The sequence below is a fragment of the Lelliottia nimipressuralis genome (assembly GCF_004402045.1).
Classification (GTDB): domain Bacteria; phylum Pseudomonadota; class Gammaproteobacteria; order Enterobacterales; family Enterobacteriaceae; genus Enterobacter; species Enterobacter chinensis.
In genome coordinates, this window is the sequence record NZ_SOMG01000023.1 from 1 (window position 1) to 113,449 (window position 113,449).

At 55.1% G+C, this 113,449-nt stretch carries 113 protein-coding genes, 5 tRNA genes and 1 pseudogene (1 of these 119 cut by a window edge); 71 read left to right on the forward strand and 48 right to left on the reverse strand.

Going from position 1 to position 113,449, the window contains the following annotated elements; genetic code table 11:
• Nucleotides 1-291: 291 nt before the first annotated feature.
• Nucleotides 292-367, reverse strand: a tRNA-Phe gene (locus E3U32_RS14795).
• A gap of 169 nt (nt 368-536) precedes the next feature.
• On the opposite strand from E3U32_RS14795, the gene E3U32_RS14800 reads away from it, so the two are divergent.
• Nucleotides 537-1,382, forward strand: coding sequence for an AraC family transcriptional regulator (locus E3U32_RS14800; protein WP_134349399.1), 846 nt, complete (start codon nt 537-539; stop codon nt 1,380-1,382).
• A gap of 36 nt (nt 1,383-1,418) precedes the next feature.
• Nucleotides 1,419-2,009, forward strand: coding sequence for a LysE family translocator (locus tag E3U32_RS14805; RefSeq protein ID WP_134349400.1), 591 nt, complete (start codon nt 1,419-1,421; stop codon nt 2,007-2,009).
• Here E3U32_RS14805 and E3U32_RS14810 read toward each other — a convergent pair.
• From E3U32_RS14810 to aspA, 5 genes are all read right to left on the reverse strand, one after another.
• The gene (locus E3U32_RS14810) at nt 2,006-2,581 is read right to left on the reverse strand and encodes a transcriptional regulator (RefSeq protein WP_134349401.1); all 576 of its coding nucleotides are present in this window, start codon (nt 2,579-2,581) and stop codon (nt 2,006-2,008) included. The genes E3U32_RS14805 and E3U32_RS14810 overlap by 4 nt on opposite strands.
• 49 nt (nt 2,582-2,630) lie before the next feature.
• Complete coding sequence (locus E3U32_RS14815) at nt 2,631-4,322, reverse strand: protein-disulfide reductase DsbD (protein WP_134349402.1); 1,692 nt, start codon at nt 4,320-4,322, stop codon at nt 2,631-2,633.
• Entirely contained in the window at nt 4,298-4,621 is a 324-nt protein-coding gene (gene cutA / locus E3U32_RS14820; RefSeq protein WP_014168278.1) for a divalent cation tolerance protein CutA, read from the reverse strand. Before cutA ends, E3U32_RS14815 begins: the two co-directional genes overlap by 25 nt.
• 113 nt (nt 4,622-4,734) lie before the next feature.
• Nucleotides 4,735-6,036: an anaerobic C4-dicarboxylate transporter gene (locus E3U32_RS14825; RefSeq protein ID WP_134349403.1), complete on the reverse strand. Its 1,302-nt coding sequence runs from the start codon at nt 6,034-6,036 to the stop codon at nt 4,735-4,737.
• A gap of 115 nt (nt 6,037-6,151) precedes the next feature.
• The gene (aspA, locus tag E3U32_RS14830; RefSeq protein WP_003855923.1) at nt 6,152-7,588 is read right to left on the reverse strand and encodes an aspartate ammonia-lyase; all 1,437 of its coding nucleotides are present in this window, start codon (nt 7,586-7,588) and stop codon (nt 6,152-6,154) included.
• A 335-nt stretch (nt 7,589-7,923) separates the two neighbouring features.
• Here aspA and E3U32_RS14840 point away from each other — a divergent pair, with 335 nt between their 5' ends.
• On the forward strand, nt 7,924-8,388 hold the full coding sequence (locus E3U32_RS14840; protein ID WP_025758222.1) for an FxsA family protein: 465 nt from the start codon (nt 7,924-7,926) through the stop codon (nt 8,386-8,388).
• A 33-nt stretch (nt 8,389-8,421) separates the two neighbouring features.
• On the opposite strand, the gene yjeH is transcribed toward E3U32_RS14840, so the two are convergent.
• Nucleotides 8,422-9,663, reverse strand: coding sequence for an L-methionine/branched-chain amino acid transporter (yjeH, locus tag E3U32_RS14845; protein ID WP_134349404.1), 1,242 nt, complete (start codon nt 9,661-9,663; stop codon nt 8,422-8,424).
• A gap of 179 nt (nt 9,664-9,842) precedes the next feature.
• Here yjeH and E3U32_RS14850 point away from each other — a divergent pair, with 179 nt between their 5' ends.
• The 3 genes from E3U32_RS14850 to E3U32_RS14860 all read left to right on the forward strand — a co-directional run bounded on the left by E3U32_RS14850 (nt 9,843) and on the right by E3U32_RS14860 (nt 12,299).
• Nucleotides 9,843-10,136, forward strand: coding sequence for a co-chaperone GroES (locus tag E3U32_RS14850; protein ID WP_003855929.1), 294 nt, complete (start codon nt 9,843-9,845; stop codon nt 10,134-10,136).
• A gap of 31 nt (nt 10,137-10,167) precedes the next feature.
• Nucleotides 10,168-11,811: a chaperonin GroEL gene (groL, locus tag E3U32_RS14855; protein ID WP_134349405.1), complete on the forward strand. Its 1,644-nt coding sequence runs from the start codon at nt 10,168-10,170 to the stop codon at nt 11,809-11,811.
• A 134-nt stretch (nt 11,812-11,945) separates the two neighbouring features.
• Nucleotides 11,946-12,299, forward strand: coding sequence for a DUF4156 domain-containing protein (locus tag E3U32_RS14860; protein WP_047346101.1), 354 nt, complete (start codon nt 11,946-11,948; stop codon nt 12,297-12,299).
• A gap of 65 nt (nt 12,300-12,364) precedes the next feature.
• On the opposite strand, the gene epmB is transcribed toward E3U32_RS14860, so the two are convergent.
• Nucleotides 12,365-13,393, reverse strand: coding sequence for an EF-P beta-lysylation protein EpmB (gene epmB / locus E3U32_RS14865; protein ID WP_134349406.1), 1,029 nt, complete (start codon nt 13,391-13,393; stop codon nt 12,365-12,367).
• Between the two features lie 40 nt (nt 13,394-13,433).
• On the opposite strand from epmB, the gene efp reads away from it, so the two are divergent.
• The 3 genes from efp to ecnB all read left to right on the forward strand — a co-directional run bounded on the left by efp (nt 13,434) and on the right by ecnB (nt 14,435).
• Entirely contained in the window at nt 13,434-14,000 is a 567-nt protein-coding gene (efp, locus tag E3U32_RS14870) for an elongation factor P (protein WP_010427766.1), read from the forward strand.
• 48 nt (nt 14,001-14,048) lie between these two features.
• Complete coding sequence (locus E3U32_RS14875; protein WP_024907352.1) at nt 14,049-14,180, forward strand: entericidin A/B family lipoprotein; 132 nt, start codon at nt 14,049-14,051, stop codon at nt 14,178-14,180.
• A gap of 108 nt (nt 14,181-14,288) precedes the next feature.
• On the forward strand, nt 14,289-14,435 hold the full coding sequence (gene ecnB / locus E3U32_RS14880) for a lipoprotein toxin entericidin B (RefSeq protein ID WP_003025482.1): 147 nt from the start codon (nt 14,289-14,291) through the stop codon (nt 14,433-14,435).
• A 37-nt stretch (nt 14,436-14,472) separates the two neighbouring features.
• Here ecnB and E3U32_RS14885 read toward each other — a convergent pair whose 3' ends face one another.
• Nucleotides 14,473-15,072 carry a helix-turn-helix transcriptional regulator gene (locus E3U32_RS14885; protein ID WP_134349407.1) on the reverse strand — a complete coding sequence of 200 codons (600 nt, stop codon included), beginning with the start codon at nt 15,070-15,072 and terminating at the stop codon, nt 14,473-14,475.
• A gap of 261 nt (nt 15,073-15,333) precedes the next feature.
• On the opposite strand from E3U32_RS14885, the gene sugE reads away from it, so the two are divergent.
• Complete coding sequence (gene sugE / locus E3U32_RS14890; protein WP_134349408.1) at nt 15,334-15,651, forward strand: quaternary ammonium compound efflux SMR transporter SugE; 318 nt, start codon at nt 15,334-15,336, stop codon at nt 15,649-15,651.
• Here the strand turns inward: sugE and E3U32_RS14895 are convergent.
• Nucleotides 15,648-16,178, reverse strand: a complete 531-nt coding sequence (locus tag E3U32_RS14895) for a lipocalin family protein (RefSeq protein WP_134349409.1) — start codon at nt 16,176-16,178, stop codon at nt 15,648-15,650. The genes sugE and E3U32_RS14895 overlap by 4 nt on opposite strands.
• Nucleotides 16,179-16,284: 106 nt before the next feature.
• Entirely contained in the window at nt 16,285-17,430 is a 1,146-nt protein-coding gene (blaACT, locus tag E3U32_RS14900; protein ID WP_134349410.1) for an ACT family cephalosporin-hydrolyzing class C beta-lactamase, read from the reverse strand.
• Nucleotides 17,431-17,562: 132 nt separating this feature from the next.
• Here blaACT and ampR point away from each other — a divergent pair, with 132 nt between their 5' ends.
• Nucleotides 17,563-18,438 carry a LysR family transcriptional regulator AmpR gene (gene ampR, locus E3U32_RS14905; RefSeq protein ID WP_134349411.1) on the forward strand — a complete coding sequence of 292 codons (876 nt, stop codon included), beginning with the start codon at nt 17,563-17,565 and terminating at the stop codon, nt 18,436-18,438.
• Nucleotides 18,439-18,467: 29 nt separating this feature from the next.
• Here the strand turns inward: ampR and frdD are convergent, their stop codons facing one another.
• Genes frdD through frdA form a run of 4 tightly spaced genes read right to left on the reverse strand, consistent with a single transcriptional unit; the run spans nt 18,468 to nt 21,761 of the window.
• Nucleotides 18,468-18,827 carry a fumarate reductase subunit FrdD gene (gene frdD / locus E3U32_RS14910; RefSeq protein ID WP_134349412.1) on the reverse strand — a complete coding sequence of 120 codons (360 nt, stop codon included), beginning with the start codon at nt 18,825-18,827 and terminating at the stop codon, nt 18,468-18,470.
• Between the two features lie 10 nt (nt 18,828-18,837).
• Nucleotides 18,838-19,233 (reverse strand): fumarate reductase subunit FrdC, encoded by a 396-nt coding sequence (gene frdC, locus E3U32_RS14915; protein WP_134349733.1) that lies wholly within the window; start codon nt 19,231-19,233, stop codon nt 18,838-18,840.
• Between the two features lie 10 nt (nt 19,234-19,243).
• Nucleotides 19,244-19,978: a fumarate reductase iron-sulfur protein gene (frdB, locus tag E3U32_RS14920; protein WP_134349413.1), complete on the reverse strand. Its 735-nt coding sequence runs from the start codon at nt 19,976-19,978 to the stop codon at nt 19,244-19,246.
• Nucleotides 19,971-21,761 carry a fumarate reductase (quinol) flavoprotein subunit gene (gene frdA, locus E3U32_RS14925; protein ID WP_032641375.1) on the reverse strand — a complete coding sequence of 597 codons (1,791 nt, stop codon included), beginning with the start codon at nt 21,759-21,761 and terminating at the stop codon, nt 19,971-19,973. The genes frdB and frdA overlap by 8 nt, the downstream gene beginning before the upstream one ends.
• Before the next feature lie 310 nt (nt 21,762-22,071).
• On the opposite strand from frdA, the gene epmA reads away from it, so the two are divergent.
• Nucleotides 22,072-23,049 carry an elongation factor P--(R)-beta-lysine ligase gene (epmA, locus tag E3U32_RS14930; RefSeq protein WP_047346111.1) on the forward strand — a complete coding sequence of 326 codons (978 nt, stop codon included), beginning with the start codon at nt 22,072-22,074 and terminating at the stop codon, nt 23,047-23,049.
• 42 nt (nt 23,050-23,091) lie between these two features.
• On the opposite strand, the gene mscM is transcribed toward epmA, so the two are convergent.
• The 3 genes from mscM to rsgA form a co-directional block, all read right to left on the reverse strand.
• Nucleotides 23,092-26,415 carry a miniconductance mechanosensitive channel MscM gene (gene mscM / locus E3U32_RS14935; protein WP_134349414.1) on the reverse strand — a complete coding sequence of 1,108 codons (3,324 nt, stop codon included), beginning with the start codon at nt 26,413-26,415 and terminating at the stop codon, nt 23,092-23,094.
• Nucleotides 26,416-26,434: 19 nt separating this feature from the next.
• On the reverse strand, nt 26,435-27,403 hold the full coding sequence (asd, locus tag E3U32_RS14940) for an archaetidylserine decarboxylase (protein ID WP_134349415.1): 969 nt from the start codon (nt 27,401-27,403) through the stop codon (nt 26,435-26,437).
• 97 nt (nt 27,404-27,500) lie between these two features.
• The gene (gene rsgA / locus E3U32_RS14945; RefSeq protein WP_010427739.1) at nt 27,501-28,553 is read right to left on the reverse strand and encodes a small ribosomal subunit biogenesis GTPase RsgA; all 1,053 of its coding nucleotides are present in this window, start codon (nt 28,551-28,553) and stop codon (nt 27,501-27,503) included.
• A gap of 107 nt (nt 28,554-28,660) precedes the next feature.
• Between rsgA and orn the strand changes: the two genes are divergently transcribed.
• The 5 genes from orn (at nt 28,661) to E3U32_RS14970 (ending at nt 29,814) form a co-directional block, all read left to right on the forward strand.
• The gene (gene orn / locus E3U32_RS14950; protein WP_134349416.1) at nt 28,661-29,206 is read left to right on the forward strand and encodes an oligoribonuclease; all 546 of its coding nucleotides are present in this window, start codon (nt 28,661-28,663) and stop codon (nt 29,204-29,206) included.
• Between the two features lie 196 nt (nt 29,207-29,402).
• Nucleotides 29,403-29,478: transfer RNA gene (locus E3U32_RS14955), tRNA-Gly, on the forward strand.
• A 36-nt stretch (nt 29,479-29,514) separates the two neighbouring features.
• A tRNA-Gly gene (locus tag E3U32_RS14960) sits at nt 29,515-29,590 on the forward strand.
• Nucleotides 29,591-29,626: 36 nt separating this feature from the next.
• Nucleotides 29,627-29,702: transfer RNA gene (locus E3U32_RS14965), tRNA-Gly, on the forward strand.
• A 36-nt stretch (nt 29,703-29,738) separates the two neighbouring features.
• Nucleotides 29,739-29,814, forward strand: a tRNA-Gly gene (locus E3U32_RS14970).
• Nucleotides 29,815-30,084: 270 nt separating this feature from the next.
• Here the strand turns inward: E3U32_RS14970 and queG are convergent.
• Complete coding sequence (queG, locus tag E3U32_RS14975; protein ID WP_134349417.1) at nt 30,085-31,224, reverse strand: tRNA epoxyqueuosine(34) reductase QueG; 1,140 nt, start codon at nt 31,222-31,224, stop codon at nt 30,085-30,087.
• On the opposite strand from queG, the gene nnr reads away from it, so the two are divergent.
• From nnr to rlmB, 14 genes are all read left to right on the forward strand, one after another.
• Nucleotides 31,223-32,746 carry a bifunctional ADP-dependent NAD(P)H-hydrate dehydratase/NAD(P)H-hydrate epimerase gene (gene nnr / locus E3U32_RS14980; RefSeq protein WP_134349418.1) on the forward strand — a complete coding sequence of 508 codons (1,524 nt, stop codon included), beginning with the start codon at nt 31,223-31,225 and terminating at the stop codon, nt 32,744-32,746. The two genes, queG and nnr, sit on opposite strands and share 2 nt — an antisense overlap.
• Nucleotides 32,739-33,200 (forward strand): tRNA (adenosine(37)-N6)-threonylcarbamoyltransferase complex ATPase subunit type 1 TsaE, encoded by a 462-nt coding sequence (gene tsaE / locus E3U32_RS14985; RefSeq protein WP_134349419.1) that lies wholly within the window; start codon nt 32,739-32,741, stop codon nt 33,198-33,200. Before nnr ends, tsaE begins: the two co-directional genes overlap by 8 nt.
• Before the next feature lie 16 nt (nt 33,201-33,216).
• Complete coding sequence (gene amiB, locus E3U32_RS14990) at nt 33,217-34,563, forward strand: N-acetylmuramoyl-L-alanine amidase AmiB (protein ID WP_134349420.1); 1,347 nt, start codon at nt 33,217-33,219, stop codon at nt 34,561-34,563.
• A gap of 9 nt (nt 34,564-34,572) precedes the next feature.
• Entirely contained in the window at nt 34,573-36,417 is a 1,845-nt protein-coding gene (gene mutL / locus E3U32_RS14995) for a DNA mismatch repair endonuclease MutL (RefSeq protein ID WP_134349421.1), read from the forward strand.
• Nucleotides 36,410-37,360 (forward strand): tRNA (adenosine(37)-N6)-dimethylallyltransferase MiaA, encoded by a 951-nt coding sequence (gene miaA / locus E3U32_RS15000; protein WP_059311858.1) that lies wholly within the window; start codon nt 36,410-36,412, stop codon nt 37,358-37,360. Before mutL ends, miaA begins: the two co-directional genes overlap by 8 nt.
• 85 nt (nt 37,361-37,445) lie before the next feature.
• Complete coding sequence (hfq, locus tag E3U32_RS15005; RefSeq protein ID WP_045284414.1) at nt 37,446-37,757, forward strand: RNA chaperone Hfq; 312 nt, start codon at nt 37,446-37,448, stop codon at nt 37,755-37,757.
• A 74-nt stretch (nt 37,758-37,831) separates the two neighbouring features.
• Nucleotides 37,832-39,112, forward strand: a complete 1,281-nt coding sequence (gene hflX / locus E3U32_RS15010) for a ribosome rescue GTPase HflX (RefSeq protein ID WP_047346122.1) — start codon at nt 37,832-37,834, stop codon at nt 39,110-39,112.
• 56 nt (nt 39,113-39,168) lie between these two features.
• Nucleotides 39,169-40,428 (forward strand): FtsH protease activity modulator HflK, encoded by a 1,260-nt coding sequence (gene hflK / locus E3U32_RS15015; RefSeq protein WP_134349422.1) that lies wholly within the window; start codon nt 39,169-39,171, stop codon nt 40,426-40,428.
• Between the two features lie 2 nt (nt 40,429-40,430).
• Nucleotides 40,431-41,435 (forward strand): protease modulator HflC, encoded by a 1,005-nt coding sequence (gene hflC, locus E3U32_RS15020; protein WP_028016442.1) that lies wholly within the window; start codon nt 40,431-40,433, stop codon nt 41,433-41,435.
• 71 nt (nt 41,436-41,506) lie between these two features.
• Entirely contained in the window at nt 41,507-41,704 is a 198-nt protein-coding gene (locus E3U32_RS15025) for a DUF2065 domain-containing protein (protein WP_003855996.1), read from the forward strand.
• Between the two features lie 104 nt (nt 41,705-41,808).
• Nucleotides 41,809-43,107: an adenylosuccinate synthase gene (locus E3U32_RS15030; protein ID WP_047346433.1), complete on the forward strand. Its 1,299-nt coding sequence runs from the start codon at nt 41,809-41,811 to the stop codon at nt 43,105-43,107.
• 201 nt (nt 43,108-43,308) lie between these two features.
• Nucleotides 43,309-43,734 carry a nitric oxide-sensing transcriptional repressor NsrR gene (gene nsrR / locus E3U32_RS15035; RefSeq protein ID WP_134349423.1) on the forward strand — a complete coding sequence of 142 codons (426 nt, stop codon included), beginning with the start codon at nt 43,309-43,311 and terminating at the stop codon, nt 43,732-43,734.
• Between the two features lie 38 nt (nt 43,735-43,772).
• On the forward strand, nt 43,773-46,214 hold the full coding sequence (rnr, locus tag E3U32_RS15040; protein ID WP_134349424.1) for a ribonuclease R: 2,442 nt from the start codon (nt 43,773-43,775) through the stop codon (nt 46,212-46,214).
• Nucleotides 46,215-46,282: 68 nt separating this feature from the next.
• Complete coding sequence (gene rlmB, locus E3U32_RS15045; protein ID WP_023334255.1) at nt 46,283-47,014, forward strand: 23S rRNA (guanosine(2251)-2'-O)-methyltransferase RlmB; 732 nt, start codon at nt 46,283-46,285, stop codon at nt 47,012-47,014.
• 91 nt (nt 47,015-47,105) lie between these two features.
• On the opposite strand, the gene E3U32_RS15050 is transcribed toward rlmB, so the two are convergent.
• Nucleotides 47,106-48,380 (reverse strand): MFS transporter, encoded by a 1,275-nt coding sequence (locus E3U32_RS15050; protein WP_134349425.1) that lies wholly within the window; start codon nt 48,378-48,380, stop codon nt 47,106-47,108.
• 194 nt (nt 48,381-48,574) lie between these two features.
• Here E3U32_RS15050 and E3U32_RS15055 point away from each other — a divergent pair, with 194 nt between their 5' ends.
• Nucleotides 48,575-50,197 (forward strand): isovaleryl-CoA dehydrogenase, encoded by a 1,623-nt coding sequence (locus tag E3U32_RS15055; protein WP_134349426.1) that lies wholly within the window; start codon nt 48,575-48,577, stop codon nt 50,195-50,197.
• On the opposite strand, the gene E3U32_RS15060 is transcribed toward E3U32_RS15055, so the two are convergent.
• The 3 genes from E3U32_RS15060 to bsmA form a co-directional block, all read right to left on the reverse strand.
• Nucleotides 50,194-52,125, reverse strand: coding sequence for a methyl-accepting chemotaxis protein (locus E3U32_RS15060; protein WP_134349427.1), 1,932 nt, complete (start codon nt 52,123-52,125; stop codon nt 50,194-50,196). The two genes, E3U32_RS15055 and E3U32_RS15060, sit on opposite strands and share 4 nt — an antisense overlap.
• Nucleotides 52,126-52,297: 172 nt before the next feature.
• Nucleotides 52,298-52,585: a DUF1471 family protease activator YjfN gene (gene yjfN / locus E3U32_RS15065; RefSeq protein ID WP_021240708.1), complete on the reverse strand. Its 288-nt coding sequence runs from the start codon at nt 52,583-52,585 to the stop codon at nt 52,298-52,300.
• A 136-nt stretch (nt 52,586-52,721) separates the two neighbouring features.
• Nucleotides 52,722-53,051, reverse strand: coding sequence for a biofilm peroxide resistance protein BsmA (gene bsmA / locus E3U32_RS15070; protein WP_134349428.1), 330 nt, complete (start codon nt 53,049-53,051; stop codon nt 52,722-52,724).
• A 137-nt stretch (nt 53,052-53,188) separates the two neighbouring features.
• On the opposite strand from bsmA, the gene yjfP reads away from it, so the two are divergent.
• Nucleotides 53,189-53,911, forward strand: coding sequence for an esterase (yjfP, locus tag E3U32_RS15075; RefSeq protein ID WP_134349429.1), 723 nt, complete (start codon nt 53,189-53,191; stop codon nt 53,909-53,911).
• Here yjfP and ulaR read toward each other — a convergent pair.
• Together ulaR and ulaG are read right to left on the reverse strand one after the other, a co-directional pair.
• A complete protein-coding gene (gene ulaR / locus E3U32_RS15080) occupies nt 53,908-54,663 on the reverse strand; it encodes an HTH-type transcriptional regulator UlaR (protein ID WP_134349430.1) in 756 nt (251 codons plus the stop codon). The genes yjfP and ulaR overlap by 4 nt on opposite strands.
• A gap of 110 nt (nt 54,664-54,773) precedes the next feature.
• Nucleotides 54,774-55,838 carry an L-ascorbate 6-phosphate lactonase gene (ulaG, locus tag E3U32_RS15085; protein ID WP_134349431.1) on the reverse strand — a complete coding sequence of 355 codons (1,065 nt, stop codon included), beginning with the start codon at nt 55,836-55,838 and terminating at the stop codon, nt 54,774-54,776.
• A gap of 359 nt (nt 55,839-56,197) precedes the next feature.
• Here ulaG and ulaA point away from each other — a divergent pair, with 359 nt between their 5' ends.
• The 6 genes from ulaA to E3U32_RS15115 are packed head-to-tail and all read left to right on the forward strand — an operon-like array spanning nt 56,198 to nt 60,605.
• On the forward strand, nt 56,198-57,598 hold the full coding sequence (ulaA, locus tag E3U32_RS15090) for a PTS ascorbate transporter subunit IIC (RefSeq protein WP_134349432.1): 1,401 nt from the start codon (nt 56,198-56,200) through the stop codon (nt 57,596-57,598).
• A 12-nt stretch (nt 57,599-57,610) separates the two neighbouring features.
• Nucleotides 57,611-57,916, forward strand: a complete 306-nt coding sequence (gene ulaB / locus E3U32_RS15095) for a PTS ascorbate transporter subunit IIB (protein WP_000218355.1) — start codon at nt 57,611-57,613, stop codon at nt 57,914-57,916.
• A 9-nt stretch (nt 57,917-57,925) separates the two neighbouring features.
• Nucleotides 57,926-58,393, forward strand: a complete 468-nt coding sequence (gene ulaC, locus E3U32_RS15100; RefSeq protein WP_134349433.1) for a PTS ascorbate transporter subunit IIA — start codon at nt 57,926-57,928, stop codon at nt 58,391-58,393.
• 12 nt (nt 58,394-58,405) lie between these two features.
• Nucleotides 58,406-59,056, forward strand: a complete 651-nt coding sequence (ulaD, locus tag E3U32_RS15105) for a 3-keto-L-gulonate-6-phosphate decarboxylase UlaD (RefSeq protein ID WP_134349434.1) — start codon at nt 58,406-58,408, stop codon at nt 59,054-59,056.
• A 9-nt stretch (nt 59,057-59,065) separates the two neighbouring features.
• Nucleotides 59,066-59,926, forward strand: a complete 861-nt coding sequence (locus E3U32_RS15110; protein WP_134349435.1) for an L-ribulose-5-phosphate 3-epimerase — start codon at nt 59,066-59,068, stop codon at nt 59,924-59,926.
• A complete protein-coding gene (locus tag E3U32_RS15115) occupies nt 59,919-60,605 on the forward strand; it encodes an L-ribulose-5-phosphate 4-epimerase (RefSeq protein ID WP_134349436.1) in 687 nt (228 codons plus the stop codon). The genes E3U32_RS15110 and E3U32_RS15115 overlap by 8 nt, the downstream gene beginning before the upstream one ends.
• Nucleotides 60,606-60,746: 141 nt before the next feature.
• Here E3U32_RS15115 and yjfY read toward each other — a convergent pair whose 3' ends face one another.
• Nucleotides 60,747-61,022, reverse strand: coding sequence for a DUF1471 family protein YjfY (yjfY, locus tag E3U32_RS15120; RefSeq protein WP_010427445.1), 276 nt, complete (start codon nt 61,020-61,022; stop codon nt 60,747-60,749).
• A 340-nt stretch (nt 61,023-61,362) separates the two neighbouring features.
• Here yjfY and rpsF point away from each other — a divergent pair, with 340 nt between their 5' ends.
• From rpsF to rplI, 4 genes are read left to right on the forward strand one after another with little or no spacing between them, the layout of a single operon-like run.
• Nucleotides 61,363-61,758 carry a 30S ribosomal protein S6 gene (rpsF, locus tag E3U32_RS15125; RefSeq protein WP_014068637.1) on the forward strand — a complete coding sequence of 132 codons (396 nt, stop codon included), beginning with the start codon at nt 61,363-61,365 and terminating at the stop codon, nt 61,756-61,758.
• Between the two features lie 6 nt (nt 61,759-61,764).
• Nucleotides 61,765-62,079, forward strand: a complete 315-nt coding sequence (priB, locus tag E3U32_RS15130) for a primosomal replication protein N (protein WP_008502895.1) — start codon at nt 61,765-61,767, stop codon at nt 62,077-62,079.
• Between the two features lie 4 nt (nt 62,080-62,083).
• A complete protein-coding gene (rpsR, locus tag E3U32_RS15135) occupies nt 62,084-62,311 on the forward strand; it encodes a 30S ribosomal protein S18 (protein ID WP_000135199.1) in 228 nt (75 codons plus the stop codon).
• Between the two features lie 41 nt (nt 62,312-62,352).
• Nucleotides 62,353-62,802, forward strand: coding sequence for a 50S ribosomal protein L9 (rplI, locus tag E3U32_RS15140; RefSeq protein WP_047346138.1), 450 nt, complete (start codon nt 62,353-62,355; stop codon nt 62,800-62,802).
• Between the two features lie 68 nt (nt 62,803-62,870).
• Here the strand turns inward: rplI and E3U32_RS15145 are convergent, their stop codons facing one another.
• The gene (locus E3U32_RS15145; protein WP_134349437.1) at nt 62,871-63,515 is read right to left on the reverse strand and encodes an OapA family protein; all 645 of its coding nucleotides are present in this window, start codon (nt 63,513-63,515) and stop codon (nt 62,871-62,873) included.
• Nucleotides 63,516-63,748: 233 nt separating this feature from the next.
• On the opposite strand from E3U32_RS15145, the gene fklB reads away from it, so the two are divergent.
• Complete coding sequence (gene fklB, locus E3U32_RS15150) at nt 63,749-64,369, forward strand: FKBP-type peptidyl-prolyl cis-trans isomerase (RefSeq protein WP_208527916.1); 621 nt, start codon at nt 63,749-63,751, stop codon at nt 64,367-64,369.
• A 311-nt stretch (nt 64,370-64,680) separates the two neighbouring features.
• Nucleotides 64,681-66,090 carry a D-serine/D-alanine/glycine transporter gene (cycA, locus tag E3U32_RS15155; RefSeq protein WP_024907315.1) on the forward strand — a complete coding sequence of 470 codons (1,410 nt, stop codon included), beginning with the start codon at nt 64,681-64,683 and terminating at the stop codon, nt 66,088-66,090.
• Between the two features lie 86 nt (nt 66,091-66,176).
• Here cycA and ytfE read toward each other — a convergent pair whose 3' ends face one another.
• The gene (gene ytfE / locus E3U32_RS15160) at nt 66,177-66,839 is read right to left on the reverse strand and encodes an iron-sulfur cluster repair protein YtfE (protein ID WP_134349438.1); all 663 of its coding nucleotides are present in this window, start codon (nt 66,837-66,839) and stop codon (nt 66,177-66,179) included.
• 244 nt (nt 66,840-67,083) lie between these two features.
• Between ytfE and E3U32_RS15165 the strand changes: the two genes are divergently transcribed.
• A complete protein-coding gene (locus tag E3U32_RS15165) occupies nt 67,084-68,733 on the forward strand; it encodes a methyl-accepting chemotaxis protein (protein WP_134349439.1) in 1,650 nt (549 codons plus the stop codon).
• 78 nt (nt 68,734-68,811) lie between these two features.
• Here the strand turns inward: E3U32_RS15165 and E3U32_RS15170 are convergent, their stop codons facing one another.
• The 3 genes from E3U32_RS15170 to E3U32_RS15180 all read right to left on the reverse strand — a co-directional run bounded on the left by E3U32_RS15170 (nt 68,812) and on the right by E3U32_RS15180 (nt 71,607).
• Entirely contained in the window at nt 68,812-69,777 is a 966-nt protein-coding gene (locus E3U32_RS15170) for a DMT family transporter (RefSeq protein ID WP_134349440.1), read from the reverse strand.
• 75 nt (nt 69,778-69,852) lie between these two features.
• Nucleotides 69,853-70,677 (reverse strand): AraC family transcriptional regulator, encoded by an 825-nt coding sequence (locus tag E3U32_RS15175; protein ID WP_134349441.1) that lies wholly within the window; start codon nt 70,675-70,677, stop codon nt 69,853-69,855.
• 81 nt (nt 70,678-70,758) lie between these two features.
• Nucleotides 70,759-71,607 (reverse strand): SDR family oxidoreductase, encoded by an 849-nt coding sequence (locus E3U32_RS15180; protein WP_134349442.1) that lies wholly within the window; start codon nt 71,605-71,607, stop codon nt 70,759-70,761.
• 84 nt (nt 71,608-71,691) lie between these two features.
• Here E3U32_RS15180 and E3U32_RS15185 point away from each other — a divergent pair, with 84 nt between their 5' ends.
• Nucleotides 71,692-72,078, forward strand: a complete 387-nt coding sequence (locus E3U32_RS15185) for a winged helix-turn-helix transcriptional regulator (protein ID WP_134349443.1) — start codon at nt 71,692-71,694, stop codon at nt 72,076-72,078.
• Nucleotides 72,079-72,116: 38 nt separating this feature from the next.
• On the opposite strand, the gene E3U32_RS15190 is transcribed toward E3U32_RS15185, so the two are convergent.
• Nucleotides 72,117-74,060 (reverse strand): bifunctional 2',3'-cyclic-nucleotide 2'-phosphodiesterase/3'-nucleotidase, encoded by a 1,944-nt coding sequence (locus E3U32_RS15190; protein WP_134349444.1) that lies wholly within the window; start codon nt 74,058-74,060, stop codon nt 72,117-72,119.
• A 190-nt stretch (nt 74,061-74,250) separates the two neighbouring features.
• Between E3U32_RS15190 and cysQ the strand changes: the two genes are divergently transcribed.
• Entirely contained in the window at nt 74,251-74,991 is a 741-nt protein-coding gene (gene cysQ, locus E3U32_RS15195) for a 3'(2'),5'-bisphosphate nucleotidase CysQ (protein ID WP_134349445.1), read from the forward strand.
• Here the strand turns inward: cysQ and E3U32_RS15200 are convergent.
• Entirely contained in the window at nt 74,985-75,542 is a 558-nt protein-coding gene (locus E3U32_RS15200) for a YtfJ family protein (protein ID WP_134349446.1), read from the reverse strand. The two genes, cysQ and E3U32_RS15200, sit on opposite strands and share 7 nt — an antisense overlap.
• Nucleotides 75,543-75,866: 324 nt before the next feature.
• On the opposite strand from E3U32_RS15200, the gene E3U32_RS15205 reads away from it, so the two are divergent.
• The gene (locus E3U32_RS15205) at nt 75,867-76,073 is read left to right on the forward strand and encodes a DUF1107 domain-containing protein (protein ID WP_008501430.1); all 207 of its coding nucleotides are present in this window, start codon (nt 75,867-75,869) and stop codon (nt 76,071-76,073) included.
• A 70-nt stretch (nt 76,074-76,143) separates the two neighbouring features.
• Here the strand turns inward: E3U32_RS15205 and E3U32_RS15210 are convergent, their stop codons facing one another.
• The gene (locus E3U32_RS15210; protein ID WP_134349447.1) at nt 76,144-77,481 is read right to left on the reverse strand and encodes a hemolysin family protein; all 1,338 of its coding nucleotides are present in this window, start codon (nt 77,479-77,481) and stop codon (nt 76,144-76,146) included.
• Nucleotides 77,482-78,425: 944 nt separating this feature from the next.
• On the opposite strand from E3U32_RS15210, the pseudogene E3U32_RS23800 reads away from it, so the two are divergent.
• Nucleotides 78,426-79,001, forward strand: a pseudogene (locus E3U32_RS23800) (HNH endonuclease signature motif containing protein); the annotation flags it as partial.
• A gap of 16 nt (nt 79,002-79,017) precedes the next feature.
• Nucleotides 79,018-79,512 carry a YrhA family protein gene (locus tag E3U32_RS15220; protein WP_435659347.1) on the forward strand — a complete coding sequence of 165 codons (495 nt, stop codon included), beginning with the start codon at nt 79,018-79,020 and terminating at the stop codon, nt 79,510-79,512.
• 239 nt (nt 79,513-79,751) lie between these two features.
• Here E3U32_RS15220 and E3U32_RS15225 read toward each other — a convergent pair whose 3' ends face one another.
• The 5 genes from E3U32_RS15225 to E3U32_RS15245 form a co-directional block, all read right to left on the reverse strand.
• The gene (locus tag E3U32_RS15225; RefSeq protein WP_134349449.1) at nt 79,752-81,299 is read right to left on the reverse strand and encodes an MFS transporter; all 1,548 of its coding nucleotides are present in this window, start codon (nt 81,297-81,299) and stop codon (nt 79,752-79,754) included.
• A 79-nt stretch (nt 81,300-81,378) separates the two neighbouring features.
• Complete coding sequence (locus tag E3U32_RS15230) at nt 81,379-82,401, reverse strand: Gfo/Idh/MocA family protein (protein ID WP_134349450.1); 1,023 nt, start codon at nt 82,399-82,401, stop codon at nt 81,379-81,381.
• Between the two features lie 12 nt (nt 82,402-82,413).
• Complete coding sequence (locus E3U32_RS15235) at nt 82,414-83,481, reverse strand: Gfo/Idh/MocA family protein (RefSeq protein WP_134349451.1); 1,068 nt, start codon at nt 83,479-83,481, stop codon at nt 82,414-82,416.
• Nucleotides 83,478-84,662, reverse strand: a complete 1,185-nt coding sequence (locus tag E3U32_RS15240) for a Gfo/Idh/MocA family protein (protein ID WP_134349452.1) — start codon at nt 84,660-84,662, stop codon at nt 83,478-83,480. Before E3U32_RS15240 ends, E3U32_RS15235 begins: the two co-directional genes overlap by 4 nt.
• Before the next feature lie 16 nt (nt 84,663-84,678).
• On the reverse strand, nt 84,679-85,830 hold the full coding sequence (locus E3U32_RS15245) for a Gfo/Idh/MocA family protein (RefSeq protein ID WP_134349453.1): 1,152 nt from the start codon (nt 85,828-85,830) through the stop codon (nt 84,679-84,681).
• Between the two features lie 192 nt (nt 85,831-86,022).
• Here E3U32_RS15245 and E3U32_RS15250 point away from each other — a divergent pair, with 192 nt between their 5' ends.
• Nucleotides 86,023-87,081 carry a LacI family DNA-binding transcriptional regulator gene (locus tag E3U32_RS15250; protein ID WP_134349454.1) on the forward strand — a complete coding sequence of 353 codons (1,059 nt, stop codon included), beginning with the start codon at nt 86,023-86,025 and terminating at the stop codon, nt 87,079-87,081.
• Here the strand turns inward: E3U32_RS15250 and msrA are convergent, their stop codons facing one another.
• On the reverse strand, nt 87,082-87,723 hold the full coding sequence (gene msrA / locus E3U32_RS15255; protein ID WP_023310171.1) for a peptide-methionine (S)-S-oxide reductase MsrA: 642 nt from the start codon (nt 87,721-87,723) through the stop codon (nt 87,082-87,084). It lies immediately after the preceding gene.
• 224 nt (nt 87,724-87,947) lie between these two features.
• Between msrA and tamA the strand changes: the two genes are divergently transcribed.
• Genes tamA through E3U32_RS15270 form a run of 3 tightly spaced genes read left to right on the forward strand, consistent with a single transcriptional unit; the run spans nt 87,948 to nt 93,801 of the window.
• Nucleotides 87,948-89,681, forward strand: a complete 1,734-nt coding sequence (gene tamA, locus E3U32_RS15260; protein ID WP_134349455.1) for an autotransporter assembly complex protein TamA — start codon at nt 87,948-87,950, stop codon at nt 89,679-89,681.
• Nucleotides 89,678-93,454, forward strand: coding sequence for an autotransporter assembly complex protein TamB (tamB, locus tag E3U32_RS15265; protein WP_134349456.1), 3,777 nt, complete (start codon nt 89,678-89,680; stop codon nt 93,452-93,454). The genes tamA and tamB overlap by 4 nt, the downstream gene beginning before the upstream one ends.
• A 2-nt stretch (nt 93,455-93,456) precedes the next feature.
• Nucleotides 93,457-93,801 carry a gamma-glutamylcyclotransferase family protein gene (locus E3U32_RS15270; RefSeq protein ID WP_024907288.1) on the forward strand — a complete coding sequence of 115 codons (345 nt, stop codon included), beginning with the start codon at nt 93,457-93,459 and terminating at the stop codon, nt 93,799-93,801.
• On the opposite strand, the gene E3U32_RS15275 is transcribed toward E3U32_RS15270, so the two are convergent.
• From E3U32_RS15275 to ppa, 4 genes are all read right to left on the reverse strand, one after another.
• Nucleotides 93,781-94,095: a hypothetical protein gene (locus tag E3U32_RS15275; protein ID WP_166790949.1), complete on the reverse strand. Its 315-nt coding sequence runs from the start codon at nt 94,093-94,095 to the stop codon at nt 93,781-93,783. The two genes, E3U32_RS15270 and E3U32_RS15275, sit on opposite strands and share 21 nt — an antisense overlap.
• A gap of 21 nt (nt 94,096-94,116) precedes the next feature.
• Nucleotides 94,117-94,587: a hypothetical protein gene (locus E3U32_RS15280; RefSeq protein WP_134349457.1), complete on the reverse strand. Its 471-nt coding sequence runs from the start codon at nt 94,585-94,587 to the stop codon at nt 94,117-94,119.
• Nucleotides 94,584-95,168, reverse strand: coding sequence for a hypothetical protein (locus E3U32_RS15285; protein WP_134349458.1), 585 nt, complete (start codon nt 95,166-95,168; stop codon nt 94,584-94,586). Before E3U32_RS15285 ends, E3U32_RS15280 begins: the two co-directional genes overlap by 4 nt.
• 222 nt (nt 95,169-95,390) lie before the next feature.
• On the reverse strand, nt 95,391-95,921 hold the full coding sequence (ppa, locus tag E3U32_RS15290; RefSeq protein ID WP_010427397.1) for an inorganic diphosphatase: 531 nt from the start codon (nt 95,919-95,921) through the stop codon (nt 95,391-95,393).
• Nucleotides 95,922-96,230: 309 nt separating this feature from the next.
• Between ppa and ytfQ the strand changes: the two genes are divergently transcribed.
• From ytfQ to E3U32_RS15315, 5 genes are all read left to right on the forward strand, one after another.
• Complete coding sequence (gene ytfQ, locus E3U32_RS15295; RefSeq protein WP_134349459.1) at nt 96,231-97,187, forward strand: galactofuranose ABC transporter substrate-binding protein YtfQ; 957 nt, start codon at nt 96,231-96,233, stop codon at nt 97,185-97,187.
• A 104-nt stretch (nt 97,188-97,291) separates the two neighbouring features.
• Nucleotides 97,292-98,794, forward strand: coding sequence for a galactofuranose ABC transporter, ATP-binding protein YtfR (gene ytfR / locus E3U32_RS15300; protein WP_134349460.1), 1,503 nt, complete (start codon nt 97,292-97,294; stop codon nt 98,792-98,794).
• Nucleotides 98,795-98,804: 10 nt separating this feature from the next.
• Nucleotides 98,805-99,830, forward strand: coding sequence for a galactofuranose ABC transporter, ATP-binding protein YtfT (ytfT, locus tag E3U32_RS15305; protein ID WP_166790950.1), 1,026 nt, complete (start codon nt 98,805-98,807; stop codon nt 99,828-99,830).
• Entirely contained in the window at nt 99,817-100,797 is a 981-nt protein-coding gene (yjfF, locus tag E3U32_RS15310) for a galactofuranose ABC transporter, permease protein YjfF (RefSeq protein WP_134349461.1), read from the forward strand. The genes ytfT and yjfF overlap by 14 nt, the downstream gene beginning before the upstream one ends.
• Before the next feature lie 68 nt (nt 100,798-100,865).
• A complete protein-coding gene (locus E3U32_RS15315; RefSeq protein ID WP_134349462.1) occupies nt 100,866-102,437 on the forward strand; it encodes a methyl-accepting chemotaxis protein in 1,572 nt (523 codons plus the stop codon).
• Here E3U32_RS15315 and E3U32_RS15320 read toward each other — a convergent pair.
• Nucleotides 102,409-102,765, reverse strand: a complete 357-nt coding sequence (locus E3U32_RS15320; protein WP_134349463.1) for a helix-turn-helix domain-containing protein — start codon at nt 102,763-102,765, stop codon at nt 102,409-102,411. The genes E3U32_RS15315 and E3U32_RS15320 overlap by 29 nt on opposite strands.
• Before the next feature lie 150 nt (nt 102,766-102,915).
• Nucleotides 102,916-103,914: a class 1 fructose-bisphosphatase gene (gene fbp, locus E3U32_RS15325; protein WP_134349464.1), complete on the reverse strand. Its 999-nt coding sequence runs from the start codon at nt 103,912-103,914 to the stop codon at nt 102,916-102,918.
• Between the two features lie 197 nt (nt 103,915-104,111).
• On the opposite strand from fbp, the gene mpl reads away from it, so the two are divergent.
• A complete protein-coding gene (gene mpl, locus E3U32_RS15330; RefSeq protein ID WP_134349465.1) occupies nt 104,112-105,485 on the forward strand; it encodes a UDP-N-acetylmuramate:L-alanyl-gamma-D-glutamyl-meso-diaminopimelate ligase in 1,374 nt (457 codons plus the stop codon).
• Nucleotides 105,486-105,588: 103 nt separating this feature from the next.
• On the opposite strand, the gene yjgA is transcribed toward mpl, so the two are convergent.
• Complete coding sequence (gene yjgA, locus E3U32_RS15335; protein WP_134349466.1) at nt 105,589-106,140, reverse strand: ribosome biogenesis factor YjgA; 552 nt, start codon at nt 106,138-106,140, stop codon at nt 105,589-105,591.
• A 95-nt stretch (nt 106,141-106,235) separates the two neighbouring features.
• On the opposite strand from yjgA, the gene pmbA reads away from it, so the two are divergent.
• A complete protein-coding gene (gene pmbA / locus E3U32_RS15340; protein ID WP_134349467.1) occupies nt 106,236-107,588 on the forward strand; it encodes a metalloprotease PmbA in 1,353 nt (450 codons plus the stop codon).
• Nucleotides 107,589-107,632: 44 nt separating this feature from the next.
• Nucleotides 107,633-108,019, forward strand: a complete 387-nt coding sequence (gene cybC, locus E3U32_RS15345; protein ID WP_008501412.1) for a cytochrome b562 — start codon at nt 107,633-107,635, stop codon at nt 108,017-108,019.
• A 70-nt stretch (nt 108,020-108,089) separates the two neighbouring features.
• On the opposite strand, the gene E3U32_RS15350 is transcribed toward cybC, so the two are convergent.
• A complete protein-coding gene (locus E3U32_RS15350; protein WP_134349468.1) occupies nt 108,090-108,245 on the reverse strand; it encodes a Hok/Gef family protein in 156 nt (51 codons plus the stop codon).
• Nucleotides 108,246-108,663: 418 nt separating this feature from the next.
• On the opposite strand from E3U32_RS15350, the gene E3U32_RS15355 reads away from it, so the two are divergent.
• The 8 genes in view from E3U32_RS15355 to dagF are tightly spaced (at most 42 nt apart) and all read left to right on the forward strand, a layout consistent with a single transcriptional unit that may run on beyond the window.
• Nucleotides 108,664-109,002 (forward strand): glycine dehydrogenase, encoded by a 339-nt coding sequence (locus E3U32_RS15355; protein WP_134349469.1) that lies wholly within the window; start codon nt 108,664-108,666, stop codon nt 109,000-109,002.
• A 10-nt stretch (nt 109,003-109,012) separates the two neighbouring features.
• On the forward strand, nt 109,013-109,375 hold the full coding sequence (locus E3U32_RS15360; protein WP_023293430.1) for an SFCGS family glycine-rich protein: 363 nt from the start codon (nt 109,013-109,015) through the stop codon (nt 109,373-109,375).
• A 2-nt stretch (nt 109,376-109,377) separates the two neighbouring features.
• Nucleotides 109,378-109,677: a DUF4312 family protein gene (locus E3U32_RS15365; RefSeq protein WP_006810338.1), complete on the forward strand. Its 300-nt coding sequence runs from the start codon at nt 109,378-109,380 to the stop codon at nt 109,675-109,677.
• Between the two features lie 22 nt (nt 109,678-109,699).
• Nucleotides 109,700-110,476 carry a DUF4311 domain-containing protein gene (locus E3U32_RS15370; protein ID WP_024907277.1) on the forward strand — a complete coding sequence of 259 codons (777 nt, stop codon included), beginning with the start codon at nt 109,700-109,702 and terminating at the stop codon, nt 110,474-110,476.
• 13 nt (nt 110,477-110,489) lie between these two features.
• Nucleotides 110,490-111,131, forward strand: coding sequence for a DUF4310 family protein (locus E3U32_RS15375; protein ID WP_014068673.1), 642 nt, complete (start codon nt 110,490-110,492; stop codon nt 111,129-111,131).
• A 42-nt stretch (nt 111,132-111,173) separates the two neighbouring features.
• Nucleotides 111,174-112,307 carry an amidohydrolase/deacetylase family metallohydrolase gene (locus E3U32_RS15380; RefSeq protein ID WP_134349470.1) on the forward strand — a complete coding sequence of 378 codons (1,134 nt, stop codon included), beginning with the start codon at nt 111,174-111,176 and terminating at the stop codon, nt 112,305-112,307.
• Nucleotides 112,291-113,409, forward strand: coding sequence for a DgaE family pyridoxal phosphate-dependent ammonia lyase (locus E3U32_RS15385; RefSeq protein WP_134349471.1), 1,119 nt, complete (start codon nt 112,291-112,293; stop codon nt 113,407-113,409). Before E3U32_RS15380 ends, E3U32_RS15385 begins: the two co-directional genes overlap by 17 nt.
• Nucleotides 113,406-113,449: the start of a 2-dehydro-3-deoxy-phosphogluconate aldolase gene (gene dagF / locus E3U32_RS15390; RefSeq protein WP_024907273.1), read on the forward strand. Its footprint extends 697 nt past the window's final position; the window shows 44 of its 741 coding nt (coding positions 1-44); it begins with the start codon at nt 113,406-113,408; its stop codon lies beyond the right edge, outside the window. Before E3U32_RS15385 ends, dagF begins: the two co-directional genes overlap by 4 nt.

Consider the following 113,449-nt stretch of genomic DNA (forward strand, 5'->3'; position numbering starts at 1 on the left):
CTCAGAAGTGAAACGCCGTAGCGCCGATGGTAGTGTGGGGTCTCCCCATGTGAGAGTAGGGAACTGCCAGGCATCAATCAGAAGAACCCCGTACCGGAAGGTGCGGGGTTTTTTGCTTTGTGCGCAGAAAAACCAATAGTGCTGTGGGTTTAGTAGGCCGGATAAGGCAAAGCCGCCATCCGGCAAAGCAGACTGCACGATCCCACGGCAAAGAGAAACAAGAATACTAAAGAAGGGATTTATAAACGCAGAAAAGCAAAAACCCAGCCATAGGCTGGGTTCTTTAAATAGTGGTGCCCGGACTCGGAATCGAACCAAGGACACGGGGATTTTCAATCCCCTGCTCTACCGACTGAGCTATCCGGGCAACGGAGCGCATTAAACCGCAATCACGCCCGATCGTCAACATTATTTCGGGAAAAGCTGTTCAACTGCTTAAGTTTGCGGCAACCTGTCCGCTTTCGCCGCGAAAATGCACAAATCTTCCAGACAGTACCAGTGTGATACGGCAATGCTGAGAGTAAGAGGAGGGCAGTATGACGAATGACTGGCTTGAGCTGCGTCAGCATGCAGGTACGGGTATTGAGACGATTAAAGCGCATTTCGAAGGACATGCCTATGATCCACACTGGCACGATAGCTATCTGGTAGGGATAACCCTCTCCGGCACGCAGCAGTTTCACTGCCGCCGTGAGCGTCATCGTAGTCAGCCGGGTGATGCATTTTTGCTTGAACCTGGCGAGATCCACGACGGCGATGCGCCTGTAGAGGGCGGCTTTACCTATCTGACCTTCTATCTGGATGAGCGTTGGCTCACCCGTGCGCTACAGGGGCTGTACGAATCAATTCCCGGGCACTATTCACTCCACTTTGCCCAAACGTTGACGCGGGAGCCGCAATTGGTGCGCGCTATCGGTGAGACGTTCTCCACTTTGCATAATGACGAGATGAAAATCGTTCAGCAGAGCACAATGGATAATCTGCTCTCCCGCATCACTGCCCATTGCCACTGGCGTAAGAAGCTCCCGTCGCAGTTACAAAGCGCTGCCGTGGCGCATCGTGCACGCGACTATCTTTATGCCCATATCGGCGAGAACGTGGGGCTGTCAGACCTTGCACGCGAGACGGGCACGGATCGCTTTACCCTGACGCGCTGTTTTAAGCGCGAGTTCAACCTGGCACCACACGCATGGCTTATTCAGCTGCGTCTGGCAAAGGCCCGACAGCTGCTGGCGCGCGGTGAGCAGCCTGTTGATGTAGCTGCGGCAGTGGGTTTTGCCGATCAAAGCCATCTGGGGCGTTGGTTTCAGCGGGCGTACCGTATCTCCCCAGCATACTACCGACGGTTGTGCACAAACCTTCCAGACGTTTCCAAAAAATAACGGCACATTCATGGCTCTAATAAAAAGGAGCCACCTGTGAGTTTGATACCCTTCCTGTTGTTCGCTTTCGTCGCCTCCATTACGCCGGGGCCAACCAATATTCTGGTGCTGACGAACAGCCAGCACTTTGGCGTAAAAAATACCGTACCTGCTATTCTGGGCGGGTGTATCGCGGCCAGCGCGATCGTGCTGGTATCAGGCGCGGGCGCAGGGGAAGTGCTGCGTCAGTATCCTTTGATACGTCAGATAATGAGCTGGGTGGGCGTGCTGTGGCTAAGCTGGATGAGCTGGCAGCTGTTTAGCGCCCCGGCAGCCAGTCTCTCCGCTAAAAGTCCTGTCCGATTCACCGCTCAGGCAGCGGCGCTGCTGCAGATTGTGAATCCGAAAACCTGGATGATGGCGCTGGCGGTTGTCAGCCTGTTTGCCCCGGCGGGCGACCATGCATTGCGGGATATCGCGCTAATGGCGCTATGGTTTCTGCTGATCTCGATAGCCTGTTTGATGTGCTGGGCGTGGCTGGGTAAAGCGGTGAACCAAATTTTTCGCACCACCGTGGCGATGGTGCGATTTCAACGTCTGATGGCGCTGTGTCTGCTCGTCTCCGCCTGGGCGGGCATGCTGGCTTAGGTCAGTGCTCCGCCCATACGGCACTGGGCAAAGCGCAGGATATCTTCCGCCAGGCGGTGCGCCGTATCCACATCGGCCTGGCTACGGTTCACCAGCATGCGGCTCAGGCAGCCCTCCAGCACCAGCTCCATCTGTTTAGCTACCATTGCCGGGTCATCCACTTCAAGCCGTGTCAGCAGCTCGTGGGTGAAGTCATGCGCCGCACGTTTTTGCTGATCCGCCAACTGGTGGATAGGATGGCCCGGATCCGGGAAGAATGTGCAGGCGGCGATGAACAGACAACCCGGATAGCGGTTGTTGCTGACACATTCCGTCAGGGCGGTATAGCGCGCCAGCAGCTTTTGTTCCACGGTCAGTTCTTCATTCAGCATCAGCTGCCTGCGCCAGACATCAACCTGTTGGCTGAGGTAGCGCAGGGCGTCATAAAGCAGCGCCTCTTTATCTGGCCAGAAGCGCTTAAGTTCATCCAGGGGGTAATCGATACGGTCGGCTACCATCTCAAGCGTGGTGCTGGCTATCCCTTGAATCTCAAGTAATTGCAGGGCTTGTCCCAGTACGTCTTCACGTTGCACGGTTATCTCCTCCGCTATTCCCAACGGTTTGTCCCGTCTAAAGTGTTGTTTACGGTTGGCGATTGCGCAAATGCGCGCTGAATGCCGTTGCATCCATAAACCCGGTTACACGCTGTTCTGGCTGCTCTTCACCCTGCTCATTGAAGAACAAAATGGTGGGCAGACCGAGAACGTTAAGCTGCTTCAGCAGAGCCTTATCCTGCGCATTATTGGCGGTCACGTTTGCCTGGAGCAAAACGGTCTCTTTCAGGGCGTTTTGCACCTGTGGATCGCTAAAGGTATATTTTTCAAACTCTTTGCAGGCGACACACCAGTCGGCATAGAGATCGAGCATCACCGGTTTGCCTTTTGCCTCTGCCAGGGCGCTGTTGAGTTCATCCACGTTTTTAATCTGGGTGAAGTTCAGATGTGCCTGTGTCTGAACCACGGGTGAACCAAACGCCCAGTCCTGTAGCGGGCGTACGCTCACCAGCGCGGCAGCCAGTAGCAGGATTTGCACCAGGCGCATCCACGCCTTTTTCGCCTCCAGGCTGACGATAAACGCCCAGGCAAAGAATGCTACGCCGAGCATCGCCCACAGGCGCAGACCCCAGACGTCGCCGATGATACGCTCAAGGAGGAACACCGGTAGCGCGAGAATGACAAAGCCAAACGCGGTTTTTACCGTCTCCATCCACGGCCCGCTCTTCGGCAGCAGACGATTGCCAAACACTGTCACCAGGATCAGCGGCAGGCCCATTCCCAGCGCATAGAGGTACAACGTACCGCCGCCGAGCCACATGTTGCCGCTCTGGGCGATATAGAGCAGGATGGCGCTCAGCGGTGCGGTGGTGCAAGGGGAGCAAATCAATCCGGCGATGGCCCCCATCACAAACACGCCACCTGGCGATCCACCCTGCTGGCGGTTACTCATCAGCGTTAAGCGAGTTTGCAGCGCAGATGGCAACTGCAGGGTAAACAGGCCAAACATCGACAGCGCCAGCAGGATGAAGACAACCGACAAGCCAATAAGCACGTAAGGATGCTGAAGCGCGGCCTGGAACTGTAACCCGGCAGCGGCAACCACAAGGCCAAGGGCAGTGTAGGTCAACGCCATACCCTGTACGTAAATAAAGGCCAACAGCAGGGCGCGTGCGGTGGAAAGCCGTTGCTTACCTCCCAGCACGATGCCAGAGATGAGCGGATACATCGGCAGCACGCACGGGGTAAAAGCAATGCCAATGCCAATCAGTAAGGCCCAGAAAGCTGAGAACGGAAGGTCTGCGCGGTCTTCGCTCTTCTCGCCTAAGGGGGGAGGGGAAACGGCAGCCGTCGCTTTCACTTCGCTGAGCGGAACAACCTTCGTTTCCGGCGGATAGCAGAATCCGGCATCCGCGCATCCCTGATAGGTCACCGTCAGCGTCGCACCTTTATCCGCCTGATTCACCGTGACGGGCACGCTTAAGCGCTGGCGGTAGATTTCACTCTTGCCGTAAAACTCGTCCTTATGCCACTCGCCAGCGGGCAACTGCAGTGCGCCCACGTTTGCCTGGGCTGGGGTGATGCTTACCTGCTTGCGATAGAGGTAGTAGCCCTCTTTTACCTGCCAGGTGAGGGTCAGGTCGTGCTGGTTTTGCTGAAAATCGAAGATAAACGCCTGGTCGGCAGGGATGAAGGTCGAACGGCCGGGTGCGTCAAACAACCCGGCAAATACTGATGTGCTGCACAGCAGCAGGATCAGCGTAAGGAAGCGTTGAGCCATGAGAGATAATCGTTATCGCCATGAACCACTGGCAGGACCAGCAGCTCCGGGGTTTGGTAAGGATGATGAGATTTGAGGCAGTCCAGGAGCGCCTGCTGATTCGCCAGATTGGTTTTGAGCAACATCTGAACTTCGTACTCTTGCTCCAGCTTACCTTCCCAATAATAAAGGGAGGTGGCACCGGGGAGGAGCGTCACGCAGGCGGCCAGTTTTTCGGCCAGCACTTTGGCGGCGAGATCCTGGGCAGAGGCTTCATCAGGGGCGGTACACAGTACGACAACAGCATCAGGCGTGTTCACAAGTCGACCTCCTCATCACGAAAGGTTTCACTATATCACGCAAGACAACAGGTCATTAATGAAACGGGCCGCAGAGCGGCCCGATTTTAACTATTTTTACAACCACTCACCGTTTACAGCACCATGCCGCCAATGATAAAGCCGAGGATCACGCAAAGTGAAATGGCGATCACGCCCGGGATCAGGAACGCATGGTTAAACACATATTTACCGATACGGGTTGAGCCGGTGTCATCCATCTCTACCGCCGCCAGCAGGGTTGGGTAGGTAGGCAGCACGAACAGGGCAGAGACGGCAGCAAACGAGGCGATGGCGGTTAACGGCGTTACGCCCAGCATCAGTGCCGCAGGCATCAGCGCTTTGGTGGTTGCGGCCTGAGAGTAAAGCAGCGTCGCAGCAAAGAACAGCACGACCGCCAGCAGCCACGGGTAATTGTGCAGCAGGTCGCCGGCGACGGTCTGGATATCGCTAATGTGCGCTTTTACGAAGGTATCACCAAGCCACGCCACGCCGAGGACGCACACACAGGCGCTCATACCGGATTTGAAGGTGCTGGCGTTCAGCACTTCACTGGTGTCGATTTTACAGGTGATGCTAATCAGCGTCGCGATGGTCAGCATGAATACGACAATCGCTTCGTTACGCGGCAGAACCGGGTTCTGGATCAGTCCCACGGTATCGCTGATAGCAGTCGCGTAGAACATGACGGCAACGATACCAATCAGGAACAGCAGCACGGAGCGTTTCGCGTGCGGCTTCAGTTCGAAGACCTGGCTACCGCGCAGCTTCACTTCACCTTTCGCCAGGCGCTCCTGATAGACCGGATCGTCTTTCAGCTCGGCACCGAGGAAGTTACACAGCACGGCGGTAATCATCACCGCAATCAGCGTGACCGGAATACAGATTGCCAGCAGCGTCAGGTAGCTCACGCCCATCGGCTCAAGAATACCGGCGAAGAACACCACTGCGGCAGAAATCGGCGATGCGGTGATCGCAATCTGGGAAGCCACGACGGCGATAGAGAGCGGGCGAGAGGGGCGGATACCCTGCTCTTTTGCCACTTCCGTAATCACCGGCAGCGTAGAGAACGCGGTGTGACCCGTACCGGCGAGAATGGTCATAAACCAGGTTACCAGCGGGGCAAGGAAGGTAATGTACTTTGGATGGCGGCGCAGCATACGCTCCGCCAGGCTTACCAGGTAGTCCATACCGCCTGCCACCTGCATGGCGGCGATAGCGGCAATAACTGCCATGATGATTTCGATAACGTCAAACGGGATTGCGCCGGGTTTAATCTGAAAGATAAGGGTAAGAACGAGCACCCCGAGACCGCCGGCAAAACCGATGCCGATACCCCCGAGTCTTGCTCCCAAATAAATCGCCAACAAGACGATGACGAGTTCTGCTCCAAACATAAGGACCTTCCTTGCTTATTAACAAGTTGATATTGAATTGTTGTATTTTGGTAACGCCTAAAAAGAAAAAAGGCACGTCACAAGTGACGTGCCTTAAGAAGCCTAGCCTGAACGGTTACTGTTCGCTTTCATCGGTATATCGTTTCGCTTTATATGCCGGGTGCATCAGGTTTTGGGCCGAGAAGATATCGTCCAGCTCGGCTTCGGTCAACAGCCCACGCTCCAGCACCACTTCACGTACGCTCTTACCGGTTTCAGCACAAATCTTACCGACGATGTCACCGTTGTGGTGACCAATGAACGGGTTGAGGTAGGTGACGATCCCGATGGAGTTATAGACATAACCTTCACAGACTTCTTTATTCGCTGTGATGCCGTTAATGCATTTTTCCAGCAGGTTGTAGCAGGCGTTCGTCAGGATATGGATAGATTCAAACATCGCCTGGCCAATCACGGGCTCCATCACGTTCAGCTGCAGCTGACCGGCTTCAGAGGCCATGGTCACGGTCGTATCGTTACCGATGACTTTAAAGCACACCTGGTTTACCACTTCTGGCACAACCGGGTTCACTTTAGCTGGCATGATGGAAGAGCCGGCCTGCAACTCTGGCAGGTTGATTTCGTTCAGGCCAGCGCGCGGACCGGAAGAGAGCAGGCGCAGGTCGTTACAGATTTTGGAGAGTTTCACCGCCAGACGTTTCAGGGCGCTGTGTACCATGACGTAGGCGCCGCAGTCTGAGGTGGCTTCAATCAGGTCTTCTGCAGGCACAACCGGCAGGTTAGAGACTTCAGCCAGCTTCTGTACCGCCAGCTGCTGATAGCCGTCCGGGGTGTTCAGGCGCGTACCGATGGCAGTTGCGCCCAGGTTCACTTCCAGCAGCAGCTCGGAGGTGCGCAGCAGGTTTTTGGTTTCTTCGTTCAGCAGCACGTTAAACGCGTGGAATTCCTGGCCGAGGGTCATTGGCACCGCGTCCTGCAACTGGGTACGACCCATTTTCAGGATATCCTGGAACTCAACGGCTTTACGCTGGAAGCCATCACCCAGCTGATTGATCGCATCCACCAGTTTCACCACAGAGGCATACACCGCGATACGGAAGCCGGTAGGGTAGGCGTCGTTGGTGGACTGGCATTTGTTCACGTGGTCGTTCGGGTTCAGGTACTGGTATTCACCTTTCTGGTGACCCATCAGCTCCAGGCCGATATTTGCCAGTACTTCGTTGGTATTCATGTTGACGGAGGTGCCCGCGCCGCCCTGGTAGACGTCAACCGGGAACTGATCCATGCATTTGCCGTTGTTCAGCACTTCATCGCAGGCAGCGATAATCGCATTTGCCGCGCTTTTAGGAATGGTTTGCAGCTCTTTGTTGGCCAGTGCTGCGGCTTTCTTCACCATCACCATGCCACGGACAAACTCAGGGATGTCGCTGATTTTGCTGTTGCTGATGTAGAAGTTTTCAATCGCTCTCAGAGTGTGGACACCGTAGTAGGCATCCGCTGGAACTTCCCTGGTACCCAACAAGTCTTCTTCGATACGAATGTTGTTTAACATGTGAACCTTCTTTTCAAGCTGCCGATGGATTGTACTAAACACACAGTATTTATGTGGTTTTGAATATTTTCTGGCCGACGATTATTCCCTCAATCAGCCAGATGTTCGAGATCATATGCTGATGATAGCGAATTGCCGTAAGCTGGATCACTTATTATCGACCCGATTTCATGATAATTATTAATCTGTGAAATGAGTCACCGCTTTAATATTTCCAAAAAAAATATCCGTGCAAACTGATTGAATTTTCGCTAACCGTCACCATCTCATACAAACGCGCGTCGCGAACACATTCAGACAGGGGCCCGACGGCACCTGCCACACAGGAGATGCCAGTGCGCTGGATACCGTTTATTGCTTTCTTTCTCTATGTTTACATCGAGATTTCCATTTTTATTCAGGTTGCCCACGTGCTGGGCGTCCTGCTGACGCTGATTCTGGTGATTTTCACCTCCGTCATCGGCATGTCGCTGGTGCGTAATCAGGGTTTCAAAAATTTCCTGATAATGCAGCAGAAGATGGCTGCTGGCGAAAGTCCGGCGGCGGAGATGATCAAAAGCGTATCGCTGATTATTGCGGGGCTGTTGCTGATTCTGCCGGGGTTCTTCACCGACTTCCTTGGCCTTCTGCTGCTTCTGCCGCCGGTGCAAAAACACCTGACCATGAAGCTGCTGCCGCATCTGCGGTTTAGCCGTATGCCTGGCGGAGGTTTTAGCACGGGACCAGGCGATACGTTTGAAGGGGAGTATCAGCGTAAGGATGAACAGCACGACCGTTTAGATCATAAAGACGATCGATAAGTTTGTTGCCCGGTAGCGCTTCGCTTACCGGGCCTACTGGAGCGCACCGCGCTTTGGTAAAAACGCCCATAGCCCCGCCAGCATGATAATGGCGTACATACTCTTCCATCCCACCATCGCCAGCAACAGCAGGCAAAGCACACCCCCGATGACCGCCAGGGCTTTATAACGACCTTTCAGCAGACGACAACCCGCGAGCATACACAGCAGATAGATCATGATAAAAATGCCGTTGGCGTAGACGATCAGCGCATCCAGATTGATCTTCAGGGCGTAAATACAAAGCGTGCTCAGCACGCAGCAGCCCAGTACGGCATTCAGGGCGTTCAATGGCAGCTGGCGTTTAGACAGGTGCGCAAGGCGGCTCTCGGGCCTATAGCGCGCCTGAGACCACACCAGACGGGCAAAACTCTGGATATAAATATTAAGGCTGGCAAAACAGGCTAGATAGCCTATAACGCAGGCGACCCATAACGCTTTCACCCCAAACAGCTGCACCACAATGCCGGGGAGCGAGGCAGCGGCAGCTTTATCCGCACCGAAGGCGTCGAAGTGTAATACCAGTACGGTACAAGCCCAGTAAACCGTACCTGCCAGCAGCAGGCCAATCATTAGCGCGCGCGGGAAATCGCGTTCAGGCTGTTTAAATTCAGAGGCCAGATGGGCGAACGCTTCAAGTCCAACAAAACACCAGAACATGACGGAGAGTGCGGCGAAAAGCTGTGAATGGTCGACGTCTGTTACCGCCGGGAAAGGAATATCTTTCAGCGTGATATCACCCGCCCACCAGATGACGGCAATTAAGGTAATAATCAATACCGCAACCAGCGTTTGCAGATTCGCGCTCGAGCTGGCGCCGCGAGAGCCAACCCACCAGACGATAGCCAGCGTACCCAGTTCGGCCAGCAGCAGCTGTTCGTTATACCAGCCAAACAGCGCCTGACCAAAGCCGGTCGCAATATGCAGCGCAGCAGGGAGGCCAACCGGAATAACGGAGAGAAACAGCCAGCCGGTCACACGCTCCAGTCGCGGGCCAAAGGCCAGCCCGACAAAGTGCGCCACGCCGCCCGCGCTGGGGAAATGCCGCCCCAGGATGGCAAACACAATGGCTATCGGGAAAACCAGCACAATCAGCACCGGCCAAGCCCACAGGCTGTTATTTCCTGCCACCAGCGCCGCCAGTGCCGGTACGGCAAATACACCCGTACCTAACAAGGAGGTGGAGAGCAGGCCAACACCTTGCGCCAGCCCTAACTCCTGCTTGAGTCCACTCATTGACATCGCCCTGCCAATACGAAAAGAGAGGCGATGGTAACACTTTCGCAAATTTTTTTTTCGACTCCCCCTTGAAGGGGGAAAAAGCTAACCCCATCTCTCAGGGCACTAGTCGGAAAACCGCATGCGGGCCGACGTCATCCATAACTGATAATGACTTTCTCAAAGGAGAGCTATCAATGAGTATTCGTCCGTTACATGATCGTGTGATCGTCAAACGTAAAGAAGTTGAAACCAAGTCTGCTGGCGGCATCGTTCTGACCGGTTCTGCAGCAGCCAAATCAACGCGTGGCGAAATCATCGCTGTCGGTAAGGGCCGCATCCTGGAAAACGGAACTGTGCAGCCACTGGACGTTAAAGTTGGTGACATCGTAATTTTCAACGATGGCTACGGCGTGAAATCCGAGAAGATCGACAATGAAGAAGTGTTGATCATGTCCGAGAGCGACATTCTGGCAATTGTTGAAGCGTAATTTACGCACGAGAATTTGAGGAAATAAGAACATGGCAGCTAAAGACGTAAAATTCGGTAACGACGCTCGTGTAAAAATGCTCCGCGGCGTAAACGTACTGGCAGATGCAGTTAAAGTGACCCTGGGCCCGAAAGGCCGTAACGTAGTGCTGGATAAATCCTTCGGCGCGCCAACCATCACCAAAGATGGTGTTTCTGTAGCACGTGAAATCGAGCTGGAAGACAAGTTCGAAAACATGGGTGCGCAGATGGTGAAAGAAGTTGCCTCTAAAGCGAACGACGCTGCAGGCGACGGTACCACCACCGCAACCGTACTGGCGCAGGCGATCATCACCGAAGGTCTGAAAGCCGTTGCTGCGGGTATGAACCCAATGGATCTGAAACGTGGTATCGACAAAGCTGTCACTGCCGCTGTTGAAGAACTGAAAGCGCTGTCCGTACCATGCTCTGATTCTAAAGCGATTGCTCAGGTTGGTACTATCTCCGCTAACTCCGACGAAACCGTAGGTAAACTGATCGCGGAAGCGATGGACAAAGTCGGTAAAGAAGGCGTGATCACCGTTGAAGACGGTACCGGTCTGGAAGACGAACTGGACGTGGTTGAAGGTATGCAGTTCGACCGCGGTTACCTGTCCCCATACTTCATCAACAAGCCAGAGACTGGCGCTGTTGAGCTGGAAAGCCCGTTCATCCTGCTGGCTGACAAGAAAATCTCCAACATCCGCGAAATGCTGCCAGTTCTGGAAGCCGTTGCAAAAGCAGGCAAGCCACTGGTTATTATCGCTGAAGACGTTGAAGGCGAAGCGCTGGCAACGCTGGTGGTCAACACCATGCGCGGCATCGTGAAAGTGGCAGCGGTTAAAGCACCTGGCTTCGGCGATCGCCGTAAAGCGATGCTGCAGGATATCGCTACCCTGACCGGCGGTACCGTAATCTCTGAAGAGATCGGTATGGAACTGGAAAAAGCGACCCTGGAAGACCTGGGCCAGGCGAAACGCGTTGTGATCAACAAAGACACCACCACCATCATCGATGGCGTGGGTGAAGAAGCCGCTATTCAGGGCCGCGTTGGTCAGATCCGTAAGCAGATCGAAGAAGCAACTTCTGATTACGACCGTGAAAAACTGCAGGAGCGCGTAGCGAAACTGGCAGGCGGCGTTGCGGTAATCAAAGTCGGTGCTGCGACTGAAGTTGAAATGAAAGAGAAAAAAGCACGCGTTGACGATGCGCTGCACGCGACTCGTGCTGCGGTAGAAGAAGGTGTGGTTGCTGGTGGTGGTGTTGCGCTGGTGCGTGTTGCCGCTAAACTGGTTGGCCTGACCGCGCAGAACGAAGATCAGAACGTGGGTATCAAAGTTGCGCTGCGCGCAATGGAAGCACCTCTGCGTCAGATCGTATCCAACGCCGGTGAAGAGCCATCTGTTGTGACCAACAACGTGAAAGCGGGCGAAGGTAACTACGGTTACAACGCGGCAACGGAAGAATACGGCAACATGATCGACTTCGGTATCCTGGACCCAACTAAAGTGACCCGTTCTGCTCTGCAGTACGCGGCATCTGTTGCTGGTCTGATGATCACTACCGAGTGCATGGTGACCGACCTGCCTAAAGGCGATGCACCTGACTTAGGTGCTGCTGGCATGGGCGGCATGGGCGGTATGGGCGGCATGATGTAATCGTGCGCTTTACCTCTTAGAATGTGAAAAACCCCCGGGCAGAAATGCTCGGGGGTTTTTCTTTTGGTCATCTTTTAGGTATAAGATTTACACACGGACAACTACTGTCCAGCTTATTGAAACCGAGGAATAACATGCGCGTAAAAGTCTGTGCAGGGATCGTAGGAGCAGCATTGCTGCTGGCGGGTTGTAGCTCCAGCAATGAGCTGTCGGCAGCGGGCCAGGGTGTTCGCTTTGTGGAAGATAAGCCGGGCAGCGAATGCCAGCTGTTAGGCACCGCATCCGGTGAGCAAAGTAACTGGATGTCGGGTCAGCATGGCGAAGAAGGTGGCTCGATGCGCGGTGCGGCGAATGCCCTGCGTAACCAGGCTGCGGCAATGGGCGGTAACGTGATTTACGGCGTGAGCAGTCCAACGCAGGGAATGCTGTCCAGCTTCGTGCCGACGGCCAGCCAGATGAACGGCCAGGTCTATAAGTGCCCGAACTGAGTTAACTTGCTGATGGCGCTGTGCCCGGACCTCGTAGGGCTGGTAAGCGTAGCGCCACCTGCCTTTTACTTCTGCCGCAGCTGCAAGTCCAGCGGCGTCTTACTCGGCTCACCGCCAATCTCACGTGCCAGCTTCGGCACCATATAGCCTGAAACCAGTGTTAACAGTTCGCGCACGATCTGCCGGGCTTCTTCATCCGTCACCATGAAATGGGCCGCGCCCTGAACGCGATCCAGCACGTGCAGGTAATAGGGCAGCACGCCCGCATCAAACAGCGCATTGCTCAGATCAGCCAGCACGCGGGCGCTATCATTTACGCCACGCAGCAGCACGCTCTGGTTCAGCAGCGTCACTCCCGCTTTACGCAGACGCACCATCGCCGCGCGAAAGGCATCGTCAATTTCGTTCGCGTGGTTAATGTGGTTCACCAGCAGGACCTGCAGTCGAGACTGCTCCAGACGCGAAACCAGGCCGTCAGTGACACGTGCCGGAATGACAATCGGTAAACGGCTGTGAATGCGCAGACGCTTAATATGCGGGATGGCTTCAAGCTGGCTTAGCAGCCAGTCCAGCTCATGATCTTTCGCCATCAGCGGGTCGCCCCCGGAAAAAATAATCTCATCCAGCTCCGGATGGGTGGCGATATAGTCCAGCGCGACCTGCCAGTTGCGTTTATTGCCCTGGTTTTCGGCATACGGGAAGTGCCGACGGAAGCAATAACGACAATTTACCGCACAGCCGCCTTTTACCAGCAACAGGGCACGGTTGAGATACTTGTGCAGTAAACCCGGAACCACACTGTTCTGCTCTTCAAGAGGATCGGTGCTATATCCCGGCGCAGTAATGAACTCATCTTGCGAAGTAAGCGTTTGTTTTAATAAAGGATCATCAGGGTTCCCTTTCTCCATTCGGGCAACAAACGCGCGGGGAACACGCAGGGCAAAGAGGCGCTTCGCCTCCCGGCCTGCAAGCAACTCTGGGTGTTGATCGAGGTCTAAAAGACGCAGCAATTCATCAGGACTGGTGATTACATCGGCAAGTTGCGATAACCAATCTTCTCTGGACGGGGTGTTTAGGGTTACAATATGCGCCATTTTGTGGCTTAGCTACCAGTTAACAAATTTAGAGGGCCTTATGGCAACGTACTATAGCAACGATTTTCGTGCTGGTCTTAAAATCATGATGGACGGCGAACCGTACGCGGTTGAAGCCAGCGAATTCGTTAAACCAGGTAAAGGCCAGGCATTCGCACGCGTTAAGCTGCGCCGCCTGCTGACTGGTACCCGTGTTGAGAAAACCTTCAAGTCTACTGACTCCGCTGAAGGCGCTGATGTTGTTGATATGAACCTGACCTATCTGTACAACGACGGTGAGTTCTATCATTTCATGAACAACTCTACTTTCGAACAGCTGTCTGCTGATGAGAAAGCGGTAGGTGATAGCGCTAAATGGCTGCTGGATCAGGCTGAGTGCATCGTGACCCTGTGGAACGGCCAGCCTATCGCTGTGACCCCACCAAACTTTGTAGAGCTGGAAATCGTTGAAACCGATCCAGGTCTGAAAGGCGATACCGCCGGTACTGGTGGTAAGCCTGCCAAACTGTCTACCGGTGCAGTGGTTAAAGTTCCGCTGTTCGTACAGACTGGCGAAGTGATCAAAGTGGATACCCGCTCCGGCGAATACGTATCACGCGTGAAGTAATAGTCAGGGCGCAGCGCCCGCTGCGCCTGATTTTTGCAGGCAGGGATGATGAAACGTACCGTTAAAATTCTGCTTCTGTTAGCGCTTTCCAGTGCATTGCTTTCCGGCTGTAACACCACGCGTGGAATGGGACAAGACATCCAGGATCTTGGTCATATCATTTCTCACGCCGCCAGCTAAGTTCGTCTAATTTTCCTAAAAATGCTTCCTTTTCCGTCAACCGACGGGATCTTGTCTATTCTTAAGTTGCTATACACAAAACAACTTTGGCTATAAAAGGAAGATATTATGGTTAAGAAGACAATTGCAGCGATCTTTTCAGTCCTGGTACTTTCTTCAGTGTTAACAGCCTGTAATACCACGCGTGGCGTCGGTCAGGATATTTCTGAAGGTGGCAGCGCAATCTCTGGCGCGGCAACCAAAGCTCAGCAGTAATTAACAAACGGTACGGGACCAGGCGGGTTTCGTACCGTCAGCTTTCTGATTCCTGCAGGGATAAGAACGGTGAAAAACGCGTATCCATATGCAGTTTCATGCGGATATTGCGTTTATAGGTATAAACCGTTTTTCCGTTGATACTCAGGTGAGCAGCAATCTTCTGATTGCTCGCGCCGTCCATCCACAATGTCAGCACTTTCTCTTCCTGCCGGGTCAGCAAGGGAGCGGCCATCGTTGGCCTTTCAGCGCTTGCGCGCGACTTTAATGCGTCGTTGATAACCGTTGCCACTTTATCAAGATGGGCGTTTTTCAACAGCGACGACCAAACCGGGAACTGTCCAAGCCAGTCTGTCAGGCCACTATCTTCTCCTGATTGCAGCAAAATAAACGGCAATCGTTCACTGGCGTTAAGCAAGGAAGAGAGCTGTTGAAAATGGTGGATATCCTGCCTGAAGCCGTACAGGTCAGCGATAACCAGCGTGGGTTTCCATTGCAGAATATGCTCTCTGGCAAGAAACAGATTATTCAGCCCGGTCACGACGAAGTGCCCCGGGAACAAACCGGAATGATTGAGCCACGCTTCAAACCCCGTACGGGTGAAGTGACAACGGTCAATCAAAAGAATTTTGAACATAATAGATTCGCAGTCGGCTAGTGGTTTGGCTTCCTGCCATCAGAAAGCACATCATGATAGAGAAGTCGGATCAGTGATAAAAGCCTGAACTGCGCGCCATACTGAGGCTATTTCTTGCCTTAACATGTTCAGCACAAAGAGATTGAAAAAAAATCGTCCGTTAACCAAAATATAGGGCGTAATCTCTGCCTTACGGGACGACCCGTAAGCGTTTCTTTCACCGGGGACGGCCCCAACTTGTATTAAGTTAAGGAGCCTGAAATGTCCTGGATCGTTCTTTTTATTGCCGGCCTGCTCGAAGTGGTATGGGCGATTGGCCTGAAATATACCCATGGTTTTACCCGTCTGACGCCAAGCGTCATCACCGTTACTGCGATGATTGTGAGTATCGTCATGTTGTCCTGGGCGATGCGCTCTCTGCCTGTGGGAACGGCTTATGCCGTCTGGACGGGTATTGGTGCGGTAGGTGCTGCCATCACGGGCATTCTGCTGCTGGGAGAGTCAGCGAGTCTGGCGCGTATCGCCAGTCTCGCTCTGATTGTGGCGGGGATCATTGGGCTGAAGCTCAGCGCCCACTAATGGGGTTGTTCTACCCAGATGAGTTTTGATACATCAAACCCTTGCCGGGTCGCGACGCCCAGCATCTGCTGTTTCATCTCCGCTGAGATGGTTGGCGTGCGGGAGAGTATCCACAGGTAGTTGCGATCCGGCCCGCAGACCAGCGCATGGCGGTACTCTCTGTCGAGTGCGATCACGTTATAGCCGCCATAGAAGGGGCCAAAGAAAGAGACTTTAAGCGCGGCTCTTCGCGGGTCGCCAGTGAAGTACGCTTTCCCAATCGACTGTTGCCACATCTCCCTGTCGGGATTATAGCCCCGGTTGATCACCTGAATACCGCCATCATCCATTGGGCTGTAATGTGCAGTGACCTTCTCTAAGCCCTGCTCAAACCGGTGGTCGAGGCGCGCGATTTCATACCATGTTCCGAGGAAGCGTTGTGCATCGAAAGGCGTGACGACGGTAACGCCAGGTGGTGGGGTAGGGGAACTGCAGGCAACCACTAAAAACGCGGCTGTCACCGCGGCGATAACAGGCAGAATGCGCATAGGAGTTTCCTTACTGTTTTTGTTAAGTGTAGATGACAGCAGGGAAAATGCGGAGGATTGTGCGGAGTGTTTCGCCGGGTAAGCGAAGCCGCCACCCGGCAATGTTTTACTGCAGCGTGTCGAGAATGCGGTATGCCGCCTCAACGCGTGCCGGGTTCGGATAGCTTTTATTCGCGAGCATCACAATACCGATCTGCTTTTCAGGAATAAATGCCACGTAGCTGCCAAACCCGCCAGTCGAGCCTGTTTTATGGACCCAGGACGCTTTGACCGGAGGAGCCGGTGGATTCACCTCTGCCACGGGCAATGGCGCCAGCGCCACCTTATTGTCGCTGCCCCCGACCACGGTTTTGGCATCGACCGGCCAGTTAAGCATTTCCCAGCCTAACCCCTGATACATGGCACCTACGCGCCAGTAGCGAGACTGCGCCAGGGCAATGCCTTGCCTGAGTGAGGTATCCTTAAGGGAATCGGGGGCCATGTTGACCATCACCCAGTTCGCCATATCCTTCACGTTGGTTTTTACGCCATAGGCTTCCGCGTCGAGCATTCCTGGCGAAACGTGTACCGCTTTACCGTCACGGTATCCCCAGGCGTAATGCGCCTCTTCCGCTTTCGGAACGTTAATCCACGTATGGTCAAGTTTGAGCGGCTTAAAGACCCGCTTCGTCATGGCCTCTTCAAAGCTCATGCCGGAGGGTTTAACCGCGAGGGCGCCAAAAAGACCGATGCTGGCGTTCGCATAAAGACGCGTGGTGCCCGGCTTCCACTGCGGTTGCCAGTTTTGATAAAAGCGTAGCAGAGAGGCGTTATCAGTGACCTCATCCGGTACCTGCAGCGGTAACCCTCCTGCGGTATAGGTTGCCAGATCCAGCATGCGAATTCCCTGCCACTGCTTTCCTGTCAGCTCAGGCCAGTACTTTGTCACCGGATCGCCCAGCGATATTTCACCGCGAGCAATAGCATCTCCACCCAATACGCCGGTGAAGGTTTTACTTATAGAGCCCAGCTCGAACAAGGTTTGCGGGGTAACGGGTTTGTTCGCTGCGACATCAGCTTTACCAAAGGTAAAATAGTGCGGCTGACCCTGATAAATCACCGCCACCGCCATACCCGGGATGGCCTGCGCTTTCATTAGCGGCGTAACGGTACGTTCTACCATCTCAGCCAGCTGTTTTTCTGACATTGGCGCAGCAAATACTGAGCAGGAGGCGCTGAGCAGCAGGGCGCAGCAAAGGGATTTTGTCATCATCAGTTATCTTCCGTAATAGCGGTTCAAGAGAGTGTCCGGGCCCTTCAGACAGCAGTAGTCTGTTGGATTTGACTGTGGCTGACAAACGGTTAAATTTAGCATTAGCTGTTAATTTTTCTAACGGATGAGACCATGACGCGAAGCTATCTCCCGCTTAATTCGCTTCGAGCCTTTGAAGCCGCCGCAAGACATCTCAGTTTTACGCATGCGGCCATTGAGCTGAACGTGACCCATTCTGCCATTAGCCAGCATGTTAAAACGCTGGAACAGCATCTTAACTGTCAGCTCTTCGTGCGCGTTTCGCGCGGGTTAATGTTGACCACCGAGGGGGAAAATTTACTGCCGGTGCTGAACGACTCGTTCGACCGTATTGCCGGAATGCTGGATCGCTTTGCCAGCCATCGTGCTCAGGAGAAGCTAAAAATAGGTGTGGTGGGCACCTTCGCAACGGGGGTGTTATTTTCGCAGCTGGATGATTTTCGCCGTTGCTATCCGCATATTGATCTTCAGCTTTCCACCCATAACAACCGCGTCGACCCGGCTGCTGAAGGGCTTGATTACACCATTCGCTACGGTGGCGGAGCGTGGCATGGAACCGATGCTGAATTTCTTTGCTCTGCACCGCTGGCTCCGCTCTGTACCCCCGACATTGCCTCCTGCCTGAAAAGCCCGGCCGATATCATGAAGTTTACCTTGCTGCGCTCCTATCGGCGCGACGAGTGGGCCGCGTGGATGCAGGCAGCGGGTGAGCATCCTCCCTCGCCGACGCACCGGGTGATGGTGTTTGATTCGTCCGTGACCATGCTTGAAGCGGCTCAGGCCGGCGTAGGGATTGCCATTGCACCTGTCGATATGTTTACCCATTTACTCAGCAGCGAGCGCATTGTGCAGCCGTTTGCAACGCAGATTGACCTCGGCAGCTACTGGCTGACAAAACTACAGTCGCGGACAGAAACCCCCGCAATGCGCGAGTTTGCTCAGTGGCTGGTAGGGAAGATGCAGAAATAAAAGGCCCGCCGGATGGCGGGCCAGATGCGTCAGATAGTGACTACGGCAATCAGCGTCACCACGGTCAGGATGGTCGCCAGACCGTAGAATACCCATTTACCGTTCGGTACATGGATTTTCAGGTCATGCATCGCATGGTGAATACGGTGCAGACCACACCACAGCGGCAGGACGATCATCAGGAAGATGAACACGCGACCGATAAAGCTGCCCGCGAACGCCAGTACGCGTTCGTAGCTCAGCGCATCGCCCGGGAACAGCCCCAGCGGCAGCATAATGCCGACCAGCAGGATGATGACGGGGGCGATGATGGCGCTCCACATGCCGCCAGCGCCAAACAGACCCCAGAAGACCGGCTCGTCAGAACGTTTTGGATTTGGATTGATCACAGTAGTCTCCTTACCAGAACAGTGCGACAAACAGAATGACCACGGTGACAAGAATTGTCACTGCCCAGAGTCCTTTAATAACAGGCTCTGGCCCCATTTTCTCGCCTTTAACGATGATGTTCGCCGCTTTTGGTGCCAGTTCAAACCAGGTTTTGGTATGTAGCAGCGCAGCCGCGAGCACGATCAGGTTCAGAACAATGATGATCGGGTTTTGCAGGAAGCCAACAAAACTCGCCCAGGTTTCCGGACCGTGCTTGAGGGCAAAGACACCATACATCAGTTCAAGGCTGAACCAGACTGCCGGTACCGCCGTGCCTTCACGCAGCATGTAGAAGCGATAAAACGGCAGATTTTTCCACCAGGTGGACGGCACAGGCCGAACATAGGCTTTGCGTTTAGTCGTCATCATGCACTCCTTAGCGTGGTTTCAGGGTAGCGATAAGAAAGTCTTTCGAGCTTTCCACTTTCCCCTGCTGAATGGCGGCGGCCGGGTCGACGTGCTTCGGACAAACTTCGGAGCAGTAACCCACAAAGGTACAGCTCCAGACGCCGTTCTGGCTGTTAAGCTGCGCCATACGTTCTTTTTTACCGTGGTCGCGGCTGTCCTCGTTATAGCGGTGCGCCAGCGTAATGGCGGCCGGGCCGATGAACTCGGGGTTCAGCCCAAACTGTGGACAGGCGGCGTAGCAAAGACCGCAGTTTATGCAGCCGGAGAACTGATGATATTTCGCCATCTGGGCCGGCGTCTGGGTGTTTGGCCCCTGATCTGGCGTGCGCGGGTTGCCAATGATGTACGGCTTAATGGCTTCCAGGCTTTCGATAAAGTGAGTCATATCGACGACCAGATCGCGTTCAATCGGGAAGTTACCCAGTGCTTCAACCTTGATGCCTTTGGTGTACTCGCGCAGGAAGGTCTTACAGGCCAGCTTCGGCACTTTGTTAACCATCATGCCGCAGGATCCGCAGATCGCCATGCGGCAGGACCAGCGGTAGCTCAGGTCCGGCGCCAGGTTGTCTTTAATATAGCCGAGCGCATCCAGCAGGGAGGTTTGCTCGTCATAAGGCACTTCATAGAAAGCGCTATGCGGTGCGGCGTCCACCTCCGGGTTGTAGCGCACCACTTCAATTTTAAGTTTTTGCATCTCAGCCATTCGCCTTCTCCTTCTTCTCGGCGGCTTCTGCTTCTGCACCGTACACGCGTTTAGCCGGTGGCAGCGTGGTGATTTTCACGTCGCTGTAATCCAGACGTGTGGTGCCATCCGCATCGCGCCAGGCGAGAGTGTGTTTCAGGAAATTGACGTCGTCACGTTCGGTACAGCCTTCATCAAGACGCTGATGTGCCCCGCGCGACTCTTTACGCGCCAGCGCAGAGTGCGCCATACATTCCGCCACGTTCAGGCCGTGACCCAGCTCGATGGTGTAGAGCAGGTCGGTGTTGAAGACGCTGGAGGTATCGGTGATGCGTACGCGCTTGAAGCGCTCCTGCAGCTCCGCCAGCTTATCGACGGTTTTTTGCATCAGCTCAGGGGTACGGTAGATACCGCAGCCTTCTTCCATCGACAGGCCCATTTCATCACGGATCTTAGACCAGTTCTCGTTACCTTCCTGGTTCACCAGATCTTTCAGGCGTTTTTCAACGTCTGCAACCTGCGCATCGAGCGCGGCACCGTTGGCTTCGCCTGCTGTAGCCGCACGCTCCATCGCGCGCTCGCCCGCCATGCGGCCAAAGACGACCAGCTCTGCCAGCGAGTTAGACCCGAGACGGTTGGCACCGTGCAGACCCACGGAGGAACACTCGCCTACGGCAAACAGACCTTTAATACGGGTTTCACACTGCTGGTCGGTTTCGATCCCGCCCATGGTGTAGTGCGCCGTTGGGCGTACCGGAATCGGCTCTTTCACCGGGTCGACGCCCACGTAGGCTTTTGCCAGCTCACAGATGAACGGCAGACGTTCCAGCAGTTTCTTCTCGCCGAGGTGGCGCAGGTCAAGATAGACCACATCGCCGCGCGGCGTGGAGATGGTGTTGCCTTTGCGCCACTCGTGCCAGAAGGCCTGGGACACTTTGTCGCGCGGACCGAGTTCCATGTATTTATTCTTCGGCTCGCCGAGCGGGGTTTCCGGACCCATACCGTAATCCTGCAGATAGCGGTAGCCGTTTTTGTTGACCAGAATACCGCCTTCGCCGCGGCAGCCTTCCGTCATCAGAATGCCTGAACCTGGCAGGCCGGTTGGGTGATACTGCACGAATTCCATATCGCGCAGCGGTACGCCGTGACTGAGCGCCATGCCCATGCCGTCACCGGTGACGATGCCGCCATTGGTATTGTAGCGGTACACGCGTCCCGCACCGCCCGTTGCCATCACCACCGCCTTGGCGCGGATCTGGACGAGCGTGCCTTCCATCATGTTCATCGCCACCAGGCCACGCGCCTGTCCGTCATCAACCAGAATGTCGAGGACGAAATGCTCATCAAAGCGCTGAATTTGTGGGAACTGAAGGGAGGTCTGGAAGAGGGTATGCAGCATGTGGAAGCCGGTCTTATCGGCAGCGAACCAGGTACGTTCGATCTTCATTCCGCCGAAGCGGCGAACGTTGACGCTGCCGTCCGGACGACGACTCCACGGACATCCCCACTGCTCAAGCTGGGTCATCTCCGTTGGACAATGGTGCACAAAGTAGTCAACGACATCCTGTTCGCAAAGCCAGTCGCCCCCTGCAACCGTGTCGTGGAAATGGTATTCAAAGCTGTCATGATCCTGCGCAACGGCGGCGGATCCTCCTTCTGCTGCCACGGTGTGGCTGCGCATTGGATAGACTTTTGAAATCAATGCGATTTTAGCGTTTGGATTAGCTTGCGCTGCAGCAATCGCAGCACGTAATCCAGCCCCGCCAGCGCCAATTACGGCAAGATCGGCCTGAAAAGTTTGCACGACATTCCTCCAGATTTTTGTTATTTCGCAACGCGACAAACTAAAGGTAGTTCACCCGTCCAAAAGGACGATTGCGAAAGCGTTTCCACTGCTCCTTTATGGGTAAAACAGTATAACCGTGTAGATGACAGGGAAATTTGACGTGTTCGATTTTTTTGCTGTTCTGTACGGCGATTTATCATGGAGATTGATGAATTACGTCACGTAATTGCTCACTTAAATGAAATGCGCTTTTTTACTGCGCAAAATTTGTCTCTGTCCCAGCTAACGAGTAGACTTCGTGCCCTTGTATGAAATCGGAGAACAACTCATGAGCGAAACGGCCACCTGGCAGCCGAGCGCATCCATTCCAAATCTGTTAAAACGCGCAGCAATTATGGCGGAGATTCGCCGTTTCTTTGCCGACCGCGGAGTCCTGGAGGTGGAAACGCCGTGCATGAGTCAGGCAACGGTAACGGATATTCATCTGGTCCCGTTTGAAACCCGTTTTGTTGGCCCTGGTCACTCTCAGGGTATGAATTTGTATCTGATGACCAGCCCGGAATATCACATGAAGCGCCTGCTGGCGGCGGGATGTGGCCCGGTGTATCAGCTGTGCCGTAGCTTCCGTAATGAAGAGATGGGGCGTCACCACAATCCGGAATTCACCATGCTGGAGTGGTACCGTCCGCATTATGATATGTACCGCCTGATGAATGAGGTGGACGATCTGCTGCAGCAGGTACTGGAGTGCCCGGAAGCGGAAACGCTCTCCTATCAGCAGGTTTTCCAGCGCTATCTGGAAATCGATCCGTTATCCGCGGACAAGCCTCAGCTGCGCGAAGTGGCGGCAAAGCTGGATCTGAGCAACGTGGCAGATACCGAAGAAGATCGCGACACGCTGCTGCAACTGCTGTTCACCTTTGGTGTTGAACCCCAGATTGGCAAAGACCGTCCGACGTTTGTCTATCACTTCCCGGCAAGCCAGGCCTCACTGGCGCAGATCAGTACCGAGGACCACCGTGTGGCAGAGCGTTTTGAGGTCTATTACAAAGGCATTGAACTGGCTAACGGTTTCCACGAACTGACTGACGCCCGCGAACAGCAGCAGCGTTTCGAGCAGGATAACCGCAAGCGCGCCGCGCGTGGCCTTCCGCAGCAGCCTATTGATACCAACCTGCTTGAAGCGTTAAAAGCGGGCCTGCCGGATTGCTCCGGCGTGGCGCTGGGTGTGGATCGTCTGGTGATGCTGGCCCTGGGCGCAGAACAGCTGGGTGATGTGATTGCGTTTACCGTAGATCGCGCCTGACGGCTTTTCCCCTCTCCCGTGGGAGAGGGTTGCCTTGCTATCTTACAAACTTCCCGCCGGGCGCTTACGCGCCGCTGACGTCAGTGTTCTTCCACTCTTGCGACCGTCCAGCGTTTCCAGACGCATCTGGAACGGTGGGAACGGCATATCAATACCGTGCTCGCGGAAGCCCGCCAGAATCAGCTGGTGGATCTCATGACGCAGCGGCATACGGTGCCCCATTTCGGCGGCGTAAATTCGCAGCTCGAAAATCTGGATCCCCTGCTGTAGATCAACCAGGAACACTTCCGGCGCCGGGTTATCGAGCACCAGAGTACAACGTTCGGCGGCGGTGTAGAGGATCTGCGTAACCTCTTCACTGTTGGCATCCGACGGGGCCGGCACGGTCAGCACCACACGCGTGACGGAGTCTGACAACGACCAGTTGATAAACTGCTCGGTGATAAACGCCTTATTTGGCACGATGATCTCTTTACGATCCCAGTCGCTGATCGTCGTGGCGCGGGTGTTGATCTTCGTTACGCTCCCGGTCAGATCGCGGATCGTCACCGTATCGCCAATACGAATCGGTTTTTCAAACAGGATGATCAGGCCGGAAACAAAGTTTGCGAAAATCTCCTGCATACCAAAGCCAAGACCAAACGTCAGCGCGGCGACCAGCCACTGCAATTTAGACCACTCAATGCCAATCATTGAGAACCCAACCATCCCGCCAAAGAGCAGAATCAGGTACTTAGTGATGGTGGTAATGGCGTAACCCGTCCCCGGTGTTAAATCCAGATGTTGCAGCAGCGCCAGCTCCAGCAGCGCCGGGAAGTTGCGGACCAGCTGCGTGGTGATGATCAATACCAGAATGGCAATCAGCACCGCCCCTAAGGTAATCGGCTCCAGGCTTTCAACACCCTGCACCGTGGACGTAACGTCCCACAGGGAGATGTTCTCCAGGAAGCCAAATGCGGAATGGATCTCCGACCACAGGAAGATGACCGACAGGAGGGCAATCAGCATCAGGATGGAACGAACCAGACGCAGGGACTGGGTGCTGATGGCATCCAGATCCAGTTCGACCTCGTCCGCTTCCGTCGTGCCTTCCGTACTGTTGACATGGTTTGGCTCCTCCTCACCCCGCGCTCGCTGGGCGAGGATCTCTGCCCGGCGATGCTTGGCACGGTCAAACGCCAGACGGCGCCGCTGGATCAACATCCAGCGGCGGATCACGTGGTACACCACCAGAAGCAGGAACCAGATTGCCACCGAGGTTTCCAGCCGCGCCAGCAGCGCCTGCGCGGTTGCCAGGTAACCCACTGCGGCCGCCAGCATTGCAATCAACGGCGCGCTAAGCAGCAGGTTCCAGAGCAGCCGGTTGAACATGTTGTCGCCGCTACCGGATTTATCCAGATAGAGAGGTATCCCGGCGCGCTTCAGGCTGAGCGTGACGATGGCCAGCGCCCCGCAAATCAGCATAAAGCAGAGGCGGCCCAGCGAGCCTGAGAACTCCCGGTCGTTGAGATTATCGAACATGATCAGCGCCATAATCAGCGGCACAATCAACCCGATGCTCATCAGGTAATAACGCATGGCGCGTGCAACGCGGTTACGCGGCCAGCCAAAGTGGGCGATAAACAAGCCGTTGGGGCGCGCGAACGTGGCACAGATCATCACGACCCATAGCAGGGGCACGGTGGCGGTGACGCCATCGCCAATCGCTACCGCGAGCGGATAGGGCCAGGCTTCCCGCAGGCCATACCCCAGCGTCATCCATAGCACTGGCAGCGGGGAGGCAACAAGAATCGACCAGAATACGGTACGCAACGTCAGCCAGAAGTGATCCTGGGTGACCTTGCCTACCCGGGAGCTGGACCGCTCCAGGAAACGGGTGAAATGTCTGCGCGAGTAAATGCTGCAGCCCACCAGAATCAACGCTCCCAGCAGCGGGAAAATGGTCTCTTTGCTGGTGAGCATCATCACGCTGGCCTGGCCCAGCTGGCTGAAGGTGTCCAGCGAAATCAGACGGCGCAGGTCCTGGACAATATCAATCGGCCACGAGAAGGTCATCGGACGCACGTCGGACGTCCAGAAGAGATAACGGTGCGTTGCCTCGTTCACCTCTTTCAGCGCATCTTCCAGCTGGCTGTTAGAAACCTTCAGCTTGGTCAGTTCCAGAATCAACGTATCCCCGCCCTGGAGCAGAGAGTTCAGCAGTTCCCGCTGGGTGCGCAGCTGGGCTTCCAGAATACGGTTTTGCTCGCTGGTCAGGGGCTGTCCGTCAGCCTGACGGATCTGGCGGATTTGCGGCTGTTTATTGAGGAGATCTTCAAAGTGCAGCCGCTGAACGCGCAGCTGGGCCATCTCGGTATCCAGCTGTTGCGGCTTCGGCATTTCCGGCAGACGTGCGACCTGGGCGCGTAGCGCCTCACCCAGCAGGTTTGATGACCCAAGCCACTGGGACTGTTCGCGCAAGGTATTGAGCGCCTGGCGAACCTGAAGGGTTTGATTGGTGGCCTGGCGCTGTTGCGAGGCAACCAGATCCATACGCTGCGCCTGTTGATTCAGCGCGGCAGACAGCTCACGGTTAATCTTAAATTGTTGGACAATACCGGCAGGCAGATTATCGCTGTTTTCCGCTAGCAGTTCAGTACTTTCCAGCGCGCGCTCCGCTTCACGCTGGCGCTGGCTGTTGAGCTGATTGCGCAGGGCCTGTAGATACGCGTCCAGTTGCTCGCTCTGCTTCTGAGCGAGTTCAGAGCGCATCCGCGACAGTTCCTGACGGTTATTGGCGGAGAGCTGCGCCAGCTCCAGCTCATCGACAAGGGCCTTCAGACGAGCCGATTCTGCCTGCAGGCCCAGATTTTGTGCCTGAGCTTGTGGCGTATTGCCGCTTTGTGTCCCAACGCGACGCTCAACTTCATTAAGCTGGCGGCGGGCGTCGGTTTGCTGTTGCGGTAGCTGGCTGAGGGAGTCGGCAATTTCACGCGCACGCTCCTGCTCCTGCTGCGCCAGACGGCTCTTTTCAAGAAGCTGGCTGCTGACCTGCAGGATCTCCTGGTTCAGGGCGTCGGAGGTCATGCCTGCGGGCACGTCGCGCGGTTCATCTCGCAGATTATTGAGCTGCGCGCGCAGCGTCTGCGAGAGTTTGGGGAAGTTGTCGATAACCTGCTGATACTGCTGAGCGCGCTCAAGAGAGCCTTTCCGCTCTTCAAGCGCGTTCAGGGCAGACTGGAGCGACTCAACCGTCTCTGGCTGAGCGGGTTTTGCCGCTTTTGCCTGCTCCAGTTCCTGGGTTATCTGTTTGGCGTCGGGGGCTGTCGCTGCGTACGCCCCCATGCTGAGGCACCAGGCCATCAGTAGAACGATAATCGGGCGCACGTCAGCGATCCTTCTGTTGTTAGCCTTCGTCTTTTTTGTCGTCAACCAGCGGGCTGGCGTCATGTTCGGCAATAATCTCTTCTTCTGCCAGCGGCGCAGGTTCTGCGTCAGGCGTCACGAAGGTTTCGGTAGAGATTGCCAGAGGCTGGCCCAGTTTAGTGACCGACAAGCTTTCGAGTTGTTCAGCCAGCTTCACTTTGCCCGGCGCAAACAGGTTGATCACGGTTGAGCCCAGCTTAAAGCGACCCATCTCCTGGCCTTTCAGCAGAGCCACAGAGCCTTCCGCTTCACCGGCAGGCCAGGTCCAGCGCTTGATCACACCTTCGCGAGGCGGGGTGATGGTGCCAGCCCAGACGGTTTCAATGCTGCCTACAATGGTCGCGCCCACCAGAATTTGCGCCATAGGGCCAAATTCAGTATCAAACAGGCAGATGACACGCTCGTTGCGGGCAAACAGGTTCGGGACGTTTTGCGCGGTCAGATGGTTGACGGAGAACAGGTCGCCCGGGACGTAAATCATCTCGCGCAGGATGCCGTTACACGGCATGTGCACGCGGTGGTAGTCGCGCGGTGACAGATAGGTGGTGGCAAACGTACCGTTACGGAACAGATCCGCCATCAGGTAGTTACCCGCCAGCAGGGCTTCCAGGCTGTAGTTATGACCTTTTGCCTGCAGGATTTTATCGTCTTCGATATCACCTAACTGGCTAATCACGCCGTCTGCTGGCATCACCAGGACGTTAGGGTCGGTGTTTACCGGGCGCACTTCGTCACGCAGCGGGCGCACGAAAAATTCGTTAAAGGTGCGGTAGCTGGCGGTATCCGGCTTCTGCGCCTCTTTCATATCGACCTTGTAATATTTTACGAAAAGGTCGATGACCAGTTTGGTCAGCCAGCCTGCTCGTTTGCTCGCGCCCCAGCCCGCCAGGCGAGTGAGCCACAGTTTTGGCAGAATGTATTGAAGCGAAAGTTTAAATGCGTTTAACAAGGTAGCCTCCAGGCCATTGTTTTGTCGTTCCTGATCCGGTGTGAAGCCGCCGGAACCTGAAAAAAGGGGACGATTTTAGCGATGCTTAGCTTAGTTGTCAGTTATCAGAATCAGAAAAGTTTTTACGCGTTTTTACGTCTTCCATGCTCTCAAGAATACGGTGGTAGTTCTCAAAGCGAGTTTCCGCAATTTCACCGTTCTCAACCGCTTCGCGGATAGCGCAGCCCGGGTCGTTATCGTGTTTACAGTCGCGGTATTTGCAAGCGCCTAAATAGTCATGGAATTCGACAAACCCGTTGAAGATTTGTTCCGGCTCGAGATGCCACAAGCCGAATTCACGCACGCCCGGGGAGTCGATCACGTCGCCGCCGTGTGGGAAGTGATACAGACGCGAGGCGGTGGTGGTGTGCTGGCCCAGACCGGAGACATTGGACACATCGTTAGTCAGGATCTCTTGCTGAAGGCCGAGCAGATTATTCAGCAGACTTGATTTACCCACGCCGGACTGACCGGCAAAGATGCTGATACGGTCGGTCAGTGCCTCTTCTAACGGCTTAAGGCCATCTTTAGTGTGGCTGGAGACCATCAGCACGCGATAACCAATCTTGCGGTAGATATCCATCTGCTCATTCACGAAGGCCATGCCGTCGTCATCCAGCAGATCGATTTTATTCAAGACAATGATCGGCTCAACCTGCAGCGTTTCACAGGCGACGAGATAACGGTCGATAATATTGAGCGAGAGCTCAGGTAAAATCGCCGAAACGATAACAATCTGGTTAATATTGGCGGCAATAGGTTTAACCCCGTCGTAAAAGTCTGGACGGGTGAGCACCGACGTGCGTTCATGCACGGCTTCAACGATACCTTTCACCGTTACGCCTTCGGCGGCTTCTTTACCCGGACGCCAAACCACGCGATCGCCGGTAACCAGTGAACGGATGGTGCGGCGGATATTACAACGGTGAATATCCCCGTCGGCGGATTCGACATCGGCATGCATACCAAAACGGCTAATCACGACACCTTCTGTCGCTTCGCCAAACAGGTTGTCGTCGTAATCCGGCTTCTCCGAAGTGGTTTTAAGACGGCGCTGGTGATTGGCGTTGACACGGCGCTGCTGCCCTTTGGAGAGTTTATTTTTACTCAATCGCGCTGGCTCCTGGTCGCCCATGATGGGCAAAACCTCTATGATACACTCTAATTAATACTAGTTAACCTGCTACTGCTGGTTATGCGAGAAGGGTGGAAAATAACATGAGCGCGGATGAAAACAACCTGATTTGGATCGATCTTGAAATGACCGGGCTGGATCCCGAGCGCGATCGCATCATTGAAATTGCAACACTGGTCACCGATGCCAACCTGAATATTCTGGCTGAAGGGCCCACTATTGCGGTTCATCAGTCAGACGATCAGCTTGCGCTGATGGATGAGTGGAACGTGCGTACCCACACCGGCAGTGGCCTGGTTGAGCGCGTGAAGACGAGTACCATGGGCGACCGCGAAGCGGAGCTGGCGACGCTTGAGTTCCTGAAACAGTGGGTTCCGGCAGGCAAATCACCTATCTGCGGTAATAGCATCGGCCAGGATCGCCGTTTCCTGTTTAAGTACATGCCGGAGCTGGAGTCTTATTTCCATTATCGTTATTTGGATGTCAGCACCCTGAAAGAGCTGGCGCGCCGCTGGAAGCCTGAAATCCTGGACGGCTTTAAAAAGCAGGGGACGCACCAGGCAATGGACGACATCCGCGAGTCCGTGGCGGAACTGGCGTACTACCGCGAAAACTTTATCAAGCTGTGATTTTGCGACCTGGTGCCTTGCGTGAGCTTGTTTTTGCCGTTAAATTGTTCAGCTTGCCGATTAAATAGGCACTTGAACTGAATTTCGAAAAAATCGCTTTAAGGGGGGTTGCAGCTAAACGGATTTCTCGTATAATGCGCCTCCCGTAACGACAGAGAATTACACGTTACGACAGCTACAAAAGCAGTACAGATTTGCGGGAATAGCTCAGTTGGTAGAGCACGACCTTGCCAAGGTCGGGGTCGCGAGTTCGAGTCTCGTTTCCCGCTCCAAAATTTGAAAGTGCTTCCATGGCACAGACTGCCCAAGCGGGAATAGCTCAGTTGGTAGAGCACGACCTTGCCAAGGTCGGGGTCGCGAGTTCGAGTCTCGTTTCCCGCTCCAAAATTTGAAAGTGCTTCCATGGCACAGACCACCCAAGCGGGAATAGCTCAGTTGGTAGAGCACGACCTTGCCAAGGTCGGGGTCGCGAGTTCGAGTCTCGTTTCCCGCTCCAAAATTTGAAAGTGCTTCCATGGCACAGACCACCCAAGCGGGAATAGCTCAGTTGGTAGAGCACGACCTTGCCAAGGTCGGGGTCGCGAGTTCGAGTCTCGTTTCCCGCTCCAAATTCTTATTCATCTCTAAAATATCCACAGCGAAAAGATTCGTTGGGGACGTTTTCTGTTGCCTCTGAAATACTCTTGTAAACAGAGTTATCCACAGAAACTGCGCTTAACCGGAGCAGAGTTAAAACTTAGCAGGGTGAATAGTATCTTTATAATATACTGTATTTGCTAGAGAAAATTTGATTTCAAAATGTTATTGAGATCACTTGACCTCTCCCCCAAGCCAGATGGCGCTTGAGTTTGTAATTTTATTCACAGGCTGTGAATAGTTCAGGCATCCCGCGTAAGCCCTTTTTCAATCACCCTCACCAGCCGCTGTTTCTTCGGTAACTGCACCTCGACCACGCAGGCATTACGCTTCTCGATTTGCTGCGCAATCGCCCATTCTATGTGTTCATCAAGAAGTGGGTGCTCACCTCTACGGCTTTCAAGCGCCCGGATATTCGCTTCATCCCACGGGGCATTCCCCAGCGCAACGGCAACATTACGCAGCCAGCGCAGATGACCGATGCGGCGAATGGCCGAACCTTCCGTCACTTTCAGGAACCAGGCTTCGGTCCAGGCGAACAGTTCAATGAGCTGCGGCGCATGCAGCGCCTTACGCGGGCTGAAATCCTCTTCATCCGTAAGCTGCGAATAGCGGTTCCATGGGCAAATGAGCTGGCAGTCGTCACAGCCGTAGATTCGGTTGCCAATAAGCGGTCGAAATTCTTCAGGGATCGCCCCTTCCAGTTCGATGGTGAGATAGGAGATACAACGGCGCGCATCAACAGTATAAGGCTCGACGATGGCACCCGTCGGGCAGATGGTCATACAGGCCACGCAGCGCCCGCAGTCTTCCTCTACCGGGCCGTCTACCGGCAGCGGTAAATCAATCAGCAGTTCACCCAGGAAGAAGAACGATCCGGCGTCACGGCTAAGGATAAGTGAGTGCTTACCTGTCCAGCCTAGCCCGGCTTTTTCAGCGATCGGTCGCTCAAGAATGGGCGCAGAATCGACAAAGGGTCTAAAATTCAGCGAAACACAGTGCTGCTGAATAGTTTCCCCGAGTTTTTTTAAACGGTTACGCAAGAGCTTATGGTAATCACGCCCCAGGGCGTACCGGCTGACGTAACCCAGAGAGGGGTTTTTAAGCGTGCGCGCAAAGGCCGCGTTGGCGGGCAGGTAGTTCATGCGCACGCTGATGACGCGTAATGTGCCCGGTAAAAGCTCGTGTGGACGGGCGCGCATCATGCCATGACGCGCCATCCATTCCATCTCGCCGTGGTATTGTTTATCCAGCCAGGCCTGCAGTTTCGGCTCGCTGGCGGAGAGGTCGGTATCGGTAATACCCACCTTCTGGAAGCCGAGCTCAGCACCCCACTGTTTAATTTTTTGCGCTAACTGATTGAGATCGAGGGGCTGTGACATGACGGACCATACGGTGAAGAAAAACCCCGCAAGTATACCACATTCCATCTGGCATGCGGACGCGCTCCGGCGTGCCGAAAAAGAGGCTGCAGACAGTCTCGGTATTACCCTTTATGAACTGATGCAGCGCGCAGGCGAGGCCGCATTCAACGTTGCTCGCAGCGCGTTCCCGCAATCCCGCCACTGGCTGATTTTGTGCGGACACGGTAATAACGGCGGCGACGGCTACGTCGTTGCCCGTCTTGCGGTTGCAGCAGGTCTGCGCGTTACGTTACTGGCTCTTGAGAGTGATAAACCGCTGCCGGAAGAGGCCGGCGCGGCGCGAGACGCATGGCTGAATGCAGGCGGTGTGATTCATGCGGCTGATATCGTCTGGCCAGAGGATGTTGATCTGATTGTTGATGGTCTGCTGGGTACCGGGCTACACAGTGCGCCTCGCGAAAACATTGCCGCGCTCATTGCACACGCCAACAGACATTCCGCGCCAGTGGTCGCCCTGGATATCCCGTCAGGCCTGATCGCTCAAACGGGCGCGACGCCGGGGGCGGTGATTCAGGCTGCGCATACGGTGACCTTCATCGCCCTGAAGCCGGGATTACTGACCGGCAAAGCGCGGGATGTGGTCGGCATGTTGCACCACAATGCGCTGGGGCTGGAGAACTGGCTAGCTGGGCAGGAAACGCACCTCGCGCGTGTTGATGCGTCGCAGCTTGCAGCGTGGCTGCCGCCCCGACGTCCGACATCCCATAAAGGCGATCACGGCAAGCTGGTGATTGTTGGCGGTGACCACGGCACGGCGGGCGCTATCCGTATGGCCGGTGAAGCGGCATTGCGAAGCGGTGCCGGTTTAGTGCGAGTACTCACTCGCATTGAGAATATTGCGCCGATAATCACAGCCCGACCGGAACTGATGGTCCATGAGCTTACGCTTCAGACCCTTGAGGAAAGCCTTGAATGGGCGGATGTGGTCGTCATTGGTCCCGGGCTTGGACAGCAGGCGTGGGGTAAACAGGCCCTGCAAAAGGTCGAGAATTTTCGTAAACCGATGCTGTGGGATGCCGACGCGCTGAACCTTCTGGCAATCAATCCGGATAAGCGTCACAATCGCATTCTGACGCCACACCCCGGCGAAGCCGCGCGGCTGCTTAACTGCAGCGTGGCAGAAATTGAAAGCGATCGCTTACTTTCTGCTCAGCGTCTGGTAAAACGTTACGGAGGTGTTGCTGTTTTGAAAGGGGCAGGAGCCGTTGTCGCCAGCGATGAGGCGCAGGGCATTATTGATGCCGGAAATGCGGGCATGGCGAGTGGCGGAATGGGCGACGTGCTTTCCGGTATCATTGGCGCGTTGCTTGGACAGAAACTTCCCCTTTATGATGCAGCCTGTGCGGGCTGCGTGGCCCACGGTGCCGCGGCAGATAAACTGGCTGCGCGTTACGGTACACGCGGTATGCTGGCCACCGATCTCTTTTGCACGCTGCGGCGTGTTGTTAACCCGGATGTGATTGACGTAGAAAATGACTAATCGAGCGATTCCTTTACCTGATGAACAAGCCACTTTAGAACTCGGCAAGCGCGTGGCGCAGGCCTGTCAGGGGGCAACCGTCATTTATCTGTATGGTGATTTAGGTGCGGGTAAAACCACCTTCAGCCGGGGTTTTTTGCAGGCGTTAGGGCATAACGGGAATGTGAAAAGCCCAACCTACACGCTGGTGGAACCGTACACCCTTGAGAATCTTATGGTGTACCACTTCGATTTATACCGCCTTGCGGATCCTGAGGAGCTGGAATTTATGGGGATCCGTGATTATTTTGCCAATGATGCCATCTGCCTGGTGGAGTGGCCGCAACAAGGTGCGGGTGTGTTGCCTGACCCGGATGTCGAAATTCACTTAGATTACCAGGCACAAGGGCGTGAGGCACGCATCAGTGCAGTTTCCTCATCAGGCTGTTCCTTACTGGCCCGTCTGGCCGGTTAAGCGTAGGGATGACGGGATGATAAATCGCGTTAAAGGTTGGTTGTTGGCTGCCACGGTGCTGCTGTGCGCGCAGGCCGGGGCCGCAAACCTCTCAGATATTCAGGTATCAAACGGCGAAAGCCAGGCCCGGATCACGTTCAGCTTTATGGGCGATCCTGAATATGCGTTCTCACAGCCAGACAGCCACAGCGTGGCGCTGGATATCAAACAGACAGGCGTGATCCAGGGGTTACCGCTGCGCTTCAGCGGTAACAACCTGGTGAAAAGTATCCGTTCGGGCACGCCGCAGGATAGTCAGTCGTTACGCCTGGTGGTCGATTTGACCGAAAAGGGTAAAACGAAGGCGGTGAAGCAGCAAAACGGGGCGAACTATACGGTGGTCTTTACCATCAATGCCGACGCACCGCCACCGCCACCGCCTCCACCGCCGCCGGTCGTTGCTAAACGTGTGGAAGAACCGGTGTATACGCCGCGTCCTTCAGAACCTGCGCGTAATCCGTTTAAATCTCAGAACGATCGCATTACTGCGGCAACCAGCAGCAATACGGTGACGCGTCCGGCGGCCAGTGCGCGACGCGCGACGGTTAGCGGTGACAAGGTGATTATCGCCATTGATGCGGGTCACGGCGGGGAAGATCCGGGGGCGATTGGCCCGGGCGGTACGCGGGAGAAAAATGTCACAATCGCGGTGGCCCGCAAGCTCAGGGCGCTGTTAAACGACGATCCGATGTTTAAAGGCGTGTTAACCCGCGACGGGGATTACTTTATCTCCGTAATGGGACGCTCGGATGTGGCGCGTAAGCAAAATGCCAATTTCCTGGTCTCCATTCATGCGGATGCCGCACCGAATCGTAGCGCAACTGGCGCCTCGGTTTGGGTGCTGTCAAACCGCCGGGCGAACAGTGAAATGGCAAACTGGCTTGAAGAGCATGAGAAACAGTCTGAACTGTTAGGCGGTGCGGGTGATGTGCTGGCTAATAGCCAGTCTGACCCGTATCTCAGCCAGGCGGTGCTGGATTTACAGTTCGGTCATTCCCAGCGCGTCGGGTATGATGTCGCCACTAACGTACTGAACCAGCTGCAGGGCATCGGGGCATTGCACAAGCGCCGTCCGGAGCATGCGAGCCTGGGGGTTCTGCGTTCGCCGGATATTCCATCGATCCTCGTGGAAACGGGCTTTATCAGCAATAACAGTGAAGAGCGTTTGTTGGGTAGCGACAGCTATCAGCAACAAATTGCTGAAGCGATTTATAACGGCTTGCGCAAATATTTTGAGGCGCATCCTCTGCAGTCCGCGCCGCAGGGCGGAGCAGCCCAGACGGCCAGTGCCGCGCTGCCGGGCGAGACGACAGCGACAAACTAAGGAGAATTCATGCCGATTCAGGTTCTACCGCCGCAGCTTGCGAACCAAATCGCCGCCGGTGAGGTGGTGGAACGCCCTGCGTCGGTAGTGAAGGAGCTGGTGGAAAACAGCCTCGATGCGGGCGCGACCCGCATCGATATTGATATCGAACGCGGTGGCGCGAAGCTCATTCGCATTCGCGACAACGGCTGTGGCATTAAAAAAGACGAGCTGGCGCTGGCGCTGGCTCGACACGCCACCAGTAAAATTGCCTCTCTGGATGACCTGGAAGCGATCCTTAGCCTCGGTTTTCGCGGTGAAGCGCTGGCCAGTATCAGCTCGGTTTCGCGTTTAACGCTGACCTCCCGAACCGCTGAACAGCAGGAAGCCTGGCAGGCTTACGCCGAAGGGCGCGATATGGATGTGACGGTCAAACCCGCGGCGCATCCTGTCGGTACGACGCTGGAAGTTCTGGATTTGTTCTACAACACTCCCGCCCGACGCAAGTTTATGCGTACCGAAAAAACCGAGTTCGGCCATATCGACGAGATCATACGTCGTATCGCCCTGGCCCGTTTCGATGTCACCATTAACCTCAGCCATAACGGCAAGGTGATGCGCCAGTATCGCGCGGTGGCAGAAGGCGGGCAGAAAGAGCGCCGTTTGGGGGCAATCTGCGGTACGCCGTTCCTGGAACAGGCGCTGGCCATTGAGTGGCAGCATGGCGATCTGGCGCTGCGCGGTTGGGTGGCTGACCCGAACGCCAGCAGTGCGGCGTTCGCGGAGATTCAGTATTGTTACGTGAACGGTCGCATGATGCGTGACCGTCTCATTAATCACGCCATTCGCCAGGCCTGCGAAGACAAGCTCGGGGCCGATCAGCAACCCGCTTTCGTGCTGTATCTGGAGATCGACCCGCATCAGGTCGATGTGAACGTTCATCCAGCCAAGCACGAAGTGCGGTTCCACCAGTCACGACTGGTGCATGATTTTATCTATCAGGGCGTGCTGAGCGTGCTGCAACAGCAGGTTGACGCCACGTTGCCGCTGGAAAACACGGAGCCTTCGCCGCGCCCGTTCCCGGAAAACCGTGTCGCTGCGGGCCGTAACCATTTTGCGGAGCCTGCCGTCGCGCGTGAACCTGAAGCCCCGCGTTTCTCCTCAGCAGGAGCCGCACCGCGCCCGACGGGAGCGAACTACCCGCATGCCCAGCCTGGCTATCAAAAGCAGCAGGGGGCGTTGTATCGCAAACTGCTGGATACGCCGGCCGTGGAACGTAAAGAGCCTATCCTGGCATCGCCACCTTCTCTTGACGGTCACAGCCAGAGTTTTGGCCGGGTGCTGACGATTATCGCGCCGGATATGGCACTGCTTGAACGTGACGGTAAATTGATGCTTCTGGCATTGCCGGTAGCTGAACGCTGGCTCAAACAGGTGCAGCTCACGCCGGGCGAAAATGCGGCCTGTGCGCAGCCGCTGTTGATCCCGGTTCGTCTGAAAATATCCTCTGAAGAAACAAGGGTATTGCAGCGCGCCGAGCCGCAGCTGGCGCAAATGGGTATTGAAATTGTGCTCGAACCACAACATGTGACAATTCGTGCAGTGCCTTTACCCTTACGCCAACAAAATTTACAAAACTTGATTCCTGAACTGATAGGCTACCTGGCGCAGCAAACGTCGTTTGATGCCGCTAACACCGCGCAGTGGATCGCCCGCCACCTGGCAAGTGAACATGCGCCGTGGAGTATGGCACAGGCCATTAGCGTGCTGGCGGAGGTTGAACGCCTCTGTCCGCATCTGGTGAAGACACCGCCGGGTGGGTTATTACAACCTGTTGATTTACAAACGGCGATGAACGCCCTGAAACATGATTGACGTAAGTAAGGCGAGCCTGCCTAAGGCAATTTTTTTAATGGGCCCAACGGCCTCCGGCAAAACCGCGCTAGCCATTGAGTTGCGTAAAGTTTTGCCTGTAGAGTTGATTAGCGTCGACTCCGCCCTCATCTACCGAGGGATGGACATCGGCACGGCGAAGCCGGACGCAGAAGAGCTGCGCGCGGCACCGCACCGTTTGTTGGATATTCTCGACCCGGCTCAGGCATACTCCGCAGCGGATTTCCGCCGGGATGCCTTAGCCGAGATGGCCGAGATAACGGCGGCGGGACGTATACCGCTGTTGGTTGGCGGAACCATGCTTTATTTCAAGGCGTTGCTGGAGGGGCTCTCTCCTCTGCCATCAGCGGACCCGGAAGTAAGAGCGAAAATCGAGCAGCAGGCGGCAGAGCAGGGTTGGGACGTTTTGCATAAGCAACTGGCGGAGATAGACCCGGTTGCGGCAGCACGAATCCATCCAAATGATCCGCAAAGGCTTTCCCGGGCACTGGAAGTTTTTTTCATTTCGGGTAAAACTTTAACGGAACTGACGCAAACGTCAGGAGACGCTCTGCCGTATCAGGTGCATCAGTTCGCCATCGCCCCGGCGAGCCGTGAACTGCTCCATCAGCGAATTGAGCAGCGTTTTCATCAGATGTTAGCTTCAGATTTTGAAGCAGAAGTGCGGGCGCTATTTGCCCGTGGAGATTTGCATACGGACATGCCTTCCATTCGTTGTGTGGGATACCGCCAGATGTGGTCGTATCTTGAAGGTGAGATTTCATACGATGAAATGGTTTATCGAGGTGTTTGCGCCACGAGACAGTTAGCGAAGCGCCAGATCACCTGGTTGCGCGGTTGGGAGGGGGTTCACTGGTTAGACAGTGAAAAACCACAACAGGCGTTAAACGAAGTGATTGAGGTTGTTGGTGATATCGCTCACTGAATGTGTACAATTGAGTCGTATCGTGCGCAATTTTTCAGAATCGCAAGGTTCTAAGTACAAAACAAGCATATAAGGAAAAGATAGAATGGCTAAGGGGCAATCTTTACAAGATCCGTTCCTGAACGCATTGCGTCGGGAACGTGTTCCAGTTTCTATTTATTTGGTGAATGGTATTAAGCTGCAAGGTCAGATTGAGTCTTTCGATCAGTTTGTGATCCTGTTGAAAAACACGGTCAGCCAGATGGTTTACAAGCACGCTATTTCTACTGTTGTTCCGTCTCGTCCGGTCTCTCATCACAGCAATAACGCTGGCGGCGGCACTGGTAGTAACTACCATCATGGCAGCAACGCGCAGGGCTCTTCTGCTCCAGCGCAGGACAGCGAAGACACCGAATAAGGTTTCGCGCTGTTATCCACACGGGGAGCCAGCGATCCTGCGTTCCCCGCTGATCTTTTTTGAGGATTTTACGCTTGTTTGACCGTTATGATGCCGGTGAGCAGGCGGTGCTGGTACACATCTATTTTTCGCAAGACAAAGATATGGAAGACCTCCAGGAGTTTGAATCTCTGGTCTCTTCCGCCGGTGTCGAAGCAATGCAGGTGATTACCGGTAGCCGTAAAGCGCCGCACCCAAAGTATTTTGTTGGTGAAGGTAAAGCAGTTGAAATTGCGGATGCCGTAAAAGCAACCGGCGCGTCAGTCGTGCTGTTTGACCATGCGCTGTCTCCGGCTCAGGAACGTAACCTGGAACGTCTTTGCGAATGCCGTGTTATCGATCGCACGGGTTTGATTTTAGATATTTTTGCTCAGCGTGCACGTACCCACGAAGGTAAGCTGCAGGTTGAGCTGGCGCAGTTGCGCCATCTGGCGACGCGGCTTGTGCGTGGCTGGACCCACCTTGAAAGACAGAAAGGCGGGATTGGTTTGCGCGGTCCGGGTGAGACCCAGCTCGAAACCGACCGCCGTTTGCTGCGTGGCCGTATTACCCAGATCCTTTCACGTCTGGAACGCGTTGAGAAACAGCGTGAGCAAGGGCGCCGCGCGCGCTCAAAAGCCGACATCCCGACGGTGTCGCTGGTGGGGTATACCAACGCCGGTAAGTCCACCCTGTTTAACCAGATTACTGAGGCCCAGGTATATGCCGCAGACCAGCTGTTTGCGACCCTGGACCCAACGTTGCGTCGTATCGACGTTGCCGACGTCGGCGAGACGGTGCTGGCGGATACCGTAGGGTTTATCCGCCATCTGCCGCACGACCTGGTGGCGGCGTTTAAAGCCACCTTGCAGGAGACGCGACAGGCGACCCTGCTGGTGCACGTGATTGATGCTGCAGACGTTCGCGTGCAGGAGAACATCGACGCGGTAAACGTGGTGCTCGAAGAGATCGACGCCCACGAGATCCCAACCCTGTTGGTGATGAACAAGATCGATATGCTGGAGGATTTCGAGCCGCGTATCGACCGAGATGAAGAGAACAAACCGATTCGGGTCTGGCTTTCTGCCCAGTCCGGTATTGGTGTGCCACTGCTTTTCCAGGCTTTGACAGAACGTCTTTCCGGTGAGGTAGCCCAGCACACGCTGCGATTGCCGCCACAGGAAGGCAGGCTGCGCAGCCGGTTTTATCAGCTTCAGGCGATAGAAAAAGAGTGGATGGAGGATGACGGCAGCGTGGGGATGCAGGTGCGTATGCCGATCGTTGACTGGCGTCGCCTCTGTAAACAAGAACCTGCGCTGGTCGACTATATCGTCTGATCAGAAAGGGTATGCCTGAATAATTCGCCCTTGCATAACAAATATGGAGCATATACATGGCGTGGAATCAGCCCGGTAATAACGGACAGGACCGCGACCCGTGGGGAAGCAGCAATAATCAAGGCGGCAACTCTGGGGGAAATGGCAACAAAGGTGGTCGCGAGCAGGGGCCGCCGGATCTGGATGATATCTTCCGCAAGCTAAGCAAGAAGCTTGGTGGTCTTGGCGGAGGTAAAGGTTCTGGCTCAGGTGGAAATTCCACCCAGGGGCCGCGCCCGCAAATGGGTGGCCGCGTGGTGGGCATTGTTGCCGCTGCCGTGGTTATCATCTGGGCTGCTACCGGGTTCTACACCATTAAAGAAGCGGAGCGCGGTGTCGTTACGCGTTTTGGTAAATTCAGCCATCTGGTTGAGCCGGGTCTGAACTGGAAGCCGACCTTCATTGACGACGTCACCGCGGTAAACGTGGAGTCCGTCCGTGAACTGGCGGCGTCTGGTGTGATGCTGACGTCTGATGAAAACGTGGTGCGCGTTGAGATGAACGTGCAGTACCGCGTGACCGATCCTGAACGTTATCTGTTTAGCGTGACCAGTGCGGATGACAGCCTGCGTCAGGCGACCGACAGCGCCCTGCGCGGCGTGATCGGTAAATACACCATGGACCGCATCCTGACCGAAGGTCGTACCGTTATTCGTAGCGATACCCAGCGCGAGCTGGAAGAGACCATCCGTCCGTACAACATGGGTATTACCCTGCTGGACGTCAACTTCCAGGCTGCACGTCCGCCGGAAGAAGTGAAAGCGGCATTTGACGATGCGATTGCTGCCCGTGAGAACGAACAGCAGTACATCCGTGAAGCAGAAGCGTACACCAACGAAGTTCAGCCACGTGCTAACGGTCAGGCGCAGCGTATTCTGGAAGAAGCACGCGCGTATAAGACCCAGACCATCCTGGAAGCTCAGGGTGAAGTGGCTCGCTTCGCGCGCATCCTGCCGGAATATAAAGCGGCGCCGGAAATCACCCGTGAGCGTCTCTATATCGAGACCATGGAAAAAGTGCTGAGCCATACCCGCAAAGTGCTGGTTAACGACAGCAAAGGCGGAAACCTGATGGTTCTTCCGTTGGATCAGATGCTGAAAGGCGGTTCTGCGCCAGCCGCGAAAGACACTAGCGGTGCGAACAACCTGCTGCGTCTGCCGCCTGCTTCATCAGGCAGCTCCAGCGCGAACACAACGCCTTCTTCGAACGATGGTGACATCATGGACCAACGCCGTGCTAACGCGCAGCGTAACGACTACCAGCGTCAGGGGGAATAAGGATGCGTAAGTCAGTTATTGCGATCATCATCATCGTATTGGTCGTGCTTTATACCTCTATCTTCGTTGTGAAAGAGGGTGAACGTGGGATTAAGTTCCAGTTCAGCAGCGTCGTTCGTGACAGTGACAAGCGTCCGGTGATTTATGAGCCGGGCCTGCACTTCAAGGTGCCTTTCATTCAGTCGGTGAAAACGCTCGATGCACGTATCCAGACGATGGATAACCAGGCCGACCGTTTCGTGACCAAAGAGAAGAAAGACCTGATCGTTGATTCCTATATCAAATGGCGCATCAGTGATTTCAGCCGTTACTTCCTGGCGACAGGCGGCGGTGACGTTTCTCAGGCGGAAGTGCTGTTGAAACGTAAGTTCTCTGACCGTCTGCGCTCTGAGATTGGTCGTCTGGATGTGAAAGATATCGTGACCGACTCCCGTGGTCGTCTGACGCTGGAAGTGCGTGATGCGCTGAACTCCGGTACAGCGGGCACGGAAGACGAAGTCTCAACGCCGGCTGCAGATGATGCGATTGCCAAAGCAGCAGAACGTGTTCAGGCTGAAACCAACGGCAAAGTGCCGGTGATCAACCCGAACAGTATGGCCGCGCTGGGTATTGAAGTGGTTGACGTGCGTATTAAGCAGATCAACCTGCCAGTGGAAGTGTCCGAGGCGATTTACAACCGTATGCGCGCCGAGCGTGAAGCGGTCGCACGTCGTCATCGTTCACAGGGCCAGGAAGAGGCTGAGAAACTGCGTGCCGCTGCGGACTATGAAGTCACTAAGACGCTGGCGGAATCTGAGCGTCAGGGCCGTATTCTGCGCGGTGAAGGTGATGCTGAAGCCGCGAAGCTGTTCGCCGATGCTTTCAGCCAGGATCCCGACTTCTACGCCTTTATCCGTAGCCTGCGTGCTTACGAGAATAGCTTCCAGAGCAACCAGGATGTGATGGTGCTCAGCCCGGACAGCGATTTCTTCCGTTATATGAAGACGCCGACTAACGCAACGCGATAAACTCAGGCTCGTTTGAGTACTCAAACCACCGCTCCCAACGGAGCGGTGGTTTTCTTTTATAAGGATTAAAAATGAATTCAACGATCTGGCTGGCACTGGCGCTCGTTTTAGTCCTGGAAGGACTGGGTCCGATGCTTTATCCGCGCGCCTGGCGTCGTATGATCGCCACGATGAGCCAACTTCCGGATAATATTTTGCGTCGTTTTGGCGGCGGTCTTGTGGTTGCTGGCATTGTGATCTACTACATGTTGAGGAAAACGATTGGCTGATCAAAAAATGGTCGGATTTGGCGTGCTTTGAGGTCAAAAAGTGCTGTATATCTGAAAAAGCGATGGTAGAATCCATTTTTAAGCAAACGGTGATTTTGAAAAAAATGGGTAACAACGTCGTCGTACTGGGCACCCAATGGGGTGACGAAGGTAAAGGGAAGATTGTTGATCTTCTGACTGAACGGGCTAAATATGTTGTACGCTACCAGGGCGGTCACAACGCAGGCCATACTCTCGTAATCAACGGTGAAAAAACCGTCCTCCATCTTATTCCATCAGGCATTCTTCGCGAAAACGTCACCAGCATCATCGGTAACGGCGTTGTGCTGTCTCCTGCTGCGCTGATGAAAGAGATGAAAGGTCTGGAAGACCGTGGTATCCCTGTTCGTGAGCGTCTGCTGCTCTCTGAAGCCTGCCCGCTGATCCTGGATTATCACGTGGCGCTGGACGTTGCGCGCGAAAAAGCTCGCGGCGCGAAAGCGATCGGTACCACCGGTCGTGGTATCGGCCCGGCTTATGAAGATAAAGTTGCACGTCGCGGTCTGCGCGTGGGCGACCTCTTCGACAAAGCAACCTTCGCTGAAAAACTGAAAGAAGTGATGGAATATCACAACTTCCAGCTGGTGAATTTCTACAAAGCTGACGCTGTTGACTACCAGAAAGTGCTGGATGACGTCATGGCGATTGCAGACATTCTGACCGGTATGGTTGTTGATGTGTCCGATCTGCTGGACCAGGCGCGCAAGCGTGGCGATTTCGTCATGTTTGAAGGTGCGCAGGGTACGCTGCTGGACATCGACCACGGTACCTATCCGTACGTAACCTCTTCTAACACCACCGCAGGTGGCGTGGCGACCGGCTCTGGCCTGGGTCCACGTTATGTGAATTACGTTCTGGGCATCATCAAAGCGTACTCCACTCGCGTGGGTGCGGGTCCATTCCCGACAGAGCTGTTTGATGAAACCGGCGAGTTCCTGTGCAAGCAGGGTAACGAGTTTGGCGCGACCACCGGTCGTCGTCGTCGTACCGGCTGGCTGGATGCGGTTGCCGTGCGTCGTGCAGTGCAGATCAACTCCCTGTCTGGCTTCTGCCTGACCAAGCTGGACGTACTGGACGGCCTGAAAGAAGTGAAAATCTGCGTAGGCTACCGTATGCCAGATGGCCGCGAAGTGACCACCACTCCGCTGGCGGCTGACGACTGGGAAGGCATCGAGCCAATCTACGAAACCATGCCGGGCTGGTCTGAGACCACCTTCGGTGTGAAAGAGCGTAGCGGCCTGCCGCAGGCGGCGCTGGATTACATCAAGCGCATTGAAGAACTGACCGAAGTGCCGATCGACATTATCTCTACCGGCCCGGATCGTACTGAAACGATGATCCTGCGCGACCCGTTCGACGCATAATGATGGTTTCGCCCGGCGGCGCTGCGCTTGCCGGGCCTACAAAACCCATCACAGGCCGGATAAGCAACGCGCATCCGGCTTTTTCGTCCTCCTTCCTCCTTTCAGTTCAAATAAATTAGCCCCTAACTATCTGGCTGGTTTATCATCATTAATGAATATCTGTGCGGTTTGTCCGCGATTTCCCTTTTTCCTGAGGTTGATGTGCAGTTAACAAGTTTCACCGATTACGGCTTACGTGCGCTGATTTACATGGCGTCGTTACCCGATGGGAAAATGACCAGTATCTCTGAAGTGACAGAGGTCTACGGCGTATCCCGTAATCATATGGTCAAAATAATCAATCAACTTAGTCGTGCCGGATATGTTGCTGCCGTCCGCGGGAAGAATGGTGGGATCCGTCTCGGTAAACCGGCGCGGAGTATTCGTGTTGGCGATGTGGTACGTGAACTGGAACCGCTATCTCTGGTGAACTGCAGTAGCGAGTTCTGCCACATTACGCCCGCTTGCCGCCTGAAACAGGCGCTTTCTAAGGCCGTGCAAAGTTTTCTTATGGAGCTGGATAACTACACGCTGGCCGATTTGGTTGAAGAGAATCAACCGCTTTATAAATTATTGCTGGTGGAATGAAGAAAATTTCCACCGGAGCTGACAACGGAGGAACCGACATGTCACACGATCCTTTCCAGGAACGCGAAGCCGAAAAATACGCGAATCCTATTCCCAGCCGTGAGTTCATCATTGAACACTTAACAAAACGCGAAAAACCCGCCAATCGTGAAGAACTTGCCGTTGAATTAAACATTGAAGGTGAAGAGCAAATTGAAGCCCTTCGCCGCCGCCTGCGCGCGATGGAGCGCGACGGGCAGCTGGTCTTTACCCGCCGCCAGTGCTACGCACTGCCAGAACGCCTCGATCTGCTGAAAGGGACCGTCATTGGTCACCGCGATGGCTTCGGCTTCCTGCGCGTTGAGGGGCGTAAAGACGATCTGTACCTCTCATCTGAACAGATGAAAATGTGCATCCACGGTGACCAGATCCTGGCGCAGCCGCTGGGCGCCGACCGTAAAGGTCGCCGCGAAGCGCGCGTCGTGCGCGTTCTGGTGCCAAAAACCAGCCAGATTGTCGGTCGCTACTTTACCGACGCGGGCGTGGGCTTCGTGGTACCGGACGACAGCCGTCTGAGCTTCGACATCCTGATCCCACCTGAAGAGGTGATGGGCGCACGCATGGGATTTGTGGTGGTGGTTGAACTCACCCAGCGTCCAACTCGTCGTACAAAAGCAGTGGGTAAAATCGTCGAAGTGCTGGGCGACAATATGGGTACCACGATGGCCGTTGATATGGCGCTGCGTACCCATGAAATTCCGTACATCTGGCCGAAAGCGGTTGAAGACCAGATCGAAAGCCTGCGTGAAGAAGTCCCGGAAGAATCCAAAGTGGGCCGCGTGGATCTGCGCTCCCTGCCGCTGGTCACTATCGATGGTGAAGACGCCCGCGACTTCGATGATGCCGTCTACTGCGAGAAAAAACGCGGTGGCGGCTGGCGTCTGTGGGTGGCGATTGCAGACGTAAGTTACTATGTTCGTCCGCATACCCCACTGGATAATGAAGCGCGTAGCCGTGGCACCTCAGTCTACTTCCCGTCGCAGGTTGTACCAATGCTGCCGGAAGTGCTGTCTAACGGCCTGTGCTCCCTGAACCCGCAGGTTGACCGCCTCTGTATGGTTTGTGAGATGACCATCTCCACCAAAGGGCGCTTAACAGGCTACAAGTTCTACGAAGCGGTAATGAGCTCACATGCGCGTCTGACCTATACCAAGGTCTGGCATATGCTGCAGGGCGACCAGGATCTGCGCGAGCAATATGCGCCGCTGGTCAAACATATTGAAGAGCTGCATAACCTCTACAAAACGCTGGATCAGGCACGCGAAGAGCGCGGCGGGATCTCGTTTGAAAGCGAAGAGGCGAAGTTTATCTTCAATGCTGAACGCCGCATTGAGCGTATCGAACAGACCCAGCGTAACGATGCGCACAAGCTGATCGAAGAGTGTATGATCCTGGCGAACATCTCGGCGGCACGCTTCGTCGAGAAAGCCAAAGAACCGGCGCTGTTCCGTATTCACGATAAGCCGTCAACGGAAGCCATCACTGCGTTCCGCTCTGTACTGGCTGAGCTTGGCCTGGAGCTGCCGGGCGGTAACAAACCCGAGCCGCGCGATTACGCTGAGCTGCTGGAGTCCATTGGCGACCGTCCGGATGCCGAAATGCTGCAGACGATGCTGCTGCGCTCTATGAAGCAGGCGATTTACGATCCGGAAAACCGCGGCCACTTCGGCCTGGCGCTGCAGTCTTATGCCCACTTCACATCGCCGATCCGTCGTTATCCTGACCTGTCTCTGCACCGCGCGATCAAGTATCTGCTTGCGCAGGAGCAGGGCCATAAAGGGAACACCACCGAAACCGGTGGCTACCACTATTCGATGGAAGAGATGCTGCAGCTCGGTCAGCACTGCTCCATGGCCGAACGTCGTGCTGATGAAGCCACTCGTGACGTGGCGGACTGGCTGAAGTGTGACTTTATGCTGGACCAGGTCGGTAACATCTTCAAAGGCGTGATTGCCAGCGTGACCGGCTTTGGCTTCTTCGTTCGTCTGGATGAGCTGTTTATCGACGGTCTGGTGCACGTCTCCAGCCTGGATAACGACTATTATCGTTTCGACCAGGTTGGTCAGCGCCTGATTGGTGAATCCGGCGGTCAGACCTATCGTCTGGGCGATCGTGTGGAAGTGAAGGTCGAGGCCGTCAATATGGATGACCGCAAAATCGATTTCAGCCTGATCTCCAGCGAGCGCGCGCCGCGTAACGTCGGTAAAACCGAGCGTGAAAGGGCGAAAAAAGGCGGAAATGGCAAAGCGAACGGCAAGCGCCGTCAGGCCGGTAAGAAGGTAAACTTCGAGCCGGACAGCGCGTTCCGTGGCGAGAAAAAGCAGAAGCCGAAGGCGGAAAAGAAAGAGGCTCGCTCAGCGAAAAAGCCTTCCGCTAAGACACAGAAAATAGCTGCCGCCACCAAAGCGAAGCGCGCGGCCAAGAAAAAGCAGGCGGAGTAATCCTCCCCTCACCCTGACCCTCTCCCCAATGGGGAGAGGGAAAAGAACAGTCATAATGAGAACCATCAATGAGTGAAATGATTTACGGCATCCACGCGGTGCAGGCCCTGCTGGAGCGCGCACCGGAGCGTTTTCAGGAAGTGTTTATTCTGAAAGGGCGTGAAGACAAGCGTCTGATGCCGCTGATCCACGCGCTGGAAGCGCAGGGCGTGGTGATCCAGCTGGCAAACCGCCAGTTCCTGGATGAGAAAAGTGAAGGCGCGGTTCACCAGGGGATTATCGCCCGCGTGAAGCCGGGCCGTCAGTATCAGGAAAACGATCTGCCGGATCTGATTGCTGAACTGGATAATCCGTTCTTCCTGATCCTCGATGGCGTAACCGATCCGCACAACCTCGGCGCGTGTCTGCGCAGCGCGGATGCGGCGGGCGTGCACGCGGTGATCGTGCCGAAAGATCGTTCTGCACAGCTGAACGCGACGGCGAAGAAAGTGGCCTGCGGCGCGGCGGAAAACGTTCCGCTGATCCGCGTGACCAACCTGGCGCGCACCATGCGTCTGCTGCAGGAAGAGAACATCTGGATCGTCGGTACCGCCGGTGAAGCGGACCATACCCTGTATCAGAGCAAAATGACCGGCCGTCTGGCGCTGGTGATGGGGGCGGAAGGTGAAGGTATGCGTCGCCTGACGCGCGAGCACTGCGACGAGCTGATCAGCATCCCGATGGCGGGCAGCGTGTCGTCCCTGAACGTTTCTGTCGCGACGGGCATCTGCCTGTTTGAAGCGGTGCGTCAGCGCGGGTAGCCTGTTATGCCGGGTGGCGGCTTCGCCTTACCCGGCCGACAAAGACACGGTACCGTAGGCCCGGTAAGCGCAGCGCCACCGGGCATTTACCTCACTCCTCCAGTGACCGCAAATGGTCATTCTTCCTCAGCGTTAACAGCGCAACAATACTCACTACCGCCGTCGCCATCACGTAATACGCCGGAATATCCAGGTTCCCCGTTTCTTTAATCAGGCCGGTGATAATCAGCCCCGCGCACCCTGAGAAAATCGCGTTCGACAGGGAGTAGGCCAGCCCTAGCCCGGTATAGCGTACGCGCGTTGGGAACATCTCCGAGAGCATCGCCGGCCCGGGACCTGCCAGCATCCCCACCAGGCCGCCTGCAATCAACACCACAACAGCCTTCACCGCCAGGGTGCTGGACTCCGCCTGCAGTATTTTCAGCAGCGGCAGGGCGAGGAGCAGGAGCAGCGCGGTGGCGATAATCATCACCGTGCGGCGGCCAATCCTGTCGCTCAGGATCCCCGACGGGATAATCGTCAGCGCAAAACCGATATTCGAAATCACCGCAATCAGCAGCGCCTGGTTAAACCCGGTGTGCAGCGCTGACTGCAGATAGGTCGGCATAATGACCAGATAGGTATACCCCGCCGCGGACCAGACCATCACCCGGCCAATCCCCATTACGATGGCTTTGACCGTAGCGACGGTATCCGCCTGAGCGGCAACCGGTTTTTCCTGCTGCTGCACAAAGCTTGGCGTCTCTTCCATACTGACACGCAGCCACAGCGCAACAACGCCCATAGGCAGCGCCAGGAAGAACGGAATGCGCCAGCCCCAGTCATGCAATGCCTCAGGCGTGAGGAGGGCGGAGAGCAGCGCTACGATGCCTGCGCCCGCCAACAGGCCCAGTGCCACGGTGAAGGACTGCCACGCACCATAGAGCCCGCGCTTGCCGCGTGGGGCAAACTCCGTCATCAGCGAGACCGCACCGCCGTACTCACCACCCGCGAACAACCCCTGCAGGATGCGCAGCAGGGTGATAATCAGCGGTGCAGCGATACCGATGCTGGCGTAAACCGGCACAAGACCGATGGCGGCAGTGGCGAGCGTCATCAGCACCAGCACAATAATCAGCGTCGGTTTTCGGCCAATCCGGTCGCCGATGCGGCCAAACACCACCGCACCCAGCGGACGGAAGAAGAAAGCGATGGCAAATGAGGCGTAGGTGAGGATCAGGCTGGTGAGGCCCGCTTCCCCTTCAAGCTGGAAGAAATTTTTCGCAATGACGGTCGCCAGAAAACCGTATACCGCAAACTCATACCACTCGATAAAGTTACCAATGGAGCCTGCAATTAATGCTCGCTTGTGCGCATCCGGTTGCATAACTTTCCTCACTGAAAGGGGGAGAGAATAAATTATTCAACAAAGCAGAAGGGATGAAATAGTTTATTCTTATATTCTGTGAGCTATTTCACGAATGATATCAGCGGGATCGCGAACGTGTGACCCCCCTCCCATGCAGTGTGTGCGCGGTCTGTCCATACTTATCGTCATTGCCACTGAAGGAGGGAGACAGCATGCACTGGCAAACGCATACCGTTTTCAATCAACCCGCACCGCTCTCTAACAGCAATCTTTTTCTCTCGGATTGCGCCTTGCGTGACGCGGTTTCGCGTGAAGGTGCCGAGTGGGATAGTGAGCTGCTCGCCAGCATCGGACAGCAGTTGGGTACCGCTGAGTCGCTGGAACTGGGCCGGCTGGCAAATGTTAATCCGCCGGAGCTACTACGCTATGACGCCACCGGGGAGCGGCTGGATGACGTTCGCTTTCACCCGGCATGGCACTTGCTGATGCAGGGACTGTGTGCCAACCGCGTACATAACCTGGCATGGGAAGAGGAGGCGCGAAAAGGCGCATTTGTCGCCCGGGCCGCGCGTTTTGTCCTGCATGCTCAGGTAGAGGCGGGCACGCTTTGTCCCGTCACCATGACGTTTGCTGCGACACCGCTGCTACAGCAGGCGCTCCCCAAAATATTTCACGACTGGCTGACGCCGCTGCTCAGCGATCGCTACGATCCTCATCTTGCCCCCGGCGCGCAAAAGCGCGGCCTGCTGATCGGCATGGGGATGACGGAGAAGCAGGGCGGATCGGACGTGCTCAGCAACACCACCAGGGCTGAGAAATGCAGCGACGGCAGCTACCGGCTGGTGGGGCACAAATGGTTTTTCTCCGTCCCGCAAAGCGATGCCCATCTGGTGCTGGCCCAGGCGAAGGGCGGGTTGTCCTGCTTTTTTGTCCCGAGATTTTTACCTGATGGACAACGTAACGCCGTAAGGCTGGAGCGTCTGAAAGAGAAGCTCGGCAACCGCTCCAACGCCAGCAGCGAGGCGGAGTTCCTTGATGCCTCCGGCTGGCTGCTGGGGGAAGAGGGCGAAGGGGTTCGGCAGATACTGAAAATGGGGGGGCTGACGCGCTTCGACTGTGCGCTGGGCAGCCACGGACTGATGCGCCGGGCGCTTTCGGTGGCGCTGTACCATGCGCATCAGCGTCAGACGTTCGGGAAAAACCTGGTCGATCAGCCGTTAATGCGCGATGTGCTGAGCCGTATGGCGCTGGTGCTGGAAGGACAAACGGCGCTGCTGTTCCGTCTGGCCCGGGCGTGGGATAAACGCGCGGATCCACAAGAAGCTGCCTGGGCGCGGTTGTTTACACCGGCCGCGAAATTTAGCGTGTGCAAAGCTGGCATTCCGTTTGTGGCCGAAGCGATGGAGGTGCTGGGAGGAATCGGGTACTGCGAGGAGAGTGAACTTCCCCGCCTGTACCGCGAGATGCCGGTGAACAGCATTTGGGAAGGGTCCGGCAATATCATGTGCCTGGACGTGCTGCGCGTGCTGGCGAAGCAGCCAGGTATTCACGACCTGCTTGCCGATGAGTTTGCACAGGTAAAAGGGCAGGACAGACATTTTGACCGCTGCTGGCGGCAGCTTCAGCAAAAACTGCGCAAGCCGCAGGAGGCTCAGGGGCGGGAAATAGCCCAGCAGCTGTTCTTGCTGGGGGCCGGGAGCCAAATGCTGCGACACGCGTCACCCCCGGTGGCGCAGGCGTGGTGCCGCATGATGCTGGATACCCGTGGCGGTACGCTGATGAGCGAGCAGGTACAAAGTGACCTGCTGTTGCGAGCCACGGGCAGAGTTGGCTAGTTTTTAAGCTGGAACAAGCTGACCAGTTGGGTCAGGTGTGAACCCTTCTCGCGCAGCGTGTGGGCGGTTTGCTCGCTGCGTGAGATGCGATCGGCATTGATATGCGACGCCTCGCCAATATGGGTCATGGCGAGATTCACCTGGCCGATCCCTGCGGATTGCTCGCGTGACGCATGGTTAATCTCAGTGACCAGCTGGCTGATGTCATCGATATGAATGATGATGTCATCCATCGCCTGGCGTGTCTGTTCAGACAGCGCATGGCCCTCACTCACTTTCCTGAGCGTATCGCCGATCAGCTGTTCAATCTCCTTCACCGCGTTAGCGCTGCGTCCCGCCAGGGCACGAACTTCCTGCGCGACGACCGCAAACCCTTTTCCGTGCTCGCCTGCGCGGGCCGCTTCCACTGCCGCATTCAGCGCCAGGATATTGGTCTGGAAAGCGATGGACTCGATCACGCGGGTGATGTCTTCAATGCGTTTTGACGCTTCGCGAATGTCGTCCATGGTCGACACCGCATGGGTGACCGTCTCACCGCCCTGATGAACTGCGAGCGAGGTTTCACCCACCAGCTGCTGCGTTTGCTCCATGTTGGCGGCATTTTGCTGTACGGTCGCGGCCAGCTGCTCCATGCTGGCGGAAGTCTCTTCCACGCTGCTGGCCTGCTTGTTGATCTGCTCGGAAATTTCGCCTGTATCGGCGGCCAGCGCGTTGGTGCCCAAATGGATCTCGCCTGCGGCCTCGCGAACCTGCAGCACAATTTTTTGCAGGCCGCCGCCGATGCCGTTGATGGCATCGATCAGCTGGCCGACCTCGTCCTGGCGCGTCACGGGCAGGCTGGAACGGAGATCGCCTGCGGCGTATTGCCGGGCAAGGTGGATCACATTGCGCAGCGGTCGGGTCAGCATGCGGCGAATAAGCACCACGAACAGACCAGCAAAGAGGATGGATAAGACCACGCCAGCCAGCAGGAAGCGGTCGCGCATAGCGGTGACGTTTGAGAGCAGCACCGATTTATCCACTTCGCCCACGATAGTCCAGTTCCAGCCTGGCAGCGGGGTATAGGCCATTTTCAGCGTGCGACCGTCGTCGCTTACGCGCTCCAGCGTGCCGGGTTTATCACCCAGAAGCTGCTGCTGCGTCGCACCGTCCCACTTCGGCAGTTGTCCCTCTTCACTGGCATGGAACAGGTATTGTCCGCGCGTTTTGCCGCTACTGCGATCCAGCACAAAGAAGTGACCGCTCTCGCCCAGGCGGCGGTTGAGGATTTTCTCACGCATTACGTTCCAGGAGTGAGTAATGTCCACCCCGACAAAGACGATCGCAATGACCTGTCCTTCGGCGTTTTTAACGGGCTGGTACTGGGTAATGTAGCGTTTGCCAAACAGCCGCGCCAGGCCACGGTAGACGTCACCTTTGTTTACGGCGGCAAAGGCCGGGCTGGAGGTATCCAGAATGGTACCCATGGCCCGCTCGCCATTCTCTTTGCGAAGAGACGTGGCCACGCGCACAAAGTCATTACCGCTGCGGACAAACAGCGTCGAAATGGCTCCCGTGCGGTTCAGGAACTCGTCCGACAGGGTGTTGTTTTCATGCAGTCCGGTTTCTCCACCTTTAAGAAGTGGAACGCTGAGCCCGTTAATCGTCTGGGGTTGGGAATTATCAACGTTCAGCGGCTGTGGTAAAAAGGTGGTAAACAGCCGGGTATAACTCTCAACCTCTTCACTCAGACTGGTGTTAAACATCTGCACCATGTCGACCATACCGGTGGACTGATTATGCAGATCTTCTACCGCAAGGGCTTCAAGCTGCTGGCTGGCTTTTTGACTGAGCAGAAAAGTGAAAAGCAGAAACAGTGTGGCGACACTGACGCCCGTCAGCAGCGATAGCTTCGCACCCAGGCCTGCACGGCGAAAAACGTTGATCATAAATTGCTCATCATTGAAAAGGTATGGTTCTTCAACGGCAGAGCGGGGATTACGTTTACTTCATTAATGTAACAAAGTGTTATTTTATTGTTCTTGATTGGTTTTATATAAGATAAAAAATTTGCAAAAACGAAAAGCCACTAAAAATAAGTGGCTTTTATCGGAAGGGATATTACACGTAGAGAATGGCCTGTACCCGCCAGTGGTCGATATGGTTATCTTCCTGCATCTGGATGATGCGATACCATGAAGCACCCTGCTCATCGGCCTTTAATGCCACGACACGTTCAACGTCCTGCGGGCTCCCCGAGATATTATTCACGGAGATCTGGCCAATTTCATTCAGGCCAGTCACACAGTCAGCACTGGCGAATTCTGCAGACTGCGCGGTGGTGCTCACAAGGCCTGCAGAGAGCAACAGAGAGGTCAAAGCAAGAGTTCGTTTCATCGTCAGCTCCATTTCACATATCTCCGGTATCCGCCGGGCAATCCTTCGCAAATAAACTCCCTTCCATTGACGCGGGCATGGAGTTTATTGTGGACAGGAAAATGTCTATGGACGCAAAGCAGTGTAAATCTCGTTCAAAGGCAAACCATTACTTACGGTACAAAATAGCCTGCGAGTACCATTGTCCCGTTATGATGGTTTCGTCGATCATGATGATGACGTAATAATCTGCTTTGGCGGCGACGGCCTGTGCTTTTATTGCCGCTTCTGCGTCATCCGGAGAACCGCGAACCAGCGCGGAGACGGTGCCCATTCGTTGTAATCCTTCCGTCTGATTACGACGAATCTCCTGTGGATGATCGGCGACCGGTGGAGCGGGTTGCGGCGTTCCCTGCAGCGCGCTACAGCCATTGAGCAGAAACACCAGCAATAAAGCAGCAAACCTGCGCATAACCATATCTCGTTTCCTGATAGCCATAGTGTAGTTGTCTGTGAATTTAGTTTTGGGGGAATGTTCCCGAAGTGTTATCTGGGACGTATATTTCGAATGAAAATGGCGTGAAAGCGTAACCCAGTTCTCAACATTATGAATCATACATTCGCACAGGGTCGACAATGATTGAAATTGAAATACGCCATCTCGGCGACCATGAAATTTTACACGCGATGCCCGCGGAAAAACGTGATAAACCGCTGCCTGTTATCGTTTTTTATCATGGGTTTACGTCATCGAAGCTGGTTTACAGTTATTTTGCGGTGGCGCTGGCGCAGGCGGGTTTCCGGGTGGTGATGCCGGATGCACCCGACCACGGCGCACGCTTTAAAGGCAATGAACAGGCGCGGCTTGGGCAGTTCTGGCACATTCTGCACGGTAGTCTGACCGAGTTTGCCGGGCTGCGCGATGCGCTTTATGAGGCCGGGCTGGTGGCCGATAATCAGCTGGCAGTTGCCGGGGCGTCGATGGGCGGTATGACGGCGCTGGGGATTATGACGCATCATCCTGAAGTGAAGTCTGTCGCCTGTTTGATGGGCTCGGGCTACTTTACTTCGCTGGCGAAGACGCTTTTTCCCCCTCAGGATTTAACGGAAATAACGGCGATGCTGGCAGAGTGGGAAGTGACCCGGGCATTACCGCGCCTGGCCGATCGCCCGCTACTACTGTGGCACGGTGATGCAGATGATGTGGTTCCGCCCGACGGAACCTTCCGTCTTCAGCAGGCTCTGCAGCATGAGGGGCTGGATGGAAACCTGACCTGCCTTTGGGAAAAGGGCGTTCGCCACCGTATCACTCCAACGGCGCTGGACGCCACGGTGGCGTTTTTCCGCCAGCATCTCTAAACGCGAAGGACTTTCACGCCCTGATCTTCCAGCTTCTTGAGGATTTCAGGGTTGGCCCCTTTGCCGGTGATCACCATGTCGATCTGTTCGGCACGGCTGAATAACATCCCTGCGCGCTCGCCCACTTTGCTGCTGTCGACCAGCACAACGAGCTTGCCCACGACGTTGAGCATGTTTTGTTCCGCCATCGCGGTGAGCATATCGGTTTTATAGAGGCCATCTGCGGTAAGGCCTTTGCCGCTGGTAAACATCCAGTGCCCGGCATAGAGACTGTTTTCACTGTCCTGCGGGCTGAGCGTAATGGACTGACTTTTGTTGTACTGGCCGCCCATGATCACGACGCTCTCATGTTCCTGATCGATAAGATAGTTAGCGAGCGGTAGATAGTTGGTAATGATTTGCACCGGCTTGCCGCACATTTCGCGGCCCAGCAGAAATGCGGTGGAGCCGCAGTTGATGACGACACTCTCACCGGGATTCACCAACTGCGACGCGGCTCTGGCGATCCGCACTTTTTCATCATGATTTTGCGCCTGATGAATATTCATCGGTGTCCAGCGGGGGCGCTGTTGGCTGATCGCTTCCGCCCCATTACGAACTTTTTTCAGTTTGCCGCTTTCATCCAGCTTATTGATATCCCGCCGCGCCGTTGCCGGGGAGATCCCTAAACGTTCGATCACTTTCTCGACGGTGATAAACCCTGTTTGCGCCAGGAGTTCCAGGAGAATTTGATGCCGTTGCGCTTCCGTCATGAGCTATTCCGATAAGAATTGATTTGAAAAGATGATATTTGAAATAGCGTGAAATTACTAAAAGAAATATGGCATCGCCAGACATCACGTCTGGCGATGTGGCTGCACAATCAGAGGAAGGACTTGAACGGCAGATCGGGCTCAATGGTGAAGCAATCATCGAAGCCACGTGGGTAGTGATATTCGAAATTGTCTTTATCCAGTGGCCAGGTGAACTTGCCGCCGACCTGCCAGATAAACGGCTTGAAGCCGTACTTCAGGCGATCTTTTTTCATCTCCCACAGCACGCGGATTTCCTGCGGGTCGGCCTGGAAGTTTGACCAGATATCATGGTGGAACGGGATCACCACTTTAGTATTCAATGCTTCCGCCATGCGCAGCATATCGGCGCTGGTCATTTTGTCAGTAATGCCGCGCGGGTTCTCGCCGTAGGAGCCCAGCGCCACGTCGATCTGGTGCTCGTTCCCATGCTTCGCGTAGTAGTTGGAGTAGTGAGAGTCACCGCTGTGGTACAGGGAACCGCCAGGAGTTTTAAACAGGTAGTTCACCGCGCGCTCGTCCATACCGTCCGGCAATACGCCCGCAGCTTTCTGATCGGCAGGCAGAGTAATCAATGCCGTACGGTCAAAGGCATCCAGCGCATGGATTTCAATATCTTTGATTTTCACCACGTCGCCAGGCTTCATCACGATGCAGCGTTCTTTCGGCACACCCCAGCCAATCCAGAGATCCACGCAGGTCTGTGGCCCGATAAACGGCACATCCGCAGCGCAGTTTTGCATGACCGCTGCCGCCACGTTCACGTCGATATGATCGTTGTGATCGTGAGTGGAGAGAACGGCATCGATCTGACGAATGGCAAACGGATCAAGCACAAAAGGCGTCGTTCGCAGGTTCGGCTGCAGTTTTTCTACGCCCGCCATGCGCTGCATCTGATGGCCTTTTTTCATCAGCGGGTTGCCGTGGCTCTGTTTGCCCGTGCCGCACCAGAAATCGACGCAGATATTGGCGCCACCCTCTGATTTCAGCCAGATGCCGGTGCAGCCCAGCCACCACATGGCAAAGGTACCAGGAGCTACATTTTCCTGCTCGATCTCTTCATTCAGCCAGCTACCCCATTCCGGGAAAGTGCTCAGAATCCATGACTCACGGGTGATGGTGTTTACTTTACTCATCGTTTTGGCTCCTGGTTTTAATCAAAAGTAATCATTTGGTGATTTGTTGTGATTAATGCTGGCACCATTTGATGCGCTTTGCAATGGCTAAAATGAGGAATTTTATCTGTTCGACTTCACGGCGCATCCGCTTTTTCCTTGTTAGACTATTGTGTATTAAAGATTAATTACATGAATAATAAGGATTAATTTATTTTCATTATGCGGTAGTGAAAATCATTACTAACACCATGGAAATAAATTGCGTGATGCGTCACAAATAATCAAATCCAATCTTGTGGTGATTATTTGTGATTAATAGAGTGATGGCACCAACCACACAGGGATTGCCCCTCGTGTTCTCATTTTTGGAGAGTGTTATGGAGATCCTCTACAACGTCTTTACCGTGTTCTTTAATCAGGTAATGACCAACGCCCCGCTGTTGCTGGGGATTGTGACGTGCCTGGGTTATATCCTGTTGCGTAAAAGCGTCAGTGTGATCATCAAAGGCACCATCAAAACCATCATCGGCTTCATGCTGTTGCAGGCGGGGTCAGGCATTCTGACCAGCACCTTTAAGCCGGTCGTCGCCAAAATGTCAGAGGTATACGGCATCAACGGTGCCATCTCTGACACCTACGCCTCAATGATGGCGACCATTGAACGCATGGGTGATGCCTATAGCTGGGTGGGTTATGCGGTTTTGCTCGCCCTGGCGCTGAACATTATTTACGTTCTTCTGCGCCGTATTACCGGCATTCGCACCATCATGCTGACGGGACACATCATGTTCCAGCAGGCGGGGCTGATCGCGGTTTCTCTCTATATCTTCGGCTACCCCATGTGGACCACGATTATCTGCACCGCGGTTCTGGTTTCGCTCTACTGGGGTATCACGTCTAACATGATGTACAAGCCAACCCAGGAAGTGACCGACGGTTGTGGCTTCTCCATCGGCCACCAGCAGCAGTTCGCCTCCTGGATTGCCTACAAAGTCGCACCGTATCTGGGTAAAAAAGAAGAAAGCGTTGAAGACCTTAAGCTGCCTGGCTGGCTGAATATCTTCCACGACAACATCGTTTCAACTGCCATTGTGATGACTATTTTCTTCGGCGCCATTTTGCTCTCTTTCGGTATTGACGTGGTGCAGGCGATGGCGGGGAAAACCCACTGGACGGTTTATATCCTGCAGACCGGTTTCTCCTTCGCGGTGGCGATTTTCATTATTACTCAGGGCGTGCGCATGTTCGTCGCCGAGCTGTCGGAAGCCTTCAACGGCATCTCCCAACGCCTTATCCCCGGCGCGGTTCTGGCCATCGACTGTGCCGCTATCTACAGCTTCGCGCCAAATGCAGTGGTCTGGGGCTTTATGTGGGGCACCATCGGCCAACTGATTGCAGTGGGTATCCTGGTGGGCTGCGGCTCATCCATTCTGATTATTCCTGGCTTTATCCCGATGTTCTTCTCCAACGCCACCATCGGCGTCTTTGCGAACCATTTTGGTGGCTGGCGCGCGGCGCTCAAGATCTGCCTGGTGATGGGCATGGTTGAAATCTTCGGTTGCGTGTGGGCGGTCAAGCTCACTGGTATGAGCGCATGGATGGGCATGGCGGACTGGTCAATTCTGGCACCACCGATGATGCAGGGCTTCGCCTCCGTCGGACTGGTCTTTATGGCCGTCATCATCCTGATTGCTCTGGCTTATATGTTCTTCGCGGGCCGCACGCTGCGCGCTGAAGAAGATGCGGAAAAACAAACAGCAGAAGTTTCTGCTCATTAAGGAGTTTCGATTATGACCGTACGTATCCTGGCTGTCTGTGGCAATGGGCAAGGTAGCTCCATGATCATGAAGATGAAAGTGGACCAGTTTTTAACCCAGTCAAACATCGACCACACGGTGAACAGCTGCGCAGTGGGTGAATATAAAAGCGAGCTGAACGGCGCGGACATCATTATCGCCTCTACCCATATCGCCGGTGAAATCACCGTGACGGGCAATAAATATGTCGTGGGGGTACGCAACATGCTGTCGCCTGCGGATTTCGGTCCCAAGCTGCTGGAAGTGATCAAAGAACACTTCCCTCAAGACGTGAAGTAAGGACGTCCTATGAAACTACGAGATTCGCTGGCAGACAATCATTCCATCCTTTTACAGGCTGAGGCCAGCACCTGGCAGGAAGCGGTAAAGCTGAGCGTGGATTTGCTGGTCAAGGCTGACGTGGTCGAGCCGCGTTACTACCAGGCCATTCTTGATGGCGTGGCGCAGCACGGTCCTTACTTTGTCATTGCGCCAGGTCTGGCCATGCCGCATGGCCGGCCGGAAGAGGGCGTGAAGAAAACCGGCTTCGCGCTGGTGACGCTGAAAACACCGCTGGTCTTTAACCATGAAGATAACGACCCGGTTGACATCCTGATCACCATGGCGGCCGTTGATGCTAACACCCACCAGGAGGTGGGCATCATGCAGATCGTCAATCTGTTTGATGATGAAGCTAATTTCGACCGTTTACGCGCCTGCCGCACCGAGCAGGAAGTGCTGGATTTAATTGATAACGCCACAGCGGCGGCAGTCTAAGAGGAATAGAACATGTCATTACCTATGTTGCAGGTTGCGCTGGATAACCAAACGTTGTCCCACGCATACGAAACGACCCGTCTGATCGCGGAAGAAGTCGACATCATCGAAGTGGGCACCATTCTGTGCGTCGGCGAGGGCGTGCGTGCCGTTCGGGATTTGAAAGCCCTTTATCCACACAAAATCGTGCTGGCGGATGCCAAAATTGCTGACGCAGGTAAAATTCTCTCCCGCATGTGCTTCGAAGCTAACGCCGACTGGGTCACCGTCATCTGCTGTGCGGATATCAACACTGCGAAAGGCGCGCTGGACGTGGCAAAAGAATTTAATGGCGACGTGCAGATCGAACTGACCGGTTTCTGGACCTGGGAACAGGCGCAGGCGTGGCGCGACGCGGGCATTCAGCAGGTGGTGTATCACCGCAGCCGTGATGCGCAGGCCGCGGGTGTGGCGTGGAGCGATGCGGATATCAGCGCGATTAAACGTCTGGCGGATATGGGCTTTAAAGTGACCGTCACGGGCGGCCTGGCGCTGGAAGATCTGCCGCTGTTCAGGGGCATCCCGATTCACGTCTTTATTGCCGGTCGTAGCATTCGTGATGCGGCGTCTCCGGTGGAAGCGGCGCGTCAGTTCAAACGCTCTATCGCTCAGCTTTGGGGCTAAGGAGCGGGTATGTTGTCAAAACAGGTCCCGCTTGGCATCTATGAAAAGGCACTCCCTGCGGGGGAGTGCTGGCTGGAGCGGCTGCAGCTGGCAAAACAGCTGGGTTTCGATTTTGTCGAAATGTCAGTGGATGAGACGGACGAACGCCTCTCTCGCCTCGACTGGAGTCGCGAACAGCGCCTGGCACTGGTGAGCGCTATCGCTGAAACGGGTGTGCGCGTGCCTTCTATGTGCCTCAGCGCCCATCGTCGTTTTCCGCTTGGGAGCGAAGATGATGCCGTGCGTGCGCAGGGGCTGGAGATCATGCGTAAAGCCATTCGCTTTGCCCAGGATGTCGGTATCCGCGTGATCCAGCTGGCGGGTTATGACGTTTATTATCAGGAAGCCAACAATGAAACGCGCCGTCGTTTCCGTGACGGCCTGAAAGAGAGCGTTGAGATGGCAAGCCGCGCGCAGGTCACGCTGGCGATGGAAATCATGGATTACCCCTTGATGAACTCCATCAGCAAGGCGCTGGGCTACGCGCACTATCTCAATAATCCATGGTTCCAGCTTTATCCCGATATCGGCAACCTGTCGGCATGGGATAACGACGTGCAAATGGAACTGCAGGCGGGCGTCGGGCATATCGTGGCGGTTCACGTCAAAGATACCCGTCCTGGCGTGTTTAAAAACGTACCGTTCGGCACCGGGGTGGTGGATTTCGAACGGTGCTTCCAGACGCTCAAACAGACAGGGTATTGCGGACCTTACCTGATTGAGATGTGGAGCGAGACGTCGGACGACCCGGCTGCGGAAGTGGCGAAGGCGCGGGACTGGGTGCGCGAACGTATGGCGCGGGCGGGGTTGCTGGAGGCTGAACATGCTTAAGCTTAAACAGCAGGTCTTTGAGGCCAACATGGATCTGCCACGCTATGGCCTGGTCACGTTCACCTGGGGCAACGTGAGCGCTATTGAACGCGAGCAGGGGCTGATCGTGATTAAGCCGAGCGGTGTGGCCTATGACACCATGAAAGCAGACGATATGGTGGTGGTGGATCTTGAAGGACGCGTCGTGGAGGGAAAATGGCGACACTCTTCAGATACGGCCACGCATCTGGCGCTGTACCGGCGTTATCCGTCCCTTGGCGGTGTGGTACATACCCACTCCACGCACGCGACGGCCTGGGCACAGGCGGGGCTGCCCATCCCGGCGCTGGGCACGACCCACGCGGACTACTTCTTTGGCGACATTCCCTGCACGCGCGCATTAACGCAGGCTGAAGTGGAAGGCGAGTACGAGCTCAATACCGGGAAGGTGATTATCGACACGCTGGGAGAATGCGAACCGCTGCATACGCCGGGTATTGTGGTGTACCAGCACGGTCCGTTCTCCTGGGGAAAAGATGCCCACGACGCCGTCCATAATGCGGTCGTCATGGAGGAGGTGGCACGTATGGCGTGGATTGCCCGCGGCATCAACCCACAGCTTCAGGGCATTGATGACTACCTGATGAACAAGCATTTCATGCGCAAGCACGGCCCGAATGCCTACTACGGGCAGAAGTGAATAAGCGCTCTGGAATACCGAAAAACAGTTGTAACCGGTGGTATTCCGGAGCCATTCATAAAAAAAAGCCCCCGGGCAGGGGGCAACGTAAACTATGGCTATGTTCTCGTTGTTGGCTTTCCTGGTGCTAGCGTTAAAGCGTTATCGGTAAATATCTGCACTGGCGTGCATATTGCCGTTGCTGCCGGGCTCACGGGTTAACATCACGTGGTAATAGGTTGCGCCCTGCGCATCGGTTTCTTCGTTTAGTGCCTGATCTGCTTCACTTTCCGTGGCGAAATTATGATTGATGTAAATTACGCCCAAGCTTTGCACATCATCCATGTTCCTGGCCTGTCGGCTGTCTATTTTGATGGCTGCCATCGCGTTTGCACTGAGCAAAAGCGCCGCCATAATGGCTAATGCGATTTTTTTCATGATATGCGCTCCACGACTGCGTGCTGTGAGAGGGGGATGCTCCTTCTTGAATTCAGGTGATCTCTGATTAAAGTGTAATCACTCATCCGGCGAGGATGCGTGACCATTTCTGATGCAGTTGTTCAAAAAAACAACGCTTCCTGATGCGATTAATTTTAAATCACCCACTTAGACCCGCTTCGCGCTTTGTGCGAATTATTTATGCAATCAGCTTGAGTTTCCTGGGGCGCGCAAGTATTATGACGCGTCAATTTTTCAGCCGACCTTTAACACGTTCCTTGCCTCCCCGGGCCTCGGCTGACCCAGACAGGAGGCTGAATAATCCGTAAGGAGCAATTCGATGCGTCATTACGAAATCGTTTTTATGGTCCATCCTGACCAGAGCGAACAGGTTCCGGGTATGATCGAGCGTTACTCTGCTGCCATCACTGGTGCAGAAGGTACGATCCACCGTCTGGAAGACTGGGGCCGCCGTCAGCTGGCTTACCCGATCAACAAACTGCACAAAGCACACTACGTTCTGATGAACGTTGAAGCGCCGCAGGAAGTGATCGATGAGCTGGAAACTACCTTCCGCTTCAACGATGCCGTTATCCGCAGCATGGTTATGCGTACCAAAAACGCAGTTACCGAAGCATCTCCGATGGTTAAAGCGAAAGACGAGCGCCGTGAGCGTCGCGATGATTTCGCAAACGAAACCGCAGATGATTCTGATGCTGGGGATTCTGAAGAGTAATTTCTGATGACCAACCGTCTGGCGTTGTCCGGCATCGTATGCAGGGCTCCCCTTCGAAAGGTCAGTCCATCAGGAATTCCGCATTGCCAGTTCGTGCTTGAGCATCGTTCTGTGCAAGAGGAAGCCGGGTTTCACCGGCAGGCGTGGTGCCAAATGCCCGTTATTATTAGCGGACACGAAAACCAGGCCATTACTCACAGTTTAACGGTCGGTAGCGCAGTAATCGTTCAGGGGTTCATCTCTTGCCACAAGGCAAAGAACGGCCTGAGCAAAATGGTTCTGCATGCCGAGCAGATTGATTTGATAGATTCTGGAGACTAGCCATATGGCACGTTATTTCCGTCGTCGCAAGTTCTGCCGTTTCACCGCGGAAGGCGTTCAAGAGATCGACTATAAAGATATCGCAACGCTGAAAAACTACATCACCGAAAGCGGTAAGATTGTCCCAAGCCGTATCACCGGTACTCGTGCAAAATACCAGCGTCAGCTGGCTCGCGCTATCAAACGCGCTCGCTACCTGTCCCTGCTGCCGTACACTGATCGTCATCAGTAATCGGGCACGGTCCATTAATACGACTTTAAGAGGATAAGGTAATGCAAGTTATTCTGCTTGATAAAGTAGCAAACCTGGGCAGCCTGGGTGATCAGGTAAACGTTAAAGCGGGCTACGCTCGTAACTTCCTGGTTCCACAGGGTAAAGCTGTTCCAGCTACCAAGAAAAACGTAGAGTTTTTCGAAGCACGTCGCGCTGAACTGGAAGCCAAACTGGCTGACGTTCTGGCGGCTGCTAATGCTCGCGCTGAGTCAATCAACGCACTGGGCACTGTTACCATCGCTTCCAAAGCTGGCGACGAAGGTAAACTGTTCGGTTCCATCGGTACCCGCGATATCGCTGATGCAGTTTCTGCAGCAGGCGTTAAAGTGGCTAAGAGCGAAGTTCGTCTGCCGAACGGCGTTCTGCGTACCACTGGTGAGCACGAAGTTGACTTCCAGGTTCACAGCGAAGTGTTCGCTAAACTGGTTGTTAACGTTGTAGCTGAGTAATTTTTTACTCTGCTCACGTTGAAACGCCGGCCTTGTGCCGGCGTTTTGCTTTTTACAGAACCGGGTCTTTAACGCGCTCTGATAAAACTGCCGTCAGGCTGGCGGGTAAACAGCACCTGTTGACCATTGCCTGTATCAATCGTTAAGCCTGTCACCACGCCGCTGGCATTCTGGCGAATCTGCACCATCTGACCATTCTGCAAGTTACTGAGCGGTTTACCCGCACCTTCCACTTTTGCCATGGCATATACGTCGGTCGGCGGCAGGCTATGGTCGCGGAACAGCTGTGCCAGGGTTTTGCCCGGCTCTACGCGATAGGAACGCCACTGTTGCTCAATGCCGGTGGGCTGCTGCGTCTGTGGCTGTGGCTCAGCAGTGGCCTGCTCCTGCGGCTGTTCATCCTGAATGGGCTCTGGCTCAACCGGCGCGACCTGACCCGGATCGTTAGACGGGGCGACGAGCTGCGTCTGCATCGGCTGTGCATCAGGCTGCGGCCGCGTTTGCGACTGAATGTCCAGTTGGGCATTGCGGGTGACGGGTGCCGTATCGACATCATCGCCCCCGGAAGGAAGCAGGAAGCCCACGATCACCATTAGCGCGCCAATGATGATCCCTCTGCGATGCAGAGGAGGCAGCGGGTCCATGATGCGAAAATTGTCCGGCGCCTGCCAGATTTTCGCCAGGGTAGGTTTCAGTTCAAATCGCCCGGGCATGGCACTCCTCCTGCTCCGCGTATTTTTTATCCTGTGCTCCGAAGTATAGTTTGCTAACTGCCTGAACGGCGTAGCAAACCCGACATCCGTGACATCAGTTCGGGATTAATCCTGGTTATCTCTATTGTTTCTGTTTCGTCGTGGTTTGTCACCTTAACTTCAGACAAAGTTTTACCCATAAGGGCATGGCTGATATGCTGCCCGCTACTTTAAATGTGATGGAAGGAAAACCCATGACCACCCCGACTTTTGACACTATCGAAGCGCAGGCAAGTTACGGTATCGGCTTGCAGGTAGGACAGCAACTGAGCGAATCCGGCCTGGAAGGTCTGTTACCAGAAGCGCTGGTGGCGGGTATCGCTGACGCGCTGGAAGGCAAACAGCCTGCCGTTCCGGTTGACGTCGTACACCGCGCGCTGCGTGAAATCCACGAACGCGCTGACGCCGTGCGTCGTGCACGCTTTGAAGAGATGGCAGCCGAAGGCGTGAAATATCTGGAAGAGAACCGTGAGCGTGAAGGCGTGAGCAGCACCGAGTCCGGTCTGCAGTTCCGCGTGATCAACCAGGGTGATGGCGCAATCCCGGCGCGTACCGACCACGTTCGCGTACATTACACCGGTAAGCTTATTGACGGTACCGTCTTCGACAGCTCCGTGGCACGTGGCGAACCAGCTGAATTCCCGGTTAATGGCGTTATCGCGGGTTGGATCGAAGCGCTGACCCTGATGCCAGTGGGCTCTAAATGGGAACTGACTATCCCGCATAACCTGGCTTACGGCGAACGTGGTGCTGGCGCATCCATTCCGCCATTCAGCACCCTGGTGTTTGAAGTCGAGCTGCTGGAAATTCTGTAATCGAATTTTCTTATTTCCTCTTCCCGGTTGGGGAGAGGAAAATAGTGTTAAAACCTATAGTTACGATGCAATCAACATTTTATCTTGCAAACGAAACAGTTGCGTGTATTTTTGTGAGCTGTTTCGCGCTGTATGAGTGATATGACACTCACTTTCAACATATTATTAACATAATATCTAAATCATAGTATTCATCCCGCCGATTCTTACCTAATATCGATTAGCCCTTACAAGGGAACGTCATCTTTTGACGTATTTAAAGGCCAGAAGAGCCTTAACAACACAGACAGGCATAAACAGGAAAATATCAAATGGTAGATCAGGTCAAAGTCGTCGCCGACGAAGAGGCGTCGTCTGAACAGTCGCTACGGCGCAATCTCACAAACCGTCATATTCAGCTCATTGCTATTGGGGGTGCCATCGGTACCGGGCTGTTTATGGGGTCAGGCAAAACCATCAGTCTGGCCGGGCCGTCAATCATATTCGTTTATATGATTATCGGATTTATGCTGTTCTTCGTGATGCGTGCAATGGGGGAATTGCTGCTCTCGAACCTCGAATACAAATCCTTCAGCGACTTTGCTTCAGACCTGCTCGGGCCATGGGCGGGCTATTTCACCGGCTGGACCTACTGGTTCTGCTGGGTCGTGACCGGTATGGCGGATGTCGTGGCGATTACGGCTTACGCACAGTTCTGGTTCCCGGGGCTGTCGGACTGGGTGGCTTCGCTGGCGGTCATTGTTCTGCTTCTGAGCCTGAACCTCGCCACCGTTAAAATGTTCGGTGAGATGGAGTTCTGGTTCGCGATGATTAAAATCGTGGCGATTGTCGGGCTCATTGTTGTGGGGCTGGTGATGGTCCTCACCCACTTCCAGTCGCCAACGGGCGTTCAGGCCTCGTTTACCCATCTGTGGAATGACGGTGGCTGGTTCCCGAAAGGCATTAGCGGCTTCTTTGCCGGCTTCCAGATTGCGGTGTTTGCTTTCGTGGGGATTGAGCTGGTGGGAACCACGGCAGCGGAGACCAAAGATCCCGAGAAGTCTCTCCCGCGCGCTATTAACTCCATTCCGGTTCGTATCATCATGTTCTACGTCTTCGCGCTGGTCATTATTATGTCCGTGACGCCGTGGAGCTCCGTGGTGCCAACCAAGAGCCCGTTCGTTGAACTGTTCGTGCTGGTAGGTCTGCCTGCTGCCGCGAGCCTGATTAACTTCGTGGTGCTGACCTCTGCGGCTTCGTCTGCCAACAGCGGCGTGTTCTCAACAAGCCGTATGCTGTTTGGTCTGGCGCAGGAAGGCGTGGCGCCGAGCGCGTTCGCCAAGCTGTCTAAGCGTGCGGTACCTGCGAAAGGGTTGACCTTCTCCTGCATGTGCCTGCTGGGTGGTGTGGTGATGCTCTACGTGAACCCAAGCGTGATTGGCGCGTTCACCATGATTACCACGGTCTCTGCGATCCTGTTTATGTTCGTCTGGACCATCATCCTGTGTTCATACCTGGTGTACCGCAAGCAGCGTCCACACCTGCATGAGAAATCGATCTACAAGATGCCGCTGGGCAAGCTCATGTGCTGGGTGTGCATGGCGTTCTTCGTATTCGTGCTGGTTCTGCTGACGCTGGAAGATGATACCCGTCAGGCGCTGATCGTCACGCCGCTGTGGTTTATCGCGCTGGGGCTGGGCTGGGTGTTTATCGGTAAGAAACGTATGGCAGGCGTGCGTTAAGCATGTTGCCGGGTGGCGCTGACGCTTACCCGGCCTACGTTCCAGGATGTTGTAGGCCCGGTAAGCGCTAGCGCCACCGGGCTTTTTTAATCCCCGGATAACGCACGCGGGAACAGAACGTTATTCTCAAGACTGATGTGTTCCATCAGGTCGTCGATCGTTTCGTTAATGCCGTTGTACATCGCTTTCCACGTTGTGCACGCTTCTGGCGGCGGTGTGACGTTGTTGGTGGTGTGTTTGATCACTTCCAGCAGCTCGCCGGCGTCATCATGTTCGCTTTCCATCACGCTGATGGGCCCCATCGCCTGGCTTCCCATTCCCTGTTTAATCATCGGGAAGAGGATCTGCTCTTCTTTCATCATGTGGCTGGAAAGCTCTTCGTGCAGCAGGGTCAGGTACTTTGCCAGACCGCGCGGTACGGAAGGTTTGTCGGCATGCACGCGCTCAACTTTGGTTGCCTGCAGGATCAGCTCCGGCAGCTGTTCACGGTGACGGTCATGGTAACGCACGATGATATGGTCGATGATTTCCCCGAGCGGGGCGGTTCGCCAGTCTTTATCGACAGGTTGCTGGGCCAGCTGTGCCAGCTCTGCTTCAATCACCTCAACGTCCAGCTCCTTGCGTGAAGCCGCACGCGACAGGGTTTGCTTACCGCCGCAGCAGTAGTCCATATCGTATTTACGGAACAGCGCAGAAGCGCGAGGAATGGAGAGCGCCAGCTCGCCGAGGGGTTGGTCGCGAAAGGCCATATCAGTTACCTCGTCATTAATAATATAAGATGCATATTAAATGCATCTTTAAGTTGGCGCTATAACCCTTTAGAGGCAAGGGTAAAAATGAGATGCAGATCACAAAAAATCACCACTTTTAACTCCCTGAATGGGTTCAGGAAAATGGTTTAGAAACTTTTTAAATGTGTAGAAACAGTAAACAACTCGCCGCGCCTGCCGATATATCCACGTCAGACAAACCTGCATATAACAAAGGCAAAGCATGTTTAAACGTATAAAAGTCATTACCCTTCTTATTTCGGTGCTGCTTGTGCTCGGCATCATGCAAGTGATTTCCGCCGGTATCTTTATCAACGCGCTGAATAACGATAAAGACAACTTCACCGTGTCGCAGCTCTCCAGCAAGAACGTGGCGGAGTTTACCGATGCGTGGATCAGTCTGAACCAGGCACGCGTCACCCTGAACCGCGGGATGCTGCGTCTGCAAAGCAGCATGGCCTCTCAAATTAACGGTGGTCAGCTGAATGAGCTGGTGACCACAGCGAAAAACCTGCTGACTGAAGCCCAGGTTCATTACGATAAATACTATGCCTTGCCGAATACGCCTGGCCTGGATGAGAACCTGACTAACCAACTCGAAGAACAGTACCGCATATACTCTTCTACGCTGGCGCAAATGAACGTTCTGCTGAGCCAGGGCAATCTGGAAGATATGTTTAAGCAGAATGCCGAACAAAAACAAAACGCGATGCAGACGGTTTATCGTGAATGGCGTGAAGCGCAGGCCGCGCTCACCGATAAGGGCATTCAGGATAATGAAAGTGATTACAAGCACATCCTGTGGATCCTTTCTGCGGTCATGCTGCTGGTGATCGTGGTGATTATCTCCAGCTGGATTGCAATGCGCCGCGTGCTGCTGCTGCCTCTGGAAGAGGTGATTAACCATATCCGCGCCATTGCGGCAGGGGATTTGACCCAGCCGATTCAGGCAGACGGTAAAAATGAAATGGCGATCCTGGCGCGCAACGTGCAGGAAATGCAAACCTCGCTGGCGAACACCGTGGGCGTGGTGCGGGAAGGTGCAGATACTATTTACACCGGTGCAGGCGAAATTTCTGCTGGCAGCAACGATCTCTCTTCCCGTACCGAGCAGCAGGCCGCTTCTCTGGAAGAGACGGCAGCCAGCATGGAAGAGCTGACGGCAACCGTGAAGCAGAACGCCGATAACGCGCGTCAGGCTTCGCGTCTGGCGCTGGATGCCTCCTCAACCGCGAAGAAGGGCGGGAATGTGGTTGAAGGCGTCGTGCGTACAATGGACGAGATCGCCACCAGTTCCAGCAAAATCGCGCAAATTACTAACGTGATCGACGGGATTGCCTTCCAGACTAATATCCTGGCGCTGAACGCGGCGGTGGAAGCGGCGCGTGCAGGCGAACAAGGTCGTGGTTTTGCGGTTGTGGCCGGTGAAGTGCGTACCCTTGCTCAGCGCAGCGCCCAGGCGGCGAAAGAGATCAAAGCGCTGATCGACGATTCCGGTGAACGCGTGAACGCTGGCTCGCAGCTTGTTAACGAAGCCGGTGCCACGATGGCAGAGATCGTTAATGCGGTCACCCGCGTTACCGACATCATGGGCGAGATTGCCTCGGCCTCTGACGAGCAAAGCCGCGGTATCGACCAGGTAGGCCAGGCGGTCGCCGAGATGGACCGCGTGACCCAGCAGAACGCCTCGCTGGTAGAGGAGTCTGCGGCGGCGGCGGCGGCGCTGGAAGATCAGGCTGCACGCCTGAACGAAGCGGTAGCGGTGTTCAAAATCACCCGCAACCAGGCGGTTAAAGCGGTACCGGTGAAAACCTATGTGCCAAAAGTGCAGCCTGTTGCGGCGGCGTCTGAAGGGAACTGGGAAACGTTTTAAGGGCTTGCCCGGTGGCGGCTTCGCCTTACCGGGCCTACGGTTTTGTAGGCCCTGCAAGCGCAGGCCGCTGGGCAATGCTCACATCTCTGACGCCGGAACGACTCTCGGTTTTTCCGGCTTCGCTCTTACCGCCATCACCACCCCCACCACCAGCAACGCGATCCCGCAGGCCGTTAACAGCGGCGGCACGCTCTGGCGCATCAGGAAGGTGTAAAGCAGGCCGGCCAGGGTTTCGAAGACTATCAGCGGCCCTAAGATCACCGTCGGCAGCTTCTGGCTGGCAATGTTCCAGCACAGCGCACCCACCCATGAACACAGCACCGCAATCGCCACCATCAGGCCAATAAAGACCCACGGCCTTGGCCCGAAGGGCTGGGAGAAGTCCGGCTGCTGATGGCCTAACCAGATGCACGCCCCGACATATCCCACCAGTGAGACGGGCAGCGTGACCAGCGCCTGGGCCGTCGCCCACATCATCGGGTGCTTGTCCGGGTTCTCCCGTAGCCAGCGAGCATTGCGCAGGGCATACCAGGCCCAGCACGCTACGGAAATGAACGCCAGCATAATGCCAGAACCGTAACGCCACAGGTCAACATCCGCCTGCCCATGACGCAGCTCGGCAATATTGACGCATACCAGACCCACGGCGGTGCAGATCAGCGCCGGCGCCATTTTTGACCACGCCAGCTTTCCATCGCGGTGGCTGTAGAGCAGGTTAGCAAAGACGGGGATGACGGCCGGCAGCGTGCCGATAATCATGGTAGATACCGGCGCACCGGTACGCTGAATGGCACTCGCGAGGCAAACGTAGTAGATAAGATTGCCCATCATGGTCAGCGCCAGCGCGGTGCCCCAGTCCTGACGGCTGAGCTGACGCAGGCGCGCACGTCCCAGCCACGCCAGGGGCAGGGCAATCAGCCCCAGCGCCAGGTAGCGCCCGGTCGACTGCAGTATTGCCGGATACTCGGGCACGATCAGCGGGCCGACAAATATCAGTCCCCACATCATCCCGGCCAGCAGGGCATACAACACACCACTAATCATTTTTCCATCCACATTGATTCACGTTGCGCTCAGTCTAGGCGGGGGAAAGGGGCGCGTATTGTATGAGATTGCGCATTAGCGCCGGGTGACCTGTTTCTGGTAGCGCACAGGGGTAATGCCGTAGCGGCGGGTAAACGCGCGGATTAAATGCGACTGGTCGGTCAGCCCGGTCGCGGCAGCGACCTCGGCTGCGGGCATGCCGTGCGTGAGGAACGCTTTGGCGCGCCACAGGCGGATGGCCATTAGCATCTGATGCGGCGTCACGTGAAAATGGGCTTTGAACTGGCGCTGGAAATGGTATGGGCTCAGCGAGACGACGCTTGCCAGCTCGTCCAGCGTCAGGGCGTGCATATAGTTATCGTGCAGATACTCGCGTACCCGTTCGAACCGGTGCGCACCTTCGTGAATGACCGGCGCGTGGCGGGCTAACGGCTGAAAGGTCTCAATCAGATCCAGCAGCAGCCCTTTTTGCGCCAGCGGATCGTCCGTGTGCCACAAACCATAAATAAGCCTGCCGATTTGCTGCGAGCGCAGCGGGTCATAACGGGTCACATCGCTAAACCACCAGTGCCGGAGGCCGGTCACCTCTTCCAGCAGGTCGGGTTCGATATAAACCATCCGGTAGCGCCAGCCGTCTTCGGTGGCGGATTCGCCGGTATGGATCTCGTCCGGGTTCATGGTCACGACGGATTTTTCAGGGGCGAGATGCTGGGTACCGCGATAGCGAAAGCGTTCGGCACCGGTTTCGATGGTGCCGATACCGAAGGCTTCGTGAGTGTGAGGCTCAAAGGCATAGCGGGAAATATGCGCGTGATAGAGTTCGATGCCCGGCACCTGCGCCAGATGGCGAAAGCGCGCGCTGTCTCTCTCATCAATGAACTGTTCCGGTACGCCTTGCACGGTGAGCCTCCTCATGGGTCATCTCTTCATTATCAAAGATGACCCGAGGGGATGCCACAAAAAATAACCAGTTCTTAACAATTACAGGATGGCTTTGACGCTTTCCGCCAGCGTTGTGGTCGGGCGGCCGATCAGCTTGCTCAGGGTGCGGCTGTCGTCGAACAGGCCGCCTTTCGAGGCCCCCACGTCGGAGTCTGCCAGCATATCCGCCAGCCCTGCAGGCAGGCCAACGCCCTTCAGCGCGGCGGCAAAATCCGCTTCACTGAGATTCTGATAGGTTACCGGCTTCCCGCTCTGTTTACTGAGTTCAGCCGCCAGTTCGCTCAGCGTCCAGCCGTGGTCGCCCGCCAGTTCGTAGATCTTGCCCGCATGGCCCTCTTCAGCGATCACTTTGGCGGCCGCCGCGGCATAGTCTGCGCGCGTGGCAGAAGCAATTTTGCCTTCACCTGCCGCACCAATAAAGACGCCATGTTCCAGCGCAGGCGGCGCGCTCGCCAGATAGTTTTCGGTATACCAGCCGTTGCGCAGCAGGGCATAAGGAATGCCGGACGCCGCCAGCGCGTTTTCCGTGTCAACGTGCTCAACGTGCAGGCCCAGCGGAGAGGTGTCCGCATGCAGCAGGCTGGTGTAGGCGATAAATTTCACGCCGGCGGCTTTGGCGGCGTTAATCACGTTCTGGTGCTGGGTCGCGCGTTGTCCGACTTCGCTGGAAGAGATAAGCAGCAGTTTATCCACGCCGCTCAGCGCGGCAGTGAAGGCGGCTTCGTCCGTGTAGTCTGCCTGACGAACCACAATGCCCTGCTGGCTTAATGCTTCAGCTTTAGCCGGGTTACGTACGATGGCCACAATCTGGTTGGCCGGTACGGTTTTTAACAGCTGTTCGATAACGAGATGGCCAAGCTGGCCGGTAGCGCCGGTAATTGCGATCATGATGAATCTCCTTCGTGTTTGTCTGGTGTTGTGGCACACTAGCACCATAGCTAACTTTTAGTAAGTACGTACAAAAAGGTAAGTATGAAAACAACGATTCCGACGCTTAGCGAACAAATGCGCGATGGCAATCTCTTCGCGGAACAGTGTCCTTCACGGGAGGTCCTCAAACACGTGACCAGCCGCTGGGGAGTACTGATTCTGCTGGCCTTGCGAGAGGGAACGCACCGCTTTAGCGATCTGCGCCGTAAAATGGGTGGGGTAAGCGAAAAGATGCTGTCCCAGTCACTTCAGGCGCTGGAGCTGGATGGGTTTGTCGATCGCGTATCGTATCCGGTTGTGCCACCGCACGTAGAGTATAGCCTGACGTCGTTGGGTATTGAGGTCAGCGAGAAAGTCGCCGCGCTGGCGGACTGGATTGAGGTGAATACGCCAAAAGTGATGGCGAATCGGGACGATCGCGCGGCGTAAAAGCCGGGTAAGCGAAGCGCCACCCGGCACAATCACCGCTACTTGCTCAAATCCACCTGATAAATCGCGAACCCGATATCATCCGTCGCCACCTTTTTCATCGGATACTGCGCCTTATCCTTAATAAACGCGGCTGCCTTATCGGACGGTGACGTTTCAACGCGGATGTCCAGCGGCGTATCGCTGTGGATCGGCGCCAGACGCCAGTTGTTATCCACTGCCGGGTGAATTTCCCCCGCCTTTTTCGATTCGGCGCTGATCCAGGCTGCCAGCACCGAGCGGTTTTCATCCGGCGAGGCAAAGGCGATGTGGCTATCTCCGGTACCGGCAAACTTACCGCCGTAGGCGCGATAGTTATTGGTCACGACCAGGAAGGTGGCACTCGGGTCGATCGCCTTGCCGTTGAAGGTCAGGTTTTTGATGCGCTCCGCCTGCGGGTTAATCGTCTGACACTCGCCGTCATATTTCGCCGGCTGGGTGACGTCAATCTGGTAATTCACGCCGTCGATTACGTCGAAGTTGTAGGTGCGGAATCCGTCCCAGTTAATCAGCGACTGCGGCTTACTGCTGTGCGGGTCAATCTGGTTAAACTGTCCGGCAGAGCACTCCAGCCACTCTTTTACCTCCTGTCCGGTCGCTTTTACCACCACCAGCGTGTTCGGGTAGAGGTAGAGATCGGCGGCGTTACGGAAGGTCAGCTGGCCCTTTTCGACTTCTACATAGCTTGCCGGGTCATTCTTGCGCCCGCCTACCTTAAATGGCGCAGCGGCTGAAAGAACCGGCAGTTTTGCCAGATCCGGATCGCCCTGAACAAAGTGTTCGGCATAGGCTTTCTGTGCCATGTTGACGACCTGGACGGTCGGATCGTCCTGAACCAGCGCCAGGAAGCTGTACATGTTGTCGGCGGATTTGCCGATCGGTTTGCTGACGAATTCGCGCGTGGCGTTGTGATCGTGCTTCAGCACGTCGACCAGTTTTTTATCTTCCGCCGCCAGTGATTTTTTAGCCGCAGCGTCGTAAATCGGGCGCGCTTCGGCTTTTGACTGGGTGACCTTCCAGCTGCCGCCGTCGTTATTCAGCACCAGATCCACCACGCCAAGATGATCGCCCCACATGCCCGGCATCACCGACGGCACGCCGTTTAGCGTCCCTTTTTCGATGTCTGCCCCTTTGATGCTGGCAAAATCTTTGCCCGGGAAGACCGCGTGAGCGTGGCCAAACAGGATCGCGTCAACGCCCGGGACTTCACTCAGGTAGTAAACGGAGTTTTCGGCCATGGCCTGGTATGGATCGGCAGAGAGGCCGGAATGGGCAACGACGACAACCAGATCCGCTCCTTTCTCACGCATTTCCGGCACGTATTTACGCGCCGTCTCGGTAATGTCGTTAACGGTGACTTTGCCGCTGAGGTTCGCTTTATCCCACGTCATAATTTGCGGCGGTACAAAACCGATGTAGCCGATTTTCAGCGTCTGCTTTTTACCGTCCTGGTCAACCACCTCTGTCTTCTTAATCAGGTAAGGCGTAAAGAGCGGTTTTTGGGTCTTAACGTCGATGATATTGGCGTTAACGTACGGGAATTTGGCGCCTGCCAGCGCGTCATGCAGATACTTCAGACCGTAGTTGAATTCGTGGTTGCCGAGGTTGCCAACGGTATAGTCCAGCGTGTTCATCGCTTTATAAACAGGGTGGATCTCGCCTTTTTTCAGTCCTTTCGCCGCCATGTAATCGCCGAGCGGGCTACCCTGAATAAGATCGCCGTTGTCGACCAGCACGCTATTTTTCACTTCACCGCGCGCGGCGTTGATCAAACTTGCCGTACGTACCAGTCCGAATTTTTCCGTAGGGGTATCTTTGTAGTAATCGAAGTCCATCATGTTGCTGTGCAGATCGGTCGTTTCCAGAATACGCAGATCGACCGTCGCCGCCTGTACGCTCGCTGCAATCAGCGTCGCCAGGAGCGTTGCGCTAAACTTAATCATCAGAGGAGTCCTTTTTTCGATCCAGGCCACAAAAGAGTATGTATCTATAACGTGTTGCTTACAGAAATGTGAATCCTGACAGAAAAAAGCAACCTGAAACCGGAATTGCTTCACAGATAGCGGAATTGTTCACATTACGATATAACTAAAACAAAGAGTTAACCTCACTGCGTTAACAAAGAGGTGGAAAATGCTAGATAAAATTTGTCAGCTCGCACGGGATGCGGGAGATGCCATCATGCAGGTCTATGACGGTAATAAACCCATGGAGGTTGTCAGCAAAGCAGACGACTCTCCGGTCACAGCGGCAGATATCGCGGCGCATAAGGTGATCCTGCAAGGGTTACAGGCCTTAACGCCGGACATTCCTGTTTTGTCTGAAGAAGCACCGCAAAGCTGGGACGAGCGCCAGCACTGGCAGCGTTACTGGCTGGTCGATCCGCTGGACGGGACAAAAGAGTTCATCAAGCGTAACGGTGAATTCACCGTCAATATTGCCCTGATTGAGAAAGGCAAAGCGGTGCTGGGCGTGGTCTACGCGCCGGTAATGAACATGATGTACAGCGCCGCAGAAGGGAAGGCCTGGAAGGAAGAGTGCGGCGTGCGTAAGCAGATCCAGGTGCGCGATGCGCGTCCACCGCTGGTGGTGATTAGCCGCTCGCACAGCGACAGCGAGCTGCAGGAGTATCTGCAACAGTTGGGTGAACACCAGACCACCTCGATTGGCTCATCGCTGAAATTCTGCCTGGTGGCGGAAGGCCAGGCGCAGCTGTACCCTCGTTTTGGGCCAACCAACGTCTGGGATACCGCCGCCGGGCATGCCGTTGCCGCGGCCGCCGGGGCGCATGTTCATGACTGGCAGGGCAAGCCGCTGGACTACACCCCGCGCGAATCATTCCTCAATCCCGGCTTCCGCGTCTCTATTTATTGAGCCAGCAGCTTATGCAGCAGGTCGACAACCTGCTGCACCTCTTCCTGGGTTAACGCACCGTCTTTCACCCACTGTACGCGACCCTCTTTATCCAGCACGATAATCGCGGAGCTCTCTTCCTCCAGCTGCCAGGCTTTACGCGTCACGCCGTTGCTGTCGACAATAAATTGCGACCACGGGTAGAGTTGTTTATTGCTCTCAAGGCTTGAGCGCACAAACATCCCGGAGCCAGGAATGGCGTCATCGGTATTAACAATGGTGGTCGTCTGGTAGCGGTCATGAGGGAATTTTGCGGCCTTGATCGCTTCCACCAGGTTGGCATTTTTCTCTTTTGCGGATGTACGACCGGCAATATGTTGTACAACTCTCACTTTGCCTGCGAGCTGCGCGCTATTCCAGGGTTTGTAGCTAAACTTATCATTGTCGAGAATCAATTCTCCCCGGTCAGCAATGCCGACTGGCGGTACACGTTGTCCTTTTTCAATACTGTGAGCGCAAGCCCACAGAGGCAGCAGCAGGCAGGCTGCCGCAAGGATATTACGTAGGGTCATGGCGTTTCCTTATTGTTTGCAGGTGATCCGACCACTTGGTCATACGCTTTTAATGATAAGTGCGATCAATGTGGTTTTCCCGCAATCCCGATGCCAGTTTGCGGGTCAACGCACATATCCATGAAAAAACGACGGCTTATACTGCCCTTAGTGACGGTTTGCAAAGATTATTCTGAATAATTGTAATCAAACGGTAAATAAACTTATGCATACTGGGTAACAACGTAGTTCTGGTCTATAGTCATTGGGCATTAAAATTTGCGCTCAGGACAGTCGGGCCGATTGTGGCACCGCAAGAGCGTATGATTCGCAGGAGATACAAGAATGAAAATTTTCCAACGCTACAACCCGCTTCAGGTGGCGAAGTACGTGAAGATCCTGTTCCGTGGACGGTTGTATATCAAGGATGTTGGCGCTTTTGAGTTTGATAAGGGCAAGATCCTTGTCCCAAAAGTGAAGGACAAACAGCACCTGTCTGTGATGTCCGAAGTCAACCGTCAGGTTATGCGTCTGCAAACTGAGATGGCTTAACCAACGTGCTATGCAGTAGTTAAAAAGACGGCTCCCGATGGGAGCCGTTGATGTTTGTGGGGGAGGAACCTTACGCGGACACCTTCTCTTCCGCATCTGGCAGCTTCGGCACCAGTACGGTCGGTTTGTTGTCGATACGCGTCACCAGCAGCTGGTCGATGCGGTAGTTATCAATATCTACCACCTCAAACTTGTAGCCGGAGAACTTCACCGAGTCGGTACGTTTCGGGATTTTACGCAGCATAAACATCATAAAGCCGCCGATGGTTTCGTAATTACCGGACTGCGGGAACTCGTCGATATCCAGCACGCGCATCACGTCTTCTATCGGCGTACCGCCATCAATCAGCCATGAATTCTCGTCACGCTGAACAATCTGCTCTTCCAGCCCCTGACCAACGAGATCGCCCATCAGCGTGGTCATCACGTCGTTGAGGGTGATAATACCCACCACCAGCGCGTATTCGTTCATGATAACCGCGAAGTCTTCCCCGGCGGTTTTGAAACTTTCCAGCGCTTCTGAGAGCGTCAGGGTGTCCGGTACAATGAGGGTATTACGGATCTGTACGCCGCTGTTGAGCGCCAGGCTTTGGTTAGCCAGTACGCGGTTCAGCAGGTCTTTGGAGTCGACGTAACCGATGATATGGTCGATATCCTCATTACAGACCAGGAACTTAGAGTGCGGATGCTCCGCCACTTTGTTCTTCAGGCTCTGCTCGTCTTCGTGTAAATCGAACCAGATAATGTTCTCACGGCCCGTCATGGAAGAGGGCACCGTACGGGATTCCAGTTCGAATACGTTCTCAATCAGCTCGTGTTCCTGCTTACGCAGTACCCCGGCCAGCGCGCCGGCCTCCACGACCGCATAAATGTCGTCAGACGTGATGTCGTCTTTACGCACCATTGGCAGCTTGAAGATGCGGAAAATCACGTTTGCCAGACCGTTGAAGAACCACACCAGCGGACGAAACACGTACAGACAGAAGCGCATCGGGTTGATGATACGCAAAGCTACAGCTTCTGGCGCAATCATACCGATGCGTTTCGGGGTCAGGTCAGCGAAGAGGATGAACAGCCCGGTCACCAGCGAGAAGGAGAGAATAAAGCTCAGCTGTTCGGCCAGTTCAACGGACATGTACTTAACAAAGAGACTATAAAACGCCGGAGAAAACGCCGCATCGCCCACGATACCGCCGAGAATGGCGACCGCGTTCAGGCCAATCTGCACCACGGTGAAGAACATACCGGGGTTTTCCTGCATTTTGAGAATGCGTGAGGCGTTGATGTTGCCTTCGTCTGCAAGCAGCTTCAGTTTGATTTTACGGGATGCGGCCAGCGAGATCTCAGATATCGAGAAAAATGCACTGACGGCAATAAGACAAAGTATTACTAAAATACTGTTTAACATAGTTTATCCGGCTTCTCGCCAGATCCTCAGAAGGGGAGTTGATACCATTTGTGTGAAGACACATTGAACGTCAGCTCGTAGCGTTGAGCCGATTATTTCAGCGGTAGTATAGCGTAAAGAGATGTAAATCTGCCAGAGGTCACATTTTGGTGTTGATGCCCCGATTAGTGTGGTCTTTGGAATTTTCTGGGGAACTTCTACGGATAAGCCTACGACTGGATAAAACTGGGCTCAGTGACGTGCCATAAAGCCTACAGGAGCCTTTATAAGACACTCTCAACTATTGGAAAATCCATGAGTAGCAGGGCAAAACAATCATTTGTTTTCAAGAGGATGCGGTTATAAAATGCGCAGATCGTTACCAAATGGAGTTGGTTATGAGTTTTAGCTTACCGGGATTTAACTTGTTCTACCTCTCAAGGGATAACCTTGAACCAGAAAAGTATGAATTGATAACTCGCCCTTCTGTCACATGGGATTACATTAGCCAGGAGTATGAGTTTGATGACAGATATCGCGATCATTATCACGTTGAAGGGCTCAGGCCACGACCATCATATTCGCGTAGCTACGCTTATCAGAACAATCATTCTAATGGATTCAACACAGAAAGACGGCTGAGATACCTGGTCTTCAGAGGTGAAGTTGTGATGTTAAACCGTTACGGTTCCCCTGGAGAGCTTTTCTATATCGATGAAGAAGGGCAGCTTATCTGTAAGAATTACCATGTGTTTGAAATGAACGGGGCTGAACAGATCCTGCGAGAGTACAGGAATTCTGTCGGATGCAGGTACCACCGTACAGGAAAGTCCCGCCCAACTTCGTTTGCATTATCTTTCTCAGGTGGAACATTAGCATCAGCTTCTGAGCCGTCATACCAGACAATTAACAGCAAGGCCGCAGGTCGTTTACTGGCTGCTGGCGGTGTCTACAATGGTAACGTTGAGGGCTTCAGGAAAACAGCTGAGCAGTTAGGTGGAGATGCTGTTAAGGGGTATGAACAAGTACTAAATGAACAAACGGCTGGTACAGTTATTGTTGCGGCTTCAATTCTGTTAGCGAAACGACCTAATAGTTAGTCTTTTGACGAAGTGTATAGTTACTTAGGCAAAGTAAGGGGAGAAACAAAACTATTAGATAATATAGAAGTAAAAGAAATAAACTACATAAAACGAGATCCCTCTGAAACTATGTTACTGAGAAAAGAATTTAATAATACAGTGAGGAGGAAATTCCTTAATCAATTATCCAATTCCTCAGATGCAGCTAACGTCTTCGAACCTTCGGATTTGTTTAAAATGAGTAAGGGTACAGTACCAGATGGCTGGGAAGTTCATCATAAACTACCATTGGATGATGGTGGCACAAATGCCTTTGAAAACCTTTCATTAATTGAAAAAGAACCGTTTCATAAGGTGTTAACAAATATGCAGAGAACATCGACAAGAGGTATGCTTCCGGGAGAGAGCAAAGTAACTCCATGGGTTATGCCTACTGGCTCGATTTATCCGCTTAAATAATTTGATGGGTATGAAAATGAAATCAAATGTAACAGATATGCTAATCGAATTAAGAAAAATGATGACCGATTTAGAGTACCCAATCGAGAAACCTATTAACGCATCATTTCTTGATAGTCTAACAAAAGGACGCAGAAAAACCGCATCACCAATACTGGACCAAATCGGAAATGAAACTTGTCTTCTTTTAGTTAATCAACTTGATTATACTACATTCATCGAAACAATGGATGGATTTGAGTATAACGGGCTGACAATGTTCAGTTTATCAATCCCAGAACCAATAGTTAAAAACTTGTTCATTATGAATGAGTTTTATCGCAATAATGATTATTTAGACCCCGAATTACAAGAGCGATTAGTTATTGGGGAGGATGGAATGTCATTGTTTACTTATGATACAAAAATGAATTTATTTCAAATTCGTGACAATGCCTCTACAGAGTCGATATATGGTTCCTTTGATAATTTCAATGACTTTTTGAGTGAAATACTTGACTCCGTAAAATAAACATTATTTCAGTGAATCTAAATCCACTTATAGGCCTAACCTTACAGGTAGTTTTAGGGATTTAGATTCATAAGTATGTCATTGATTTAGCGATGTTTTTTTATCTCGATAAAGTTACCAACCTTTAGTTCGAAAAATAATCGAAACCCAGTCCGCCTGTAAGTATCCCGCATAATCGTGCCATTCACATTTTTGGCATAAAACAGACCGGACAGCATGGCGCTGTCCGGGACGAGGGGTTATTTCGCGGTGGATAAACGGGCGTTTCCTTCCGCCCGTCGTGCGGCATCGCCTCCCCAGACCTGGTCATACTCATAGCCTGTGAGCTGTTTGATCACCACGCGGGTCCTCGCGTCGCAGTCGCGGTAATCACCGCCCAGCTTACGGCGTGCAATCTCCTTAAGGAGCAGCTTATGCGTCTCGCGGGTGAGCTTGAACTTGTAGGTAGTAAAGAAGCTTACCGCCAGCAGGGCTGCCGTCGCGAAAATCATCAGGCCTATAATCGCCCCGAGCGCGCTTTCAGGCTGCGCGCCGCTGCCCTTCACAAAGCCGGACTCCTGCAGCACCAGGCCAATAATCATAATCGCAATCGCCACGGTGCTTTTGCGGGTCAGGACCATCACGCCGGCAAAAATACCTTCGCGGCGCTGCTGGGTCACCATTTCGTCAATATCCGGAATGAAGCTGTAGATGTTCCACGGTATGTAATAGAGACCAGAGCGGGCGGCGCCGAGCAGGATAAAGACCGCCGAGAACAGCAGCGTCGGCACCTGGGTTTTGGTCAGGTAGACCGTAAACAGGAAGGCCAGTACCAGGAAAATACAGCTGTAGGAAAGACGCAGGGCGGCAGACGGCGTCATGTTCAGACGGTTCAACAGCAGCATAAATCCATACGTGCCGGGCACCGAGGCGAAAGCCGCAATGCTTAGCCAACCCGACACGGCAGCCGCATCCTGGCTCAGGCAATAAACGACATAATAAGTAAAGACCGACCCGAAGACGTCCATCGCCGTAAACGAAAAAATATAAATAATAATGTGCAGGCGGAACGCGCGAATACGGAAGGAGGAAAAGAGATCCAGCACCAGATATTTCAGGTGATTGAGTATCCCGCTGCTGCGATGATTCTCTACTTTAAACGTGGACTCCTGTTGCACATCCTTCGCTTCCCAGGTGGTGTACCAGGTAATAAATACCGCAAGGCAGAATACGCAGGAGAATATCAACCCGGTGAGGGTATAGGTAAACGGGTTATCTTTACCGGTGAACTGCATAATCACGCCCGGAACGGAAACCGCAAGAAAACCGCCCAGCTGGGAGCAGATCATGCGCACGCCGGAAAGACGGCTACGCTCTTCATACCGGTTTGTCATCTCAGCCGCCAGGGTCTCCCAGGGCACCAGCACCATCGCCGACAGCAATTCAATCGAGAGGTAGGTGCCCAGGTAATACCAGTAGCCCATGTCCGTCAGCCACAGCAGGGCATACAAAAACATTAACGGGGAACTGAGCAATAAAAAGAAGCGGCGACGGCCAAATTTACGCCCAAGCCAGGTATCGCCGAAATTATCGGTGATATATCCCATAATCGGGCTTAATAGCGCATCAATTACGCGGGCAATGGCAAATATAGAGCCCGCTTCAATCACCGAGAGTCCGCAATAGGTGGTGTAAAAAAAGAGCAGCCAGGTGCCGATAATAGTAAACGCACCCCCGCCAAACAGATCGGTTACGCCGTAGCCAAGCGCCACGCCATAACCCACTCTACGTTCAGTTGGTTTGACCATAATAATTTCCAGTGTAGGGTAATGATTAACCCGTATTTCCGGGTCGTTTTTTATTTACTGCTGGAATACAAATTACGTTCTAATTATTGATTTCTATCCATTGTCTTAATTGAGATGAGCGATAAATAGCCTCCACAAGGGTGAGTGATTTTCCGGCTTCACGGATGTCGGTGTAGCCCGTGTTTCCCGGGTGGGTGATAGCGTGATAAAAACGGCGGATCGCCTGCTCATGTCCCAGCCCCCAGTAGCTTTTGACCGAGCCGTCAGGCGAGTCGTCGGTCGCCAGCCTTACGCGTTCGTCCGGCGTCACGCGCCAGAGCACATTGTCGTTCAGCAGCAGCGAGCCCCGCTCGCAGTGGATCTCCATCAGGAGCGGGGAATCGGTGGTGTTGCAGTTGCTGGCGTAAAACAGCCCGCGCGCGCCGTTGGCAAAATGCAGCGTCGCCATCGCGCTGTCTTCGCCTTCGGTCACGTCCGCCAGCTCACCGCTATCAACTACGCCTTTTACACGCGTCACGCCGCCGGCGAACCACTGCATCAGGTCGAGGGTATGAATGGCCTGGTTAATGAGCAGGCTGCCGCCTTCCGTTGCCAGCCGCCCACGCCACGGGCTTTCGGTGTAGTACGCGCCCGAGCGTGACCACGTCAGCACCGCTTTGATGCTGAGCATATTCCCCAGCTCGCCGTCGTCCAGCGTCTGGCGAATGCGCAGGCTGGTGGGGTTGAGCCGGTTCTGATAGCACACGCCGAGCAGGCCCGGTGCCCGTTCAGCGGCGCGGGTGATATCCACGAGTTCGCTGCTGTTCATGCCCACCGGTTTTTCGCAGAAAACATGCTTCCCGGCGGCGAGCGCCGCCAGAATCATGCTTTTATGCTCAACATGCGGCGTGCAGATATGAACCACGTCGATGGCGTCATCCAGCAGCATTTCCCGGTAATCCTGATAAAAGCGGCACTGGTAGCCCATTGCCAGCTTCAGCCCTTTGATGCTGTCGATATCTACCAGTGCGCGCAGCGCAACGTTGGGGAGCAGGCGCAGCGCGTTCACATGGCAGCCGTGAATCGCCCCTGCACCGATAATCGCCGAGTTCAGGATCGTCATCGTCGCCTCCCGTTATTCCGTCGCGTTGGCCAGCATCTGAGCCTTCACGCAGAGCTCCGCCGCCCTGAAGGCGTGTGCCTGGGTCATGGCGTTTTCAGTGCGATGCAGACAGTCGAGGATCAGTTCGCCAAAGAACGGGAACCCCACCTGTCCGGCGACCGGATAACGGAATTCTCCTTCTTTATTCACGAGATACACCACGTCCTGCTCGCCGCGGGTGAGATCGACATATTTGCGGATCTCGATATAGCCTTCGGTACCAAGCAGCGTCAGACGGCCATCGCCCCAGGTAGAGAGTCCGTCAGGGGTAAACCAGTCGCAGCGGAAATAGCCGCTGGCACCGTTTTCGCCTCTGATTGTCGCGTCGCCGAAATCTTCAAATGCCGGATACTGCGGATGGTTGAAATTGCGTGCCTGGCTGGTAACCACGGTAGCGTTACTGTTGCCGGTGTAAAAAAGGAACTGCTCAATCTGGTGGCTGCCGATATCGCACAGAATGCCGCCGAAATAGCGTCGATCGTAGAACCAGTCCGGGCGGCCGGTCCCTTCCCGATGCGGGCCAGTCCCCAGCGTTTGTACGACGCGGCCGATGGCCCCTTGCTGCACCATCTGTCCGGCAAAGACCGCGCTCTCAACGTGCAGGCGCTCGCTGTAGTACACGGCGTATTTCCGGCCCGTTTTTTCCACCATCGCTTTGGCATCTTCCAGCTGCTCAAGGGTGGTGAGCGGCGCTTTATCCGTGAAGTAGTCCTTGCCGGCGGCCATCGCTTTCAGCCCAAGCGCGCAGCGCTCGGAGGGAATAGCGGCCCCTGCCACCAGCCGCACTTCGTCGTCGGCGAGTATCACATCCAGGGATTCTGCTATTTTGGCCTGCGGATACTGCTGGATGAATTTGTCCACTTTTGCCGGGTCAGGGTCGTACACCCATTTGAGCGTGGCGCCAGCTTCAATCAGGCCGTTACTCATGCCGTAGATATGGCCGTGGTCGAGCGCGGCGGCGGCAAAGACAAATTCGCCTTCCTTCACTACCGGCTGTGGTTTACCGACCGGCGCGTAGTTCATACCGTCATTTTTGTTCATGGTGTCACTCCTTCATCCAGATCTTTGCCGAGGGGAATCGCACCGACTTCGCTGAAGTTGGCGACGCTTGCGGATTTTTCATAAAAACGGGGGGCGAGAGCGTTCGTCCCGCCGGTGCGGTAAAACGGGTCATCGCGCTGAATCGGCAGCGAGACCACCGTGCGGGTAATGGCGGATTTATAAATCGCGGTAATTAGCTCCAGGGAGCGTTTGCCCTGCAGGCCATCCACTAACGACGTCGTGCCGTGCTCGATGGCATAAAGCAGGTCGTTAATTTGCCCGGTGTGCAGCGTCCATTCGAGCTTCGGCGTCTCCTGAAAAACGGCGTTGAGCTGTGTTTCTCTCTGCTGGTCGTTGGTTTCCTGCGGGAAGCCGTTATCGGCGCTGACGCTGGCAAAGGCCTGCCACGGGGCGGAAATGCGCGCCTTTTCACCCTGGATAATGATTTTCTGATCTTCCCCGTGGTGCACGACCGAGGCGGTAAGCTGGGTGAGCGCGCCGCTGGGGTATTTAAATATCGCGGCGCTGAGATCTTCCACCTCGGCATTGTCGTGCGCCACGTTGGTCATCATCGCCACCACCTCGGACGGGAAGCCCAGCATCCACTGAATGGCGTCGATGTGGTGAACCGCGTGGTTAAGCGTGCAGCCGCCGCCCTCTTTTTCCCAGGTACCTCGCCACCACAGGTCGTAGTAGCAGTGTCCGCGCCACCAGAACGAATCCACCTGGGCATGGCAGACCTTGCCAGCCAGACCTGAGTCCAGCGCCGTTTTTAAGCGCCAGAAGGCATCGGTAAAGCGGTTTTGCGCAATGATGGCGAGCGTTTTGCCGCTGGCCTTCTCTGCGGCGAGCATGGCGTCGCACTCCTCCAGCGAGGCGGCCATCGGCTTTTCGCACAGCACATGGCAACCGGCATTGAGGGCATCAATGCTTATCTCAGCATGAACGTAGGGCGGCGTGCAGACGTCGACGATGTCGATATTCGGCTCTGACGCCAGCATCTGCTGGTGGCTTTCATACACGCGGGCGTCCGTCAGGTCGTAGCGCGTCTTTTTCTCGTGGGCTTTTTCCGGGTAGATATCCACCAGCGCGACGATCCGGCAGCGCTGGCCAAACTGCAAATAGCCCTGAATATGGTTATGCGAGATATTCCCTGTTCCCACGATAGCGACATTTAACATCGTTTCTTCTCCGGAGTTACCAGGTGCCGGAGGCATCCAGCGTGACGCTGGTTGTCTCTTTAGCCACTGAGGTGCTGATGCGCTGCTGAAGCAGACGCAGATACTGTTTCTCGTTGAGCGGGAGTTCGACCCAGTCGTCGGTCCAGGTGGAGAGGTGCATGGCGTTGGAGAGCGTCAACCCGCGGATCCCTTCCAGGCCCGGCGCAATGAGCGGCTCGCCGCGCAGGATGGCGGCACAGAAATTGGCGGTAATGACGTGGTGTTCGCTGTACTCCGCGGCGACGGGAAGCGTGACCTCCCAGCATTCGGGTTCACCAAAACCGTTTTGCCAGCGGGCGTTGAAGGCGGTTTCGGACTCACGCAGCCGCCAGTAGCGCAGTTTCCCCTCTTCGACGACCACCTTGCCGCGATCGCCGACGATTTCCAGCCGGTTGGTTCCCGGCGTTTCCGCCACGGTAGTGATAAACACGCCCGTCGCGCCGTTGGCGTACTCGGCATAGGCGGTGACCTCGTCTTCCACTTCGATATCGCGATGCTTACCGAACTGGCAAAACGCGCGCAGACGAACCGGCATGCCGACCAGCCACTGCCAGAGATCGAGCTGATGCGGGTCCTGGTTGAGCAGTACGCCGCCGCCTTCTCCTTTCCAGGTGGCGCGCCAGCCGCCGGAGTTGTAGTAGCTCTGCGAGCGATACCAGTTGGTGATGATCCAGTTGGAGCGGCGGATCTCGCCCAGCTCGCCGCTGTCGATCAGATCTTTCACCTTCTGGTAGAGCGGGTTCGGGCGCTGGTTGTACATGATGCCGAACACCACATCGCACTCCTGGGCGCAGGCGTTCATCTCCTGAACCTGGGCGGTATATACGCCAGCCGGTTTTTCACACAGGGTGTGGATGCCGTGGCGCATTGCCAGCATCGACAGGCGCGGGTGGTCGTAGTGGGGCGTCGCGACAATCACCGCGTCGATAAGCCCGCTCTGGAGCATCTCCTGCGCGTCACTGAAGAGGGGGAGGGTGCCGACCAGCTGGCGAATGGCCGGATGTTTTTCCGGCGCATTATCGCAAACGGCGGTAAGGCAGGCGTCGCTGACTGTCCCCGCCAGTAAATAACGCGCGTGAACCGTACCGATATTACCTATTCCAATAATGCCAAAACGTACCTTCTCCATGTCACACCTTAATTTCAGTTGAAATGAGTGATGACCGGAAAATAGGAAAGGGGAGCCGCAGCGACAATGTGTTTTTGTGAGAATACTCGCAGGGTGGTTAAGTAATCTCCAGGCTTTGTGGAATTTGGTTTTAAAATCAACGTGCTGTTTCTGCAAATATTTGCAAAAACTGATTGAGAGCGAGGTCACACTATGTCGGGAAGGTTAAAAATGGAGGAGATCGCGGCGCTCACGGGCTATTCCGTCAGCACCGTTTCGCGGGTCCTGAGCGGCAAGTCGTACACCAGCGAGAAAGCGAGAGAAGCGATTGTGCGTACCGCGCGAAAGCTGGGCGTACTTGAGTCGATGGCAAGCGGTCGGCTGCTGATTAACGGCATTGCGGTCTTTGCTCCGGAAAGAACCTTTCAGGGACGTGGGGACATTTTTTATCTGGAAGTGACGAAAGGCATTGCGGAAGCTTGCGCGCCGCACAACGTGTGGGTCAGCTGCTGTGGGTTAGAAGAACAGCACGCCGATGTGAAATTATTTATGGAAAAGGCCAGTCATAAGAATATCAACGCGATAATTATTATTGGGACGGATGATTCCACCATATTTAAACTGGCAAGCACGCTGAATAAGCCCTGCGTATTGATTAACTCCGTTGACCGGGATCGGGTGCTGGATTCCGTGTCACCCGACCACCGGGCGATTGGTTTCACCGCCATGCAGTACCTTTTTGAGCAGGGGCATCGCCGGGTGCTCACGCTCACCTGCCTGCGCCGGGATACGCTCTACGCGCGTCTGGACGGCATAAAGGAGGCATACCGCCATTTTCACGTTGCCTTTGATCCCCAGCGCGATTTGCTCGTGACGGAGTGGTTTACAGCAGAAGAGGCCGAGCGGGCGCTGGATGCGTGGCTATTGAGTCATGACAGATCCCAGTGGCCGGAGGTGATTTTCCCGAACAGTACCAGCATGACGGAAGGCGTGGTCAGGGCGTTAACGCGCCACGGGCTGCGCATTCCGGAAGACATTTCGCTCATCACAACCGATTTTGCCTGGAATTTAGCGCACCGCCTGGAAAGACCGGTCACGGGCGTTACGGTGCCCTGCCGTGAACTGGGGATTGAGGCCGTTCACCTGCTGCAAACGCGGCTCAACCGGCCACAGGCACCGGTCTTTAACCTGCTGTTGCAGGGCAAAGTGATGGACTACGGCTCGGTCAGTAACGCCACGCGCCATGCGGCTCGCGTGGCGCTGGATCGGTAATTACGCCAGCTGCGGCGGCAGGCAGACGCCGATGCCCCCGATACCGCAGTAGCCATAGGGGTTTTTATGCAGATACTGCTGGTGATCGTCCTCGGCATAGTAGAACGGTTTCGCGGTCGTGATTTCCGTCGTCACCTCACGCGTATCGCCAGCTTCACGCATGGCCTGCTGGAAACGCTCAAGGCTGGCGCGCGCGGCAGCATCCTGCTCCGGTGTGAGCGGATAAATCGCTGAGCGGTACTGTGTGCCATGGTCGTTGCCCTGACGCATGCCCTGCGCCGGGTCGTGGTTTTCCCAGAAGACCTGCAGGAGTTGCTCGTAGCTAATCACCGCAGGGTCATAAACCACGCGAACCGCTTCCGCATGGCCGGTTTCGCCGGAGCAGACTTCGCGGTAGGTTGGATTAGGCGTGTAACCGCCCGTGTAGCCGGCTGCCGTGCTGTAAACGCCGGGCAGCTGCCAGAAAAGGCGTTCAACCCCCCAGAAACAGCCCATCGCGAACAGGGCAATTTCCATACCTTCTGGAACGTTGGTCATTGAATGGTTATTGACGGCGTGTAAGGTCGCCACAGGCATAGGGGTGTTGCGTCCCGGTAATGCATCGGCTTGTGAAACCAGATGCTTTTTGTCGAATAAACTCACGATGGGGCCTCCCGGGGTGCGATGTTTCAGTTAAGGTTGTCACGAAGCGTTTAATTGAACACAATAAATGCGCTGAATGAGTCTAGATTTAATCATAAGAAATATTTGGGTGTTACACCCGTTTTCAACCCGTGATTTGGGTTTTTGGCCAACAGGCCGTATTTTGTCGCGGAGCGGCACTTCATTTGCTTCCAGGGTGGAAACAGGGATATTCAGGAGAAAACGTGACAAAAATCCGCCAGTTATGTTTAGTCAGTGTGTTGCTGACAAGCGGGATTGCCAGCGCGGCGAATGTCCGTTTGCAGGTTGAGGGGTTATCCGGGGCGCTACAAAAAAACGTGCGTGCGCAGTTATCGACCATCCAGAGTGATGAGGTGACGCCGGACCGGCGTTTTCGCGCGCGCGTGGATGACGCCATCCGCGAAGGGCTGAAAGCGCTGGGTTATTATGAACCCACCATTGATTTTGACCTCCGTCCGCCGCCAAAGAAGGGGCGTCAGGTGCTTATTGCCCGCGTTTCGCCGGGCGAGCCGGTCTTGATTGGCGGCACTAACGTGGTGCTGCGCGGCGGTGCGCGCACGGATCGGGATTACCTCGATCTGCTGAGCACGCGTCCAAAAATTGGCACCGTTCTGAATCACGGCGATTACGATCATTTTAAAAAATCCTTAACCAGCGTCGCGCTGCGTAAAGGCTACTTCGACAGCCAGTTCAACAAAAGCCAGCTTGGGGTGTCGCTGGAACGGCGTCAGGCCTTCTGGGATATCGACTACGACAGCGGCGAGCGCTATCGTTTTGGCGACGTGACGTTTGAAGGTTCGCAAATTCGTGAAGAGTACCTGCAAAACCTCGTGCCCTTCAAAAAAGGGGATTACTACCAGTCGAGCGACCTGGGAGAGCTGAACCGACGCCTCTCCGCCACCGGCTGGTTTAACTCCGTGATTGTTGCACCGGAATTTGATAAGTCTCGCAAAACCAAGGTGTTGCCGCTGCACGGCGTTGTCTCGCCGCGCACCGAGAACACCATTGAGACCGGTGTGGGCTATTCGACGGACGTTGGACCACGCGTGAAAACCTCGTGGAAAAAACCGTGGATGAACTCCTACGGCCACAGCCTGACCACCAGCCTGAGCCTCTCTGCGCCCGAGCAGCAGCTGGATTTCAGCTACAAAATGCCGCTGCTGAAAAATCCGCTTGAGCAGTATTACCTTCTGCAGGGCGGCTTTAAGCGCACCGATTTGAACGATACCGAGCAGGACACGACGACGTTTGCAGTCTCCCGCTACTGGGAGCTCTCCAGCGGCTGGCAGCGCGCCATTAACCTGCGCTGGAGCCTTGACCACTTTACCCAGGCCAACGTCACCAATACCACCATGCTGCTTTATCCGGGCGTGATGATCAGCCGCACCCGCTCGCGCGGGGGCCTGATGCCGACCTGGGGCGATTCACAGCGCTACTCCATCGATTATTCCAACACCGCCTGGGGCTCCGACGTAGACTTCTCCGTCTTTCAGGCGCAAAACGTCTGGATCCGCACGCTGTACGACAAACACCGCTTTGTGATGCGCGGTAATCTCGGCTGGATTGAAACGGGAGACTTCGAGCGCGTTCCGCCGGACCTGCGCTTCTTCGCCGGGGGCGACCGCAGCATTCGCGGGTATAAGTACAAATCGATCTCACCGGAAAACGAAAAAGGTCAGCTGACCGGGGCGTCAAAACTGGTGACTGGCTCGCTGGAGTATCAGTACAACGTCAGCGGAAAGTGGTGGGGCGCCATGTTCGTTGACGGCGGTGAAGCGGTAAACGATATCCGCCGCAGCGATTTCAAAACCGGCGCGGGCGTAGGCGTGCGCTGGCAGTCACCCGTCGGGCCCATCAAGCTCGATTTCGCCGTTCCGGTGGGCGACAAAGAAGAACACGGATTACAGTTTTACATCGGTCTGGGGCCTGAATTATGAGTTTATGGAAGAAGATAAGCCTCGGGGTGCTGATTTTTATCGTGCTGCTGCTCGGTACGGTGGCGTTTCTGGTGGGAACGACGACCGGGCTGCATCTGCTGTTTAACGCCGCGAACCGCTGGGTGCCCGGGTTGGAAATCGGCCAGGTCACAGGTGGCTGGCGCGACCTGCGCCTGAAAAACATCCGCTATGAACAGCCGGGCGTGGCGGTAAACGCCGGCGAATTCCACCTCGCGGTGAAGCTGGGCTGCCTGCGCGACAGTAAGCTCTGCGTCAACGATCTGTCGCTAAAAGATGTCAACGTGGCGATAGATTCGAAAAAAATGCCGAAGTCTGCGCCGGTTGAGGAAGAGGACAGCGGCCCGCTGAATCTCTCCACCCCGTACCCGATTGCGCTTTATCGCGTGGCGCTGGATAACGTCAATATCAAAATCGACGACACCACCGTGTCGGTGATGGATTTCACCTCCGGCCTGCGCTGGCAGGAGAAAAACCTCACCCTGACGCCGACGTCGCTGCAGGGCTTACTGATCGCGCTGCCAAAAGTGGCGGACGTGGCGCAGGAAGAGATCGTCGAGCCGAAGATCCAGAACCCGCAGCCGGAAGAAAAGCCGCTGGGCGAAACGCTGAAAGACCTCTTCTCGAAGCCTGTCCTGCCGGAGATGACCGACGTTCATCTGCCGCTGAATCTCAACATTGAGGAATTCAAAGGCGAGCAGCTGCGTCTGACCGGCGATACCGATCTGACGGTCTACACTATGCTGCTGAAAGTCAGCAGCATTGACGGCAACATGAAGCTCGACGCGCTGGATATCGACACCAATCAGGGCTCGGTTAACGCGTCAGGGAATGCCCTGCTGCGCGACAACTGGCCGGTGGACATCACGCTGAACAGCGCGCTTAACATCGACCCCCTGAAAGGCGAAAAGGTGAAGGTCAAAGTGGGCGGGGCGCTGCGCGAGAAGCTGGACGTCGGCGTGAATCTTTCCGGCCCGGTGGACATGGTTCTGCGTGCGCAAACCCAACTGGCGGAAGCCGGGCTACCGCTTAATGTTGAGGTTGTCAGCAAGCAGCTTTCCTGGCCGTTCACCGGCGAAAAGCAGTTCCAGGCCGATGACCTGAAGCTGAAGCTGAGCGGCAAGATGACCGATTACACGCTCTCGTTCCGCACCGCGGTGAAGGGGCAGGGCGTGCCGCCTGCGAACATCACGCTGGATGCGAAGGGCAACGAACAGCAGGTCAACCTCGACAAGCTGACCGTCGCGGCGCTGGAAGGTAAAACCGAGCTGACCGCGCTGCTCGACTGGCAGCAGGCGATCAGCTGGCGCGGCGAGCTTAAGCTGACGGGCATTAACACCGCCAAAGAGGTGCCGGACTGGCCGTCAAAACTGGATGGCCTGATCAAGACCCGCGGCAGCCTGTACGGCGGGACATGGCAGATGGACGTGCCGGAAATTAAGCTCACCGGTAACGTGAAGCAGAACAAGGTCAACGTTGAAGGCTCGGTCAAAGGCAACAGCTATCTGCAGTGGACGATCCCGGGCCTGCACGTGGCGCTGGGTCGCAATACGGCGGATATCAAAGGCGAGCTGGGGGTGAAAGATCTCAATCTGGATGCCACCATTGACGCCCCGAACCTGGATAACGCCCTGCCGGGTCTTGGCGGTACGGCGAAAGGGTTAGTGAAAGTGCGCGGCACGGTAGACGCGCCGCAGCTGCTGGCGGATATCACCGCCAATAACCTGCGCTGGCAGGAACTGAGCGTTGCCCGCGTCCGCGTGGAAGGGGATGTGAAATCCACCGATCAGATCGGTGGTAACCTGAACCTGCGCGTGGAGCGTATTTCTCAGCCGGACGTCAACATTAACCTGGTTACTCTGGACGCTAAAGGGAACGAGAAGCAGCACGACCTGCAACTGCGCGTTCAGGGCGAGCCGGTCTCCGGCCAGCTTCACCTGACCGGCAGCTTCGACCGCAAAGAAGAACGCTGGAAAGGGACGCTGGATAACACCCGCTTCAACACCCCGGTTGGGCCGCTGGCGCTGTCACGCTCCATCGCGCTGGACTACCGCAACGCCGAGCAGAAGATCAGCATTGGGCCACACTGCTGGACTAACCCGAATGCGGAACTGTGCGTACCGCAGACCATCGATGCGGGTGCCGAAGGGCGCGCGCAGATCAACCTCAATCGCTTCGATCTGGCAATGCTGAAACCGTTTATGCCGGATACCACGCAGGCCAGCGGCGTCTTCAGCGGGAAGGCCGATGTGGCCTGGGACACCACTAAAGAGGGGCTGCCGCAGGGCAGCGTCACGCTTTCCGGGCGTAACGTGAAGGTGACGCAGGAGGTCAACGATGCGCCGCTGCCGGTGGCATTCGACACCCTGAACCTGAGCGCGGACCTGCATAACAACCGTGCGGAGCTGGGGTGGCTTATCCGTCTGACCAACAACGGCCAGCTGGACGGGCAGGTACAGATTACCGACCCGCAGGGACGGCGTAATCTGGGCGGCAACGTCAACATCCGTAACTTCAACCTGGCGATGGTGAACCCGATTTTCGCGCGCGGGGAAAAAGCCGAGGGTATGCTCAACGCCAACCTGCGCCTGGCCGGCAACGCGCAAAGCCCGCAGCTGTTCGGTCAGTTGCGGCTCAGCGGCGTAGATATTGACGGCAACTTTATGCCGTTTGACATGCAGCCCAGCCAGATCGCGATGAACTTCAACGGCATGAGCTCGACGCTGAGCGGCTCGGTATTAACACAACAAGGGCAAATCAACCTCAGCGGCGACGCGGACTGGAGCCAGCTCGATAACTGGCGCGCTCGTATTGCCGCGAAAGGCAGTAAGGTGCGCATCACCGTACCGCCAATGGTGCGTCTGGATGTCTCGCCAGATGTGGTCTTTGAAGCCACGCCAAGCCTCTTTACGCTTGACGGACGCGTCGACGTGCCGTGGGCGCGCATCGTGGTCCACGACGTGCCGGAAAGTGCGGTCGGCGTCTCAAGCGATGAAGTTATGCTCAATGAAAATCTGAAACCTGTCGAACAGAAGAGCGCAGGCATACCGATTAATAGTAACCTTATCGTGCACGTGGGAAATAACGTGCGGCTGGATGCGTTTGGGCTGAAGGCGAGGCTTACGGGCGACCTGAAAGTGGCGCAGGATAAACAAGGGCTTGGCCTGAACGGGCAAATCAATATTCCTGAAGGGCGTTTCCACGCCTATGGTCAGGATCTGATTGTCCGCAAAGGCGAGCTGTTGTTCTCCGGTCCACCGGATCAACCCCTGTTGAACATCGAAGCGATTCGTAACCCGGAAGCGACGGAAAACGACGTTATTGCTGGCGTACGCGTCACCGGCTCCGCCGACGAACCGAAGGCGGAGATCTTCTCTGACCCGGCCATGTCGCAGCAGGAAGCCCTCTCTTACCTGCTGCGTGGACAAGGTCTGGACAGCGGTCAGAGCGACAGTGCGGCGATGACCTCGATGTTAGTGGGTCTGGGGGTTGCACAAAGTGGGCAGGTTGTGGGTAAAATCGGCGAGACGTTCGGCGTAAGTAATCTGGCGCTGGACACCCAGGGCGTGGGTGACTCCTCGCAGGTGGTGGTCAGCGGCTATGTACTGCCGGGTCTGCAGGTAAAATATGGTGTGGGGATCTTTGACTCACTGGCAACACTCACGTTACGCTATCGCCTGATGCCTAAGCTATATCTGGAAGCAGTGTCCGGCATAGACCAGGCACTTGATCTGCTCTATCAGTTTGAGTTTTAGCAATGCGAATATTTGTCTACGGCAGTTTAAGAACCAGGCAAGGCAACAGTCACTGGATGACCAATGCCCTGCTGCTGGGGAATTACAATATCGAAAACTACCAGTTGTACAGCCTGGGCCACTATCCAGGCGCGGTTCCCGGGGAGGGAACGGTACAGGGGGAGGTTTATCGTATTGATAACGCGACACTTGCCGAACTTGATGCCTTGCGCACCAGGGGCGGTGAATACGCGCGCCAGTTGATCCAGACGCCGTACGGAAGTGCGTGGATGTACGTCTACCAGCGTCCGGTCGAAGGGTTAACGCGGATTGTAAGTGGTAACTGGTTAGACAGAGACCAGTACTGAAAAAAACAACGCCACCGTGAGGTGGCGTTGTTTTTTTTGTTCCTTCAACTCTCTTCTGTATCCCGGCTTTGGGTTAAAAACAGAGGAACGAACAGCATGATGTACGGGGCAATAAGCCATAACAAACACAGGGCGCGTGAACGGCCATAGTAGTTTATGCACCGCGTATTGCTTGAAATGACGGGCAGGAAAAACAGTAAAAACAGCAGAATCGCATAATCGCTTCGATAAGGGATCCATAAGTAAAACAAAAACCAGGCGAGCTGGAATGTCATGATGCAGAGATACTGCCATTTGCTGTCTTTACCGTAACAGTCAAACGCCTTTATGTAGCCCATTTTTATGCTTTGAAGAAAGAAACTTAGCATGTATAACGCTCACGATCGCGACGGTCAGGAGTGTGCTCGTCAGCAACGCCCCTAAAAAATAGCTGTGGGTGATATCAGTAGCACCCGAGCCTAAAGTATGCAATTTACTATATCCTCTATCTACTGCAACAAAAAGCGTATATAGCCCGATGTTAATACAGAACTGAAGCAGACAAGAAGTGACAATATTCCTTGGGATTCTTTTTAATAGAGTGAGTAACGCATAAATAATACTTGCTGATAGAGCGAAGTAAAGCCCGTTAAATAAACTAGATAGTAAGGAGCTGTTTAATTCGCTGAATATTAAATTATCGCTTCCATAGTACCATGACAGATATTCAACATACGTACCTCTGCCAAATATAAAGGAGGCAATAATAAGGACGAATAGACTCACGATATGGTTTTTCTTACTCATAATTTTGCTCCCTTAGATAGCAGCTCCTTCATCGTTTTACTGGCTTCTAGCTGATCTTTGATTATGGCAAGGTCACGAGTATTGTGGTTATATTTTGCAATAGCGGTTGGCGTACCTTTACCACCATTGTCCATAAAGAAGACAATATCCTTACGACCATAAAGAAGAACTTGTGGGATAGGATCTCGCCCATAACTCACCGCCTGCGGCAGGGAGTGGATAGACTCTGTCGTGAGGAACCGAGGAATATTTTCATGCTCAATATTACCTAAAGGTGTTGTGGCAACAAGAGAGCCAATAAAATCGGTCGTATACACTAACGCATCTGTATCTTTGGTCGTTACTTTTGAACCCGTAATATATTTTATCTGTTGCCAAAGGGTAATATCTTTAGGGATAACCTTAACGCCATCCATAAACATATCTTGCTTGCGTTTTAGCTGAATGACAGTACGGTGCACCTGTGTCATAGAGGGGCTGATTTCCCCAATAGAAGGCATAAGACCATCGCGAGAATAAAGCCGTTCAATGATAAAATAAATCCCTGTTGGGCGGGCAACATCAATGTTAATGGATGACATAAGAATCCTATAATGAGTGGGGATTAATGTTCATCATGACAGTATGTTGTGAACAGCCAGGCTATTCAACCACTCCCACCATAAATGATAGGGTGTCTTTTCTGTTTTTAATATCCAAATCAAAAAGAATGGGATTTATCTTAAATAATCCGTTTGTGCCGATTTTAACCAAAGAAATAAAAAAGCCCCGACCAGCGGGGCTTTATCGACAGGCAGTAAGAATTACTTCTTAGCCGCGCGTTCGAAAGAGGCGATGATTTCTGCTTTCGCCGCTTCTGCGTTGTCCCAACCGTCAACTTTAACCCACTTGCCTTTTTCGAGGTCTTTGTAGTGCTCGAAGAAGTGAGTGATCTGCGCTTTCAGCAGCTCTGGCAGGTCGTTCACATCTTTGATGTGATCGTATTCTTTGCTCAGCTTGGTGTGTGGTACCGCAACCAGCTTCGCATCTTCACCGGATTCGTCGGTCATTTTCAGCACGCCAACTGGACGGCAGCGAATGACGGAGCCTGGCTCCAGTGGGTATGGCGTTGGGACCAGCACGTCAACCGGGTCACCGTCCAGAGACAGGGTGTGGTTGATATAACCGTAGTTGCACGGATAGAACATCGCAGTAGACATGAAACGGTCTACGAACAGGGCGCCGCTCTCTTTGTCCACTTCGTATTTGATAGGATCTGCGTTAGCCGGGATTTCGATAACTACGTAGATGTCTTCTGGCAGTTCTTTACCCGCTGGGACGTTGAGTAAGCTCATGTCGGTGTCCTTTAAAATGGATGGTAAACAAGTGGCAGGTATTATAGCCAACTCGCGCTGAATGTCTCCGCCTGTTTTCGCTTTCTCTCCCCGCTTTCTCCACTTTTCAGACCGATTCCATGACAGAAAAATCCATAAACTCAGCCGCATTTTTCATGGCGAAATGAAAGCGATTACAAACTTGTGATTAACGTTTTATTCACTTTTCTGAAGTGTGATGTAACGCAATTCGTTACATATTTCATGGGCTATAGTCATTCCGCAGAACATCTTTTAACCAACAATAACTCACCCTACGAGGACGTTCATATGTGGAAGCGCTTACTCCTGGTCACAGCAGTTTCGGCAGCCATGTCGTCTATGGCGATGGCCGCTCCCTTAACCGTAGGTTTTTCGCAAGTCGGCTCTGAATCTGGCTGGCGAGCGGCAGAAACCAACGTGGCGAAAAGCGAGGCCCAGAAACGCGGCATCACCCTGAAAATCGCCGATGGTCAGCAAAAACAAGAGAACCAAATCAAAGCCGTACGCTCCTTTATCGCCCAGGGCGTAGATGCCATCTTTATTGCACCCGTCGTGGCGACCGGCTGGGAACCCGTCCTGAAGGAAGCGAAAGACGCTGAGATCCCGGTCTTCCTGCTCGACCGTTCCATCGACGTCAAAGACAAATCCCTCTATATGACCACCGTCACTGCCAACAACGTTCTTGAAGGACAATTGATTGGTGACTGGCTGGTGAAACAGGTCAATGGCAAGCCGTGTAACGTGGTTGAGCTGCAGGGGACCGTCGGGGCGAGCGTGGCCATCGACCGTAAAAAAGGTTTTGCTGAGGCCATCGCGAAAGCGCCAAACATCAAGATTATCCGCTCTCAGTCCGGCGACTTTACCCGTAGTAAAGGTAAAGAGGTTATGGAGAGCTTCATCAAGGCTGAAAACAACGGCAAAAACATCTGCATGGTTTACGCCCATAACGATGACATGGTGATCGGTGCGATTCAGGCGATTAAAGAAGCGGGCCTGAAGCCGGGCAAAGAAATCCTCACCGGCTCTATCGACGGCGTGCCTGACATCTATAAAGCGATGATCGACGGCGAAGCCAACGCCAGCGTGGAACTGACGCCAAATATGGCCGGCCCGGCATTCGATGCGCTGGAGAAATTCAAGAAAGACGGCACGATGCCTGAGAAGGTGACGGTCACCAAATCTACGCTCTACCTGCCGGATACGGCGAAAGAAGAGTTAGAGAAGAAGAAAAATATGGGCTACTGATCCAGTGAAATTGCCGGGTGGCGCTGCGCTTACCCGGCCTACGATACGCTCTTTTGTAGGCCGGATAAGCGTAGCGCCATCCGGCTTGATGCAGGGGGAAAACCATGACCACTGAACAACACCAGGAAATCCTCCGCACAGAGGGCTTGAGTAAATTCTTTCCCGGCGTAAAAGCGCTGGATAACGTTGATTTCACCCTGCGGCGCGGTGAAATCATGGCGCTGCTGGGCGAGAACGGCGCGGGGAAATCGACGCTGATCAAAGCGCTGACCGGCGTTTATCACGCCGATCGCGGCACTATCTGGCTGGAAGGTCAGGCCATTTCGCCAAAAAATACCGCCCATGCCCAACAGCTGGGGATCGGAACGGTATACCAGGAAGTGAACCTGCTGCCGAACATGTCAGTGGCGGATAACCTGTTTATTGGCCGTGAGCCACGCCGCTTTGGCCTGCTGCGGCGCAAAGAGATGGAGACACGGGCGACAACGCTGATGGAATCGTACGGCTTCTCCCTCGACGTCCGCGAGCCGCTGAACCGCTTTTCCGTCGCCATGCAGCAGATCGTCGCGATTTGTCGCGCGATCGATCTCTCTGCGAAGGTGTTGATTCTTGACGAGCCCACCGCCAGCCTCGATACCCAGGAAGTGGAGATGCTCTTTACCCTGATGCGCCAGCTGCGCGATCGGGGCGTCAGCCTGATCTTCGTCACGCACTTCCTCGATCAGGTGTATGAGGTGAGCGATCGCATTACGGTGCTACGCAACGGCAGTTTTGTCGGCTGCCGTGAAACCCGAGAGCTGCCGCAGATCGAGCTGGTCAAAATGATGCTGGGTCGCGAGCTCGAAACCAACGCCCTTCAGCGCGCAGGCCGCACGCTGCTGAGTGATAAACCGGTCGCTGCCTTCAGCGATTACGGCAAAAAAGGGGTCATTTCGCCGTTTAACCTGGAAGTGCGGCCCGGTGAAATTGTCGGTCTGGCGGGCCTGTTAGGCTCCGGTCGAACCGAAACTGCCGAGGTGATCTTCGGGATCAAGCCCGCGGACAGCGGCAGCGCGTGGATCAAGGGCAAACCGCAAACCTTGCGATCGCCGCATCAGGCCTCCTGCCTGGGGGTGGGCTTCTGCCCGGAAGACAGGAAAACGGATGGCATCATTGCCGCGGCCTCGGTGCGGGAAAACATCATTCTGGCGCTACAGGCGCAGCGCGGCTGGCTAAGGCCGATCCCACGCAAAGAGCAAAACGCCATTGCCGAGCGCTTTATCCGCCAGCTCGGCATCCGCACCCCGAGCGCGGAACAGCCCATTGAATTTCTCTCCGGCGGTAACCAGCAGAAAGTGCTGCTGTCACGCTGGCTGCTGACCAAACCCCAGTTCCTGATCCTCGACGAACCGACCCGCGGCATTGACGTGGGGGCGCACGCCGAAATTATTCGCCTTATCGAAACCCTGTGTGCGGACGGGCTGGCGCTGCTGGTCATTTCGTCTGAGCTGGAAGAGCTGGTGGGCTATGCCGATCGCGTCATCATTATGCGCGATCGCAAACAGGTGGCAGAGATCCCGCTGGATAAGCTGTCCGTTCCGGCAATCATGAATGCCATCGCGGCATAAGGAGTGAATCGTGATGCCCCGTTCGCTTTCGCAAACCGGTGAGACAAAGCGCCGCTTTAGCTGGCCAACCGGCACGCCGCAAATCGCGGCGCTGCTGGTGGTACTGCTGGTAGATAGCCTGGTCGCGCCGCATTTCTTCCAGATTATTGTTCAGGATGGCCGCCTGTTTGGCAGCCCGATTGACATTTTAAACCGTGCCGCGCCCGTGGCGCTGCTGGCCATTGGGATGACGCTGGTTATCGCCACCGGCGGGATTGACCTCTCCGTCGGTGCGGTGATGGCCATTGCCGGGGCCACGGCAGCCTCAATGACCGTGGCCGGGCACAGTCTGCCCGTCGTTCTGCTGGCGGCATTAGGCACCGGCGTGCTGGCAGGATTATGGAACGGCATTCTGGTGGCGGTGCTGAAAATCCAGCCTTTTGTCGCCACCCTGATTTTAATGGTGGCCGGACGCGGCGTGGCGCAGCTCATTACCTCCGGTCAGATTGTCACCTTCAACTCGCCGAGCCTGGCGTGGCTGGGCAGCGGCAAGCTGTTTTTCTTCCCCACGCCGGTCATCATTGCCCTGGTAACGTTAGTGGTGTTCTGGCTCTTCACCCGCAAAACGGCGCTGGGGATGTTCATTGAAGCCGTCGGGATCAATATTCGTGCGGCACGCAACGCCGGGGTCAACACGCGGCTGATGGTCATGCTGACCTACGTGCTGAGCGGCGTGTGCGCCGCCATCGCCGGGGTCATTGTCGCGGCGGATATCCGCGGGGCCGACGCCAACAACGCGGGACTCTGGCTGGAGCTGGACGCGATCCTGGCGGTGGTGATCGGCGGCGGGTCGCTGATGGGCGGGCGCTTTAACCTGCTGCTCTCGGTGATTGGCGCGCTGATCATTCAGGGAATGAACACCGGGATCCTGCTCTCCGGTTTTCAGCCGGAACTCAACCAGGTGGTGAAAGCCGTGGTTGTGCTCTGCGTGCTGATCGTCCAGTCACCGCGCTTTGTCAGCATCATTAAGGGGATCCGTGGCCATGATAAAACGTAATTTACCGTTAATGATCACCCTGGGCGTGTTTGTGCTGGGGTATCTCTACTGTCTGACGCAGTTTCCGGGGTTTGCCTCGACGCGCGTGATTTGCAATATCCTGACCGATAACGCCTTTTTAGGCATCATCGCCGTCGGCATGACCTTTGTGATCCTCTCCGGTGGGATCGATCTCTCCGTCGGCTCGGTGATCGCGTTTACGGGCGTGTTCCTCGCGAAGGCCATTGGGTTCTGGGGGATCTCTCCGCTGGTGGCATTTCCGCTGGTGCTGGCGATGGGCTGCGCGTTTGGTGCCTTTATGGGGCTGCTGATCGACGCGTTAAAAATCCCGGCGTTTATCATTACCCTCGCGGGAATGTTCTTCCTGCGCGGCGTGAGCTATCTGGTGTCGGAAGAGTCGATTCCGATTAACCACCCGATCTACGACACGCTCTCCAGCCTGGCGTGGAAAATCCCCGGCGGCGGCCGCCTGAGCGCTATGGGGCTCCTGATGCTGGGCGTGGTGGTCATTGGCATCTTCCTCGCCCACCGTACCCGGTTTGGCAACCAGGTTTACGCTATTGGCGGAAACGCCACGTCGGCAAACCTGATGGGGATCTCCACCCGCAGCACCACCATCCGCATCTATATGCTTTCGACCGGGCTGGCGACGCTGGCGGGTATCGTCTTCTCTGTGTATACCCAGGCCGGTTACGCGCTGGCGGGCGTCGGCGTTGAGCTGGATGCGATAGCTTCTGTGGTCATCGGCGGCACGCTGCTCAGCGGCGGGGTGGGTACGGTGCTGGGCACGCTGTTCGGCGTGGCGATCCAGGGGCTGATACAAACCTATATCAACTTTGACGGTACGCTCAGTTCGTGGTGGACGAAGATCGCCATCGGCATTTTGCTGTTTATTTTTATTGCCTTGCAGCGCGGTCTTACTGTGCTTTGGGAGAACCGCCAGAGTTCACCGGTTACGCGTGTATAAACATTTTCCGGTAGCGGCCGATAATCTTCTTTTACGCCAAGAAATATCTCGCTACCGGAAATAACATCATGCTGAAAACGCTATCGATTCGTACCGGCTTGCTCTCTTTACTGGCCGTTATGACCCTTCTGCTGCTGATTGTCAGCGGCATCGGTATTTATGCCCTCACACAGAGTTCTTCTTCGCTGCAGCGTATCAACCACCTTCAGGGTGAGCAGATGGTGCAGCTTAATTCTGGCTATACGCTGATCCTGCGCGCGCGCAACGAGGCGGGCCAGGCCGTCCGGCTGATGGAAATCGGCATGCTGGACGATGCGGCCAAAGCGGTAAAAAACATCAATCAGGAAGTCGTTCTGGCCCAGAAAACGCTCAAAGGCGTGATCGACGGCGGCGTGTCTGATGAGCAAGGGCAACAGCTTCTCAATAAAGTCGCCACCAGCCTGGCGACGTATAACCAGCAGGGGATCAACCCAATGCTGAAAACCCTGAATGACCAGAGTGCAGACAGCTATTACGATCTGCTGGAAAACACGTTGATCCCGGTGGCGAAGCAGTTTGATAACGACATGCAGGCGTTTCAGAAATGGAGCGAAGCGCGGGGTCAGACGGAAGTGAGTGCCGTGCAGGCGAGTAAAACCCGCGTGCTGATCCTGATTATCGTTGCGGCGCTGCTGACGGCAGGCATTATCGTGCTGGCCTGGCTGGTGCTGCGCCATATGCTGCTCAAGCCGCTTTCGGCGTCGATTGCTCAACTGGAGAACGTGGCGGCGGGCGATTTAACCCATACGCTGAATGCACCCTCGAGCCAGGAGTTTAATCGTCTCAACGCGGCGATAGAGGAGATGCGCCAGTCGCTGATGAACTCGGTTCTGCGGGTGCGTGATGCCAGTTCGCAAATTGACACCGGCAGCCGCGAGCTCACGGCGGGGAACCGGGATCTCGCCGAGCGTACGGAATCCACCGCCACCTCGCTGGAGCAGACGGCGGCCAGCATGGAACAGATCACCGCCACGGTGAAACTCAACGCCGATAACGCCGAGCAGGCGCACCAGCTGGCGAAGTCAGTGTCCGACACGGCCGATCACGGCAGTGAAATGGTCTGCTACGTGATTGAAAAAATGCGTGATATCTCCGGCAGCTCGGCGCGCATCGCCGACATCCTGAGCGTGATTGACGGCATTGCCTTCCAGACCAATATTCTGGCGCTTAACGCCTCCGTGGAAGCGGCGCGCGCGGGCGAGCAGGGGCGCGGGTTTGCCGTCGTCGCCGGTGAAGTGCGAAATCTTGCCAGCCGTAGCGCCGACGCGGCAAAAGAGATCCGATCGCTTATCAGTGATTCGCAGACCCACGTTAGCGAGGGCAGCGAGCTGGCCCAGCAGGCTGGTGAAACGATGGATGAGATCGCAACGGAAGTGCTGCGCATGACCAAACTGATGCGCGAGATTGCGACCGCGTCCCAGGAGCAGAGCCGCGGCATTGAGCAGGTGAATATTGCGGTGAACCAGATGGACGAAACCGCGCAGCAGAATGCGGCGCTGGTGCAGCAATCCTCCGCCGCAACCCGCTCCCTTGAGGAGCAGTCGCGTCAGCTGATGGAAGCCATGTCATCATTCAAAGTGACGACTCAGACCGCTGCATAATATTCCCCAGCCCCGGGACGTTCTGTGCCGGGGTTTTATTCTTTGCAGAATTAACTGCCGCAATATTCTCGTGAATATCGCCCATTAATATTTCCAGCGAACGGGTTAAGGCTAACGCTTTTTCAGTCGGCTCAAGATATAAGCCTTTGCGGAAAAATAATGGTTCATCAAACAGTAGATTAAAACGTTTCAAGGCCAGGCTCACCGCAGGGCGTGACATCTCCAGGCGCACAGAGGCCTTTGCCATGCTGCCGCAGCGGACGATTTCAATAAATACAGGGATAAGATTTAAATCAATACCGGTTGTAGCACGAGAATAATTTTTCATTGCGATTCTGCTCCAGGAAATATCTGTCAAACTGTTATGGAAATAATGCAGGAGCAGTGGTGAATATTAAAGCCTGTTTTTTATAAACACTTATACGTTAAAATATATAAATGACCAGGGGAGCCAGAACGGCTCCCCTGAAGAAAGGTATTACGCGTCCGGGTACTCACGGATAAAACGTTCAACGTCTTCAACCATGTGGTTGTTGCCGACGAAGAATGAACGGCGCTGGTGAAGGCTTTCCGGCACGATATCCAGAATACGCTCTTTACCATCGCTCGCCTTGCCGCCCGCCTGCTCGGCGAGGAACGCCATCGGGTTGCATTCGTACAGCAGACGCAGCTTCCCGTCAGGGTGGCTTGCGGTGCTTGGATAGAGGTAGATACCGCCTTTCAGCAGGTTACGGTGGAAATCCGCGACCAGAGAGCCAATATAGCGGGATGTGTAAGGGCGCTGCGTCAGTTTATCTTCTTCCTGGCAGAATTTGATGTACTTCTTCACGCCGTTCGGGAATCGGATGTAGTTGCCTTCGTTGATGGAGTAGGTATTGCCCTTCTCCGGGAAGCGCATGCGTTCCTGGCTCAGACAGAAAACGCCCAGTGAAGGATCGTACGTAAAGGCGTGAACCCCGCAGCCGGTGGTGTACACCAGCATGGTGGAGGAGCCATAAACGACGTAACCGGCAGCCACCTGATTAATGCCTGGCTGCAGGAAATCTTCTTCGGTCACCGGCGTGCCAACAGGCGTGACGCGGCGGTAGATGGAGAAAATGGTACCGACAGAAACGTTAACGTCGATGTTTGAGGAACCGTCGAGCGGATCCATCAGAACAACGTATTTAGCGTGTTCACACCCTTCGAAAACAACAATTTCATCTTCTTCTTCGGAGGCGATACCCGCAACGATGTCGCGCGCGCGCAGTGCAGCTTTCAATTTTTCATTTGCGAACAGATCGAGTTTCTGTTGAACCTCGCCCTGAACGTTCTCGGCACCGCTGGCACCCAGGATATCGACCAGACCGGCCTTGTTGATATCACGGTGGATGATCTTAGCGCCCAGCTTTATTGCCGACAGCAAAGCAGTGAGTTCACCGGTAGCATGAGAGAACTCGTGCTGCTTTTCGACAATAAATTCACCTAACGTTTTCATAACACTTTCCCTGCATCTTTGTGAGTAGAGCGATTGTATGTTCACTAAAACGACTAAAGCCCAACAATCTTAACAAACATTCAAATATTAGCGCAGAGGTGAATCGCGCCAGCAACATACGGATTTACCTGAAATGCGTTTCACAGCCGCTAACATGTGAGTAAAATGTGCGCCACATTGAAGAAGGATAGTGACGTATGCGCATTCATATATTGGGGATTTGTGGCACTTTCATGGGCGGACTGGCAATGCTGGCGCGCTCGCTGGGCCATGAAGTGACAGGTTCGGACGCCAATGTGTATCCGCCGATGAGCACACTTCTGGAGAAAGAGGGGATATCTCTCATTCAGGGCTATGACGCCAGCCAGCTTGATCCCGAGCCGGACCTGGTGATCATCGGCAACGCCATGACCCGCGGCAATCCGTGCGTTGAGGCGGTACTGGAACGCAATATTCCGTTTATGTCCGGCCCGCAGTGGTTGCATGATTTCGTGCTGCGCGACCGCTGGGTTATCGCGGTTGCCGGTACGCACGGCAAAACCACCACCGCCGGGATGGCCACCTGGATCCTCGAAGCCTGTGGCTACAAGCCGGGCTTTGTGATCGGCGGCGTTCCGGGCAACTTTGACGTTTCTGCACGACTTGGAGACAGCCCGTTCTTTGTTATCGAAGCCGACGAATATGACTGCGCGTTCTTCGATAAACGTTCCAAATTCGTCCATTACTGCCCGCGAACGCTGATCCTCAACAACCTTGAGTTCGACCACGCGGATATCTTTGACGATTTGAAAGCGATTCAGAAACAGTTCCACCACCTGGTGCGCATCGTGCCGGGCCAGGGGCGCATCATCCTGCCTGAGAACGACATCAACCTGAAGCAGACGATGGCGATGGGCTGCTGGAGCGAGCAGGAGCTGGTGGGCGAGCAGGGCCACTGGCAGGCGAAAAAACTTAACGCCGATGCCTCTGAGTGGGAAGTGCTGCTCGACGGTGAAAAAGTGGGTGAGGTGAAGTGGGGCCTGGTGGGCGAACACAACATGCACAACGGCCTGATGGCGATCGCGGCCGCACGCCATGTGGGCGTTCAGCCTGCAGATGCGGCTAATGCGCTGGGCTCGTTTATCAATGCCCGTCGCCGTCTGGAACTGCGCGGTGAAGCCCACGGCGTCACGGTGTATGACGATTTCGCACACCACCCAACGGCGATTCTGGCGACGCTTGCGGCCCTGCGCGGCAAAGTCGGCGGTACCGCGCGCATTCTGGCGGTGCTGGAACCACGCTCGAACACCATGAAGATGGGCATCTGCAAAGACGATCTCGCGCCGTCATTAGGACGCGCCGATGAGGTCTTCCTGCTGCAGCCGCAGCATATTCCGTGGCAGGTGGCTGAAGTGGCCGATGCCTGCATTCAGCCTGCGCACTGGAGTGCGGATGTGGATGTGCTCGCGGATATGGTGGTGAAAGCGGCCCAGCCCGGCGACCATATTCTGGTCATGAGCAACGGCGGTTTTGGTGGGATCCATCAAAAGCTGCTGGATGGTCTGGCGAAGAAAGCCGAGGCCGCTGAGTAAAAAAAGAGCCCGGTGGCGCTAGCGCTTACCGGGCCTACACATTGCACGACCTTGTAGGCCGGATAAGGCGTTTACGCCGCCATCCGGCGCACAACCGCACTGATTACTCTTCGTTCTCAGACAGCTCGCGCAGATACTGGAAAATCAGGCGCGCAGACTTCGGCGGCTTATTCCCTTCTTTCTCTTTCTTCGCGTTGCGGATCAAGGAACGCAGCTGCTGACGGTCAGCATCCGGCCAAAGGTTCAGCACTTCCGGTACGGCATCATCACCCTGTTCAATCAGACGATCGCGGATCTGTTCAAGCTTATGGAAAAACGCAACCTGCTGGTTGTGGCGGTTTTTCAGCTTGTCCAGCGCCTGGCGGATCGGATCGACGTCGCGCTGACGCAGCATTTTACCGATAAGCTGAAGCTGGCGACGACGGCCTTCTTTTTTGATTTTCTGTGCCAGTTCAATGGCATCACGCAGATCCTGGTCGAGCGGGATCTTATCCAGCGCGTTTTTACCCAGTTCTACCAGTTCTCCGCCAAGCTGTTTTAACTCTTCGGCGTCACGTTTAATTTCACTTTTACTGACCCAGATGATCTCATCATCTTCGTCTTCGATGTCATCACCGGGAACGTCGTCGAGCCAGTCTTCGGGCTGCTTAGTCATGTCAGGCTCCTTAAAAAAAGAGGCTAATGTTACCAGTTAAGACGCGCACTGAAAAACGGTTCTCTGTTAGACTTCAGATAACTCTCTCTTACAGTATGGCATTTGCGATGAAAGTAACCTCACAAGTTGAAGCGCAGCGTAAGATTCTGGAAGAAGCCGTCTCCACCGCGCTGATGCTTGCTTCAGAAAAATCAGATGGCGCCGAAGTGGCGGTCAGCAAAACCACCGGCATTAGCGTGAGCACCCGCTTTGGCGAGGTGGAGAATGTCGAATTCAACAGCGATGGCGCGCTGGGGATCACGGTCTATCACCAGAATCGCAAAGGCAGTGCGTCATCTACCGATCTCAGTCCGGATGCCATCGCCCGTACGGTGCAGGCGGCGCTGGATATTGCACGTTACACCTCGCCGGACCCTTACGCAGGCGTGGCGGATAAAGATCTGCTGGCGTTTGACGCGCCGGATCTCGATCTTTTCCACCCGGCAGAGGTCACGCCGGACGAAGCGATTGAACTGGCTGCACGCGCAGAGCAGGCTTCCCTGCAGGCTGATAAACGTATTACCAATACCGAAGGCGGCAGCTTTAACAGCCACTACGGCATCAAAGTCTTCGGCAACAGCCACGGCATGCTGCAGGGCTACTGCTCCACCCGCCACTCGCTCTCCAGCTGCGTGATCGCCGAAGAGAACGGCGACATGGAACGCGACTACGCCTACACCATTGGCCGCGCGCTGGGGGATTTACAGTCTCCGGAGTGGGTCGGTAAAGAGTGCGCCGAACGCACGCTGTCACGCCTGTCGCCGCGCAAACTCTCCACCATGAAGGCCCCGGTGATTTTTGCCAATGAAGTGGCGACCGGTCTGTTTGGCCATCTGGTGGGCGCTATCGCGGGTGGCTCCGTTTACCGTAAATCGACATTCCTGCTCGACTCGCTGGGCAAGCAGATCCTGCCGGAATGGCTGACTATCGAAGAGCATCCGCACCTGCTGAAAGGGCTGGCCTCCACGCCGTTCGACAGCGAAGGCGTGCGTACCGAACGTCGCGATATCATCAAAGACGGCGTGCTGACCCAGTGGCTGCTGACCAACTACTCTGCGCGCAAGCTGGGGCTGAAAAGCACCGGTCATGCGGGCGGTATCCATAACTGGCGGATTGCCGGACAGGGCCTCAACTTTGAGCAGATGCTGAAAGAGATGGGCACCGGTCTGGTGGTGACCGAGCTGATGGGCCAGGGCGTAAGCGGCATCACCGGGGATTACTCTCGCGGTGCGGCGGGCTTCTGGGTAGAAAACGGCGAAATCCAATATCCGGTGAGCGAAATTACGATTGCGGGTAATCTGAAGGACATGTGGCGCAACATCGTTACGGTCGGTAACGATATTGAAACACGCAGCAATATACAGTGTGGTTCTGTATTACTGCCGGAAATGAAAATCGCCGGACAATGACAATAGAGATAGCGTTTTCTTAATAATAAAAAAGGAAGTGAGCAATGCGTAAACATCTGTTAGCGATCGTCGCGGCTTCAACGCTGGTTCTTGGCTCTTCTGCGTTTGCTGCCGATCTTGAAGACGACATGGGCATCCTCGGTCAAAACCTGAAGGTGGTGCAGAAAACGGACAATGCGGCTGAAATGAAAGACGCACTGACCAAAATGCGTGAAGCAGCGCTGGACGCCCAAAAAGCGACACCGCCAAAGCTGGAAAGCAAAGCGGCGGACAGTGCAGAGATGAAAGATTACCGCCACGGCTTTGACGTGCTGGTCGGCCAGATCGACGGTGCGCTGAAGCTGGCAAATGAAGGTAAAGTGAAAGAAGCCCAGGCGGCGGCCGAGCAGTTTGTGACTACGCGCAACACGTATCACAAAAAATATCGTTAATTGGGTGCCTGAGCTGTACGTCCTTTCTCCGTATGCGGAGGCGCATTACGCGCCCCCGCATCTTTGCTCCCTACCGGCCGGAGCGACAATCCATCCGCGCTGTCACTTCAAGCGAGCCGTTTCGAAAACGGATCTCGCACAGTGTTTTCCTCGTCACCAGCGTTAAGATGATTATTGTCAAAGAAATAATCATCAGAACCCCGATACTTGGGTTTCTGCGTTTCATGGATGCCTCCTTGCTTTAAAGCGGGCGAGGTAGCAAACATCACGTGGCTAGACGTGTCGTTTACAGCCCCGTCCTGATTTAAATTCAGGTAGGGGCTTTCCACTTTCCGTCCCGTGCCTGAGACGGTCAGTCTCAAGCACCCGTCGCCACTCTAGCGAATCCCCATAAGAAAACCTTATCCACATCACATTTCTACGAGCCCGCCCGGAATCTTTTCCGCTTCGCTTACCCCTTATTTGCCGCGCGATAGCGTGATATTCATCACGTAAATCCAGCGTTTTATTCATATTCAGCGCATTTATGTGGCACAGATCACTGCTGCGGCTCGCCTTTCCACTTCGAAGTGGAAAACAACTCGCTACAAACAATTCCCCCTCAACGTTAGTTTTATTCCAGAGCCATTAACGGGGTAAGACCAGTGATTAACGGAGCGGTAATGAACGACGTTGGGGAACAGACAGTGCAAACAGAGCAGCTCGCGAACACTATGCTGCAGCAGGTTTATGCCCTGCTGGCCCGGCACGACATCATCCCCAATGCAGTACAGGAGCAGATGCTCACCTCCCACGTTCGCGCAATGGCGCACCGGTCCGTGACCGGCGAGCCGCTGCCGGAGGTTGAAGCGGAGCTGTTCGACGAAATTTCACCCGATTCAATGCAACTTGCCCGTGAAGTGGTAGCGCAGTTTGGCAATCTTCCTGATGAAGAAGCCTGGCTGCTCTCCGTTCACTTCGAAGTCGCGAAAGACAACCTTTAAGGAGCAACACATGGAACAGATTACAGTCGTGATTGGCGATCGCCTGGGCAAAGGTCAGAAAGTGGCCGCGGGTGTGGAAAAAGCAGGTGGACGCGCGGTTGTCGTACCGGGTATGGCTGCCGATATGAAGCTCGGTGACGTGATGAAAGCGGAAAACGCCACCTTCGGCATCTCCTTCTGCGGCAGCGGCGGCGCGGGCGCAATTACTGCTCAGACCAAATATGGCTACAAAGCCAAATACGGCATGCGTTCCGTGGAAGAGGGCGTGACCGCCATCAACGAAGGCTGCAACGTGCTGGGCTTTGGCTTTATGGATAAAGAAGAGCTGGGCGAGCGTCTGGTGCAGGCGTGGCAGAAAAAATACGGCGCATAAGCATGAAAGAACAGTTCACAACCACGGTGAGAGTGAAGGGCAAAGGCGACGCCAAAGCGCGCGCCTTTGCCGACGCGCTCAACCACGTTCAGGCCGCGGTGATGAAAGCCTCACCGCATATCTTACTGCGTATTGAGCCACAGGATGTGCAGGTCGTTCAGGCGCAAGAAGCGGTGCGGAAAGAAGCGTTTCTGTTCTTCTTTTTGCGCCGGGAAAGACGCACCTACAGCGTGGAGCTGGATGTGACCGTCAACGTGACCGCCATCAATCTCGACCAGGTGGATTTCGTCACGCAACGCTGATTATTCATAAAAGGGCAGACTGATGTTCTTAATTATATTAATAAAATCGCTCATCATTGGCGGCCTGGTTGGCGTCGGTGTCGGAGCCGGGGCTGCACGCATGTTTCATGCGCCTACCACACAGGGTATGGGCGCGTTTCGTACGTTGGGGGAACTGAACTCCTGCGAAGGGGATCCGGCTTCTCACTTCTCCTTTGGGTTAGGTTTCTTCTTTAACGCCTGGGCCTCTTCCGTGGCCGCAGGGGCTTTCACACAGGACGTTGACCACCGCATCATCCCGAACTGGGGTGCTGCTGCACTGATGATCAAAAACCGTAACGTCGGCGAAACGCTGCACGACCCGCGCAAAATGGCGATTGCCTGCGGCCTGATCGGCATGATCGTCGTGACCTTCCTTAACCTTACGGCCTCCTCCGTGCCGGCTGCGCTTCAGGTTACCGCCGTGAAGGTGCTGGTGCCGGCGGCGAACCTGCTGGTTAACACCGTGATGCCGGTGATCTTCTGGCTGGCGGCCATCGACGCGGGTAAAAAGTCGGGCTTCTGGGCCACCATCTTCGGCGGCGCAGCGCAGCTGATTATGGGCAACGCCGTACCGGGCCTGGTGCTGGGGATCCTGATCGGTAAAGGCGTGGAAGAGAGTGGCTGGAACCACGTTACTAAAGTGATGATGGCGGCTATCGTCCTGCTCTTCGTGCTGAGCGGCTTCTTCCGCGGCTTCGACATGAAGATGATCGAATCCTTCCATCTGACCGTGCCGAACTGGCTCGACATGATCCACAACTCGCTCAGCGGTAAATAACAGGAGCCTCTACATGGAACAGAATAAAGGTTTTTGGTATGCCGACTGGTCGTTCCCGATCTTCGTTGGCCTGCTCTCCTCCGGCGTGTTTGCCGGGACGCATATGTACTACCTCTACGGCATTGGTGCGTTTAACGAAGTGGCCTTCGTGGCGATGCTGAAAGCGGGGATTGATACCGGCGTCTACGGCGCGGTCGCGGCGTTCGGTGCAAGCTTCCTGTTCGCCCGTATTATCGAAGGCTCGCTGGTGGGTATTCTTGATATCGGCGGAGCCATTCAGACCGGCGTGGGTCTTGGCGTGCCGGCGCTGCTGCTGGGCGCAGGCATTATGTTCCCGGTGACCAACTTCATTGCTGCGCTGATTACCGGCCTGGTGATTGGTCTGGCGATTGGCTACGTCATCATCCTGGCGCGTAAGTTCACCATCAATCAGAGCAACTCTACCTACGGTGCAGACGTGATGATGGGCGCGGGTAACGCCTCCGGCCGTTTCCTCGGGCCGTTGATTATCCTCAGCGCCATGACCGCCTCCATTCCGATTGGCGTGGGTTCACTCTTAGGTGCGCTGCTGTTCTACATCTGGCAGAAGCCGATTACCGGCGGCGCGATCCTCGGTGCCATGCTGTTGGGCTGGCTGTTCCCGGTCGCCCTTTAATACCCGCGGGCGCTCAGGCGCCCGCCTTATCAGGAGATCCTCATGTTTGATTTACTCCTGCGCCGTGCGCGCCTCACCGACGATACCCTGACCGATATCGCCATTCAGGATGGGAAGATCGCGGCGCTGGGCGAGATTGACGCTCCCGCACATAAAACGGTTGAGCTTAACGGCGAAGTCTTTGTGAGCGCTGGCTGGATTGACTCACACGTCCACTGTTACCCCAATTCCCCGATTTATCACGACGAACCGGACAGCGTCGGCATTGCGACCGGCGTCACCTCCGTGGTGGATGCGGGCAGTACCGGAGCCGACGACGTAGATGACTTCTATGAGATTACCCGCAAAGCCTCAACCGAGGTGTTTGCCCTGCTGAATATCTCCCGCGTGGGGCTGATTGCGCAGAACGAGCTGGCCAATATGGCCAACATCGACGCCGATGCGGTCAAACAGGCGGTGAAGCGTCACCCTGATTTTATCGTTGGCCTGAAGGCGCGCATGAGCAGCAGCGTGGTCGGCGAGAACGGTATTACGCCGCTGGAGCGCGCGAAAGCCATCCAGAAAGAGAATGGCGATTTGCCGCTGATGGTCCACATCGGCAACAACCCGCCGAACCTCGACGAAATCGCCGAACTGCTGAGCTCGGGCGACATCATTACCCACTGCTATAACGGCAAGCCTAACCGCATTCTGACGCCGTCCGGCGAGCTGCGCGCCTCAATCACCTCGGCCCTGAAGCGCGGCGTGCGTCTGGACGTCGGCCACGGCACCGCGAGCTTCAGCTTTGAGGTGGCGAAACGCGCCATCGCGATGGGCATTCTGCCGCACACCATCAGCTCGGATATCTACTGCCGCAACCGCATTAACGGACCGGTGGGCTCGCTGGCGAGCGTGATGTCGAAGTTTCTCGCCATCGGCATGTCATTGCCGCAGGTGATTGACTGTGTAACCGCCAATGCTGCAGACGGCCTGCGCCTGACGCGCAAAGGCCGCATTCAGTCGGGTCTCGACGCTGACCTGACGCTGTTCACGATTAAACGTCAGCCGACGCTGCTGACGGATGCCGAAAACGACAGCCTGCAGGCTGAACACATTCTGGTGCCGCTTGCCGCGATCCGCGCGGGCAAGGGCTACATGACCGAACAAGGGAGCACGGAACATGCCTTCGATTTATGAGAAATACCATTTAAAACAAGTCATCAACACCTCTGGCCGCATGACGGCGCTGGGCGTCTCCACGCCGCGCCCGGAAGTGGTACAGGCGGCGATGGACGGCATGAATCACTATTTTGAAATGAAGGATCTGGTCAACAAAACCGGGGAATACATTGCGAAGCTGCTGGATGTGGAAGGGGCGACTGTGGTCTCCTGCGCATCGGCCGGTATCGCCCAGTCCGTGGCGGCGGTGCTGGTCAAAGACAGCGACTGGCTGCTGGAAAACCTGCACGTGACCCCTATTGAGAACAACGAAATCGTCCTGCCGAAAGGCCACAACGTGAACTTTGGCGCGCCGGTGGGCACCATGGTGGCGCTGGGCGGCGGCAAGCTGGTGGAAGCGGGCTACGCCAACGAATGTTCTGCCGATCAGCTGGCGGCGGCAATTACCCCACGCACCGCGGCGATCCTCTACATCAAATCTCACCACTGCGTGCAGAAAAGCATGCTCAGCGTTGAGCAGGCGGCGGTGGTGGCGCGTAAGCACGATCTGCCCCTGATCGTCGACGCCGCAGCGGAAGAAGATCTGCATACCTACTACCGATCCGGAGCCGATCTGGTGATCTACAGCGGCGCGAAGGCAATTGAAGGGCCAACCAGCGGGCTGGTGATCGGCAAGACCCAGTACGTCGAGTGGGTGAAGCGTCAGACGGCGGGCATTGGCCGCGCGATGAAGGTGGGTAAAGAGGGCATTCTTGGCCTGACCTGCGCCATCGAACATTACCTTACCGCGACCAAGGAGAGCGGTGCCGAGATGGTGGCGAAGATGACGCCGTTTATCGACGCGCTCAACACCCTGAACGGCGTCACCGCGCGCGTGGTCTGGGACAGCGCCGGTCGCGATATCGCCCGTACCGAGATTAAATTTGACGAAGCGACCACCGGCGTCGGCACCGGCGAGCTGGTGAACGCGCTCAAGCAGGGCGAATACGCCATTTACTTCCGTGGCTACAAGGCCAACGAAGGGATTATCGAAGCGGACGTGCGCAGCGTAAACGCAGACCAGCTGAACATCGTGTATCGCCGCATTAGCGAAGTATTAGGACAGGAGAAAAAAGCATGAAACTGACCCCCAACTTTTACCGTGACCGCGTCTGCCTGAA

Coding starts and splice junctions, on each gene's coding strand:
- E3U32_RS14800 (WP_134349399.1), top strand. CDS start 537: ATGACGAATGACTGGCTTGAGCTGCGTCAGCATGCAGGTACGGGTATT.
- E3U32_RS14815 (WP_134349402.1), bottom strand. CDS start 4,322: ATGGCTCAACGCTTCCTTACGCTGATCCTGCTGCTGTGCAGCACATCA.
- E3U32_RS14825 (WP_134349403.1), bottom strand. CDS start 6,036: ATGTTTGGAGCAGAACTCGTCATCGTCTTGTTGGCGATTTATTTGGGA.
- aspA (WP_003855923.1), bottom strand. CDS start 7,588: ATGTTAAACAACATTCGTATCGAAGAAGACTTGTTGGGTACCAGGGAA.
- yjeH (WP_134349404.1), bottom strand. CDS start 9,663: ATGAGTGGACTCAAGCAGGAGTTAGGGCTGGCGCAAGGTGTTGGCCTG.
- E3U32_RS14850 (WP_003855929.1), top strand. CDS start 9,843: ATGAGTATTCGTCCGTTACATGATCGTGTGATCGTCAAACGTAAAGAA.
- groL (WP_134349405.1), top strand. CDS start 10,168: ATGGCAGCTAAAGACGTAAAATTCGGTAACGACGCTCGTGTAAAAATG.
- E3U32_RS14860 (WP_047346101.1), top strand. CDS start 11,946: ATGCGCGTAAAAGTCTGTGCAGGGATCGTAGGAGCAGCATTGCTGCTG.
- epmB (WP_134349406.1), bottom strand. CDS start 13,393: ATGGCGCATATTGTAACCCTAAACACCCCGTCCAGAGAAGATTGGTTA.
- efp (WP_010427766.1), top strand. CDS start 13,434: ATGGCAACGTACTATAGCAACGATTTTCGTGCTGGTCTTAAAATCATG.
- E3U32_RS14875 (WP_024907352.1), top strand. CDS start 14,049: ATGAAACGTACCGTTAAAATTCTGCTTCTGTTAGCGCTTTCCAGTGCA.
- ecnB (WP_003025482.1), top strand. CDS start 14,289: ATGGTTAAGAAGACAATTGCAGCGATCTTTTCAGTCCTGGTACTTTCT.
- E3U32_RS14885 (WP_134349407.1), bottom strand. CDS start 15,072: ATGTTCAAAATTCTTTTGATTGACCGTTGTCACTTCACCCGTACGGGG.
- sugE (WP_134349408.1), top strand. CDS start 15,334: ATGTCCTGGATCGTTCTTTTTATTGCCGGCCTGCTCGAAGTGGTATGG.
- E3U32_RS14895 (WP_134349409.1), bottom strand. CDS start 16,178: ATGCGCATTCTGCCTGTTATCGCCGCGGTGACAGCCGCGTTTTTAGTG.
- blaACT (WP_134349410.1), bottom strand. CDS start 17,430: ATGATGACAAAATCCCTTTGCTGCGCCCTGCTGCTCAGCGCCTCCTGC.
- ampR (WP_134349411.1), top strand. CDS start 17,563: ATGACGCGAAGCTATCTCCCGCTTAATTCGCTTCGAGCCTTTGAAGCC.
- frdC (WP_134349733.1), bottom strand. CDS start 19,233: ATGACGACTAAACGCAAAGCCTATGTTCGGCCTGTGCCGTCCACCTGG.
- frdB (WP_134349413.1), bottom strand. CDS start 19,978: ATGGCTGAGATGCAAAAACTTAAAATTGAAGTGGTGCGCTACAACCCG.
- epmA (WP_047346111.1), top strand. CDS start 22,072: ATGAGCGAAACGGCCACCTGGCAGCCGAGCGCATCCATTCCAAATCTG.
- orn (WP_134349416.1), top strand. CDS start 28,661: ATGAGCGCGGATGAAAACAACCTGATTTGGATCGATCTTGAAATGACC.
- nnr (WP_134349418.1), top strand. CDS start 31,223: ATGACGGACCATACGGTGAAGAAAAACCCCGCAAGTATACCACATTCC.
- queG (WP_134349417.1), bottom strand. CDS start 31,224: ATGTCACAGCCCCTCGATCTCAATCAGTTAGCGCAAAAAATTAAACAG.
- tsaE (WP_134349419.1), top strand. CDS start 32,739: ATGACTAATCGAGCGATTCCTTTACCTGATGAACAAGCCACTTTAGAA.
- amiB (WP_134349420.1), top strand. CDS start 33,217: ATGATAAATCGCGTTAAAGGTTGGTTGTTGGCTGCCACGGTGCTGCTG.
- mutL (WP_134349421.1), top strand. CDS start 34,573: ATGCCGATTCAGGTTCTACCGCCGCAGCTTGCGAACCAAATCGCCGCC.
- miaA (WP_059311858.1), top strand. CDS start 36,410: ATGATTGACGTAAGTAAGGCGAGCCTGCCTAAGGCAATTTTTTTAATG.
- hfq (WP_045284414.1), top strand. CDS start 37,446: ATGGCTAAGGGGCAATCTTTACAAGATCCGTTCCTGAACGCATTGCGT.
- hflK (WP_134349422.1), top strand. CDS start 39,169: ATGGCGTGGAATCAGCCCGGTAATAACGGACAGGACCGCGACCCGTGG.
- hflC (WP_028016442.1), top strand. CDS start 40,431: ATGCGTAAGTCAGTTATTGCGATCATCATCATCGTATTGGTCGTGCTT.
- E3U32_RS15025 (WP_003855996.1), top strand. CDS start 41,507: ATGAATTCAACGATCTGGCTGGCACTGGCGCTCGTTTTAGTCCTGGAA.
- E3U32_RS15030 (WP_047346433.1), top strand. CDS start 41,809: ATGGGTAACAACGTCGTCGTACTGGGCACCCAATGGGGTGACGAAGGT.
- rnr (WP_134349424.1), top strand. CDS start 43,773: ATGTCACACGATCCTTTCCAGGAACGCGAAGCCGAAAAATACGCGAAT.
- rlmB (WP_023334255.1), top strand. CDS start 46,283: ATGAGTGAAATGATTTACGGCATCCACGCGGTGCAGGCCCTGCTGGAG.
- E3U32_RS15050 (WP_134349425.1), bottom strand. CDS start 48,380: ATGCAACCGGATGCGCACAAGCGAGCATTAATTGCAGGCTCCATTGGT.
- E3U32_RS15055 (WP_134349426.1), top strand. CDS start 48,575: ATGCACTGGCAAACGCATACCGTTTTCAATCAACCCGCACCGCTCTCT.
- E3U32_RS15060 (WP_134349427.1), bottom strand. CDS start 52,125: ATGATCAACGTTTTTCGCCGTGCAGGCCTGGGTGCGAAGCTATCGCTG.
- yjfN (WP_021240708.1), bottom strand. CDS start 52,585: ATGGAGCTGACGATGAAACGAACTCTTGCTTTGACCTCTCTGTTGCTC.
- bsmA (WP_134349428.1), bottom strand. CDS start 53,051: ATGGCTATCAGGAAACGAGATATGGTTATGCGCAGGTTTGCTGCTTTA.
- yjfP (WP_134349429.1), top strand. CDS start 53,189: ATGATTGAAATTGAAATACGCCATCTCGGCGACCATGAAATTTTACAC.
- ulaR (WP_134349430.1), bottom strand. CDS start 54,663: ATGACGGAAGCGCAACGGCATCAAATTCTCCTGGAACTCCTGGCGCAA.
- ulaG (WP_134349431.1), bottom strand. CDS start 55,838: ATGAGTAAAGTAAACACCATCACCCGTGAGTCATGGATTCTGAGCACT.
- ulaA (WP_134349432.1), top strand. CDS start 56,198: ATGGAGATCCTCTACAACGTCTTTACCGTGTTCTTTAATCAGGTAATG.
- ulaB (WP_000218355.1), top strand. CDS start 57,611: ATGACCGTACGTATCCTGGCTGTCTGTGGCAATGGGCAAGGTAGCTCC.
- ulaC (WP_134349433.1), top strand. CDS start 57,926: ATGAAACTACGAGATTCGCTGGCAGACAATCATTCCATCCTTTTACAG.
- ulaD (WP_134349434.1), top strand. CDS start 58,406: ATGTCATTACCTATGTTGCAGGTTGCGCTGGATAACCAAACGTTGTCC.
- E3U32_RS15110 (WP_134349435.1), top strand. CDS start 59,066: ATGTTGTCAAAACAGGTCCCGCTTGGCATCTATGAAAAGGCACTCCCT.
- E3U32_RS15115 (WP_134349436.1), top strand. CDS start 59,919: ATGCTTAAGCTTAAACAGCAGGTCTTTGAGGCCAACATGGATCTGCCA.
- yjfY (WP_010427445.1), bottom strand. CDS start 61,022: ATGAAAAAAATCGCATTAGCCATTATGGCGGCGCTTTTGCTCAGTGCA.
- rpsF (WP_014068637.1), top strand. CDS start 61,363: ATGCGTCATTACGAAATCGTTTTTATGGTCCATCCTGACCAGAGCGAA.
- priB (WP_008502895.1), top strand. CDS start 61,765: ATGACCAACCGTCTGGCGTTGTCCGGCATCGTATGCAGGGCTCCCCTT.
- rpsR (WP_000135199.1), top strand. CDS start 62,084: ATGGCACGTTATTTCCGTCGTCGCAAGTTCTGCCGTTTCACCGCGGAA.
- rplI (WP_047346138.1), top strand. CDS start 62,353: ATGCAAGTTATTCTGCTTGATAAAGTAGCAAACCTGGGCAGCCTGGGT.
- E3U32_RS15145 (WP_134349437.1), bottom strand. CDS start 63,515: ATGCCCGGGCGATTTGAACTGAAACCTACCCTGGCGAAAATCTGGCAG.
- fklB (WP_208527916.1), top strand. CDS start 63,749: ATGACCACCCCGACTTTTGACACTATCGAAGCGCAGGCAAGTTACGGT.
- cycA (WP_024907315.1), top strand. CDS start 64,681: ATGGTAGATCAGGTCAAAGTCGTCGCCGACGAAGAGGCGTCGTCTGAA.
- ytfE (WP_134349438.1), bottom strand. CDS start 66,839: ATGGCCTTTCGCGACCAACCCCTCGGCGAGCTGGCGCTCTCCATTCCT.
- E3U32_RS15165 (WP_134349439.1), top strand. CDS start 67,084: ATGTTTAAACGTATAAAAGTCATTACCCTTCTTATTTCGGTGCTGCTT.
- E3U32_RS15170 (WP_134349440.1), bottom strand. CDS start 69,777: ATGATTAGTGGTGTGTTGTATGCCCTGCTGGCCGGGATGATGTGGGGA.
- E3U32_RS15180 (WP_134349442.1), bottom strand. CDS start 71,607: ATGATCGCAATTACCGGCGCTACCGGCCAGCTTGGCCATCTCGTTATC.
- E3U32_RS15185 (WP_134349443.1), top strand. CDS start 71,692: ATGAAAACAACGATTCCGACGCTTAGCGAACAAATGCGCGATGGCAAT.
- E3U32_RS15190 (WP_134349444.1), bottom strand. CDS start 74,060: ATGATTAAGTTTAGCGCAACGCTCCTGGCGACGCTGATTGCAGCGAGC.
- cysQ (WP_134349445.1), top strand. CDS start 74,251: ATGCTAGATAAAATTTGTCAGCTCGCACGGGATGCGGGAGATGCCATC.
- E3U32_RS15200 (WP_134349446.1), bottom strand. CDS start 75,542: ATGACCCTACGTAATATCCTTGCGGCAGCCTGCCTGCTGCTGCCTCTG.
- E3U32_RS15205 (WP_008501430.1), top strand. CDS start 75,867: ATGAAAATTTTCCAACGCTACAACCCGCTTCAGGTGGCGAAGTACGTG.
- E3U32_RS15210 (WP_134349447.1), bottom strand. CDS start 77,481: ATGTTAAACAGTATTTTAGTAATACTTTGTCTTATTGCCGTCAGTGCA.
- E3U32_RS15220 (WP_435659347.1), top strand. CDS start 79,018: ATGAAATCAAATGTAACAGATATGCTAATCGAATTAAGAAAAATGATG.
- E3U32_RS15225 (WP_134349449.1), bottom strand. CDS start 81,299: ATGGTCAAACCAACTGAACGTAGAGTGGGTTATGGCGTGGCGCTTGGC.
- E3U32_RS15230 (WP_134349450.1), bottom strand. CDS start 82,401: ATGACGATCCTGAACTCGGCGATTATCGGTGCAGGGGCGATTCACGGC.
- E3U32_RS15235 (WP_134349451.1), bottom strand. CDS start 83,481: ATGAACAAAAATGACGGTATGAACTACGCGCCGGTCGGTAAACCACAG.
- E3U32_RS15240 (WP_134349452.1), bottom strand. CDS start 84,662: ATGTTAAATGTCGCTATCGTGGGAACAGGGAATATCTCGCATAACCAT.
- E3U32_RS15245 (WP_134349453.1), bottom strand. CDS start 85,830: ATGGAGAAGGTACGTTTTGGCATTATTGGAATAGGTAATATCGGTACG.
- E3U32_RS15250 (WP_134349454.1), top strand. CDS start 86,023: ATGTCGGGAAGGTTAAAAATGGAGGAGATCGCGGCGCTCACGGGCTAT.
- tamB (WP_134349456.1), top strand. CDS start 89,678: ATGAGTTTATGGAAGAAGATAAGCCTCGGGGTGCTGATTTTTATCGTG.
- E3U32_RS15270 (WP_024907288.1), top strand. CDS start 93,457: ATGCGAATATTTGTCTACGGCAGTTTAAGAACCAGGCAAGGCAACAGT.
- E3U32_RS15275 (WP_166790949.1), bottom strand. CDS start 94,095: ATGGCAGTATCTCTGCATCATGACATTCCAGCTCGCCTGGTTTTTGTT.
- E3U32_RS15280 (WP_134349457.1), bottom strand. CDS start 94,587: ATGAGTAAGAAAAACCATATCGTGAGTCTATTCGTCCTTATTATTGCC.
- E3U32_RS15285 (WP_134349458.1), bottom strand. CDS start 95,168: ATGTCATCCATTAACATTGATGTTGCCCGCCCAACAGGGATTTATTTT.
- ppa (WP_010427397.1), bottom strand. CDS start 95,921: ATGAGCTTACTCAACGTCCCAGCGGGTAAAGAACTGCCAGAAGACATC.
- ytfQ (WP_134349459.1), top strand. CDS start 96,231: ATGTGGAAGCGCTTACTCCTGGTCACAGCAGTTTCGGCAGCCATGTCG.
- ytfR (WP_134349460.1), top strand. CDS start 97,292: ATGACCACTGAACAACACCAGGAAATCCTCCGCACAGAGGGCTTGAGT.
- yjfF (WP_134349461.1), top strand. CDS start 99,817: ATGATAAAACGTAATTTACCGTTAATGATCACCCTGGGCGTGTTTGTG.
- E3U32_RS15315 (WP_134349462.1), top strand. CDS start 100,866: ATGCTGAAAACGCTATCGATTCGTACCGGCTTGCTCTCTTTACTGGCC.
- E3U32_RS15320 (WP_134349463.1), bottom strand. CDS start 102,765: ATGAAAAATTATTCTCGTGCTACAACCGGTATTGATTTAAATCTTATC.
- fbp (WP_134349464.1), bottom strand. CDS start 103,914: ATGAAAACGTTAGGTGAATTTATTGTCGAAAAGCAGCACGAGTTCTCT.
- mpl (WP_134349465.1), top strand. CDS start 104,112: ATGCGCATTCATATATTGGGGATTTGTGGCACTTTCATGGGCGGACTG.
- yjgA (WP_134349466.1), bottom strand. CDS start 106,140: ATGACTAAGCAGCCCGAAGACTGGCTCGACGACGTTCCCGGTGATGAC.
- pmbA (WP_134349467.1), top strand. CDS start 106,236: ATGGCATTTGCGATGAAAGTAACCTCACAAGTTGAAGCGCAGCGTAAG.
- cybC (WP_008501412.1), top strand. CDS start 107,633: ATGCGTAAACATCTGTTAGCGATCGTCGCGGCTTCAACGCTGGTTCTT.
- E3U32_RS15350 (WP_134349468.1), bottom strand. CDS start 108,245: ATGAAACGCAGAAACCCAAGTATCGGGGTTCTGATGATTATTTCTTTG.
- E3U32_RS15360 (WP_023293430.1), top strand. CDS start 109,013: ATGGAACAGATTACAGTCGTGATTGGCGATCGCCTGGGCAAAGGTCAG.
- E3U32_RS15365 (WP_006810338.1), top strand. CDS start 109,378: ATGAAAGAACAGTTCACAACCACGGTGAGAGTGAAGGGCAAAGGCGAC.
- E3U32_RS15370 (WP_024907277.1), top strand. CDS start 109,700: ATGTTCTTAATTATATTAATAAAATCGCTCATCATTGGCGGCCTGGTT.
- E3U32_RS15375 (WP_014068673.1), top strand. CDS start 110,490: ATGGAACAGAATAAAGGTTTTTGGTATGCCGACTGGTCGTTCCCGATC.
- E3U32_RS15380 (WP_134349470.1), top strand. CDS start 111,174: ATGTTTGATTTACTCCTGCGCCGTGCGCGCCTCACCGACGATACCCTG.
- E3U32_RS15385 (WP_134349471.1), top strand. CDS start 112,291: ATGCCTTCGATTTATGAGAAATACCATTTAAAACAAGTCATCAACACC.